Source organism: Aeromicrobium sp. CF4.19 (assembly GCF_051262555.1).
In the GTDB taxonomy this organism is placed as follows: domain Bacteria; phylum Actinomycetota; class Actinomycetes; order Propionibacteriales; family Nocardioidaceae; genus Aeromicrobium.
Window position 1 is genome coordinate 1 of sequence record NZ_JBIMEU010000002.1, and the last position, 113920, is coordinate 113920.

Annotated in this window: 109 protein-coding genes, 1 tRNA gene and 1 riboswitch (1 of these 111 cut by a window edge); of the genes, 85 read left to right on the plus strand and 25 right to left on the minus strand. The window is 70.9% G+C overall.

Annotated elements, in window-relative coordinates; all coding sequences use genetic code 11:
• Window positions 1–52: 52 nt before the first annotated feature.
• On the minus strand, window positions 53–1453 hold the full coding sequence (gene lpdA / locus ACHAAC_RS04495; protein ID WP_435714786.1) for a dihydrolipoyl dehydrogenase: 1401 nt from the start codon (window positions 1451–1453) through the stop codon (window positions 53–55).
• 128 nt (window positions 1454–1581) lie between these two features.
• Between lpdA and ACHAAC_RS04500 the strand changes: the two genes are divergently transcribed.
• On the plus strand, window positions 1582–2154 hold the full coding sequence (locus ACHAAC_RS04500; RefSeq protein WP_435714788.1) for a hypothetical protein: 573 nt from the start codon (window positions 1582–1584) through the stop codon (window positions 2152–2154).
• 18 nt (window positions 2155–2172) lie between these two features.
• On the opposite strand, the gene ACHAAC_RS04505 is transcribed toward ACHAAC_RS04500, so the two are convergent.
• Genes ACHAAC_RS04505 through ACHAAC_RS04515 form a run of 3 tightly spaced genes read right to left on the minus strand, consistent with a single transcriptional unit; the run spans window position 2173 to window position 5413 of the window.
• Window positions 2173–2625 (minus strand): ASCH domain-containing protein, encoded by a 453-nt coding sequence (locus tag ACHAAC_RS04505; RefSeq protein ID WP_435714790.1) that lies wholly within the window; start codon window positions 2623–2625, stop codon window positions 2173–2175.
• On the minus strand, window positions 2622–3968 hold the full coding sequence (locus ACHAAC_RS04510) for a serine hydrolase domain-containing protein (protein ID WP_435714792.1): 1347 nt from the start codon (window positions 3966–3968) through the stop codon (window positions 2622–2624). Before ACHAAC_RS04510 ends, ACHAAC_RS04505 begins: the two co-directional genes overlap by 4 nt.
• Entirely contained in the window at window positions 3965–5413 is a 1449-nt protein-coding gene (locus ACHAAC_RS04515) for a leucyl aminopeptidase (RefSeq protein ID WP_435714794.1), read from the minus strand. Before ACHAAC_RS04515 ends, ACHAAC_RS04510 begins: the two co-directional genes overlap by 4 nt.
• A gap of 95 nt (window positions 5414–5508) precedes the next feature.
• On the opposite strand from ACHAAC_RS04515, the gene gcvT reads away from it, so the two are divergent.
• On the plus strand, window positions 5509–6618 hold the full coding sequence (gene gcvT / locus ACHAAC_RS04520; protein ID WP_435714796.1) for a glycine cleavage system aminomethyltransferase GcvT: 1110 nt from the start codon (window positions 5509–5511) through the stop codon (window positions 6616–6618).
• A gap of 22 nt (window positions 6619–6640) precedes the next feature.
• A complete protein-coding gene (locus ACHAAC_RS04525; protein WP_435714798.1) occupies window positions 6641–6832 on the plus strand; it encodes a hypothetical protein in 192 nt (63 codons plus the stop codon).
• Between the two features lie 39 nt (window positions 6833–6871).
• Here ACHAAC_RS04525 and ACHAAC_RS04530 read toward each other — a convergent pair whose 3' ends face one another.
• Window positions 6872–7429 carry a DUF3043 domain-containing protein gene (locus ACHAAC_RS04530; RefSeq protein ID WP_435714800.1) on the minus strand — a complete coding sequence of 186 codons (558 nt, stop codon included), beginning with the start codon at window positions 7427–7429 and terminating at the stop codon, window positions 6872–6874.
• A gap of 83 nt (window positions 7430–7512) precedes the next feature.
• Here ACHAAC_RS04530 and ACHAAC_RS04535 point away from each other — a divergent pair, with 83 nt between their 5' ends.
• The 11 genes from ACHAAC_RS04535 (at window position 7513) to ACHAAC_RS04585 (ending at window position 18057) form a co-directional block, all read left to right on the plus strand.
• Entirely contained in the window at window positions 7513–8208 is a 696-nt protein-coding gene (locus ACHAAC_RS04535; RefSeq protein WP_435714802.1) for a PspA/IM30 family protein, read from the plus strand.
• Window positions 8183–9073 carry a zinc metalloprotease HtpX gene (gene htpX, locus ACHAAC_RS04540; protein ID WP_435714804.1) on the plus strand — a complete coding sequence of 297 codons (891 nt, stop codon included), beginning with the start codon at window positions 8183–8185 and terminating at the stop codon, window positions 9071–9073. The genes ACHAAC_RS04535 and htpX overlap by 26 nt, the downstream gene beginning before the upstream one ends.
• Window positions 9073–9651, plus strand: coding sequence for a PspA-associated protein PspAB (gene pspAB / locus ACHAAC_RS04545; RefSeq protein ID WP_435714806.1), 579 nt, complete (start codon window positions 9073–9075; stop codon window positions 9649–9651). The genes htpX and pspAB overlap by 1 nt, the downstream gene beginning before the upstream one ends.
• 55 nt (window positions 9652–9706) lie before the next feature.
• Window positions 9707–10978, plus strand: a complete 1272-nt coding sequence (locus tag ACHAAC_RS04550; RefSeq protein ID WP_435714808.1) for an aminotransferase class I/II-fold pyridoxal phosphate-dependent enzyme — start codon at window positions 9707–9709, stop codon at window positions 10976–10978.
• Between the two features lie 27 nt (window positions 10979–11005).
• A complete protein-coding gene (locus ACHAAC_RS04555; RefSeq protein WP_435714810.1) occupies window positions 11006–12109 on the plus strand; it encodes a glycerate kinase in 1104 nt (367 codons plus the stop codon).
• 129 nt (window positions 12110–12238) lie between these two features.
• A complete protein-coding gene (locus ACHAAC_RS04560; RefSeq protein ID WP_435714812.1) occupies window positions 12239–12607 on the plus strand; it encodes a HesB/IscA family protein in 369 nt (122 codons plus the stop codon).
• A gap of 89 nt (window positions 12608–12696) precedes the next feature.
• Window positions 12697–13680 carry a carbohydrate kinase family protein gene (locus ACHAAC_RS04565; RefSeq protein WP_435714814.1) on the plus strand — a complete coding sequence of 328 codons (984 nt, stop codon included), beginning with the start codon at window positions 12697–12699 and terminating at the stop codon, window positions 13678–13680.
• Between the two features lie 146 nt (window positions 13681–13826).
• Window positions 13827–14666, plus strand: a complete 840-nt coding sequence (ctaC, locus tag ACHAAC_RS04570; protein WP_435714815.1) for an aa3-type cytochrome oxidase subunit II — start codon at window positions 13827–13829, stop codon at window positions 14664–14666.
• A complete protein-coding gene (ctaD, locus tag ACHAAC_RS04575; protein WP_435714816.1) occupies window positions 14666–16429 on the plus strand; it encodes an aa3-type cytochrome oxidase subunit I in 1764 nt (587 codons plus the stop codon). Before ctaC ends, ctaD begins: the two co-directional genes overlap by 1 nt.
• Complete coding sequence (locus tag ACHAAC_RS04580) at window positions 16426–16821, plus strand: cytochrome c oxidase subunit 4 (RefSeq protein ID WP_435714817.1); 396 nt, start codon at window positions 16426–16428, stop codon at window positions 16819–16821. Before ctaD ends, ACHAAC_RS04580 begins: the two co-directional genes overlap by 4 nt.
• Window positions 16822–16866: 45 nt before the next feature.
• Entirely contained in the window at window positions 16867–18057 is a 1191-nt protein-coding gene (locus ACHAAC_RS04585; RefSeq protein WP_435714818.1) for an Ig-like domain-containing protein, read from the plus strand.
• Between the two features lie 51 nt (window positions 18058–18108).
• Here the strand turns inward: ACHAAC_RS04585 and ACHAAC_RS04590 are convergent, their stop codons facing one another.
• The 6 genes from ACHAAC_RS04590 to ctaE form a co-directional block, all read right to left on the minus strand.
• Window positions 18109–18630, minus strand: coding sequence for a GNAT family N-acetyltransferase (locus tag ACHAAC_RS04590; RefSeq protein ID WP_435714819.1), 522 nt, complete (start codon window positions 18628–18630; stop codon window positions 18109–18111).
• A gap of 80 nt (window positions 18631–18710) precedes the next feature.
• The gene (locus ACHAAC_RS04595) at window positions 18711–19220 is read right to left on the minus strand and encodes a hypothetical protein (RefSeq protein ID WP_435714821.1); all 510 of its coding nucleotides are present in this window, start codon (window positions 19218–19220) and stop codon (window positions 18711–18713) included.
• A gap of 92 nt (window positions 19221–19312) precedes the next feature.
• Window positions 19313–21013, minus strand: a complete 1701-nt coding sequence (gene qcrB, locus ACHAAC_RS04600; protein ID WP_435714822.1) for a cytochrome bc1 complex cytochrome b subunit — start codon at window positions 21011–21013, stop codon at window positions 19313–19315.
• The gene (gene qcrA / locus ACHAAC_RS04605) at window positions 21010–22080 is read right to left on the minus strand and encodes a cytochrome bc1 complex Rieske iron-sulfur subunit (RefSeq protein ID WP_435714824.1); all 1071 of its coding nucleotides are present in this window, start codon (window positions 22078–22080) and stop codon (window positions 21010–21012) included. The genes qcrB and qcrA overlap by 4 nt, the downstream gene beginning before the upstream one ends.
• 76 nt (window positions 22081–22156) lie before the next feature.
• Entirely contained in the window at window positions 22157–22987 is an 831-nt protein-coding gene (gene qcrC / locus ACHAAC_RS04610; protein ID WP_435714826.1) for a cytochrome bc1 complex diheme cytochrome c subunit, read from the minus strand.
• Window positions 22988–23064: 77 nt separating this feature from the next.
• Window positions 23065–23703, minus strand: coding sequence for an aa3-type cytochrome oxidase subunit III (gene ctaE, locus ACHAAC_RS04615; RefSeq protein WP_435714828.1), 639 nt, complete (start codon window positions 23701–23703; stop codon window positions 23065–23067).
• A 24-nt stretch (window positions 23704–23727) separates the two neighbouring features.
• Here ctaE and ACHAAC_RS04620 point away from each other — a divergent pair, with 24 nt between their 5' ends.
• A complete protein-coding gene (locus ACHAAC_RS04620; protein WP_435714829.1) occupies window positions 23728–24138 on the plus strand; it encodes a hypothetical protein in 411 nt (136 codons plus the stop codon).
• 16 nt (window positions 24139–24154) lie between these two features.
• Window positions 24155–25201, plus strand: a complete 1047-nt coding sequence (gene trpD, locus ACHAAC_RS04625) for an anthranilate phosphoribosyltransferase (protein WP_435714830.1) — start codon at window positions 24155–24157, stop codon at window positions 25199–25201.
• A 24-nt stretch (window positions 25202–25225) separates the two neighbouring features.
• Here trpD and ACHAAC_RS04630 read toward each other — a convergent pair whose 3' ends face one another.
• Window positions 25226–25501, minus strand: a complete 276-nt coding sequence (locus tag ACHAAC_RS04630) for an Lrp/AsnC family transcriptional regulator (RefSeq protein WP_435714832.1) — start codon at window positions 25499–25501, stop codon at window positions 25226–25228.
• Between the two features lie 143 nt (window positions 25502–25644).
• A complete protein-coding gene (locus tag ACHAAC_RS04635) occupies window positions 25645–27357 on the minus strand; it encodes a DEDD exonuclease domain-containing protein (RefSeq protein WP_435714834.1) in 1713 nt (570 codons plus the stop codon).
• A 96-nt stretch (window positions 27358–27453) separates the two neighbouring features.
• On the opposite strand from ACHAAC_RS04635, the gene ACHAAC_RS04640 reads away from it, so the two are divergent.
• The 3 genes from ACHAAC_RS04640 (at window position 27454) to ACHAAC_RS04650 (ending at window position 30158) form a co-directional block, all read left to right on the plus strand.
• A complete protein-coding gene (locus ACHAAC_RS04640) occupies window positions 27454–27675 on the plus strand; it encodes a hypothetical protein (RefSeq protein ID WP_435714836.1) in 222 nt (73 codons plus the stop codon).
• Window positions 27676–27748: 73 nt separating this feature from the next.
• Window positions 27749–27913, plus strand: a riboswitch (cyclic di-AMP (ydaO/yuaA leader).
• A 5-nt stretch (window positions 27914–27918) separates the two neighbouring features.
• On the plus strand, window positions 27919–28908 hold the full coding sequence (locus ACHAAC_RS04645; RefSeq protein WP_435714838.1) for an NlpC/P60 family protein: 990 nt from the start codon (window positions 27919–27921) through the stop codon (window positions 28906–28908).
• Window positions 28909–29081: 173 nt separating this feature from the next.
• On the plus strand, window positions 29082–30158 hold the full coding sequence (locus ACHAAC_RS04650; RefSeq protein ID WP_435714840.1) for a hypothetical protein: 1077 nt from the start codon (window positions 29082–29084) through the stop codon (window positions 30156–30158).
• Here ACHAAC_RS04650 and ACHAAC_RS04655 read toward each other — a convergent pair.
• A complete protein-coding gene (locus ACHAAC_RS04655; RefSeq protein ID WP_435714842.1) occupies window positions 30125–31873 on the minus strand; it encodes an AMP-dependent synthetase/ligase in 1749 nt (582 codons plus the stop codon). The genes ACHAAC_RS04650 and ACHAAC_RS04655 overlap by 34 nt on opposite strands.
• A 60-nt stretch (window positions 31874–31933) precedes the next feature.
• On the opposite strand from ACHAAC_RS04655, the gene ACHAAC_RS04660 reads away from it, so the two are divergent.
• From ACHAAC_RS04660 to ACHAAC_RS04680, 5 genes are read left to right on the plus strand one after another with little or no spacing between them, the layout of a single operon-like run.
• Complete coding sequence (locus tag ACHAAC_RS04660) at window positions 31934–32350, plus strand: hypothetical protein (protein WP_435714844.1); 417 nt, start codon at window positions 31934–31936, stop codon at window positions 32348–32350.
• A complete protein-coding gene (locus tag ACHAAC_RS04665) occupies window positions 32350–32784 on the plus strand; it encodes an SRPBCC family protein (protein WP_435714845.1) in 435 nt (144 codons plus the stop codon). Before ACHAAC_RS04660 ends, ACHAAC_RS04665 begins: the two co-directional genes overlap by 1 nt.
• Window positions 32774–33043, plus strand: a complete 270-nt coding sequence (locus ACHAAC_RS04670; RefSeq protein WP_435714847.1) for a hypothetical protein — start codon at window positions 32774–32776, stop codon at window positions 33041–33043. Before ACHAAC_RS04665 ends, ACHAAC_RS04670 begins: the two co-directional genes overlap by 11 nt.
• Window positions 33040–34029: an ROK family glucokinase gene (locus tag ACHAAC_RS04675; RefSeq protein WP_435714849.1), complete on the plus strand. Its 990-nt coding sequence runs from the start codon at window positions 33040–33042 to the stop codon at window positions 34027–34029. The genes ACHAAC_RS04670 and ACHAAC_RS04675 overlap by 4 nt, the downstream gene beginning before the upstream one ends.
• Window positions 34030–34033: 4 nt before the next feature.
• Complete coding sequence (locus ACHAAC_RS04680) at window positions 34034–35110, plus strand: ROK family glucokinase (protein WP_435714851.1); 1077 nt, start codon at window positions 34034–34036, stop codon at window positions 35108–35110.
• On the opposite strand, the gene ACHAAC_RS04685 is transcribed toward ACHAAC_RS04680, so the two are convergent.
• Both ACHAAC_RS04685 and ACHAAC_RS04690 read right to left on the minus strand, forming a co-directional pair.
• The gene (locus tag ACHAAC_RS04685; protein ID WP_435714853.1) at window positions 35016–35411 is read right to left on the minus strand and encodes a hypothetical protein; all 396 of its coding nucleotides are present in this window, start codon (window positions 35409–35411) and stop codon (window positions 35016–35018) included. The genes ACHAAC_RS04680 and ACHAAC_RS04685 overlap by 95 nt on opposite strands.
• On the minus strand, window positions 35404–36171 hold the full coding sequence (locus ACHAAC_RS04690) for an alpha/beta hydrolase (RefSeq protein WP_435714855.1): 768 nt from the start codon (window positions 36169–36171) through the stop codon (window positions 35404–35406). The genes ACHAAC_RS04685 and ACHAAC_RS04690 overlap by 8 nt, the downstream gene beginning before the upstream one ends.
• Before the next feature lie 83 nt (window positions 36172–36254).
• On the opposite strand from ACHAAC_RS04690, the gene ACHAAC_RS04695 reads away from it, so the two are divergent.
• The 5 genes from ACHAAC_RS04695 to ACHAAC_RS04715 all read left to right on the plus strand — a co-directional run bounded on the left by ACHAAC_RS04695 (window position 36255) and on the right by ACHAAC_RS04715 (window position 40472).
• Window positions 36255–37007 (plus strand): lysophospholipid acyltransferase family protein, encoded by a 753-nt coding sequence (locus ACHAAC_RS04695; protein WP_435714857.1) that lies wholly within the window; start codon window positions 36255–36257, stop codon window positions 37005–37007.
• Window positions 37008–37119: 112 nt separating this feature from the next.
• Window positions 37120–38148 (plus strand): 6-phosphofructokinase, encoded by a 1029-nt coding sequence (locus ACHAAC_RS04700; RefSeq protein ID WP_435714858.1) that lies wholly within the window; start codon window positions 37120–37122, stop codon window positions 38146–38148.
• Window positions 38149–38241: 93 nt separating this feature from the next.
• Window positions 38242–38598 carry a VOC family protein gene (locus ACHAAC_RS04705; RefSeq protein WP_435714860.1) on the plus strand — a complete coding sequence of 119 codons (357 nt, stop codon included), beginning with the start codon at window positions 38242–38244 and terminating at the stop codon, window positions 38596–38598.
• Window positions 38595–39074 carry a DUF427 domain-containing protein gene (locus tag ACHAAC_RS04710; RefSeq protein ID WP_435714861.1) on the plus strand — a complete coding sequence of 160 codons (480 nt, stop codon included), beginning with the start codon at window positions 38595–38597 and terminating at the stop codon, window positions 39072–39074. The genes ACHAAC_RS04705 and ACHAAC_RS04710 overlap by 4 nt, the downstream gene beginning before the upstream one ends.
• Before the next feature lie 96 nt (window positions 39075–39170).
• Complete coding sequence (locus ACHAAC_RS04715; protein ID WP_435715503.1) at window positions 39171–40472, plus strand: class II 3-deoxy-7-phosphoheptulonate synthase; 1302 nt, start codon at window positions 39171–39173, stop codon at window positions 40470–40472.
• Window positions 40473–40484: 12 nt separating this feature from the next.
• On the opposite strand, the gene ACHAAC_RS04720 is transcribed toward ACHAAC_RS04715, so the two are convergent.
• Together ACHAAC_RS04720 and pknB are read right to left on the minus strand one after the other, a co-directional pair.
• Window positions 40485–41012, minus strand: coding sequence for a carboxymuconolactone decarboxylase family protein (locus ACHAAC_RS04720; RefSeq protein ID WP_435714862.1), 528 nt, complete (start codon window positions 41010–41012; stop codon window positions 40485–40487).
• 35 nt (window positions 41013–41047) lie between these two features.
• Window positions 41048–43108 (minus strand): Stk1 family PASTA domain-containing Ser/Thr kinase, encoded by a 2061-nt coding sequence (gene pknB / locus ACHAAC_RS04725; RefSeq protein ID WP_435714863.1) that lies wholly within the window; start codon window positions 43106–43108, stop codon window positions 41048–41050.
• 188 nt (window positions 43109–43296) lie between these two features.
• On the opposite strand from pknB, the gene ACHAAC_RS04730 reads away from it, so the two are divergent.
• Window positions 43297–43722, plus strand: a complete 426-nt coding sequence (locus ACHAAC_RS04730) for a hypothetical protein (RefSeq protein WP_435714865.1) — start codon at window positions 43297–43299, stop codon at window positions 43720–43722.
• On the opposite strand, the gene ACHAAC_RS04735 is transcribed toward ACHAAC_RS04730, so the two are convergent.
• Window positions 43697–44737 (minus strand): polyprenyl synthetase family protein, encoded by a 1041-nt coding sequence (locus ACHAAC_RS04735; RefSeq protein ID WP_435714867.1) that lies wholly within the window; start codon window positions 44735–44737, stop codon window positions 43697–43699. The genes ACHAAC_RS04730 and ACHAAC_RS04735 overlap by 26 nt on opposite strands.
• A 23-nt stretch (window positions 44738–44760) precedes the next feature.
• On the opposite strand from ACHAAC_RS04735, the gene metF reads away from it, so the two are divergent.
• Window positions 44761–45690: a methylenetetrahydrofolate reductase [NAD(P)H] gene (gene metF / locus ACHAAC_RS04740; RefSeq protein WP_435714868.1), complete on the plus strand. Its 930-nt coding sequence runs from the start codon at window positions 44761–44763 to the stop codon at window positions 45688–45690.
• A gap of 23 nt (window positions 45691–45713) precedes the next feature.
• On the opposite strand, the gene ACHAAC_RS04745 is transcribed toward metF, so the two are convergent.
• The gene (locus ACHAAC_RS04745; protein ID WP_435714870.1) at window positions 45714–46979 is read right to left on the minus strand and encodes a phytoene desaturase family protein; all 1266 of its coding nucleotides are present in this window, start codon (window positions 46977–46979) and stop codon (window positions 45714–45716) included.
• Window positions 46980–47057: 78 nt separating this feature from the next.
• Here ACHAAC_RS04745 and ACHAAC_RS04750 point away from each other — a divergent pair, with 78 nt between their 5' ends.
• The 20 genes from ACHAAC_RS04750 (at window position 47058) to ACHAAC_RS04845 (ending at window position 67625) form a co-directional block, all read left to right on the plus strand.
• On the plus strand, window positions 47058–47831 hold the full coding sequence (locus tag ACHAAC_RS04750) for a class I SAM-dependent methyltransferase (protein WP_435714872.1): 774 nt from the start codon (window positions 47058–47060) through the stop codon (window positions 47829–47831).
• Window positions 47818–48228, plus strand: a complete 411-nt coding sequence (locus ACHAAC_RS04755) for a DUF3040 domain-containing protein (RefSeq protein WP_435714874.1) — start codon at window positions 47818–47820, stop codon at window positions 48226–48228. The genes ACHAAC_RS04750 and ACHAAC_RS04755 overlap by 14 nt, the downstream gene beginning before the upstream one ends.
• Window positions 48229–48513: 285 nt before the next feature.
• A complete protein-coding gene (gene mraZ / locus ACHAAC_RS04760) occupies window positions 48514–48963 on the plus strand; it encodes a division/cell wall cluster transcriptional repressor MraZ (RefSeq protein WP_435714876.1) in 450 nt (149 codons plus the stop codon).
• Between the two features lie 300 nt (window positions 48964–49263).
• Entirely contained in the window at window positions 49264–50211 is a 948-nt protein-coding gene (gene rsmH, locus ACHAAC_RS04765) for a 16S rRNA (cytosine(1402)-N(4))-methyltransferase RsmH (protein ID WP_435714878.1), read from the plus strand.
• Window positions 50212–50344: 133 nt separating this feature from the next.
• Window positions 50345–50770, plus strand: a complete 426-nt coding sequence (locus ACHAAC_RS04770) for a hypothetical protein (RefSeq protein WP_435714879.1) — start codon at window positions 50345–50347, stop codon at window positions 50768–50770.
• Window positions 50767–52515: a peptidoglycan D,D-transpeptidase FtsI family protein gene (locus tag ACHAAC_RS04775; protein WP_435714880.1), complete on the plus strand. Its 1749-nt coding sequence runs from the start codon at window positions 50767–50769 to the stop codon at window positions 52513–52515. Before ACHAAC_RS04770 ends, ACHAAC_RS04775 begins: the two co-directional genes overlap by 4 nt.
• Window positions 52516–52925: 410 nt before the next feature.
• The gene (locus ACHAAC_RS04780) at window positions 52926–54428 is read left to right on the plus strand and encodes a UDP-N-acetylmuramoyl-L-alanyl-D-glutamate--2,6-diaminopimelate ligase (RefSeq protein ID WP_435714882.1); all 1503 of its coding nucleotides are present in this window, start codon (window positions 52926–52928) and stop codon (window positions 54426–54428) included.
• 5 nt (window positions 54429–54433) lie between these two features.
• Window positions 54434–55801, plus strand: coding sequence for a UDP-N-acetylmuramoyl-tripeptide--D-alanyl-D-alanine ligase (locus ACHAAC_RS04785; protein ID WP_435715504.1), 1368 nt, complete (start codon window positions 54434–54436; stop codon window positions 55799–55801).
• A gap of 96 nt (window positions 55802–55897) precedes the next feature.
• A complete protein-coding gene (gene mraY / locus ACHAAC_RS04790) occupies window positions 55898–56962 on the plus strand; it encodes a phospho-N-acetylmuramoyl-pentapeptide-transferase (RefSeq protein ID WP_435714884.1) in 1065 nt (354 codons plus the stop codon).
• A gap of 22 nt (window positions 56963–56984) precedes the next feature.
• On the plus strand, window positions 56985–58508 hold the full coding sequence (murD, locus tag ACHAAC_RS04795) for a UDP-N-acetylmuramoyl-L-alanine--D-glutamate ligase (RefSeq protein ID WP_435714885.1): 1524 nt from the start codon (window positions 56985–56987) through the stop codon (window positions 58506–58508).
• 3 nt (window positions 58509–58511) lie between these two features.
• On the plus strand, window positions 58512–59735 hold the full coding sequence (gene ftsW / locus ACHAAC_RS04800) for a putative lipid II flippase FtsW (protein WP_435714886.1): 1224 nt from the start codon (window positions 58512–58514) through the stop codon (window positions 59733–59735).
• A gap of 3 nt (window positions 59736–59738) precedes the next feature.
• Complete coding sequence (murG, locus tag ACHAAC_RS04805) at window positions 59739–60815, plus strand: undecaprenyldiphospho-muramoylpentapeptide beta-N-acetylglucosaminyltransferase (protein ID WP_435714887.1); 1077 nt, start codon at window positions 59739–59741, stop codon at window positions 60813–60815.
• Window positions 60812–62224 (plus strand): UDP-N-acetylmuramate--L-alanine ligase, encoded by a 1413-nt coding sequence (gene murC / locus ACHAAC_RS04810; protein WP_435714888.1) that lies wholly within the window; start codon window positions 60812–60814, stop codon window positions 62222–62224. Before murG ends, murC begins: the two co-directional genes overlap by 4 nt.
• 22 nt (window positions 62225–62246) lie before the next feature.
• Entirely contained in the window at window positions 62247–62975 is a 729-nt protein-coding gene (locus ACHAAC_RS04815) for a cell division protein FtsQ/DivIB (protein WP_435714889.1), read from the plus strand.
• A gap of 180 nt (window positions 62976–63155) precedes the next feature.
• Window positions 63156–64340 carry a cell division protein FtsZ gene (gene ftsZ / locus ACHAAC_RS04820; RefSeq protein ID WP_435714890.1) on the plus strand — a complete coding sequence of 395 codons (1185 nt, stop codon included), beginning with the start codon at window positions 63156–63158 and terminating at the stop codon, window positions 64338–64340.
• A 24-nt stretch (window positions 64341–64364) separates the two neighbouring features.
• Window positions 64365–65093: a polyphenol oxidase family protein gene (locus ACHAAC_RS04825; protein WP_435714892.1), complete on the plus strand. Its 729-nt coding sequence runs from the start codon at window positions 64365–64367 to the stop codon at window positions 65091–65093.
• On the plus strand, window positions 65090–65782 hold the full coding sequence (locus tag ACHAAC_RS04830; RefSeq protein ID WP_435714893.1) for a YggS family pyridoxal phosphate-dependent enzyme: 693 nt from the start codon (window positions 65090–65092) through the stop codon (window positions 65780–65782). The genes ACHAAC_RS04825 and ACHAAC_RS04830 overlap by 4 nt, the downstream gene beginning before the upstream one ends.
• A 60-nt stretch (window positions 65783–65842) precedes the next feature.
• Window positions 65843–66358 carry a cell division protein SepF gene (locus tag ACHAAC_RS04835; RefSeq protein ID WP_435714894.1) on the plus strand — a complete coding sequence of 172 codons (516 nt, stop codon included), beginning with the start codon at window positions 65843–65845 and terminating at the stop codon, window positions 66356–66358.
• Between the two features lie 3 nt (window positions 66359–66361).
• Window positions 66362–66658 (plus strand): YggT family protein, encoded by a 297-nt coding sequence (locus tag ACHAAC_RS04840; RefSeq protein WP_435714895.1) that lies wholly within the window; start codon window positions 66362–66364, stop codon window positions 66656–66658.
• Between the two features lie 151 nt (window positions 66659–66809).
• Complete coding sequence (locus tag ACHAAC_RS04845; RefSeq protein ID WP_435714896.1) at window positions 66810–67625, plus strand: DivIVA domain-containing protein; 816 nt, start codon at window positions 66810–66812, stop codon at window positions 67623–67625.
• Window positions 67626–67688: 63 nt separating this feature from the next.
• Here the strand turns inward: ACHAAC_RS04845 and ileS are convergent, their stop codons facing one another.
• Window positions 67689–71030, minus strand: coding sequence for an isoleucine--tRNA ligase (ileS, locus tag ACHAAC_RS04850; RefSeq protein ID WP_435714897.1), 3342 nt, complete (start codon window positions 71028–71030; stop codon window positions 67689–67691).
• Between the two features lie 289 nt (window positions 71031–71319).
• Between ileS and ACHAAC_RS04855 the strand changes: the two genes are divergently transcribed.
• The 11 genes from ACHAAC_RS04855 to ACHAAC_RS04905 all read left to right on the plus strand — a co-directional run bounded on the left by ACHAAC_RS04855 (window position 71320) and on the right by ACHAAC_RS04905 (window position 86162).
• The gene (locus ACHAAC_RS04855) at window positions 71320–71724 is read left to right on the plus strand and encodes a TraR/DksA family transcriptional regulator (protein ID WP_435714898.1); all 405 of its coding nucleotides are present in this window, start codon (window positions 71320–71322) and stop codon (window positions 71722–71724) included.
• A 17-nt stretch (window positions 71725–71741) separates the two neighbouring features.
• Entirely contained in the window at window positions 71742–72233 is a 492-nt protein-coding gene (locus ACHAAC_RS04860) for a signal peptidase II (protein WP_435714899.1), read from the plus strand.
• Between the two features lie 23 nt (window positions 72234–72256).
• Complete coding sequence (locus ACHAAC_RS04865) at window positions 72257–73195, plus strand: RluA family pseudouridine synthase (protein ID WP_435714900.1); 939 nt, start codon at window positions 72257–72259, stop codon at window positions 73193–73195.
• Between the two features lie 124 nt (window positions 73196–73319).
• Window positions 73320–74279 carry a DUF559 domain-containing protein gene (locus ACHAAC_RS04870; RefSeq protein WP_435714901.1) on the plus strand — a complete coding sequence of 320 codons (960 nt, stop codon included), beginning with the start codon at window positions 73320–73322 and terminating at the stop codon, window positions 74277–74279.
• Between the two features lie 96 nt (window positions 74280–74375).
• A complete protein-coding gene (locus ACHAAC_RS04875) occupies window positions 74376–75599 on the plus strand; it encodes a pyridoxal phosphate-dependent aminotransferase (protein ID WP_435714902.1) in 1224 nt (407 codons plus the stop codon).
• 175 nt (window positions 75600–75774) lie between these two features.
• Window positions 75775–77067, plus strand: coding sequence for a hypothetical protein (locus ACHAAC_RS04880; RefSeq protein ID WP_435714904.1), 1293 nt, complete (start codon window positions 75775–75777; stop codon window positions 77065–77067).
• Window positions 77068–77161: 94 nt separating this feature from the next.
• Complete coding sequence (locus ACHAAC_RS04885) at window positions 77162–79903, plus strand: PQQ-binding-like beta-propeller repeat protein (RefSeq protein ID WP_435714906.1); 2742 nt, start codon at window positions 77162–77164, stop codon at window positions 79901–79903.
• Window positions 79904–80009: 106 nt separating this feature from the next.
• Entirely contained in the window at window positions 80010–80999 is a 990-nt protein-coding gene (locus tag ACHAAC_RS04890; RefSeq protein WP_435714908.1) for an ATP-binding cassette domain-containing protein, read from the plus strand.
• Window positions 80996–81799, plus strand: a complete 804-nt coding sequence (locus tag ACHAAC_RS04895) for an ABC transporter permease (RefSeq protein ID WP_435714909.1) — start codon at window positions 80996–80998, stop codon at window positions 81797–81799. The genes ACHAAC_RS04890 and ACHAAC_RS04895 overlap by 4 nt, the downstream gene beginning before the upstream one ends.
• A 237-nt stretch (window positions 81800–82036) precedes the next feature.
• Entirely contained in the window at window positions 82037–85591 is a 3555-nt protein-coding gene (gene dnaE / locus ACHAAC_RS04900) for a DNA polymerase III subunit alpha (RefSeq protein ID WP_435714911.1), read from the plus strand.
• Between the two features lie 13 nt (window positions 85592–85604).
• Window positions 85605–86162 carry a hypothetical protein gene (locus ACHAAC_RS04905; protein WP_435714913.1) on the plus strand — a complete coding sequence of 186 codons (558 nt, stop codon included), beginning with the start codon at window positions 85605–85607 and terminating at the stop codon, window positions 86160–86162.
• A gap of 3 nt (window positions 86163–86165) precedes the next feature.
• Here ACHAAC_RS04905 and ybaK read toward each other — a convergent pair whose 3' ends face one another.
• Together ybaK and ACHAAC_RS04915 are read right to left on the minus strand one after the other, a co-directional pair.
• Window positions 86166–86654, minus strand: coding sequence for a Cys-tRNA(Pro) deacylase (ybaK, locus tag ACHAAC_RS04910; RefSeq protein ID WP_435714914.1), 489 nt, complete (start codon window positions 86652–86654; stop codon window positions 86166–86168).
• Window positions 86632–87840 (minus strand): benzoate/H(+) symporter BenE family transporter, encoded by a 1209-nt coding sequence (locus tag ACHAAC_RS04915; RefSeq protein WP_435714916.1) that lies wholly within the window; start codon window positions 87838–87840, stop codon window positions 86632–86634. Before ACHAAC_RS04915 ends, ybaK begins: the two co-directional genes overlap by 23 nt.
• 164 nt (window positions 87841–88004) lie before the next feature.
• Between ACHAAC_RS04915 and hisD the strand changes: the two genes are divergently transcribed.
• The 14 genes from hisD to ACHAAC_RS04985 all read left to right on the plus strand — a co-directional run bounded on the left by hisD (window position 88005) and on the right by ACHAAC_RS04985 (window position 99867).
• Window positions 88005–89300: a histidinol dehydrogenase gene (hisD, locus tag ACHAAC_RS04920; RefSeq protein WP_435715506.1), complete on the plus strand. Its 1296-nt coding sequence runs from the start codon at window positions 88005–88007 to the stop codon at window positions 89298–89300.
• A complete protein-coding gene (locus ACHAAC_RS04925) occupies window positions 89297–90391 on the plus strand; it encodes a histidinol-phosphate transaminase (protein ID WP_435714917.1) in 1095 nt (364 codons plus the stop codon). Before hisD ends, ACHAAC_RS04925 begins: the two co-directional genes overlap by 4 nt.
• Window positions 90372–91007 carry an imidazoleglycerol-phosphate dehydratase HisB gene (gene hisB / locus ACHAAC_RS04930; protein WP_435714918.1) on the plus strand — a complete coding sequence of 212 codons (636 nt, stop codon included), beginning with the start codon at window positions 90372–90374 and terminating at the stop codon, window positions 91005–91007. The genes ACHAAC_RS04925 and hisB overlap by 20 nt, the downstream gene beginning before the upstream one ends.
• Before the next feature lie 13 nt (window positions 91008–91020).
• Window positions 91021–91656, plus strand: coding sequence for an imidazole glycerol phosphate synthase subunit HisH (gene hisH, locus ACHAAC_RS04935; protein WP_435714919.1), 636 nt, complete (start codon window positions 91021–91023; stop codon window positions 91654–91656).
• Window positions 91657–91707: 51 nt separating this feature from the next.
• Window positions 91708–92433 (plus strand): bifunctional 1-(5-phosphoribosyl)-5-((5-phosphoribosylamino)methylideneamino)imidazole-4-carboxamide isomerase/phosphoribosylanthranilate isomerase PriA, encoded by a 726-nt coding sequence (gene priA / locus ACHAAC_RS04940; RefSeq protein WP_435714920.1) that lies wholly within the window; start codon window positions 91708–91710, stop codon window positions 92431–92433.
• Between the two features lies 1 nt (window position 92434).
• Entirely contained in the window at window positions 92435–92965 is a 531-nt protein-coding gene (locus tag ACHAAC_RS04945) for a DUF1707 SHOCT-like domain-containing protein (protein WP_435714922.1), read from the plus strand.
• 20 nt (window positions 92966–92985) lie between these two features.
• Window positions 92986–93762: an imidazole glycerol phosphate synthase subunit HisF gene (hisF, locus tag ACHAAC_RS04950; RefSeq protein WP_435714923.1), complete on the plus strand. Its 777-nt coding sequence runs from the start codon at window positions 92986–92988 to the stop codon at window positions 93760–93762.
• Window positions 93752–95650: an ABC transporter ATP-binding protein gene (locus ACHAAC_RS04955; RefSeq protein ID WP_435714925.1), complete on the plus strand. Its 1899-nt coding sequence runs from the start codon at window positions 93752–93754 to the stop codon at window positions 95648–95650. The genes hisF and ACHAAC_RS04955 overlap by 11 nt, the downstream gene beginning before the upstream one ends.
• The gene (locus tag ACHAAC_RS04960; protein WP_435714926.1) at window positions 95647–97467 is read left to right on the plus strand and encodes an ABC transporter ATP-binding protein; all 1821 of its coding nucleotides are present in this window, start codon (window positions 95647–95649) and stop codon (window positions 97465–97467) included. The genes ACHAAC_RS04955 and ACHAAC_RS04960 overlap by 4 nt, the downstream gene beginning before the upstream one ends.
• A 12-nt stretch (window positions 97468–97479) precedes the next feature.
• A complete protein-coding gene (hisI, locus tag ACHAAC_RS04965; protein WP_435714928.1) occupies window positions 97480–97818 on the plus strand; it encodes a phosphoribosyl-AMP cyclohydrolase in 339 nt (112 codons plus the stop codon).
• A complete protein-coding gene (locus ACHAAC_RS04970) occupies window positions 97815–98381 on the plus strand; it encodes a Trp biosynthesis-associated membrane protein (RefSeq protein WP_435714929.1) in 567 nt (188 codons plus the stop codon). The genes hisI and ACHAAC_RS04970 overlap by 4 nt, the downstream gene beginning before the upstream one ends.
• A 42-nt stretch (window positions 98382–98423) precedes the next feature.
• Window positions 98424–98669 carry an HGxxPAAW family protein gene (locus ACHAAC_RS04975; protein WP_435714930.1) on the plus strand — a complete coding sequence of 82 codons (246 nt, stop codon included), beginning with the start codon at window positions 98424–98426 and terminating at the stop codon, window positions 98667–98669.
• 36 nt (window positions 98670–98705) lie between these two features.
• Entirely contained in the window at window positions 98706–99347 is a 642-nt protein-coding gene (locus ACHAAC_RS04980; RefSeq protein WP_435714931.1) for an RDD family protein, read from the plus strand.
• 82 nt (window positions 99348–99429) lie between these two features.
• Window positions 99430–99867, plus strand: a complete 438-nt coding sequence (locus ACHAAC_RS04985) for a DUF2752 domain-containing protein (RefSeq protein ID WP_435714932.1) — start codon at window positions 99430–99432, stop codon at window positions 99865–99867.
• A 76-nt stretch (window positions 99868–99943) separates the two neighbouring features.
• Here ACHAAC_RS04985 and ACHAAC_RS04990 read toward each other — a convergent pair whose 3' ends face one another.
• On the minus strand, window positions 99944–100372 hold the full coding sequence (locus tag ACHAAC_RS04990; RefSeq protein ID WP_435714934.1) for a DUF4190 domain-containing protein: 429 nt from the start codon (window positions 100370–100372) through the stop codon (window positions 99944–99946).
• Window positions 100373–100488: 116 nt separating this feature from the next.
• Here ACHAAC_RS04990 and trpC point away from each other — a divergent pair, with 116 nt between their 5' ends.
• From trpC to pyk, 7 genes are all read left to right on the plus strand, one after another.
• Window positions 100489–101295, plus strand: coding sequence for an indole-3-glycerol phosphate synthase TrpC (gene trpC / locus ACHAAC_RS04995; RefSeq protein WP_435714936.1), 807 nt, complete (start codon window positions 100489–100491; stop codon window positions 101293–101295).
• A gap of 65 nt (window positions 101296–101360) precedes the next feature.
• Entirely contained in the window at window positions 101361–102599 is a 1239-nt protein-coding gene (trpB, locus tag ACHAAC_RS05000) for a tryptophan synthase subunit beta (protein ID WP_435714937.1), read from the plus strand.
• Window positions 102596–103393 (plus strand): tryptophan synthase subunit alpha, encoded by a 798-nt coding sequence (gene trpA, locus ACHAAC_RS05005; protein ID WP_435714939.1) that lies wholly within the window; start codon window positions 102596–102598, stop codon window positions 103391–103393. The genes trpB and trpA overlap by 4 nt, the downstream gene beginning before the upstream one ends.
• Complete coding sequence (gene lgt / locus ACHAAC_RS05010; protein ID WP_435714941.1) at window positions 103390–104256, plus strand: prolipoprotein diacylglyceryl transferase; 867 nt, start codon at window positions 103390–103392, stop codon at window positions 104254–104256. The genes trpA and lgt overlap by 4 nt, the downstream gene beginning before the upstream one ends.
• A 145-nt stretch (window positions 104257–104401) precedes the next feature.
• The gene (gltB, locus tag ACHAAC_RS05015) at window positions 104402–108952 is read left to right on the plus strand and encodes a glutamate synthase large subunit (protein WP_435714942.1); all 4551 of its coding nucleotides are present in this window, start codon (window positions 104402–104404) and stop codon (window positions 108950–108952) included.
• Window positions 108945–110426 carry a glutamate synthase subunit beta gene (locus ACHAAC_RS05020; RefSeq protein ID WP_435714943.1) on the plus strand — a complete coding sequence of 494 codons (1482 nt, stop codon included), beginning with the start codon at window positions 108945–108947 and terminating at the stop codon, window positions 110424–110426. Before gltB ends, ACHAAC_RS05020 begins: the two co-directional genes overlap by 8 nt.
• A 174-nt stretch (window positions 110427–110600) precedes the next feature.
• Window positions 110601–112070, plus strand: a complete 1470-nt coding sequence (gene pyk, locus ACHAAC_RS05025) for a pyruvate kinase (protein WP_435714944.1) — start codon at window positions 110601–110603, stop codon at window positions 112068–112070.
• Between the two features lie 200 nt (window positions 112071–112270).
• Here the strand turns inward: pyk and ACHAAC_RS05030 are convergent.
• Window positions 112271–112353, minus strand: a tRNA-Leu gene (locus tag ACHAAC_RS05030).
• A gap of 28 nt (window positions 112354–112381) precedes the next feature.
• Between ACHAAC_RS05030 and ACHAAC_RS05035 the strand changes: the two genes are divergently transcribed.
• Window positions 112382–113026 (plus strand): ANTAR domain-containing response regulator, encoded by a 645-nt coding sequence (locus ACHAAC_RS05035; RefSeq protein WP_435714945.1) that lies wholly within the window; start codon window positions 112382–112384, stop codon window positions 113024–113026.
• A 130-nt stretch (window positions 113027–113156) separates the two neighbouring features.
• Window positions 113157–113920: the 5' portion of an ABC transporter substrate-binding protein gene (locus ACHAAC_RS05040; protein ID WP_435714946.1), read on the plus strand. It continues 499 nt past the right edge of the window; the window shows 764 of its 1263 coding nt (coding positions 1–764); its start codon is at window positions 113157–113159; its stop codon lies off the right edge, out of view.

Here is a 113920-nt window from a genome sequence, read left to right on the forward strand (position 1 = left end):
TCCGAGCTCGGGAAGGGTGACTTCGGTTGCCATGATCTCTCGTTCTCTCGTCTCAGGCGTGGGAGTGCAGCGGCTTGCCGGCGAGGGCGAGGGCTGCCTCGCCGAGCGACTCGTTCTGCGTCGGGTGGGCGTGGATGAACTGCGCGACGTCCTCGGGGTAGGCCTCCCAGTTGACCATGAGCGAGGCCTCTCCGACCTGCTCGCCGAACCGGGAGCCGAGCATGTGGACGCCGACGATCGGGCCGTCCTTCTCGCGGACGAGCTTCACGACGCCGGCCGTGGCCAGGATCTGGCTCTTGCCGTTGCCGCCGAGGTTGTACTCCAAGGTCTCGACCTCGTCGTACTTCTCCTTGGCCTGCGGCTCGGTGAGGCCGACGGAGGCGATCTCGGGCTCGCAGTAGGTGACGCGGGGGATGCCGGAGTCGACGACGGGCATGGGGGAGAGCCCGGCGATCTCCTCGGCCACGAAGATGCCGTGCGCGAAGCCGCGGTGGGCCAGCTGCAGGCCGGGCACGAGGTCGCCGACGGCGTAGACACCCTCGGCGTTGGTGCGCAGACGCTCGTCGGTGGGCACCCAGCCGCGGTCGACCGTCACACCGGCCTCCTCGAAGCCCAGGCCCTCCGAGCGCGGCCCGCGGCCCACGGCCACCAGGACGAGGTCCGTGTCGATGGTGTCCCCGTTCTCCAGCGAGACCTTCACCCCGGACTCGGTCTGCTCGACGCCGGTGAACTTGGTCCCGGTCTTGAAGGCGATCTTGCGCTTGCGGAACGCGCGCTCCAACAGCTTGGACAGCGCGGGGTCCTCCAGCGGGACGAGGTTCGGCAGGGCCTCGACGATCGTGACCTCGGCACCGAAGGAACGCCAGACGGAGGCGAACTCGACGCCGATCACGCTGCCGCCGATGATGACGACGCTCTCGGGGACCTCGCTCATGGTGAGGGCCTCGTCGCTGGTGATGACGCGTCCGCCGATCTCCAGGCCCGGCAGCGTCCGGGGGAAGGAGCCGGTGGCGAGCACGAGGTTCTTGCCGGTGTAGCGGGTGCCGTCGACCTCGACGCTGCCGCCGCCGTCGGAGGCGGTCTCCACGACCTTGCCCTCACCCTCGACGACGGTGATCCCGCCGGACTTGATCAGCCCCTGCAGACCCTTGTAGAGCCGGTCCACGACGCCGTCCTTGTAGGCGTTGACGGCCGGCATGTCGATGCCCTCGAAGGACGCCTTGACGCCGAACGTCTCGGACTCACGGGTGTTGTCGGCGACCTCGGCCGCGTGCAGCAGGGCCTTGGTGGGGATGCAGCCGTTGTGCAGGCACGTGCCCCCGAGCTTGCCCTTCTCCACGAGCGCGACCGAGAGGCCGAGCTGCACCGCGCGCAGCGCACAGGCGTAGCCGCCGCTGCCCCCGCCCAAGATGACGATGTCGAAGTTGTTGCTGTCCGCAGGGCTGGCCGCCACTGTCGCCTCCTCGTGGGTGATCTCTTGTCATCTTGTCACCTCTGCACGAGCCCGCACCACTCGGGTGAAAGCGACTCGCGAGTAGCCTCACGCACGTCCTGCGACCGCCCGTCGGGCAGACTGGGGGCATGGCTCTGTTCGGCCGCAGACGCGGAACATCGGACCGTCGTGCGACGCGCGACGACCTCGCTGCGCTGCGCGAGTGGGTCACCACACGGCAGGGCGTCGAGGCCTACGTCGAACCTCCGACGAACTTCACCGAGACGACCGTCGTGCTCGTCGCGGCCGACGGCGAGTCGATCCGTCGACGCGTGGCGTCGGCCAAGGCGGCCGGCGACTTCGCGCGGAAGGCCGGCATTCCCGTCTACGACACGAACCGCGTCGGCTTCCCGCAGCGGATGCGTGACTACGCCGTGCGCCAGAAGGCTGCGCAGAGCGGTCGGGCGGCCTCGGCCGGTCGGTCCGCTCCCGCGCGTCCGCCGGCCGAGCGACCGCTGTCTCCGAGCGAGCGGGACGCGATCGCGTCCCTGCAGGTCTCGGCCGGCGCCGACGGCGTGAGTGGGCGTCCGGGGGACGACGTGCTCCGACAGTGGTGGAAGCAGGCCCGGGTGCGTTCCCATCCCGATCGCCGCGGTGGTGACCGCACGGAGTGGGACGAGGTCGAGCAGGCGGCCGACACCCTGGGGCTCACCGAGTCCTGACCGCCAGGCCCTGCTGACTCAGTCGAGCGCGTCGGCGTGCTCGGGCGGCCACACCACGCGAAAGCGCTCGAAGATCATCTCGACGTCGTCGACGTCGGTCGTCGCTGACAGTCCCAGGACGCGTCGGACGAAGGTGCGATGCTCCTGAAGCCAGTACCCCCGGCTCAGGTCGCCCTCCCCCTCGTCCGCGGCGAACCGATCGTCGACGGAGTCCAGGCGGCCGGCGCGCACCTCGGTGGTGCGCAGGATGACTCGCTCGCGATCGCTGCCGTCGCTCACGACCCAGTGGCCGCCGACGGTCACGGGCTCATCGGGGTCCGGCGGGCCGGAGGTCGCACGCTTGCCGCCGGCGAGCACGAGTGCCAACAGCTCGTCGGCGAGCGCTGGGGAGTCGCCGAACGGACCGCGAGCGGGGAGGGCCTCTGCCTGCTCGGGAGAGGCATCGACGTAGTCCGCCCACAGGTCGGTCACGACCAGCTCCGCTCGTCGAGGCCGCCGGGGACGTCGGCCGCGGGGTCGTAGGGGGTGCGGGTGAACGTGAACGACGCCAGCTCGAGCTGCAGGGGCGCGCTGGCGGCGTCACGGCGCACGGCCAGGACCTCGCCGGCGTAGTAGCCCTCCAGTCCACGCCAGTGGTCGCCCTCGCGAGCGAACCGTGCCCCTCGCCCGGCGCCGGGCTCACCCAGGCGCAGGACGTCGTCGCGCAGCGTGAGGGTGAAGCGGGCGGTGCCCCAGAACCAGTCGCCGACGAGGTCGAGCTCGTCGGTCTGGTCCGCACAGGCCGTCCAGGCCGTGACCGGCAGGGGGTCGTGCTCGCGCAGCAGGGAGAGCAGGTCCACGCCGACCGGCCCCAGACCGGAGGTCGCGTTGGCCAGGACGACCACGCCGTCCCCGGAGTCCGCGTCGATCCAGAGCTGCGCGAGGAACCCCGGCATGGAACCGCCGTGTCCCACCAGCCGGCGTCCGCCCACCGCCAGCACCTGCCACCCGAGCGCGTGGGCCATCACCGACGTGTGGGTGGGCGCGTCCCACAGGGCGACCGGTCGTTGGGCCTCGACGAGGCTCTCCGGCGCCAGGACACCCCCGGTGTGCCCCGCGCCGAAGGCCGCCCACGTGGCGAGGTCGTCGGCGGACGACCACAGCTGGCCGGCCGGCGCCATCGCCCCAGCATCGTGCTCGGGCTCGGCGTGCAGGAGGTCGGCGAAGGGGTGGACGGCCAGTCCCGGGGCGCTGGGGGGCTCGGGCCGAAAGGTCGTCCTGTGCATGCCGAGCGGGGCGAGGATCTCCTCCTGCAGCACCTGTGGCCAGGACCTCCCGCGGACTCGCGCGACGAGCTCGCCGAGGATCCCGAAGCCCACGTTGGAGTAGTGGTGCCGTGTCCCGGGCGTGAAGAGGAGTCGTGGCTCGCTCGCCACGAGCGCGGACCAGTCGTCCCCGGGCGTGCGCTCCCACCAGGGGCCGGCCGTCTCGGCCTGCAGGCCGGACGTGTGCGTCAGCAGCTGCGCGATGGTCACGGGCAGGTCGAGGTCCGGCAGGTGCCGAGAGATCTGGTCGCCCAGGTCGAGCCGGCCCTCGTCGCGCAACCGCATCACCTGGACGGCCACGAGGGTCTTGGTGAGCGAGCCGATGCGGTACTGCGTGTCGGTCGTGGCCAGGGGCGAGCCCTCGCGGCCGTCCACGTGACCGACGCCGTGGGACCACACCCGCTGACCGGCCCGGACCGCGGCTGCGGTGAGCGAGGGCAGCCGCTTGTCGCGCTGCTCGGTGGCCAGACGCTGCTGCAACGCAGCGGAGGCGGCCGCTCCCAGGGTCACGAGGCGCTGAGGTCCTCGGCGAGCCGGACGAGGGTGCGAACGGCCGCGCCGGTACCACCGGGCGTGGTGTAGTCGCGCACCGCGCCGTCGTTCCAGGCCGGTCCGGCGATGTCCAGGTGGGCCCAGGACTTCTCGCCGACGAACTCGCGCAGGAAGGCCGCGGCGTAGAGCGTCCCGCCGTACGGCTTGGGGTTGTGCTGACGCAGGTCCGCGATGGTCGTGGAGGTCACGGAGGTCCCGATCTCCTCGGGGATGGGCAGCGGCCAGGCGGCCTCCCCGGCGCGCTCGGCCGAGGCGAGGACCTGGTCACGGAAGGCGTCGTCGTTGCCGAGGACGCCTGCCGTCCGCTCACCGAGCGCGACGAGGCACGCCCCCGTGAGCGTGGCGACGTCGACGACGTGGTCGGCATCGGACTCGGCGGCCAGGGCCAGGCCGTCACCCAGGACGAGTCGGCCCTCCGCATCGGTGTTGTGCACCTCGACCGTCTTGCCGCCACGCAGAGTGAGGACGTCACCGGGGCGCGTGGCCGATCCGCTGGGCATGTTCTCGGCCAGGCAGGCCCACGCCGTGACCGCGATCGGCAGCTCCAGCTCGGCGATCGCCGTGAAGGCGGCGACGACGGCGGCGGCTCCGGCCATGTCCATCTTCATGGTCTGCATGCCGGCGCCGCTCTTGATGGAGAGTCCGCCGGAGTCGAAGGTGATGCCCTTGCCCACCAGTGCGAGGTGGGTGACGGGCTCGGACGGCGTGTACGTCATGCGAACCAGCCGCGGGGGGACGTCGGAACCGGCTCCCACACCGATCAGGCCGCCGCAGCCCTCCTTGGCGAGGCGCTTCTCGTCCCAGACGCTGACGTCGACGCCCTTGGTGCCGAGCGCGGCGATGGCGTCGGCGAAGCCGGGTGGGCGCAAGTCGCCCGGGGCCGTGTTCACCCAGTCACGCGCGGCGTTCACGGCACGGGCCACGACGACCGCCCGCTCGACCGCGGCCGTGGTGGTGCTCTGGCGGGCGAACGGGGTGAGGACCTGCACCGACTCCACGCGGGTGGAGGTGTCGTCGGGATCGGGGGACTTGTACGTCTCGAACCGGTAGGCGCCGAGTCCGACGCCCTCCGCGACGGCGGCGACCTCGTCGACGCCGGCAGGGTGCAGGGCGACGGCGACGGTGCGCGCCCCGGCCTTCTCTGCGGCACGCAGGCCGACGGCAGCAGCGCGGCGCAGCTTCTCGGCGCTGGGCTCGACCGGCAGCCCGACGGCCACGACCGTCCGGACCTTGCCGAGTCCGCCGGCCGGGAAGGTGGCGACCTGGCCCTCCTTGCCGGTGAAGCCGACGGCGGCGAGCGCGTCGGCGACCTCGACGGCGTCCTCATCGGTGCGAACTCCCAGGACGAGGGCGTCGGCCCGGACGGTGGTGGGCTTGGAGGTGCTGGCGGTGACGACAGGCATGCCGCCACCCTAACGACGTGCCACGACGTCCTCGTCGGGCCCGCTCCGGGCCGCCCGAGCGACCCGTCCGTACCCGAGGCATTAGGTTGATCCGCATGGACCTGCTGCACTCTCCGCTGCATGACCGTCACGTCGACCTCGGGGCGAAGCTGGCCGAGTTCGGGGGCTGGTCGATGCCGCTGGAGTACGCCGGTGGTGGCGTGCTCGCCGAGCATGCAGCCGTGCGAGACGCTGTCGGCCTCTTCGACGTCAGTCACCTCGGCAAGGCCACGGTCAAGGGGACCGGTGCGGCGGACTTCGTCAACAGCTGCCTGACCAACGACCTCGGGCGCATCGCACCCGGGCAGGCGCAGTACACCCTCTGCTGTGACGAGGACGGTGGCACGGTCGACGACCTCATCGTCTACCTGCGCAGCGACTTCGACGTCCTCCTCGTGCCCAACGCCGCCAACACCGCAGCGGTCGTCGAACGGCTGCGCACGGCGGCGCCGGACGGGATCGACGTGACCGACCGGCACCGCGAGTACGCCGTGCTGGCGGTGCAGGGCCCTGCGAGCGACGAGGTGCTGCAGGCGCTGGGCGTCGTGGTGGACCACGCGTACATGTCGTTCGTCGAGGGGACGGTGGCCGGGGCCGACGCCATCGTGTGCCGCACCGGCTACACCGGAGAGCGGGGCTATGAGCTCGTGGTGCGCTCCGAGGACGCGGTGACCGTGTGGAACGCCGTGCTGGCGGCGGGCGAGCCGTCGGGCATCCGCCCGTGCGGCTTGGGCGCGCGTGACACGCTGCGCACCGAGATGGGCTACCCGCTGCACGGTCACGAGCTCTCCGAGGAGATCAGCCCCGTGATGGCCCGCGCAGCGTGGGCCGTCGGGTGGGACAAGCCGACGTTCTGGGGCAAGGACGCCTTGACCGGTCAGCGGCAGGCCAAGCAGGGTCGGCTGCTGCGTGGCCTCCTGTCGCAGGGTCGAGGCATCCCTCGGCCGGGCATGAGCGTGCGCCTGGTCGGTGCGGACGGGCAGCCCGCGGACGTCGTCGGTGAGGTGACGTCCGGGACGTTCTCACCGACCCTGCGCCAAGGCATCGGCCTGGCGCTGCTCGACCGCTCGGTCACCTTCGACGACGAGGTCGTCGTGGAGGTACGCCGTCGTGCCGAGCCGTTCACCGTCGTCAAGCCACCCTTCGTGGAGAACACCACCGCCTGAGGGCGGAGGGAAGGAGATCGTCATGGGTTGGAGCTGGGTCTACGAGGACGGCACTGGGACCGAGGTGGGTCGCTCGGAGTCGTTCGACAGCCGGTCCGACGCGGAGTCCTGGGTCGGTGAGTCCTTCGGCGACCTCGTCGAGGACGGTGTCGACCAGGTCAGACTGCTGCAGGACGGGACCGAGGTCTACGGTCCGATGTCCCTGCATCCCTGAGTCGCGCTGACGAGCCGGAGCACCGGCACGTGAGCCGGTTCAGTAGTGCGTCTTGAGCGCCCCGCCGCGAGCGATCTGCGGCTTGGGCAGCCGGAAGCGGCGCAGCTGGGTGCTGCGCAGCACCGCATAGGTGGTGATGCCCCGGCGCTTCTCCTCGCCGAAGCGGTCCCGGACCGCGCGCTTGACGAGCCGGACCATGCGGATCTCGTCGAAGATCGTCACGATGATGAGCGAGAGCCACACCAGCAGGATGAACGCGTCGACCTCAGGGACGCGCACCACGGAGGTGTTCACGACGTTGACCACCACGACGACCAGCAGGATCGGCAGCAGGTACTCGGCCACGTTGATCCGGCGATCGACGACGTCGCGGACGAACGCCCGCACCGGGCCTCGGTCGCGGGGCGGGAGGTAGGCGTCGTCGCCGGTGCGCAGCGCCTCCTGCTGCCTGCGACGGGCCTTGGCGCGCGCCTCGCGCTCACGCACGACCTGCTCCTTGCGCGACCGCGGCTTCTTCATCGCCTTCTTGCGCGCCTGCTCGGCCTGCTTGCGGCTGGGGGTGGGTCGCCCCTTGCCGGACATGCTCTCCTCGCTCACGCCGTCACCCTACAAGGACCCCAGCCCGCCGCCCGTGGGCGTCGGCGGGAGCGGTCGTGGGGCCGCCCCGATAACCTGTGGCCATGGGCATCGTCGACCGGATCAGCGCGGTCTTTCGCGCGCGCCAGGGCGCCAAGCAGATGGACGACATCAGCGGGGACCTCGACGCCACGTACCGGCGCCAGCTCGCCCAGCTGCAGCAGGTCCGTCGCGGAGTCGCCGACGTCACCACGAGCCGCAAGCGCGTCGAGGTGCGGCTGCGCCAGATGGAGTCCCAGTCCCAGGCGCTCGACCAGCAGGCCGCTGACGCCGTGGCCCGTGACGACGACACCGCGGCCCGCACGGTGCTGGGCCGCAGGATGACGCTCGAGAAGGGCATCGAGGACCTGCGCGAGCGACACGCCGGCCTGCAGCAGGAGGAGACGTCGCTGTCCGACGCGGCAGCCGCCCTGGAGGACAAGATCGAGGACTTCCGGATGCGCAAGGACACCCTGACCGCTCGGCACTCCGCGGCGACGGCACGGTCAGAGGTCAACAGCGTCGGCGGAGGGATCACCTCCTCCTTGAGCGAGGTCAACCAGCAGATGGCGGAGACCGAGCGGCACACGCGCGAGCTGGAGGCCCAGGCCGACGCCGTCGATGAGATGGTGCGCGAGGGCGTCATCGCCGGCCCGGGGGACGATCCCGACGAGCTGGAGCGACGACGCTTCGACGCCGCGCTCGGCGACGACACCGAGGAGGGCGAGAAGCGCGATGGCCAAGACCAGATTTCGCAGTGACCGCGGGCTGAGCCTGCGCATGGGAGGCGTCGGCCTGGGGCTCGGCGCGCTCTACGTCGGCTTCGGCGCCGTCCTGATCTACGCCTCCGGCAGTGCCATCGTCGGCCTCGTGATCGTGCTGGGGCTGTCCTGGGGGCAGTGGTACTTCTCCGACAAGCTCGCGCTGAAGTCGATGGGCGCCAAGGTCGTGGAGCCCCACCAGGCGCCCGAGCTGCACGCCATGATCGACCGGCTCTGCGTCCTGGCCGACATGCCCAAGCCCCGGGTGGCGATCGCGCAGACCGACATGCCCAACGCCTTCGCCACCGGCCGTACCCCCAGCCACTCGGCGGTGTGCGTCACCACCGGCATCATGCAGCGACTCACGGCCGAGGAGCTGGAGGGCGTGCTGGCCCACGAGCTGGCGCACGTCGCCAACCGGGACGTCTCGGTCATGACCGTGGCGTCCTCGCTCGGTCTGCTCGCGGGCTTCATCACGCGCTGGGGCTTCTACTTCGGTGGCGGCGGGCGGAACAAGAACGCCGTCCCGTTCCTGGTGGTGCTCCTGGTCAGCGTGGTCGTGTACTTCCTGAGCTTCCTCATGACGCGGGCTCTCTCGCGGTACCGGGAGCTGAGTGCCGACCGGAGCGGTGCCTACCTGACCGGGCGGCCCTCGCAGCTGGCCTCCGCCCTGACCAAGATCTCCGGGGAGATGAGCCGCATCCCCAGCGAGGACCTGCGCGCCAAGGAGTCGATGAACGCCTTCTTCTTCGCCCCCGCGATCAGCAAGGGCTCGGTCATGGCGCTGATGTCCACCCATCCGCCGCTGGAGAAGCGGCTGCAGAACCTCGCCACGGTGGGCGCCGAGCTCTCGGACCCGATCTGATGGGCTGGTTCGACGCCATCCTGGGCCGGACCAAGCCGCCCCAGGCCGACCTGGACGTGCTCTTCGGTCTGCCCCAGGCAGCCATCACCCTCGAGGCCGGCGGTTTTCCCGCCACCGGTCAGGGAGCGGTGTGCTTCCGCGACGTCGACGGCAACCACGACGACGCCGTCGTGGCGGGCGTGCGGGAGGTCATCTCCACCGACGTCTCCGCCGGCGTGGAGCTCGCCACGGACGCGCACGGCTACCGCTGGCTGTCCGTGACCCGGCCCGGGGCCGACGTCAGCGGGCTGGTGACGGACCTGCACGCGGCCAACTCCTCGCTCGTGGACGCCGGGTACGGACCGAGCCTGCTGTGCTCGACCGTGCTCTTCTCGACCCCGTCCGGTGGGCCGGCCGCGCTCGTGTACCTGTTCAAGCAGGGCACCTTCTACCCCTTCGTCCCCCTGCCCGGACAGCGACGTGACAACGCTGCTGAGCTGCAGCTGCGCGGCCTCGCGCAGGGCGACGTGCCGATCGAGCCCGCGCTGGAGCGGTGGCTCGCCCTGTGGGGCGCGCCCGGCCTGGATTCTGCCCGCTGACCGCCGGGGCCCCGCACCCGGTGGACGTGACGCCGACGGGGGATAGGTTGAGGGTGTGACGTTCGAGAGCCTCTCCACCGACGAGATCCAGTCCCTGCACTCCGCCCAGGAGGAGGCGTACGCCAGGCTGCAGGCAGCCGGCCTCACGCTGGACCTCACGCGCGGCAAGCCGTCACCCGAGCAGCTCGACCTCTCCGGCGACCTGTTGACGGAGCCGGGCCCGGACTTCCGCGACGGTGCCGGCACCGACACCCGCAACTACGGCGGCATCGCCGGCAACGCCGACCTGCGTGCGACGTTCGCCGAGATCATGCAGGTCCCCGTCGACCAGGTGGTCGCGGGCGACAACGCGAGCCTGGCGATCATGCACGACCTCGTGGCCTTCAGCCTGCTCAAGGGCACCGTCTCCTCGCCGCGACCATGGTCGGCCGAGGACGAGGTCGTCTTCATCTGCCCCGCCCCGGGCTACGACCGTCACTTCGCCATCTGCGAGCAGTACGGCATCCGGATGGAGACCGTCGACATGTTCGAGGACGGGCCGGACATGGACGCGGTCCGCGAGCTCGTCCAGGACCCTGCCGTCAAGGGCATGTGGATCGTGCCGACGTACGCCAACCCCACCGGGGCCGTGGTGAGCGAGGCCGTCGCCCAGGAGCTGGCGACGATGGAGACGGCCGCGCCCGACTTCCGGATCCTGTGGGACAACGCCTACGCCGTGCACCACCTCACCGAGCAGCGCACTCGCACCGCCGACATCCTCGGCCTGTGCGAGGAGGCCGGCCACCCGGACCGGCCCTTCGTGCTGGCGTCGACCTCCAAGATCACCTTCGCCGGGTCCGGAGTGAGCTTCCTGGGGGCCTCGGCCGACAACATCGCCTGGTACACGCGGCTGCTCGGCAAGCGCACGATCGGACCGGACAAGGTCAACCACCTGAGGCACGCCCGGTTCCTGCCCGACGTCGAGGCCGTGCACGCACACATGGACCGGCACCGCGAGATCCTGGCGCCCAAGTTCGAGGCCGTCCTGGAGATCCTGCGCGACCGGCTCGGTGGCCACGACGTCGCCACCTGGACCGAGCCCAGGGGCGGTTACTTCGTGAGCCTGGACGTGCCGGACGGGACCGCGTCGCACGTCGTGCGGCTCGCCAAGGGCGCCGGCATCGCGCTGACGCCGGCCGGGGCCTCCTTCCCCCGCGGCGAGGACCCGCGTGACCGCAACATCCGCATCGCTCCATCGTTCCCCTCCATGGACGACCTCCGGGCCGCCATGGACGGTCTGGCCACGTGCGTGCTGCTGGCCGCCTCCGAGCAGCACCTCGCGTCCTGACGTGACCGGTCTCGCGGAGGCCGGCCCGTGAGGGTGCTGGTCGCTCCCGACGGGTTCGGCGGCACGCTGACCGCGGCGCAGGCGGCCGCGGCGATCGCGCAGGGGTGGGCCCGGCAGGCGCCCGGTGACGAGGTGACCCAGCTGCCCATGGCTGACGGCGGACCCGGCTTCGTCGACACGGTCCACGCCGTCCTCGGTGGAGAGCTGGAGGTCCTCACGGTGGCGGGTCCGCTCGGCGAGCCCACCCCGGCGACCGTCCTGCGGGTCGGCGATCTGGCCTACGTCGAGTCGGCGCAGGCCTGCGGGCTGCACCTGCTGTCCGAGCCTCGGCCGTGGGCGGCCGGCTCGGCCGGCGTGGGCGCGGCGATCGCCGCCGCCGTCGATGCGGGCGCGCGGACGGTCGTCGTCGGGCTCGGAGGAGGCGCCACCAACGATGCCGGCGCAGGTCTGCTCGCTGCGCTGGGCGCCACGTCCGACGTCCCCCTCGATGCCGGTCCGCGGGGACTGCGTGGCGTCGGCCGCGTCGACCTCGGCCCGGCCCGCGAGCGGCTCGAGGGCGTCCAGCTCGTCGCCGCGACCGACGTCGACGTCCCACTGCTGGGGATGTTCGGCGCGACCAAGACCTTCGGCCCCCAGCGTGGGCTGGACGAACGGGACATCATCGAGGTCGACGGGCTGCTCGACGCCTTCGTCGTGGCGGCGTGCGGCCCGACCCCTGCGGAGCGCAGGATCGCGGACGGGCCGGGAGCGGGGGCCGGTGGCGGCCTGGGGTTCGGCCTGCTCCTGCTCGGGGCCGAGGTCCGGCCCGGTGTGGACGTCGTGGCCGACGTGGTCGGACTGAGCGACGCGTGCGCCGGGCACGACCTCGTCGTGTCGGGGGAGGGCCTGTACGACCACACGTCCCGCAACGGCAAGGTGGTGCACGGGGTTGCTGCCCGGGCAGCGGGCTCGGCCCGGCCCTGCATCGTCCTGGCCGGCGAGGTGACCGTCGGCTCTCGGGAGATGCGAGCGATGGGCGTGGAGTCCGCGTACTCGGTCGTCGATCTCACCGGGCGGGAGCGGGCCCTCTCCGAGCCGGGAGCGAGCCTGGCCGAGCTGGCCGCCCGCGTCGCCCGTACCTGGTCGCGCTGAGTGGCGCCCCCGGGTCTGCGCCCCCGCGCCGGGATCCGGACGGTGTGGCACGGAGCGTAGGATGGGAACAGAATCGATTGCGGGCAGGTTGACGCCCGTGGACGAGCCACCGAACGCGACGGAGATGACATGAGCCTCGACAGCAGCACCGAGACCCAGACCGAGAAGCCGGCCGACGGCATCCAGCTGAGCGACGGTGCGGCCGAGAAGGTCAAGAACCTGCTCGCGCAGGAGGGTCGTGACGACCTCGCCCTGCGCATCGCGGTCCAGCCCGGAGGTTGCTCCGGCCTGCGCTACCAGCTCTTCTTCGACGAGCGCACGCTCGATGGCGATGAGATCCGTGACTTCAACGGCGTCAACGTCGTCGTGGACCGGATGAGCCTGCCGTACCTGCACGGCGCCTCGATCGACTTCGTCGACACCATCGAGAAGCAGGGCTTCACGATCGACAACCCCATGGCCACGGGCTCGTGCGCCTGCGGCGACTCCTTCCACTGAGCCTTTCTTGCCGGGCTCATCCAGCTCGGCAGTCCGGCTGATCACGACGGCCCCCCGCACCGCGGGGGGCCGTCGTCTATCGTGCTGGAGTGCATCTCGCTATCGCCGGCTCCGTCGCGACGGACCACCTCCAGCTCTTCTCCGGCCAGTTCTCCGACTCCCTGGTCCCCGACCAGCTCGACAAGCTCGCCGTCTCCTTCCTCGTCGAGGACCTGGACATCCGGCGCGGCGGGTGCGCCGCGAACATCGCGTTCGCCCTCGGTTCGCTCGGGCACCGCTCGACGCTCGTGGCCGCGGTGGGCACCGACTTCGCCGAGCAGGGCTACCAGGCCTGGCTGGAGAAGGCCGGGGTCGACTGCTCCCTGGTGCACGTCTCGGCGACGTTGCACACCGCGCTGTGCACCATCACGACCGACGACGCCCACGCCCAGATCGTGACCTTCTACCCGGGGGCCATGTCCGAGGCGCGGCACATCGACGTCGCCGCGATCCATGCCGAGCGGCCGATCGACGTGCTGCTGATCGGCCCTGACGACCCGGCCGGGATGCAGCGTCACACGCGCACGGCGCGCGACGCCGGCATCCCGTTCGCCGCGGACCCCTCGCAGCAGCTCGCCTGGGCCGACGGTGAGCTGATCGCCGACCTCGTCGACGGTGCGACGTTCCTGTTCAGCAACGACTACGAGGCCGCGCTCATCGAGAAGAAGACCGGGTGGAGCGCGCAGGACGTGCAGTCACGCGTCGGGACCCGCATCGTCACCCGCGGGAAGGACGGCGTCTCGATCTTCGCGTCCGACGGGTCCGTGCTCGAGGTCCCGGCCATCCCCGACGTCGAGGCCGTCGATCCCACCGGGGTGGGCGACAGCTTCCGGGCCGGCTTCCTCGCCGGCGTGGGCGCCGGGCTGGACCACGAGCGTTCAGCGCAGGTCGGCTGCACGATCGCGGCGAGCGTCGTGGAGACCACCGGGACCCAGGAGTACACGTTGGCCCGGGAGTCCTTCCTCGCCCGCCTCGGCGGTGCGTACGGACAGGCCGCGGCCGATGAGGTCGGCGCCGCACTGGCACTGTCGTGACCCCCGGGACCACCCGCAACGGGCACGACACGTCGCCCCGACCAAGGGTGGCCTTACCTTCGATCCGGCGGATTCGTCACGATACGCTGTCCGGGTCATCGGACGGCTGTCCTGGCACCGGATCGCCCAGACCAGAAAGGCGCCTCGTGGGTCGGAAGAAGCTGGCGGTTCTCACCGCCGCAGCAGCAGTGGTGGTGCTGAGCGGGTGCTCGCCGATCGGCGACAACGACCTCAAGCGCCTGGCGCTGCCCAAGGCGGCCAGCGACCGCTCCCAGCCCATCTGGGACCTGTGGCTCGGCACGTGGATCGCGGTCCTGGCGATCTTCCTGCTCGTCTTCGGGCTCATCATCTACGCCTCGGTGCGGTACCGCCGACGCAGCGACGACGAGATCCCCACCCAGGTGCGCTACAACCTGCCGATCGAGGCGCTGTACACCCTCGCGCCGCTCATCATCGTCGGTGTCTTCTTCTTCCACACGGTCACGAGCCAGAACGAGGTCCTGGCCGACGTGGAGAACCCCGATCACACCATCGAGGTCGTGGGCTCCAAGTGGCAGTGGACCTTCAACTACCTCGAGCCCGAGGCCACCGGCGAGAACGTCTACGACGTCGGTGACACCGAGAACCTCCCGGAGCTGTGGCTGCCGGTCGGCGAGTCGGTGCGCTTCGAGCTGACGAGCCCGGACGTGATCCACTCCTTCTGGATCCCGGAGTTCTACTTCAAGATGGACGTCGTGCCGGGCGCCGGACCGCAGCAGAACCAGTTCGACATGACCCCGACGCGCGAGGGCACCTTCACCGGGCGCTGCGCCGAGCTGTGCGGGCTTTACCACACGCGCATGATCTTCAAGGTCAACGTCGTCTCCCCCGAGGAGTACGAGGCACACCTGCAGGAGCTCGCCGAGAACGGCCAGACGGGCAAGCCCGCCGGTGCCGTCGAGGCCGACACCGTCGCCGGACTGGGCGAGGGCGGAGAAGAGGACTGATGGCGACCACTGCCGCATTCGAGGAGAGCCGCGCCGAGACTCCCGTGCGTGAGACGACGCTCGGTCAGAAGATCGTCGTGCTGATGACGACCACCGATCACAAGCTGATCGGCAACATGTACCTCGTCACGTCGTTCATCTTCTTCCTGATCGGCGGAGTGCTCGCGCTCGCGATCCGGGCGAACCTGGCCCAGCCCGGCTCACCGGTCCTGAGCGACGAGGCCTACAACCAGGCCTTCACCATGCACGGCACCATCATGCTGCTGCTGTTCGCGACCCCGTTGTTCTTCGGCTTCGGCAACGCGATCATGCCCCTGCAGATCGGCGCGCCGGACGTCGCGTTCCCACGACTGAACATGTTCAGCTACTGGCTGTACCTGTTCGGCGGCATCATCGTCGTGGCCGGACTGTTCGTGCCCGGTGGCGCGGCGAGCTTCGGCTGGTTCGCCTACGCGCCGTTGTCGGACGCCGTGAACTCCCCGGGCGTCGGCGGTGACCTGTGGGTCATGGGTCTGTGGCTGGCCGGGCTCGGTACGATCCTGGGCGCGGTCAACTTCATCACCACGATCTTCTGCATGCGAGTCCCGGGCATGACGATGTTCCGGATGCCGATCTTCGTCTGGAACACGCTGGTCACCAGCCTTCTGGTGATCATCGCGTTCCCGATCTTCGCGGCCGCCCTGCTGGCGCTGGCTGCAGACCGGATCCTGGGCGCCCACGTGTTCGACGCCGCCAACGGTGGCCCGATCCTGTGGCAGCACCTGTTCTGGTTCTTCGGCCACCCCGAGGTCTACATCATCGCGCTGCCGTTCTTCGGCATCATCACCGAGATCCTGCCGGTCTTCAGTCGCAAGCCGATCTTCGGCTACGTCGGTCTGGTGGGCGCGACGCTGATGATCGCGGCGCTGTCCGTCGCGGTGTGGGCGCACCACATGTTCGTCACCGGGGCGGTGGACCTCGCGTTCTTCAGCTTCATGACCTTCTTGATCGCCGTGCCGACCGGAGTGAAGTTCTTCAACTGGATCGGCACGATCTGGGGGGGAAGTCTGTCCTTCGACACCCCGATGATCTTCTCGCTCGGCTTCCTGGTGACCTTCCTCTTCGGCGGTCTGACGGGCGTGATCCTGGCCTCGCCGACGCTGGACTTCCAGCTCTCGGACAGCTACTTCGTGGTGGCGCACTTCCACTACGTGGTCTTCGGGACCGTCGTGTTCGCGATGTTCGCGGGCTTCTACTTCTGGTGGCCCAAGCTCACCGGACGGATGCTCGACGAGAAGCTCGGGAAGATTCACTTCTGGCTGCTGTTCATCGGCTTCCACATGACCTTCCTCGTGCAGCACTGGTTGGGCGTGGAGGGCATGCCGCGCCGGTACGCGGACTACTCGCCCACGGACGGGTTCACCACCCTCAACGAGATCTCCTCGATCGGCGCCTTCCTGCTCGGCGCCTCGACGCTGCCGTTCTTCTACAACGTGTGGAAGTCCCGCAAGAGCCCGTTGGTGGGCCTGGATGATCCTTGGGGCTGGGGTCGATCGCTGGAGTGGGCCACGTCGTCGCCGCCGCCGCGGCACAACTTCCACTCCTTGCCGCGGGTGCGCAGCGAGAGTCCGGCCTTCGACCTGCACCACCCGGAGATCGCCGAGCTCGAGCTCGTGCACAACCCGGACGAGGGGAGCGCCTTCGCTGACGCACCGGACGTCGACGGCAAGGCCGAGGCCACGGGCCGTGCGGCCGACAAGGGCGACAAGGGAGACCGAGCATGAAGGCCGAGTACTGGACCGTGATGGCGTGCGGGATCTTCTTCTTCCTGATCACGCCGGTCTACTGGTTGCTGAGCAACGACTGGACCGGGACCACGGCACTGGTCATGACGTTCCTGCTGTGCGGCTTGCTGGGCTTCTATCTCTACGTGGTCGCCAAGCAGATCCCGGACCGTCCTGAGGATCGCAGTGACGGCGAGATCGCCGAGGGCGCGGGTGAGCAGGGCTTCTTCCCGCCCTACAGCTGGTGGCCGCTGTTCTGCGCGATGACGCTGGGGACGATGGTGCTCGGTGTGGTCATCGGCTGGTGGCTGTTCATCATCGGCGCCACGTTCGGCGTCGTGACGCTGTGCGGCTGGATCTTCGAGTACTACCGAGGTGTCCACGCTCACTGACCGACACTGGTTCGCAACGTCGGTTCCACCGCGTACCATGGGATGGTGAGACTTCGCCCTGCCCTTGTGCTCGTTGCCGCTGCCCTCGTGGTCTCAGCGTGCTCTGCCGACGCCGTCCGTGACGTCGCCGCACCCGAGCCGGACCCAGCCGAGCTCGCCTCGAACATCGAGGCGGACGCCACCGACGTCAGCGTCGACACTCTCGTGGAGGTCTCTGCCACGCTCGGCGAGCTCGACGACGTCACCGTGGCCTCCCGCAAGGGCAAGTACACGGTGGAGGGTGAGATCGAGGATGGTGTCTGGAAGGCCACCCAGAGGCTGGAGCCGGGCGTCACCTATGTCATGTCCGCGTCGGGGACCCACGACGACACCGAGGGCACGCTGGAGCAGAGGTTCACCACGCAGGACCTCGGCCTGGACCAGCAGACCTACCCCGCCGTGTCGCCGCTGGAGGGCGAGACCGTGGGCGTCGGCATGCCGATCATCGTCACCTTCGACCTCCCGGTGCAGGACAAGGCGCTGTACGAGGAGAACATGCACGTCCGTACCGACGCTGACATCGAGGGCTCCTGGAACTGGTTCAGCGACAACGTCGCCCACTTCCGCCCCAAGGAGTACTGGCCGGCCGGCACGGACGTGACCGTCGACCTGGAGGTCAACAGCCTGCCCGCGGGCAACGGCATCTACGGCCAGGAAGACCAGTCGGTCCCGTTCACGGTCGGCTCCGAGGTTATCAGCACCGTCGACACCCGCAGCCACACCATGACCGTCAAGTCCGACGGCAAGGTCCTGCGCACCATCCCCGTGTCCACGGGCAAGCCCGGCAAGGACTCGCGCAACGGCACCAAGGTGATCATGGAGAAGTACGACGCCGTCGACATGGACGCTGCCAGCACGGGCGTCTCCGAGGACGACGCGGACTACTACAACCTCAGCGACGTCAAGTGGGCCATGCGGGTGACGAACTCCGGGGAGTTCATCCACGCGGCTCCGTGGTCCGTGGGCTCGCAGGGCAACTCCAACGTCAGCGCCGGATGCGTAGGCATGACCACGTCCGACGCCGCTTGGTTGTACCAGAACTCCAAGCGAGGCGACGTCGTGGAGTTCGTCGGCAGCCCCCGGGGCCTGGAGGACCAGAACGGCTGGACGGACTGGAACGTCGACTGGGACACCTGGAAGCAGGGCTCGGCCCTCGACGGGCAGGGCGATGACGAGGACGGCACCACCGAGGGATGAGTGACCGCCGCGGGTGGTCACGATCGGTCACGACGTCGGCGCCGACCGAGGTCACGCGCCCAGGTCGTGGAGTCGACCTCCCTGGGCGATCCAGTAGCGGACCTCGCCCTCGTGGTTGATGCCGTCCTGCTGCCCGCCGTGGTGCTTGACGATGCGGTGTGACCACTCGTTGTCCGGCGCCACGGTCAGCAGCACCGCAGTGATGCCGAGCTGGCGAGACCGGGCCAGCCCGAGACCGAGCATGCGGGTGGCGTGGCCGTGGTGCTGCCACGGCTGGACCACGTGGTAGCCGATGTGTCCACCGCCCTCGTCCTCGGTCAGCTCGTGGCGCAGCACCAACGTGCCCAGGTAGTGCTGGCCCGAGACGTACCACCAGATGCTGCAGGGCACGCCCCACCTCTCCTGGGTGCCGCTCCGGGCGGCCACGAACTGCTCGAAGTCCTCGCTCGCCGGCCCGAGCCAGGCGGTGTCGGAGCCGCGTGCCCTCATGTCGGCCTGCTCGCCGGTCAGGTATGACGTGCGCACGGCCGGCGTGGGCTCGGCCAGACGGGGCGGCTCCGGCAGGATGATCACTCGCTGAGCCTACGCGTGGACATCGGTGGTGGAGCAGCTCCTCGGCGTGGACGAACTGCTCGTCTCCGCAGCGACGAGCGTCACCACGAAGGACGGAGGGACGCCGCAGGTCGTCCTGGTCGATCACGACGTCGGCGCGACCTCCGTGGATCCTGCTCGGCCTCGTAGAGGCCCCAGGCCGGGCTGTAGCGCCTCGCGTGGGCACGGATGGCCGCGGCCTCACCGCCCGACGCCGCAGCATCCCTGCGGGCCACCCGCTCCAGGGCGATGTCGGGGGAGACCTCCAGGTGGAGCACGAGGTCCCACAGGCCGCGGAGCTCCTCGCGCTGGATGAACGTGCACTCGAAGACCACGACCGCGTCCCGTCCCACACGCTCGGTCGTGTGACGGGGTTCGTCGGCGGGGAAGTCGCACAGCGCCGAACGCACGGTCAGACGCCCTGTGCCGAGAGGGACGAGCACCTGCTCGGCCAGGGCCGTGAGGTCGTAGGCGTCCTCGTAGTAGCCGCGCGCGGGCTCGTCGGAGCGCAGATGCCGGATGGCGGTGCTGCAGGCGCTCCACGAGGCGCGACAGGAGGTCCTCGCGCTCACTCATGCTCCCTCCCACCGTCCGCCGGGGTCACGAACGACGTCGAGCCCCTCCCCAGGACGGGGAGAGGCTCGACGTCGTCTGCTCACGTGCGTCAGTGCGAGCGGGGGATGCCCGTCTCGGAGACTCCATGGAAGTCATCGCCGAGGGCGACCGGATGGCCGTCGTGGTCGCCGAGGTGATCCTCGGCGTGCTCGACGTCCTCCGCTGTGGGCTTGTCCACCGCACCGTGGTAGTAGAACCTGCGGGCGCGGGCCCGCAGCTTGGCCTTGCGGCCGTTCGGTGCCGCGACACCGTTCTCATCGGTCTCGGCCGGGGCCTCCAGCTGGGGCAGACGGTCGTGCGACGTGAGGGTGAACTGCTGGGCCACGGGCAGCGGAGCGTGACGCTCGGAGTAGCCACCATCGGGCGTGCGCTCGATGATGCCGGTCTCGTACCCGTGTAGCACCTTGGCCGTGTCCTGGTGCTGCAGGCCGATGCAGATGCGTCGCGTGATGATGAACGCGATCACCGGGAAGAGGAAGAAGCCGAACCGGAAGATCCACGTCAGGGTGAAGATGTCCAGGCCGAACTGCGTCGCGATGATGTCGTTGCCGCCGGCCGCCCAGCCGACGCCGAAGGCCGTCATGCCGGCGACGCCCAGTGCCGTGCGGGTGGGGGCGTTGCGCGGGCGCTCGAGCAGGTGGTGCTCACGATCGTCGCCGGTGATCCAGCGCTCGATGAACGGCCACAGGGCCAGTGAGGTGAACAGCAGCCCGAGGCCACCCACGCCGGGGATGAAGACGTTCCAGCTCCAGGTGTATCCCAGGAACGTGCTCTCCCAGGCCGGCATGAGGCGCACCAAGCCCTCGGAGAAGCCCATGTACCAGTCGGGCTGGGACCCGGCCGTGACCTCGGAGGGGTTGTAGGGGCCGTAGGCCCAGACCGGGTTGATCTGGATGAGCGCGCTCATCAGCGCGGTGAAGCCGAAGACGACGAAGAAGAAGCCGCCGGCCTTGGCCGCGTACACCGGTAGCATGGGGTAGCCCACGACGTTCTTCTCGGTGCGTCCGGGCCCGGGCCACTGCGTGTGCTTGTGGTAGACGAGCAGCAGCATGTGCGCGGCGATCAGGCCGAGCAGCAGGGCCGGGATGAGCAGGATGTGCGCCATGTACAGACGCGGGATGATGACGTCGCCGGGGAACTCGTCGCCGAAGATGAAGAACTCCAGGTAGGAGCCGACGATCGGGACCGAGCGGATCATGCCGTCGACGAAGCGCAGCCCGGTGCCGGACAGCAGGTCATCGGGCAGCGAGTAGCCGGTGAAGCCGTTGACCATGCCCAGGCTCAGCAGGCCCACGCCGATCAGCCAGTTGATCTCACGCGGCTTGCGGTAGGCGCCGGTGAAGAAGACGCGAAGCATGTGCGCGATCATCGATGCCACGAACAGGGCTGCTGCCCAGTGGTGGATCTGGCGCATCAGCAGGCCGCCGCGGATGTCGAAGGAGATGTGCAGGGTCGACTCGTAGGCGGCCGACATCTCCAGGCCCTTCATGGGTCCGTAGGAGCCGTCGTAGACGACCTCGGCCATGCTGGGCTGGAACCAGAAGGTCAGGAAGACGCCGCTCAGCAGCAGCACGACGAAGCTCCACAGGGCGATCTCGCCGAGCATGAAGGACCAGTGCTCGGGGAAGACCTTGCGCAGGTTCTTCTTGGCCACGCCTGCCAGGCCGAGGCGGTCGTCGAGCCAGCCGACCGGGCCGGCCGCCTTCTTGCCGATGGGAGTCTTCTCGACGTCGGTGTAGGTGTCGCTCATGACTCACCGTCCCGGTTCTGCTCGTCCAGCTTCTTCTGGTCCCGAGCAAGCTCAGGATAACTGGGGGCCACAATGTCGGGGAAGTCGCTCATCGCGATGAGGTAGCCCTCGTCGTCCAGCCCCAGGGGGAGCTGGGGGACCGGCCGCTTGGCCGGTCCGAAGATGACCTTGCCGTTGTCGGCGAGGTCGAAGGTCGACTGGTGGCACGGGCAGAGCAGGTGGTGCGTCTGCTGCTCCCACAGGCTGATCGGGCAGCCGACGTGGGTGCAGATCTTGGAGAAGCACAGGATCCCGTCGATGCCCCAGTTCTCCTTGCCGGACTCCGCCGTGATGTCCTCCGGGCGCATCCGCACCACGATGACGGCCGCCTTGCCCTTCGCGGCGAGCAGGTCGTGCCCGTGGACCTGGGCCTCCTCCTCGCCGTCCTGGGGGAAGAACGCGGCGGGCTCGGCGTTGACGAGCTGGCCGACCTCGATGTCGGCGGGACGCATGGGCAGGCCGGAGACGTCGTTGACGACCCTCATGCCCGTCTCCCACACGGTCTCGGTGTGGCCGAACGGCCGGGGCCCGAGGTCGCGCAGCAGCACCACCGAGGGGACGGCCAGCACACCCATGGAGAGCAGGAGGCTGTTGCGGATCATGGGCCGACGAGCGATGGTCGACTCCTTCAGACCGGCATTGATGTCGGTCATCACGGCTGCGCGGTCCTCGTCGGAGGAGCCCGCGGGGTGGCGCATCTCGACCATCTCGTGGTCCGACATCAACTTCTTGGCCCACTGGATGATGCCGACGCCGATGAGCAGCAGCCCACCGCCGAGCGTCATGCCGAGGGCGAAGTTCAGGGCGGAGAAGCCGAGGAACGTCTGGTTGAAGTCGACGGTGAAGTAGGCGACGACGAAGCCGATGAACAGCACCGGTGCCGCCAGGAACATCGCCGAGATCTGCCGCTCGGTCCGCCGCTCCTGCGCCGGGTCGACGTCGGTCGGCCGCCACTGGTGCTCGGGCAGGCCCGGATCGCGGACCGGCTCGGTCTCGTGGCTCGAGGTGGGTTCCAGGTCATCGCTCATACGACCACGTCCTCAGAAAAACCACCGTAGGAACGTGGTCGGATGAGATGTCCTTTGTTCACTCGCTGCCGCTCGCTCATGACTGCTTCTTCTTCACTCTCGCTCCGTGCATGCCGATCCAGATCGCGAAGCCGATCAGACCGCCGATGCCGACGATCCACACGAACACGCCGTCGACGACCGGGCCGAGGCCACCGCCGCCCACGCCGCCGTGGCTGGGCTGGTCCTGCACGGCGCGGATGTAGGCGATCACGTTGCGCTTGTCCTCGGGCGTGATCAGCGCGTCGTTGAAGACGGGCATCTGCTGGGGGCCGGTCTGCATGGCCTCGTAGATGTGCTTGGCGCTGACGCCGTCGAGCGTCGGGGCGTAGCGACCGTCGGGCAGCGCGCCACCGGCGCCGACGGAGTTGTGGCACGCCGTGCAGTTGGTGCGGAAGAACTCACCGCCCTCGGTGATGTCCTCCTCGGTGGCGTCCTCGTAGCGCAGCCAGCGCTCCTCCGGGATGGCCGGGCCGGGAGCCAGGGAGGCGACGTACGCCGACAGCTGGCGGATCTCCTCCTCGTCGTACTCAGGAGCCTTGCGCGGAGCCTGGGGGCCGGACTGGGCCATCGGCATGCGTCCCGAGCCGACCTGGAAGTCGACCGCAGCGGCGCCCACACCGATCAGAGGGGGTCCGTAGTTGGCGCCCTCCTTGGTGTCGATGCCCTGAGCGTTCTTGCCGTGGCAGCTCGCGCAACCGACGAGGAAGAGCTCCTGGCCCGCCTCGACGTCGCGTGCGCTGGCCGTCTCGGCCTCCGCCGTCTTGGGGGCGAAGGCGGCGTACAGGGCGCCCGCGGCCAACAGTCCGAGGAGGAGGACGACGAGGCCGGCCAAGGGATGCCGGCGTCGGGTCGACAGTGTCCGCACCGAGAACCTCATTTCTGGGGTAGGTGACCTCAGCGTACCCAGTGAGAGAGGGAACGCCGGGCGTTAGGTGAGCCTTGCTACTGGATGAGGTAGATGGTGGCGAACAACGCCACCCAGACGATGTCGACGAAGTGCCAGTAGTACGACACGACGATCGCCGAGATGGCCTGTTCGTGGGTGAATCTGCGCGCCACGAAGGTTCGTCCGATGACCAGGAGGAAGGCGAGCAGCCCCCCCACCACGTGGATGCCGTGGAAGCCGGTGGCCAGGTAGAAGACCGAGCCGTAGGCCGAGGAGGCGATGGTCAGCCCCTCGTGGACCAGCTCGGCGTACTCGAAGGCCTGGCCGCCGATGAAGATCGCGCCCATGACGTAGGTGAGGACGAACCACTCACGCATGCCCCAGCGCTTGAGGTCCATGATGCCGCCGGTGCGTCCGGCGCGTCCCCGCTCGGCGGCGAAGACGCCGAACTGGCAGGTGAACGACGAGAGCACCAGGATCGTCGTGTTGACCGTGGCGAAAGGGAGGTTCAGCAGCTCCGTCTCCTGCATCCACAGCTCCGGCACGACGTTGCGGATCGTGAAGTAGGCCGCGAACAGGCCAGCGAAGAACATCAGCTCGCTGGAGAGCCACACGACAGTGCCCACGGTCACCATCGAGGGCCGGTTCTCGGTGCCGTGCAGTCGGGAGGCCGGGATCACGGAAGTAGTCGCCACGCGACCATTATGTACGATTCGATCGTGACTGAGCACGAGGCCCTACGCGTCCTGATCTACAGCGACGACCGAGACGTCCGCGAGGCCGTCATCGCAGCGCTGGGAGCCCGTCCGCATCCGGACCTCCCTGCCTTTGAGTACGTCGAGTGCGCCACCGAGCCCGTCGTGTGGCAGCACCTCGACGAGCGGCGTGGTCGTCCCGACCTGGTGATCCTGGACGGCGAGGCCGTCCCCGTCGGCGGCCTGGGCATGGCCCGCCAGATGAAGGACGAGATCTTCCAGGCACCTCCCGTGCTCGTGCTCACCGGGCGTCCCCAGGACGCCTGGTTGGCGACGTGGTCGCGTGCCGAGGCCGCGGTGCCCCACCCGATCGAGCCGTTGCGGCTGGCGGAGGCGGTCATCGCCCTCGCCCGCGGCGTGCTCGCGCCCGGCTGAGGGGACAGACCCGACCATGGCCGAGCACTCCTGGCCCGACCTCCTGACCGCGCTCGTCGCAGGGCAGGACGTCGACAGTGCCCAGACCGCCTGGGCGATGGAGGAGATCCTCCGCGGCGAGGCGACGCCTGCGCAGATCTCTGCGTTCGCCGTCGGCCTGCGCGCCAAGGGGGAGACGCTGGCGGAGCTGCAGGGGCTCGTCTCGGCGATGCTGGACCGCGCCACCCTGCTCGACGTCCCCGGTCGGGTCGTCGACATCGTCGGGACGGGGGGTGACCGGGCCAAGACGGTCAACATCTCCTCGATGTCAGCGGTCACGGTGGCCGGAGCGGGCATCGGCGTCGTCAAGCACGGCAACCGGGCCGCCTCCAGCGCGAGCGGCACCGCCGACGTGTTCGAGGTGCTGGGGATCAGGCTCGACGTCCCTGCCGAGCACATCCTCGACGTCCTCGAGCGGGCCGGCATCACCTTCTGCTTCGCTCCGGTCTTTCACCCGTCGTTCCGGCACACCGGACCGGTGCGGCGCGAGATCGGCATCGCCACGACCTTCAACTTCCTGGGGCCACTGGTGAACCCGGCCCAGCCGCAGGCCTCGGCGATCGGCTGCGCCGACGCACGGATGGCGCCCCTCATGGCGCAGGTCTTCGCCGCACGCGGTCACGACGCCATCGTCTTTCGTGGCGATGACGGGCTCGACGAGATCACCACGACCACCACGACCCGGGCCTGGCGCGTGCGGGGCGGCGAGGTCGTGGAGGGCGTGGTCGATCCGACGCACCTGGGCGTCGAGCTGTCGTCGGCCGACGCGCTGCGTGGCGGGGACCCGACGTACAACGCCGATGTCTTCCGACGGGTGCTGAGTGGGGAGATCTCGCCGGTGCGCGACGCCGTCCTGCTCAACGCCGGCGCTGCCATCGCCGCGCACGCCGGGGGACAGGGCGATCTCACCGAGGTGATCGCGGCGGGCATGGAGCGGGCAGCCGAGTCCATCGACTCCGGTGCTGCCGGGGACGTGCTGGAGCGTTGGGCGACCGCCACGCAGGACCTCGCTCCGCCGCGATGACCCCCCGATGCTGGGTCGCTCGGGTCACAGCCCGATGCTGAAGGCGTCCTCGAGGTCGTGCTGGCTGTACGCCCGGTAGGCGATCTGGGTCTGCGTCGCGAGCACGCCCTCGACCTTGTTGACCCGGTCGGCGACGACCGACGCGACGTCGTCGATCTCGCGGACGCGGACCATGGCGACGAGGTCGAGGTCGCCGGTGACGGAGTATACCTCGCTCACGCCGTCGAGGTCCGCGAGCTCGGCGGCGACCTCGGAGATGCGGGAGACGTCGGCCTCGATGAAGACAATCGCGGTGATCACCCCTCCACCCTAGACGCGTCTCGCCCGTCTCAATCGTCTGCTCGTCCGCGGTCTGCACGGGATTCTTGCGTCTGCACGGGAAGCAACCCGTGCAGAGGCGAGAATCCCATGCAGCTGTGCTGGTTCCCATGTCGACATGGGAATCAGGAGGCCCGTGGGGTTGGTGGCTCAGGGGGCGGCAGCAGGGCGAGGTGGCGGGCGGCGGAGTGCAGGGACGCGTGCCAGGTGCCTCGGGCCATGCGCAGGCCGGGCTGCTCCAACCACCGCAGGACGCACTCGGTCTCCTCGGCCGTCGCCGCCGGCGTGGGTCCAAGGCCCGGGGCGACCGTCTCGGCCGTGGCGAGGAGGGCGTCGACCCAGGGCCCGGGGACGGTGCCGTGGGGCATGACTCCCGTGGCGCAGAGCCTGCCGTGGCGCACCACGTGGATCTCCCAGCCGTCCCGCCGGGGCGCGGCAGCCACGATCTCGGGCTGCTCGGTGAGCTGACGCAGCCGCTGGGTCCGGTCCACGCCCCGCAGCAGCGCCGCCATCCGGTCGCGCCGGCGGGCGGCGTCCTCGTAGCGCTCGTGCTCGGACAGCTCACGCAGGTGACGGGTCACGGCAGCGACGACCGTGTCGGGGTCGGCGGTCATGGCACGGCGCACGCGCAGCACCTCCGCTGCGTAGACCTCCGCGGTGACCGAGCCGTCGCACGGGGCGAGGCAGTGACCGATCTCCGCGAGCGCGCACGCGTTGCCGCGGGGAGTCCTGGGCAGGCGCGGTGTGCACTGGCGGATGCCGAAGACCTCGTGCAGGCAGGTCATGGCGTCCTCGGCGAGGCTGCGTCGCCGGAACGGCCCGAGGTAGTCGGCGTCGTCGTCGATGACCCGCGTGACCACGGACAGGCGGGGCCAGGCCTCACGGGTGAGCTTGAGCCACGAGACGCGGTCGGGGAACTTCGAGCGCCGGTTGTACGGCGGACGGTGCCGGGCGATGAGCCGCAGCTCACGGACCTCGGCCTCCAGCGCGGTGGCGCACACGACGGAGTCCACGCGGTCGGCGAGCATCACCATCTCGCCCATCCGCGTACGGGTCTCCGAGGCCGTGAAGTAGCTGCGGACCCGGCGCCGCAGGTCGCGTGACGTGCCCACGTAGAGCACCTCGTCGTTCCGGTCGCGGAAGAGGTACACGCCGGGCGCGTTGGGGACGGCGTCGGCGAGGTGGCGCTTGCGTCGCTGCTCCGGCCGGACCCGTGAGGTGTATGCCATGAGCTCCTCGAGCGAGTCCACGCCCAACGGGCCCAGGCGTTCCAGCAGGGCGTGCAGGACGTCGACCGTGGCTCGGGCGTCCGACAGTGCCCGGTGGTCGGGTGTGGTGCTGGCACCGAGGTGCTGTGCCAGGGTCGCGAGCTTGACGTTGCGGGTCTCACCGGAGAGCAGAACACGCCGTGCGAGGACGGCCGTGTCCAGCACTTCGAAGCGCGGCCACGTGATGCCCAGCTCGCGCGCGGCATGCTTCAGGAAGCCGGTGTCGAACGGGGCGTTGTGGGCGACGAGCACCGTCCCGGCGGCAAACTCCAGGAAGCTGGGCAGGACCTCGGCGATTCGCGGCGCCTCGACGACCATCGCGTCGGTGATGCCGGTGAGGACCGTGATGAAGGCGGGGATGGACTCATCGGGATTGACGAGGCTCTGGAGCTCGCCGACGACCTCCCCGCCGCGGACCTTCACCGCGCCGATCTCGGTGATGCGTGAGCCCTTGGCCGCAGACCCTCCGGTGGTCTCCAGATCGACGACGCAGAACGTGACGTCGCGGAGCAGTCGGCCGAGGTCGTCGAAGCAGGCCTGTGCGTAGAGGGCTGGCGGTGCGGTGCTCACGCGGCCAGACGCTAGGCGCGACCTCCGACAGTCAGACGTGTCCCGGGCCGCACGCATGATCGATTTGTGTCGTGGTGCGGCCCTAGCGTCGTCGTCATGAGCAACGATTCCGTCGTCATAGACTGCGACCACTGCCTCGTGCGCAGCCCCAGCGCCTGCGGGGACTGCGTCGTCACCGTCCTGCTCGGGGGGCCGCCCCAGGGCATCCACCTGGAGTCCGAGGAGGTCGACGCCCTGGACGAGCTCGCCAAGGGCGGTCTCGTCCCCCCGCTGCGCCTGGTGACTCCCGTCACATCTCCACACCTCGAGGCGGGGTGAGTTGAGACCGCCACCGTGCCCCCCTAGACTGCCTTCTCGTGTGCCCGGGGTATGCCGACCCACCTGGTCGACATCGGGTGCGCCGCCGAGTCGGTGCGAACGTGGGGAAGCGCGTCGTGCCGAGCCGGGGACCCACATGGTCTTTGGGGTGAATCGGTGGAGGTCGCAAGACCTTCGTCGTAGGGCGACCTTGGCCCGAACCCGTCAGCTCACCCGGTAGGCGACGAGGACTGAGGAGAGTGCGTGCTCCGACACGACACCAGCATCCGGATGCGCGGCCTGATCGCCGCCTCCGCCGCAGCAGTACTGACCACCGGACTCATCGCCAGCTCGGCCACCGCCGACCCAGAGGTCTCCGCCGACGACGTCAGAGCCGCCTACGCCGAGCTCTCCAAGGTCAATGAGAAGGTCAACGCGATCTCCGCCGACCTCGAGGAGACCCAGGACGAGATCTCCGACCTCGAGGGCGAGATCGACGACCAGATGGCCGAGTACAACCGTCAGCGCGACGTCCTCGGCCAGTCCGTTGTCCAGCAGCAGATGGACTCACCGCTCGGTGCCTCGGTCAGCGTGCTCGGCAGCGAGGACCCGGAAGCGTTCCTCGACGCGATCGGCGCCCAGCTCGCTCTGGACACCACGCGTGCCCAGGAGCTCGGCGCCTTCCAGGAGGTCGCCCGTGAGATGGAGAACCGCCGGACGGCCATGAAGGACCGCAAGGCCGAGCTGTCCGCGGACCGCAAGGAGCTGGACAAGACCCTGGCTGACCGCAAGGCCAAGCACGAGGAGACCGAGGCCCAGTTCGCCGAGCTCGAGTCCGAGCAGCAGGCCGAGGTCACCGGAGCGAGCGCCACCGACGAGGCCGACGTCGAGCTCGGCGACGTGGACGCCAGCGGCAGGGCGGGCAAGGCCATCGAGTTCGCCCGTGCCCAGCTGGGTGACGCCTACGTCTACGGCGGGACCGGCCCTGACGGCTGGGACTGCTCCGGTCTCATGCAGGGTGCGTACGCGGCCGCGGGCGCGTCCATCCCGCGCGTCGCCGGTGCCCAGTTCTCCGCCGGCCAGGAGGTCTCCATGGGCTCCCTCCAGCCCGGCGACCTGGTCTTCTACGGCGACATGTCCCACGTGGCCATGTTCGTCGGCAACGGTCAGGTCATCGAGGCCGCGAACTCCTCCTCGCCCGTCCGGGTCGCCAGCATGATCCCGCGCTTCACCAAGGCCGCCCGGATCGGCTGACCATCGCGCCATGGCGGCGGCCCTCGCCCAACCTCGTCGCAGGACTCGTCCTGCTCGGGCTGGGCGGGGGCCTTCTGCTGTGGCAGCAGCCGTGGTCGCAGGACGAGCCGTCCGCCGAGCAGGTCGCGCTGCCCGCTGACGCAGGCAGCCAGCTGGACACCATGCTGCGGGCGATGTCCCGCGCGGAGACCGAGGACTCCTTCGTCGAGGCCGCCGGCCCCGGTGAGGCGGGGCGGGACTTCGCCACCGACGCCTGGGACGCCCGCACCGCGCTCGAGGTCACGGACGTCGAGCTCAGGCTCGTGGGCAGCGCAGAGGTGGCCGACAGCCTGGACGGCACCGCGACCGCCCGGGTCAGGGCATCATGGACGGCCACGGGGGACTCCGTCGTGGCAGGCACCACGGTGCGGGACGCGACCCTCACGCTGCGTGTGGCGGGGCTGAGTGGTGGCCGCATCGAGATCCGCGCGGCGCACGCCGGGGAGGATCCCGTGCCACTGTGGCTCGCGGGCAGCATCGACGTCGATCGGGGCGAGGGAGCGGCGGTCGTGCGGGTCGACGGCGGGGACGAGGACCTGGCCGTGGGTGCGCTGGCCGAGCAGGCCGGCCGCACGGTGCGCGAGGTGCTGCCCTCCACTCGTGGCGACCTCACGGTGGTCTCGCCCCCCACGGTGCGAGGGGCCGCAGACCTGCTCGGTCGGTCCGAGCAGGAGATGGAGCGGATCGCGGCGGTCACGACGACGGTCGACGGCACCCGCGAGAGCGCGCGGATCATCATCCTGAACCCTGCTCTCTTCGAGACGATGGACGCCCGAGCCGCCCAGGTGGTGGTGAGTCACGAGGCCGTGCACCAGCTCACCGGCATCATCGGTGCGGAGGTCGAGACGTGGGTCGCCGAAGGATTCGCCGACTGGGTGGCCCTGCGCGGTGACGACGCACCCCTGGCGCTCAGCGCCGGTCAGGTCCTGCGCCAGGTGGAGCAGGACGGCCCCCCGGAGCGGCTACCGGCCCAGGCTGACTTCGACTCCGCAGAGCATGGCATCGGTGCCGTGTACGAAGGAGCCTGGATGGCCTTTCGCATGCTCGACGAGCAGGACGTCCCGGACGACGACGTCGTCGCGTTCTACGAGGACGTGCTGGCCGGGGGTGAGGTCGAGGCGGCCGCGCGCGAGCACCTCGGCCGCTCGCTGGCCCGGCTCACCGAGCAGTGGCAGGACTATCTGATGAAGAGTGCCTCGACCGTGTCGTGATAGTCGCGCAGCACCGCGTTGCGCTTCACCTTGAACGAGGGGGTCAGGTACCCGTTGTCCTCGGTCCAGTCGTCCTGCAGGATCACGAACGTACGGATCGACTCGGCCTGCGAGACCTGGGTGTTGGCCTCGTCGACGGCCTTCTGGACCTCCGCCTGCAGGCCGGGGTCCTCCAGCGACCCTTCCCAGGACTCGGTGTCGATCGTGACGAGGGCGGCGATGAACGGCTTGCCGTCGCCCACCACGAGGCACTGGCTGACGTAGGAATGGGCGCGGACGCGATCCTCCAGCACGGCAGGGGCGACGTTCTTGCCGCCCGCGGTCACCAGGATCTCCTTCTTGCGGCCGGTGACACGGACGTACCCGTCGTCATCGACGTCGCCGATGTCACCCGTCGCGAACCATCCGTCGGGGTCGAGCACCTCGGCGGTGGCATCGTCGTTGCGCCAGTAGCCGGAGAAGACCTGGGGGCCGCGGAAGAGGAGCTCGCCGTCACCGGCCACGCGGGCCTCGGTGCCGGGGAAAGGCCGGCCGACGGTGCCGATGCGCTGCTCGTCGGGGGTGTTCACGCACAGGGCGGCGGTGGTCTCGGTGAGGCCGTAGCCCTCCAGCACCGTGACACCGATCCCACGGTAGAAGTGCGCGAGCCGCTCGCCCAGCGGTGCGCCACCGGAGATGGCCCACTCGGCATGACCGCCGAGGGCGTCGCGCAGCTTGCCGTAGACCAGCCGGTCGAAGAGGGCGTGGCGCGCCCTCAGCAGCGGGCCGGGGCGGCCGTCGTCCCGCGCCTTGCTGTGCGCGATGGCCGTCTTGACGGCCCGGTCGAAGATCCGTCCCTTGCCCTCGGCGTAGGCCTTGGCGCTCGCGGAGTTGAACACCTTCTCGAAGACCCGCGGGACGGCCAGCACGAAGGTCGGCTGGAACTCGCCAAGGTGCTCGACGAGGTCCTTGACGTCCGCGGTGTGCCCGAGCCGGGCGCCGGAACGGATCGCGCCGACCTGGATGATCCGGGCGAAGACGTGGGCGAGGGGGAGGAACAACAGGGTGGAGGCGTTCTCACGGCCGAACAGGTCGGGCAGCTGCTCCAATGCACCGTCCAGCTCTGCCCGGAAGTTGCCGTGCGTCAGGCAGCAGCCCTTGGGGCGACCGGTCGTGCCCGAGGTGTAGATCAGGGTGGCGAGCGTCTCGGACCCGACCGTGCCGCGGGCCTGCTCGAGCTCGTCGTCCGTGACGTCGGCAGCCGCCCCGGCCAGGGCCTCCAGCGCCGGACGGTCGGTGTTCGTGGCCTCGATGGTCCAGACGTGCTCCAGGCTCGACGTCTCGCCGCGGGCCAGCTCCAGGCGTTGGCGGTGCTCGCCGGTCTCGACGACGGCGGCGACGGCGCCGGAGTCGGCGAGGATCCACCCGATCTGCTCGGCGGAGGACGTCTCGTAGACGGGGACCGTCGCGGCGCCGACCCACCAGATGGCGTAGTCGAGGACGGTCCACTCATAGCGCGTCTTGGACAGCAGCACGACGCGGTCCCCGGGCCGGACCCCCGCGCCGAGGAGCCCCTTGGCGGCCTGCACGACCTCGGCGTGCAACTCGCGCAGGAGGACGTCCGTCCAGCCGTCCGGGCCGCGCCGGGCCAGGGCGACGGAGTCCGGGTCGGACTGCAGTCGATCAAGGATGTCCAGGGTCAGGTCGCCGAGGTCGCGGTCGTCGTTGGTCACCACGTACGGCAGGCTACCTCCCAAGGATCGGTGCGCTGCAGAGCGCACGGGAAGGTGTGCACGGTGCCCCTGCTGGACCTGCTGGACCAGACGTTCGTGGTGGCTCCGGTCGCGGAGCTGAGGGCCGTGCTGTGCGACGAGCTGGCCTGGGCCCGTCTCGACATCCCGGTGACGCCGCGGGAGGACCGGGGCCTGCTCGGCGTCCGGTGGGACGTCGGCGGACCGTTGCGCGGGACCGCCGAGGTGTGGCTGGAGCAGGCGCACCGCGGCGTGGTGGTCCACGTCTTCCTCCAGGCCGACCCGGTGCGCCGGTCGTCCTCGGCCGCAGCGCACCGCCGATGGGCCGCCCCGCTGAAGCGCTGGGTGCTCGACGTCAAGCGAGGTCACGACGTCGCTCGACCTGCCGCGGTGGTGCCGCCGGACCCGGGGGAGGGGACCACTACGATGAGTCCGGTGAACCGCGACCCGGAGGAGGCCTGATGGCACGCACCGCCAGCGACATCGTCATCGACGCTGACCCGGCTCGCGTCATGGACGTGATCGCGGACTTCGAGTCGTACCCGGACTGGGCCACCGGGGTGCGCCGCGCGGACGTCGTCGAGGGCGACCCCTCCCGGCCCGATCGCGTGCACTTCGTGCTCGACGCCGCTCCGATCCGTGACGAGTACGACCTCGCCTACACGTGGGACGGCGACCGCTCCGTCTCCTGGAGCCTGGTCGAGAAGGGCTCGATGCTGACGTCGATGGACGGCAGCTATGCGCTGGAGCCGGTCGGCGGCGGCACCAAGGTCACCTACGAGCTGGCCGTGAACGTCGCGGTCCCCTTGCTCGGCATGCTCAAGCGCAAGGCTGAGAAGGTCATCATCGACACCGCGCTGAGCGGACTCAAGCGACGGGTGGAGCGTGACGGCTGACCCCGTCGAGCCCGTCGACCGCCGAGACGACGGGTCCGACGACAGGTCCGGTGACGGGGGAGCGACGGTCGGCACCGTGGGAGAGGAGCTGGCCCGGCTGCTGCAGCTCGTGGCCGAGCGCTCGAGCATGTCGCACCCCGTCGTGACGCTCGTGCGCGAGCACCCCGAGCTCGTGGAGCAGGTCGCCGAGACGGTGGTGGGCTGGGTCCGCGAGGCACAGGACACGCTCTCCGAGGCCGTTGCCGGGACCTCGCGATGAGCGCGGACCTCGGCGTCGGCATCGACATCGGCGGCACCAAGATCGCCGGAGGCGTGGTGGCCGCGGACGGACGACTCATGGGCTCCCGCTCGATCCCGACGCCCGAGGACGCCGGCAGGATCGCCGCGGCCGTGGCTGACCTCGTGCAGGCACTGTGCACCGAGCACGCCGACGGCGGAAGCATCGGGGGCATCGGCGTGGGCGCTGCCGGGTTCGTCTCCGTCGACCGATCGACAGTGACGTTCGCCCCCAACATCGACTGGCGAGACGAGCCGCTGGGCGCCGACATCGCCGCCCTGACGGGCCGGCCGGTGGTGGTCGAGAACGACGCCAACGCCGCCGCGTGGGGCGAGTTCCGCTTCGGTGCCGGGGCGGACGCAGGCGACCTCCTGCTCGTGACGGTCGGTACCGGCGTCGGTGGCGGCATCGTCCAGCGAGGTGCGCTCGTGCGTGGCGGGTTCGGCGCGGCCGGGGAGATCGGCCACCTGCGGCTGGTGCGCGACGGGCGGCCCTGCGGCTGCGGGCAGCGCGGCTGCTTCGAGCAGTATGCGAGTGGGTCCGCCCTGGTCGCGGACGCGCGGGCGAGGGCGACGAGCGACCCCCGTGGTGGCCCCCTCGTGGAGCGGGCCGGGTCCGCCGAGCAGGTGACCGGCCCGATGGTCACGGAGCTGGCGCAGGCCGGCGACCCGCTCTCCCTGGAGCTGCTGCGCGACCTCGGGCGGTGGCTGGGGGAGGGCTGCGCCGACCTCGCGACGGTGCTCGATCCCAGTGTCATCGGTCTGGGCGGTGGCGTGGGCGCGGCCGGGGCGCTGCTCACCGATGCCGTTGTCGAGTCCTTCCTGCAGCACCTCCCGGCGCGCTCGCACCGCAGGATCCCCGAGATCCGCCTGGCCACGCTGGGGCAGGACGCCGGGCTCGTCGGTGCGGCCGATCTCGGGCGTATCGTGACGGTCGGGGAGTCCCATGCCGAGCCGGGGCGGGGCTGATCCGATGGCACAGGGGACCAACCAGAAGCCGACGAGGGGCCGTCTCGTCCCGCAACGCCTCGCGATCGGGATCGACATCGGCGGGACCAAGATCGCCGCCGGGGTCGTCGACGAGGACGGGCAGGTGCTGGCCCGGACCAGGGTGGACACGCCCACCACCGAGCCCGACGCCGTGGTGGAGGCCATCTCCGAGGTCACCGAGCTGTTGCGGACCGACCACCACGTGACGTCCATCGGGATCGGCGCCGCCGGATTCGTCGACGCCTCCCAGTCGACCGTCGTGTTCGCGCCCCACCTCGCCTGGCGCAACGAACCCCTGCGCGACCGAGCCTCACGGCGGACCGGCCTACCGGTGCTGGTCGACAACGACGCGAACGCCAGCGGATGGGCCGAGTGGCGCTTCGGGGCGGCGCAGAACGTGCCGGACCTCGTCCTCATCACGCTCGGCACGGGGATCGGCGGGGCGCTCGTCATCGACGGGCAGCCCTATCGCGGGCGGTTCGGCATCGCCGGCGAGTTCGGTCACATGCGGGTGGTGCCCGACGGGCGGCCGTGCGAGTGCGGGAACCGTGGCTGCTGGGAGCAGTACGCCAGCGGGCGGGTGCTCGCTCGTGCCGCTCGTGCCGCCGTCGAGGAGGACACCGACATCGGCCGACGCCTGCTGGAGCTCGCCGGCAGCATCGAGCGGGTCGAGGGCTGGCACCTCACCGAGCTCGCCGCGCTGGGGGAGGCCTCCTCCACCGAGACGATCGCCGAGGTCGGCCACTGGCTCGGGGTCGGCATGGCTGACCTCGCGGCGGTCTTCGACCCCGGCATGTTCGTGATCGGCGGAGGGGTGAGCGATGCCGGCGAGCTCCTGCTCGCCCCGGCGCGGACCGCCTTCTCCCAGCAGCTGACCGGGCGCGGCTACCGTCCCGAGCCGCTCATCGTCCGAGCGCACCTCGGACCGGAGGCCGGCCTCATCGGTGCCGCCGACATGGCTCGCATCACAGCGCGGCGCCGTCGTCCGGCCAGTCCGGGCGGGAGGGTCCGTGTTCGGGCAGCTGGGAGATCAAGTAGATCGACCCGGCGACGAAGGTGAGCCCGGCCGTCAGCAGCACCGGCCCGGACAGCCAGACGCCGGCCATGGTGCAGAGCACGAGGACCGCCGGGGTGCCGAGGACACCGCCCCACGCGAGCACCCTGCCCCGGTGCCAGGGGCGGGCGGGGCGGTCCGGGAGCCGACGGTAGAACTGCTCGTCCGGCGGGTCCGACTCGTCGGCCGGGTCGAGCTCGGGAACCCGGTCGGGCTCGGGCTCGGGCCGGCGGACGAGCCCGGGATCGTCCCAGTCGAGGTCGAGCCGACGGACGATGTCGTCGAACTCCTCGTCGCGCTCAGCCATCGCGGGACACGTGCTCGGCGATGAACTCGGCCGACCGTCGCTCGATCAGCTCGGCGTCGTGATCGATCGTCGCGACGTGGTAGCTGTCGTGCAGCTCGACGAACTCCGCGACCCTGGACCCGACGCGGGAGCGGACGAGCTCGATCGTCTGCCCGTCGACGACGTGGTCCTGCGGCGCCCGGAAGAACAGCAGCGGAGTGGTGACCTCGCCCAGCCGCGGAATGATGTCGGACCACAAGCGGACCATGGAGTGCAGCGCCTTGAGCGGCGTGCGGGGGTAGGCCACCTCGTCCTGGCCGGGCTTGGCGATGTCGCCGCCGATCGCCGGGATCGACGGGACGACCCACTTCAGCAGCGGCAAGACCTTGAGCTTCGGGTCGCCCATGGCCAGCGCGGGATTGACCACGACCACGGCGTCAACGGCCTCCGGGTGCAGCGCGGCGAGCCTCAGCGCCAGCGCGCCGCCCATCGACAGGCCGCCGACGACGACGTGGTCGCACTGCGTCCGCAGGTCCAGGAGCTCGTGCTCGAGTGCGTCGTACCAGTCCTGCCAGCGGGTGGTGTTCATCTGTTGCCACGTCGTCCCGTGACCGGGCAGGAGCGGCACGCGAACGGTGTGCCCGTGGGCGGCGAGGGCCCGGCCCCAGGGCACCATCGAGGCGGGGGAGCCGGTGAAGCCGTGACTCAGCAGCACGCCGGTGCGGCCGCCCTCGGTGGAGTACGGCTCGGCGCCGGGGACGATCGACGACGCGGTGCTCATGCTGCCATCTTCCCCCATCGTGTCCGTCGACGACAGGGCCGTCGGTGCGAGTAGAGTCCGGATGACGCTGGAGGAGGCGACGAGTGTTCTATTGGTTCCTGAAGTTCTTGGCGCTGGGTCCGCTGCTGAGGCTGATCTTCCGTCCCTGGGCCGAGGGCACCGAGCACGTCCCGTCCAGCGGTCCGGCGATCCTGGCCAGCAACCACCTCTCCTACAGCGACTGGCTCTTCATGCCGCTGGTCGTCCCGCGCCGTGTCACGTTCGTCGCCAAGGCCGAGTATTTCGAGTCGCCCGGGATCAAGGGCTGGTTCCAGAAGAAGTTCTTCTCCGGCTCTGGCCAGGTCCCCATCGACCGGTCGAGTGGGTCGGCCGCCGCCGGAGCCATCTCGACCCAGCTCCGGCTGCTGTCTGAGGGTGAGGTCTGCGGCATCTACCCCGAGGGCACCCGCTCGCACGACGGCCGGCTCTACCGCGGCCGCACCGGCGTCGCCCGGCTGGCCCTGGAGGCCAAGGTGCCGGTGATCCCGGTGGCGGTCATCAACACCGACGTCGTGGCGCCTCCCGGGAAGGTCTTCGGGCGCATGGCCCGGCCCGGCGTCCGCTTCGGCGAGCCGCTCGACTTCAGCCGCTACGACGGCCTGCAGGACGACCGGTTCATCCTGCGGGCGATCACCGACGAGATCATGTACGAGATCATGCGGCTGTCCGGGCAGGAGTACGAGGACCTCTACGCCCAGGACGCCAAGAAGCGGGCCAAGGAGATCGAGCGCGAGGCCGAGGCCGAGAAGGCCCGGGCCGAGTCCGACGAGGTGTGGGACGAGATCCGTCCTGACTGAGCGAGTCCTGCGAGCGAACGTCAGGACGGGTTGAGCGTCTCGCGCCGAAGGCGCCCGGTGCGAAGCCAGGTGAGATCGAGAACCAACGGTACGACTGAAGCGGAGGCACCAGATGCGGGTCGGGATGTTGACCGGCGGGGGCGACTGCCCCGGGCTCAACGCCGTCATCCGAGCGGTCGTGCGCAAGGGTGCGCAGTCCTTCGGTGATGAGTTCGTCGGCTTCCGGGACGGGTGGCGCGGTCCGCTCGAGGACGACACGATGACGCTCGACGTCGACGCGGTGCGCGGGATCCTGCCGCGCGGGGGCACGATCCTGGGCTCCTCCAGGACGAACCCGTTCGCCGTGGACGGCGGGGTCGAGCGCATCAAGGACTCCCTCGCCTCGCACGGCTGCGACGCGCTCATCGCCATCGGCGGGGAGGACACGCTCGGCGTCGCCGCACGCCTGGCCGACCTGGGGGTGGCCGTCGTCGGCGTGCCCAAGACCATCGACAACGACCTGTCCGGCACGGACTTCACGTTCGGGTTCGACACCGCCGTGAACATCGCCACCGAGGCCATCGACCGCCTGCACACCACGGCCGAGTCCCACCACCGCGTCCTCGTGGTCGAGGTCATGGGACGCCACGCCGGGTGGATCGCCCTGCACGCCGGTCTTGCCGGGGGGGCCAACATCATCCTGATCCCCGAGCGCCCCTTCGACATCGAGAAGGTGTGCGCCCAGGTGGAGAGCCGGTTCGCGACGCGGTTCTCGCCCATCGTCGTGGTCTCGGAGGGTGCGGTGCCCGCCGAGGGCGGATCGATGACCCTCGTGAGCGGCTCGAAGGACGCCTTCGGGCACGTCCGGCTGGGTGGGATCGGTGACCGGCTGGCCTCGGAGATCGAGCACCGTACGGGCAAGGAGGCGCGCGCCGTCGTGCTCGGCCACGTGCAGCGAGGCGGCTCGCCCACCGCCTTCGACCGCTGGCTCGCGACCCGCTTCGGGCTGCACGCCATCCAAGCGGTGCACGACGGTGACCTCGGCATCATGACCGCTCTGCGCGGCACCGACATCGTGCGGGTACCGCTGAGCGAGGGCACCAAGGAGCTCAAGGTGGTCCGGCCCGAGCTGTACGAGGAGGCCGAGGTCCTGTTCGGCTGAGCCGACGGGGCGACCGCCGGCCCCGGAGGGTCTGGCACAGCAGGACGGCTGCAGCACCCGGCGGGTGTCGGGGCGGACGAGTAGCGTCCTGGCATGAGCCCGATCCACCACACCCTGGACTACGTCGAGCTGGGCGCCACGGACCTCCCCGCGACGAAGGCGTTCTACGAGCAGGCCTTCGGCTGGCAGTTCACCGACTACGGTCCCGAGTACGCCGGCGTTCGCGCCCCGGACGGTACCGGCGAGGTCGGTGGGCTGAGCGCCATGACGCAGCCGAGCACCGGCGGGCCGCTCGTCCTGCTCTACTCCGAGGACGTCGACGCCAGCGTCGCCGCCGTGACGACGGCCGGTGGCCGGGTCCTGCAGGAGCCGTACGTCTTCCCCGGAGGACGAAGGTTCCACTTCGCGGACCCTAGTGGAAACGAGCTCGGCGTCTGGGGGCCGGCATGAGTGACGAGCGGGACGTCGAGGACGTCTGGCAGTACCCCCGACCCCCGGCCCTGGACCCGAGCACCGAGCACGTCGTGGTTGAGATCGGCGGTCGCGTCCTGGTGGACACCCGGGCCGCAGTGCGGGTGCTGGAGACGAGTCACCCGCCCACGTACTACCTGCCGATGGCCGACGTCGACACCTCGATGCTGCGACCGCGCGAGGGCTCGACGTGGTGCGAGTGGAAGGGTGCCGCCTCCTACGTCGACGTCGTCGCCCCGGTACGCACGGTGCCCGCCGGCGCCTGGACGTACCCGAGCCCGACACCGCGGTTCGAGGCACTGATCGACCACCTCGCCCTCTACCCGGGACGCATGGACCGGTGCACGGTCGACGGCGAGGTCGTGCAGGCCCAGGAGGGCGACTTCTACGGCGGGTGGGTCACCTCCCGCGTGCACGGTCCGTTCAAGGGAGCGCCGGGGACCCTCGGCTGGTAGGGGCGGCCGAACAGTGGGTGGACGGGCCCCGGGGTCCCGCGAGTGCGCGCGTATCCTTGAGCGGTGAGCATCCCCAGCCTCGACGACCTCCGCACGATGGGCGCTGCCCAGCAGCCCACGTACGCCGACCCCGCCGCCCGCGACACCGCGGTCGCGACGCTGCGCCGCATGCCGCCGCTGGTCTTTGCGGGCGAGTGCGACGACCTGCGGGACCGCCTCGCGGCCGTGGCTCGGGGTGAGGCATTCCTGCTGCAGGGAGGGGACTGCGCGGAGACCTTCGAGGGCGTCACCGCCGAGAACGTGCGCAACAAGCTGCGGGTCCTGCTGTCCATGGCCGTCGTCCTGACCTACGCCGCCAGCGTTCCCGTCGTCAAGGTGGGCCGACTGGCCGGCCAGTACGCCAAGCCGCGCTCGAGCGACACCGAGACCCGCGACGGCGAGACGCTGCCGGCCTACCGCGGCGACGCCGTCAACGGCTTCGAGTTCACGCCCGAGTCCCGCGCGCACGACCCGCAGCGGCTCGTCGACGTCTACAACGCCTCGGCCGCCACGCTGAACCTCGCGCGCGCCTTCACCACCGGCGGCTACGCCGACCTGCGCCAGATGCACGTCTGGAACACCGACTTCGTCAAGCGCAGCCCCGTGGGCGTCAGCTACGAACGCATCGGCGCGGAGATCGACCGCGCCCTCGCCTTCATGGACGCCATCGGCGTCGACCCCGACGAGCTCCACTCCGTCGACTTCTACTCCTCGCACGAGGCGCTGATCCTGGAGTACGAGCACGCCCTGACGCGCACCGACTCGCGCACCGACCGCCCGTACGACGTCTCGGGCCACTTCGTCTGGATCGGCGAGCGCACCCGCCAGCTCGACGGAGCGCACGTGGAGCTGCTCAGCCACATCGCCAACCCGATCGGCGTGAAGCTCGGCCCCACGACGACGCCGGACGACGCCATCGCGCTCTATGAGAAGCTCAACCCGGACCACACGCCTGGCAAGGTCACCTTCGTGACGCGCTTCGGCGCCGGCAAGATCCGCGACCTGCTGCCCAACCTGGTCGAGAAGGTCACGGCCGCCGGCATCGAGGTGGCGTGGGTCTGCGACCCGATGCACGGCAACACCTTCGAGGCGTCCTCGGGCTACAAGACCCGCGAGTTCGACGACGTCATCGACGAGGTGCGGGGCTTCTTCGAGGTGCACCGCTCCCTCGGCACCTGGCCCGGCGGCTTGCACGTCGAGCTCACCGGCGACGACGTCACCGAGTGCGTCGGGGGCGGCGCCAAGCTCTCCGCCGACGACCTCTCGCGTCGCTACGAGACGCTCTGCGACCCGCGGCTCAACCGCGAGCAGTCGCTGGAGCTGGCCTTCCTCGTCGCGGAGATGCTCCGCGACCGCTGAGCGGCAGCAGCCTCACTCCGGCTGCACGCGCAGCGTCATGAGGGTGGTGGCCAGTGAGTCGTACTGGCCGCAGAGCATGAGCAGCTCGATCGCGGTGGGCTCGTCGAGGTGGTCGCGCACCGCGGCCCAGGTGGCGTCGTCGATGTCGCGCTCGCGCACCAGCTGGCCGGCGGCGGTCAGCAGGCTGCGCCGGCGTGGTGTCCAGCCGTCCCAGGCAGCGTCGTGGGCGTTCGCCACCTCCTGGGCGCTGAGCCCGACGCGGCGTCCGAGACGCTCGTGGTGGCGACGCTCGTACTCGCACTCGCGCAGGGCGGCGACGTGCAGGATCACCAGCTCGGTGTCGGTGCGCGGCAGCTTGCCCCCGGGCATCATCGTCGCGCTGTAGAGCAGCCAGGCGCGGAACAGGCCACGGCGCCGACCCAGGGTGGTGAAGATGTTGGGTCGCTGCCCCCCGATCACCCGGCCGGCCAGGCCGCTGATGACGTGGTTGACCAGGCCGAGCTCGCGCAGGCCACCGGGTGCGATGCGGGGGGAGTCCATGGCAGCAGGCTAGACGTGCCCTGGTGCTGGTCACGTCAGACGTAGATCGTGATGGTGGAGCCCACCTTGGCCTCATCGCCGGCACCGGGCGTCTGCGCGCGCACCTCGTTGCCGGGGATGACGTTGCGCACCCGGACCTTGAAGCCGGCCTCCTCGAGGGTGCTCTCGGCCTCGTCGGCGTCGTCGCCGACCACGTCGGGCACCTCGATCTCCTCCGGGCCGCGGGAGACGACGATGGTGACGGTGTCACCCCGAAAGGCCGTGCCCTCATCGGGTGACTGGGAGATGACGTCGCCCTTGTCGACGTCGTCGTCGAACTCACCCTCGACCTGGACGGCGAAGCCGGCCTCCTCCAGGGCGGCCACGGCGTCCGCGCGGCTGCTCCCGGACTGGTCGGGGACCTCCAGGGGCTCGCGGCCGCGGCTCACGACGAAGTCGATCGAGGTCCCCCGCCGGACCGGCTCGCCGGCCTTGCGGTCCACGGGGCGGACGATGCGACCTTCCTCGACGTCCTCGCTGTACTCCTCGGTGGTCTCACCGAGCTTCAGGTTCAGGTCCTCGAGCTTCTGCGTGGCCTCGTCCACCGTCAGCCCCTTGGTCTTGGGAACCTCGTAGCGCTCCTGCCCCTTGGACACGACGGCGCTGATGGCGCTCTCGGGCAGCAAGCGGGAACCGGGGGCGGGATCGGTGGAGATGACGGTGCCGAGCGGAGCGCTCTCGGAGAACGCGCGCCTGCTGACCGTGAGCTCGAACCCGAGCTCCTCGGCCTCGGCCAGCGCCTGTGCCTCGCTGCGGCCCACGAGCTGTGGTGCCTCGGTGTATCGACCGACCCCGAGCCAGTACCCGAACCCGGCGAGCAGCACGGCCAGGATCACCACGCCGATCAGCAGGATCCTGCCGCGACGGCCGTGGTCACCGGCCTGCGTCGCTGCCTGGTACTCCTGGGGAGTGAGCGGCCGGTGCGGGTCCTGGGGCTCATCAGGCTCGCGGGTCTCCTCGGGGCCCTGCCACGTGCTGGAGCTCCACCGCATCGTGGGCTCGCCGTCCACGGGTGGCACGCCCACCGTGGGGTCGGAGGCGCCGGCGAAGCCCTGCCCTTCGACGCCCGGCGCCGCGGCGGAACCTGCTGCCACCGCGGGTGCCAGGGAGACCCTCTCGGTCATCTCGTCGTCGTCGCGACGATCCGTGGGCCCGGGCGCTGTCCGGGGGAGCAGGTCCGCGACCAGCTCGGGATCGTCCTGGAGGCCGTCGTCGAGGGCGCGCTGGACCATGCGGACCTGTTGCAGCAGCACGCGGGCGTCGGTCGAGCGCCGAGCCCGGTCGCGAGCGGTCGCCCGCGCGACGAGCGCGTCGACGTACGCAGGGATGTCCGGCTGCACCTGGGAAGGCGCGCCGATGTCCTCGTGGACGTGCTTGTACGCGACATGGATGGGAGTGTCCCCGGCATGCGGCTTCGCCCCGGTGAGCATCTCGTAGAGCATCGCTCCGCAGGCGTAGACGTCGGAGCGCCGGTCGACGCCCTCGTTGACGACGATCTCGGGGGCGAGGTAGGAGACGGTGCCCATGAGCGTGCCACTGGTGGCCGTGGTGGCGGTGCTGACGGCCCGGGCGAGTCCGAAGTCGGCGACCTTCACCTCACCGTCGGGGGTGATGAGCACGTTCTCGGGCTTCATGTCGCGGTGGACGAGGTTCTCCCGGTGCGCTGTCGCGAGCGCGAGCAGCACGTCGGCGAGCAGGTTCAACGCCCGCCGAGGGGGCATCGGGGCCTCGTCACGCATGACGTCACGCAGGGTGCGACCCGGGACGTACTCCATCACCAGGTAGGTCACGTCGCCGTCGTGACCCTGGTCGTAGACCGAGACCACGCCGCGATGGTTGAGCTTGGCTGCGGCCCGGGCCTCTCGCTGGAAACGCTCGGTGAAGGCCGTGTCGTCACCCAGACCGGCATGCATGACCTTGATGGCGACAGGGCGGTCGAGCCGCTCATCCGTCCCCTTGAAGACGCTGGCCATGCCGCCGCGGGCGATCCGGTCACCGATGAGGTAGCGACCGTCGAGGAGTCGCCCGACGAGAGCGTCGTCGCCGGTGGCGGGCACGTCGGCCTCCTCTCCTCGATGATCCGGGCGCGGCACGGCCCGAGCCGATTCTAGTGAGTGCGCCCCATGGAACCCCTCCGCCCTGCCGCGGTGCGTGTCACCAGCTCCTCGGGTGATCTCACCATGTCGGTCGCACAGGGCGACTCCCGGCGTGATGATGGAGCGGTGGGCACGCAGGGATGGCAGCGATGACGGCGACCTATGCCTCCCTGCTGGGTGGGAGCACGTCCTGCGGTGTCTTCGTCTGGCGCGGAGCGGAGCGGGACCTGGTGGCAGAGACGCAGGCTGCCGGGTGGACGGCCTGGACGATGGACACCGGCGTCGAGCTCACCCGATCAGGAGTCGCGCGGGCGATGCGACGCGTCTGGGGCGGGGCGGGAGACCTCCAGACCGATGCGCTTCTCGACCTCGACGGCTTCTTCGACGAGGTGGGCCGTCGTCTCCAGGGGTCGACGGTCCTGATCTGGCACGGGTCCGCTGAGCTCGCCCGGGCCTTGCCGGAGCTCCACGCGCAGCTGCTCGGCGTGCTGCGGGACGCGGTCGGCGTCGCCGACGACCTCGCGGTCGTCCAGGTGGGGAGCTGCTCGCTCAGCGGGAGCGACGGGTTGCTCTGAGCAGGAGCGGCTCGATGGCTGCCCGAGCCGCGGGGCCCAGCTCGGCCAAGGCGGCCGTGGCGTCCTGCTCGCGCTCGGCGATGTCGCGCTCCACGGCGGCAAGGGCGCCGGTCCGCACGATGAGGTCCCGTAGCGCGACGACTCCCTCGGAGGTGCCGAGCAGACGTCGCACGAGGCCCCGGTCGTCGGCGTCACCGAGCTCCAGGGCCCGAGCGACCAGCACGGTCCGCTTGCCCTCGCGCAGGTCGTCCCCGGCCGGCTTCCCGGTGACCTCGGGGTCACCGAAGACGCCGAGGACGTCGTCGCGCAGCTGGAAGGCCTCTCCGAGCGGCAGGGCGACGTCGCTGAGGGCGTCGACGAGGGCGTCGTCGGCCCCGGCCAGTGCCGCACCGATCTGCAGGGGGCGCTCCACGGTGTACTTGGCCGCCTTGAACCGGACGATGCGAAGGGCCTGGTCGACATCGACCTCGGCGCGCGTCTGGGCCAGGACGTCGAGGTACTGCCCTGAGGCCACCTCCGAGCGGCACAGGTCGAGCAGGTCCAGCGCACGCCCGACGGTGGGCAGACCACTCGAGCGCAGCTGCTGGTCGGTCCAGGAGAGCATCAGGTCCCCGAGCAGGATCGCCACAGCCGCTCCGTGGCCCGCCGCACTCCCGACCCAGTCGGACTGCGCGTGCCGCGCCTCGAACTCGCGGTGCACACTGGGCCGGCCGCGGCGGACGTCGGAGCCGTCCATGAGGTCGTCATGGACGAGCGCGCTGGCCTGCAGCCACTCCAGCGCGGCGGCCGCGACGTCGATGGCCGGGTCGTGGGGGGCGCCGCCGGCCGCCAGCCAGCCCGCCCGACAGAACCGCGGGCGCAGCCGCTTGCCCCCGGCGACGGCCACCTCGGCCGCGTCCAGCAGTGGCTCGAGGTCCGGGCCAAGGGGCCCGAGATCGAGGCGGCGCTCCGCCAGGAAGGACGAGAGGGCCGTGTCCACGGCGTCTCGCGCAGGGAATTCGTGGGCCGACGTCACGGTCCGGACGATACCGTTGAGGGGTGAGTGACTCACCCAACCCATCGACCAGCGGCCCGTCGACGACCCACTCGTCGACCGTGACCGACGCGCTGGCCGCACCCCGGCCGACCTACTCCTTCGAGTTCTTCCCGCCCAAGGACGATGCCGGCGAGGAGGTCCTCTGGCGCACGATCTCCGAGCTGGAGCCCCTCGAGCCGACGTTCGTGTCGGTCACGTACGGCGCAGGGGGCACCAGCCAGGAGCGGACGGTGCGCGTGACCGGACGCATCGCCGAGCAGTCCGGCATCACCGCCGTCGGGCACCTCACGCTCGTAGGTCAGAGCCGTCAGGAGATCGAGCTCGTCCTGAAGCAGTACGCGGCGGCCGGCATCGACGACGTGCTGGTGCTGCGGGGTGACCCCAAGGGTGGCCCGCGGGCACCGTGGGAGACCCATCCCGGCGGCATGACCCACGCGATCGAGCTGGTCGCGATGGCGCGGGACATGGGTGGCTTCACGGTCGGCGTCGCGGCCTTCCCGGAGGGGCACCCCGACGCCGGTGGCCTCGACGCGGACGCGGACGTCCTGGTGCGGAAGGCACGCGCCGGCGCCGACTACGCGATCACGCAGCTGTTCTTCCGGGCTTCCGACTACGTCGGCCTGGTCGACCGGGTGCGCTCGCGCGGGTGCGACCTCCCGATCGTCCCGGGCATCATGCCGATCCTCAACCTGGCCCAGGTCACGCGCATGGCCGAGCTCTCCGGTGCCGCCCTCCCACGCGAGGTCCTCGACCAGGTCGAGCCGCTTGCCGACGACAAGGACGCCGTGCGGGCCAAGGGCATCGAGCTCGCGACCCAGCTGTGCCGCGACCTGCTGGCTGCCGGTGCGCCCGGGCTGCACTTCATCACCCTCAACCGGTCCAGGGCGACCCGGGAGATCTTCGAGGTCCTGCGCCGCGAGGGTCTGCTCTAGAGTCGGCGCCCGAGAGGCGTGGGTCAGCGCGGGACCGGGCCGAGGTGCTCGGCGACGGCCTCGGCGGCGAGGCCGATCATCTCCAGCTCCGGGCCCGGATGCGCGTGCGCTCCCACCATGAACAGACCCTCCGGGCCGGGGCGCAGCGGTCGGTTGACCTGGGAGGTCCAGCCGCGCCACTGCCAGCCCCAGTGCGCGGTGCGGACCAGGTCGGACGGGCTCAGGTCGTACCGCTCCTCGACGTGCCCGCGCAGGTCCACACCCACGCGGGCGAGAGCGATCATCGGGTCCTCGGCGTTGTGGTGCGTGATCGTCCAGCAGTCCGATCCGTCCGACCACAGCCGCATCGGTGGGTCGCCGTGCGTCGCGACGTCCAGCGGGAGCACCGGAGCGTCGACCCCGAGCCGCACGAGCGTCCTGGCGGCGGGGATGCTCGGCAGCAGTCGTGGTGGGCGCAGGGGCTCCGGCCACGTGGGAGCGGCCCAGACCACGACGTCGGCAGGGTGGCTGCCGTCGGTCGTGGTCACTGCGCGCACCGCACCGCCGACCGTGACGTCCAGGCCCTGGCCTCGGACCCCGGTGTGCACGCTCACGCGGCGCTCCACGAGGCGCTGGACCAGTGCGTCGGCCAGGGCGGGCATGCCGCCGATGATCCGCCAGCGTCCGAAGTTGCGCTCGAGGTAGTGCGTGGTCGCGGCGAAGGCAGGCGTCACGCGGGCGTCGTCACCGTCCAGACGGACGGGGTCCAGGACGAGCCCGCGCAGTCGATCGTCCTTCAGGTCCTTGCGCGCGGCGCGCGCGAGGGAGCGTCGGGCGCGAAGGGTTCGCCGTGCCTCCCGGTCGAGCGCGGCGGGCCCTTCGGGCAGGGTGTGGAGCGTCCGACGACGCAGGACCTCCCACTGGTCGGGCATGGCGTCCAGCCAGCTCGACCACGGGTCCTCGCCTCCCATGAGCTCCGTGACGGCGTCGTGCTGGTCCGAGCGCCGGCCCATGGGCAGGTCGAGCGTGGACCGGTCGGCGAAGACGTGTCGGCGTCCGGGGACGGTCTCGATCTGCAGGACGCGGTCCAGCGGCCGTCCGGACTTGCGGAAGAGATCGCGCACGACACCCGGCATGGTCATCGTGTCCGGGCACAGCTGCCAGGCGCCGGTACCGCGGCGCAGCGGACGCAGTCGGCCACCGAGCTCCTCGGACTGCTCGAGCAGGACCACCTCGTGGCGCAGCTTGGCGAGCCGGGCGGCCGTCGCGAGCCCGGCGAACCCGCCACCCACCACCACGATGCGCGCCATGCGGGCAGCCTACGGTGCGACGAAGGGGGAGCGACGGGCTGGCGACGGCGGGCCCGCGCGCTGTGGCACAGTGACGCCATGGGTCCGGTGCGCGCCGAGGTGATGTGGCAGGCGGTGCTCGATGCCGTGGCGCTCGTCCCCGGCGACGCGCCGCTGGACGTCCTCGATCTCGGGGGCGGGACGGGCGGCGACGCCGTGCGTCTCGCGGCGGAGGGCCATCGGGTGACGGTCGTCGACCCCAGCCCTGACGCCCTGGCCTCCCTGAACCGCCGCGCCGTCGAGGCCGGTGTGCCGCAGGGATCGGTCGTGGGCGTCCAGGGTGACGCCGCCGACCTCTCCAGTGCCGTCGAGGCAGCCTCGCAGGACCTCGTCCTGTGCCATGGCGTCCTGGAGCACGTCGACGACCCGTCCGACGCCTTGAGGTCCATCCCCCCGGTGCTGCGCCCACAGGGCCGGGTCAGTGTCGTGGTGGCTGGCCGGCCCGCCGCCGTGCTGGCACGGGCCCTGTCCGGCGACTTCGACGGAGCACGCGCCGTCCTCGCCCAGCGGGCCGACGCCTGGGACGTGCGGACGCACGGGCCCCGGCGGTTCGTCACGTCCGAGCTGGAGGAGGCCCTCGTCGCCGCGGGCTTCGTGCTGGAGGACCTCGGTGCGCTGCGGGTCTTCGCCGATCTCGTGCCGTCGAGCGTGGTCGACGTCGAGCCGGGCGCGAGGGCCGCGCTGTTCGCGCTCGAGCGCGACGTTCGCTCGGCGACGGACTTCTCAGGAATCTCGGGTGGTCTGCAGTGCATCGCGCGCCTAGACTTGAGCCAAGCAATGATCGATCGAGGAGATCCCCGTGCCGCTGTCTGATGAAGAGGCCAGACTGCTCCACCAGCTGGAGCAGTCGTTGGCTGCCGAGGATCCGGACTTCGCCTCCACCCTGCGCGGGTCCAAGCAGGCCGCGCGCAACCGTCGCGTCGTGGTGGTCGCCGGACTCGGCTTCATCATCGGTGTCGTCGTGCTGTTCTCCGGGGCCGTGCTGGCCCAGACGTGGCTGGGCGTGGGTGGCTTCGTCATCATGCTCGTCGCGGCCTACTTCTTCGTCACCGCGTGGCGCAGCGGTCTCACCGGCTCCGACGATGCGCCGCAGCCTTCCGGTGGGTCCGGGGGAGCCGGCCCCAAGAAGGCCTCCAAGCAGTCCGGCGGCTCCTTCGTCGATCGCATGGAGCAGCGTTGGCAGCGACGCCAGGACCGCGACGACCTCTAGGCTCGTCCGCCCCAATCCCCACATCGTCATGAGAACCGCCTCGATCGAGGCGGTTCTCGCGCGTTCGGGGGTCTGAGCCCTCCACGACGCCCCACGCACGGCCACACCGCACACGGTGTGGCCGTTTTCGTGGTGCTTCCAGGGCGATCCGAAGGATCGTCCACGGCTGCGCCGGGAGGCGCGACACCGGGCAGGAGGCGCGAAATGCCTTGACTGTGGTGGATCGTGGAGTAGGGTGGGGTGAAATGGAGCGTTCAGGGTCCGTGTCGAGTCAGGAGGGGCGAGGTGAGCGTCGATGTACACAACTTCTTCGGCACCTTCACGCCGCGCCTGGACGACAAGGCGCGACTGTTCCTGCCCGCCAAGTTCCGACCCCGCCTCGAGCACGGGGTCGTGCTCACCCGCGGCCAGGAGAAGTGCATCTACGGCTGGACCACCGAGTCCTTCGCCGCCTTCACCGACCGGATCCGCGACACTCCCTTCACCAATCGCGAGGCGAGGAACTTCGTCCGCATGCTCTACTCCGGTGCCTCGTCCGAGGTGCCCGACAAGCAGGGCCGCATCTCCATCCCCCCGGTCCTGCGGGACTGGGCCCAGCTCGACCGCGACGTCGCGGTCGTGGGGGCGATGGATCGCCTCGAGATCTGGGACGCCACTCGCTGGGCGGAGTTCTCCGCGCAGCAGGAGGAACCCTTCGCCGACATGTCCGACGAGGTGATGCCCGGCATCTTCTGATCGACCGAGGGCCCGCCGGCCCCGACCTCCGGCTGTGTGCTTCTGACATCACTTCCCCGGTGTCAGAACCGCACGGACGGGGATCAGGACCGACGAACCCCAGCGCATCACCACCGCGCATCACCACCGCGCACCCCACCACCCCCCACCACGGAGAGCATCGATGAAGGACGAGGAGGCCGTCATGACGCGAACGCGACGCGTCCGGCACGACATGGCCGACTCCGTCCTGGTGATGGTGTTCTCCCTCGCGGCCTCCACGGCGATCGCCGTCGCGGTCGCGTTCACGACGAGGCTGCTGTGAGCACGGCTCGGCACGTTCCGGTGCTGCTGGACCGGGTGCTCGAGCTGCTGGCCCCCTGCGTCGACGTCGAGGCCCCCGTCGTCGTCGACACCACCCTCGGTCTCGGAGGACACACCGAGGCACTGCTGCGTCGGTTCGACGGCCTTCGTGTCGTCGGCATCGACCGCGACCCGGAGGCGCTGAGGCGCGCAGGGGAGCGGCTGGCCCCGTACGCGGACCGCGTCGAGCTGGTGCACGCCGTCTACGACGAGCTCGACGACGTCCTCGCACGGCTCGGCCACGCGTCCGTGCAGGGTGTCTTCTTCGACCTCGGTGTCTCCTCGATGCAGCTTGACCTCGCCGACCGTGGTTTCGCCTACGCCCAGGACGCCCCGCTGGACATGCGGATGGATCCCACCCGGGGGCCGAGCGCGGCCGACGTGCTGAACACGTACTCCGTCCCCGAGCTCACCCGGGTCCTGCGCGAGTACGGCGAGGAGAAGTTCGCCCGTCGGATCGCCCAGCGAGTCGTGGCCGAGCGGGAGCAGCGTCCGTTCACCGACAGCGCGCGCCTCGTCGACCTGGTGCGCGAGGCGATCCCGGCCCCGGCCCGTCGCACCGGGGGGCACCCGGCCAAGCGCACCTTCCAGGCCCTGCGCATCGAGGTCAACGACGAGCTCGCCGTGTACGCCCGAGCCCTTCCGCAGTCCCTCGACGCGCTCGCCCCCGGTGGCCGCGTCGTGGTGCTGGCCTACCACTCGTTGGAGGACCGCATCACCAAGCGGGCCTTCACCAGGGCCACCACGAACGACCTCCCGCGCGACCTGCCCTTCGCCCCGCCCGGTCATGAGCCGGACTTCGAGCTGGTGACCCGTGGCGCCGAGCAGGCGGGGGAGCAGGAGGCTGCCGAGAACCCCCGAGCCCGCTCGGTCCGGCTGCGCGCCGTGCAGAGGAGGGCCGCATGAGCTGGGGGTACCTCCCGCGAGCTCTGCTGGGGGCACCTCCCTGCACGGAGCGCAGCGGAGTGCTTGGGGGCGCGAACAAGGACCCCCGAGTGCGAGCACGCTCCTACGGTGGTTCTTCTGAGGACGTGCTCGCATGAGCTCGCACACCGCGGCGCCGCGTCCACGGAGCTCGAGCGCCCAGAGCCCGATCAGCGCCCTGCCCCTGCGGCTGGTGTCCCCGATCCGCAGCCAGGCCCGTCGCGCCCCGTTCGTCGTCGTCGTGCTCACCGTCCTCGGTGTCGGTCTGGTCGGCCTGATCCTGATCAGCACGGTCCTGCAGGCACAGTCCTTCGAGATCGCACGCCTCTCCGCGCAGGCCACGGAGTTGCAGACACAGCAGCAAGCACTCCAGCGTGACGTGGAGCGGCTCCAGGCACCGGCCGGCGTCGCCGAGCGGGCCACACGGCTGGGCATGGTGCCCAACGCCAACCCGGTCTTCCTCGACCCTGCTGGAGGCGAAGTCATCGGCAAGCCCGTGCCGGCCGAGTCCCGCACCAACGTGAAGCAGGTGGATCGATGAGCCGCCAACGACTGGTGCGCCGCCGCCTCACGGTCTGCCTCGCGCTCGTCACGGCGGTGGTCACGGTCTTCGGACTCAGGCTCTTCCAGATCCAGGGGCTCGACGCCCGCGCCTACGCGGCGATGGCGGTCGAGGCGGGGACCTCCACCTCGACGGTGCCCGCACCCCGTGGTCAGATCCTGGACCGCAGCGGGGAGGCGCTCGCCACGAGCGCGGACGGCATGACCATCACGGCCGACCCCAGCATGACGGCAGAGAACGCACCGAGGATCGCGCGCATCCTGGTGCAGGAGCTGGGGGAGGAGCGGCTCGACTACTTCGAGACCATCGATGCGCTGCGGACCCCGGACTCGCGCTACCTCGTGCTGGAGCGGGAGGTTCCGGCCGAGGAGGCCCAGCAGGCAGTCACATCAGTCCGCGAGGCCGAGCTCACCGGCGTCTTCACCGAGCAGGAGACCCTGCGCACGTATCCGGGAGGGCGCCTCGCCGCCAACCTCATCGGCTACGTCGACGGCGAGGACAAGGGCGTCCAGGGCTTGGAGCGTCAGTACGACTCGGTGCTCACCGGCACCGACGGCTCGGCGACCTACGAGGTCTCACCGAGCGGGCAGCGCATCCCCATGGCCGACAGCACCGTCAAGGAGATGGTGCCCGGCAGCGACGTGACGACCACGGTCGACCGCGACCTGCAGTGGTACTCCGACCAGCGGCTCGCGGACGCGGTCCGCTCCTCCGGTTCCGACTGGGGCCTCGCGGTGACGATGGACGTCCGCACCGGCCAGGTCGTCCAGATGTCCCAGGCCCCGACGTTCAACCCCGACTCCAAGGAGTCGATGGAGGACGCCAACACCGTCTCGCGCTTCGTGCAGACCGTCTACGAGCCCGGCTCGGTCATGAAGCCGATCACGATGGCCGCCCTCGCCGACCAGGGGAAGGTCTCACCGGAGACACAGATCTCCGTCCCCAGCCAGCTCGTCATCGACAAGTTCCGGATCGCGGACTACTGGGAGCACGGGCAGATCAACCTCACCGCCGCCGGCGTCATCGCGAAGTCCTCCAACCTCGGCACCATCATCGCCGCCCGGGAGATGGACGACGAGACGATGCACGACTACTTCGCCCGCTTCGGGTTCGGCAGCACCAGCGGCGTCCAGCTGCCCGGTGAGTCGCAGGGCATCCTGCCGCCCAGCGCCGGCTGGTCACGCGCCAACCACGCGACCATCTCCTTCGGGCAGGGCGTCTCGGTCACGGCCATGCAGATGATCCGGGCGATCGGCGGCATCGCCAACGGCGGCGTCATGGTCGACCCCACCGTCGTGGAGGGCTTCGTCGACGCTGACGGCGAGAAGACCCCGGCCAAGGAGCCGGAGTCGCGTCGGGTCGTCTCCAAGGAGGCAGCCTCCATGGTCACCCGGATGATGGAGGCGGTGACGGCCGACGACGGAACGGCGCCGGCGGCACAGATCCCCGGATACCGTGTGGCGGGCAAGACCGGAACAGCCTGGCGAGTCAATCCCGAGACCGGGACGTACGTGCGCGGCCAGAACACGGTCTCGTTCGTCGGCTTCGCGCCGGCCGACGAGCCCCGGTTCGTGACCTACGTCGTGCTGGACAAGCCACACAGCGACGCCGGAGGCGGCTCCACGGCCGCACCGGTCTTCCACGACATCATGTCGATGGCGCTGGAGCGCTTCGGCGTCCCGCCGACCGGCTCCAAGCAGCCCAAGGTCTCGCAGGAGTGGTAGGCGGGCGCGCTCCTCGTTCCTCGTCGCGCTCGGGCGCGGATCGGCCGCGGGGCGGCCTCACCGCTGCCGCCTCGGCGGCGCTCGCCAGGGCTCGCTTGCCGTTGGGGTGGGTTCTGCTCTCGGGGGAGTAGGCGGGCGCGCTCCTCGTTCCTCGTCGCGCTCGGGCGCGGATCGGCCGCGGGGCGGCCTCACCGCTGCCGCCTCGGCGGCGCGCCCCCAAGCACTCCGCTGCGCTCCGTGCAGGGAGGTGCCCCCAGCTGGCGCTCGCTTGCCGTTGGGTCGGGTGCTTCGGGTTGGTGAGTGATCGGGTGGAGCCTCGGCGGAGTCGGTGGTCCCCGAGCGGTCAGGGATCGCGTGGTGATCGGGCGTGGCTCGGTGGCCGGGTGCCGGGGGTCGGTAGATTGGCTCCGATGAGCAGCCAGGAGATGCGGGTGCGGCCCAGTGCGCCGCCCGTGAGAGAGCTCGCCGAGCTGGCCGAGCACCTCGGGGTCGAGGTGCCGCAGGGCACCGGCACGACCACCGTCACCGGGATCGCCCTCAGCTCGCGCGACGTCCGCGCGGGTGATCTGTACGCCGCCCTGCCGGGCAGTCGTGCCCACGGTGCGGACTTCCTCGACCGTGCCGAGGCCGCCGGCGCCGTGGCCCTGCTCACCGACGACGAGGGAGCGCAGCGACTCACCTCGCTGCCCACGCTCGTCGTGCCGGAGCCCCGAAGCCGCATCGCCGAGCTCAGCGCCTGGTTCCACGACCACCCGAGCGAGGCGTTCACGATCGTCGGCGTCACGGGGACCCAGGGCAAGACCACCACCACGCACCTCGCCGAGTCAGCGCTCGGGGGGCGACGCAGCGCGGTGGTGGGGACGATCGGGACGCGGATCGCCGGCCGTCCGGCCGCCTCCGCCCTCACGACCCCGGAGGCTCCAGCCCTGCAGGCCCTGTTCGCGGTCATGCGTGAGGAGGCCGTCGAGGCCTGCGCCATGGAGGTCTCCAGCCACGCCCTCGTGCAGGGGCGGGTCGACGGGTTCGTCTTCGACGTCGCCACCTTCCTCAACCTCGGCCGAGATCACCTCGACTTCCACACCGACTTGGAGGACTACTTCCTGGCCAAGGCCGCCCTGTTCACCCACGAGCACGCGCGTCACGCCGTCATCGACGTCGACGACGAGCACGGCCGTCGGCTCACCGAGCTCACGCCGCTGCCGGTGACCACGATCTCGTCCCGCGGTGCCGCGGCCGACTGGCGTGCCGTCAACGTCCGTCCCCACCGCCTCGGAACCGACCTGGAGGTCCATGGTCCGGATGGGCTGCAGATCGATCTCAGCGTTCCGCTACCGGGCGTCTTCAACGTCGCCAACGCGCTGGCGGTCATCGCCTCCTTCGCCCTCGACGGGCACGACCCGGCGCAGCTCGCGGCCGGCATCGCCCGCAGCCACGGCGTGCCCGGCCGGATGGAGCGCGTCGAGGCCGGCCAGGACTTCACCGCCATCGTCGACTACGCCCACAAGCCCGACGCGGTCATCGCGGTCCTGAGCGCACTGCGTCCCGTGACCCCGGGTCGCCTCGTCGTCGTGCTCGGTGCCGGCGGTGATCGCGACCACGGCAAGCGTCCGCTGATGGGAGAAGCCGCTGCGCGGCACGCCGACCTCGTCGTCGTGACCGACGACAACCCCCGTACCGAGGACCCCGCTGCCATCCGCCGGGCGGTCCTGACCGGGTCGAGCGCGGGGCCCGGCGCGGCGGTCGAGGTGCCCGGCCGCCGAGAGGCGATCGCGCACGCCGTCGCCCTCGCCCACCGCGGGGACACCGTGGTCGTGGCGGGCAAGGGCCATGAGCGAGGACAGGAGATCGGGGACGTCATGCACGCGTTCGACGACCGCGAGGTGCTGCGCGAGCTGATCGAGCGCCGCTCGTGATCGCGATGGGCCTTGCCGAGGTCGCCGCGGTCGTGGGTGGGCACGCTCACGGCGACCCCGACGTCGTCGTCAGTGCAGCCGCGAGCGTCGACTCCCGCACCGTGCCGCGGGGTGGGCTGTTCGTGGCGATCGACGGCGAGCACGTCGACGGACACGACTTCGTGGCCGCCGCCGTGGGCGGTGGGGCCGCCGCCGTGCTCTGCTCGCGTCCCGTCGACGCACCCTGCATCGTGGTGGACGACGCCACTGCCGCGCTCGGGCTGCTGGCCCGTCACGTCCTGGACCACATCGACGCGACCGTGGTCGCGATCACGGGCTCGCAGGGCAAGACGAGCGTCAAGGACCTCGTCGCGCACCTGCTCGAGCACGACGTCGTCGCGACACTCGGCAACAACAACAACGAGCTCGGCGTGCCCCTCACGGTGCTGCGGGCCGAGGAGACGACGCAGTACCTCGTCGTCGAGATGGGGGCGCGGGGCGTCGGCCACGTCGCCGCGCTGTGCCGCATCGCCCCGCCGGACGTCGCAGTCGTGCTCAACGTCGGCTCGGCGCACGTGGGTGAGTTCGGCTCGATCGAGAACATCGCCCTCGCCAAGGGCGAGCTGGTCGAGTCCCTGGGGGCGGGCGGGACGGCCGTGCTCAACGGCGCCGACCGACGGGTGCTGTCCATGGTGGACCGCCTGCACGAGGACGCCGCCGTGACGTTCTTCGGCAATGGACCCAGCACGAGCCCCAGGGACGTCGTCATCGTCGACGTGGGTCTCGACGCCGCGGGGGAGGCCGACGTGACCCTCGCCTGGGGCGACGGGATCCTGACGGCCCACCTGCCGCTCGTGGGCTCGCACCACGCGGTGAACCTCGCGGCCGCGGTGGCGACCGTCGGCGCGGTCGTGTCCGACGAGCGGCGGCAGGAGATCCTCGCCGACGCGGCAGGACGTCTCGGTGAGTTCCGCTCGCCGTCACCGATGCGCATGGAGCGCCACCGCCGCCCCGACGGAGTGGTGATCGTCGACGACTCCTACAACGCCAACCCCGAGTCGATGACGGCCGCGCTGCACGCCGTGCGCGACATGCGGGCCGGTCGGCGGGTCGCGGTCCTGGGCGAGATGCTCGAGCTGGGGGACGACGGTGACGACCAGCACGTCCGGATCGGACGTCTCGCCGCCGAGCTGGACTACGACCTGGTGGTCGCCGTGGGCGAGGGATCCCGCGGGATCGCCACCGGTGCCGGCGGCGTCGGCGTGGCGGTGCCCGACGTCACCGTGGCGCTGGACACCCTGCGCGCGTGGCTGGTCACGGGCGATGTCGTGCTCGTGAAAGCATCGCGTGGTGCCAGACTCGAGCGAGTCACCCGCGGGCTGCTCACCGACTGACGGCATACTCGGGCAGGACGATCCGCCTGATCGGCCCCCGAGACAGCCCCGAGATCGGCACTGCGCCCGCGACCACCGAGAGGACCTTCCAGCCACATGCTCGCCATCCTGATCGCCGGTGGTCTCGCACTGCTCGGGACCCTGCTGGGCACCCGGGTGGCGATCAACGTGCTCGTCCAGAAGGGCTACGGCCAGCTGATCCGTGACGACGGCCCGACCTCGCACCACGTCAAGCGCGGCACCCCCACGATGGGCGGCCTGGTCATCATCGTCGCGGCCGTGTTCGGCTACGCCGTCGCCAAGCTCGCGACCGGCTTCCCGCCCAGCATCTCGGCCATCCTGCTGCTGTTCCTGTTCTGCGGCCTGGGGCTGATCGGCTTCCTGGACGACTACATCAAGATCTCCAAGCAGCGCAGCCTGGGCCTGCGAAGCAAGGCAAAGATGATCGGCCAGGTCACCGTCGGCCTGATCTTCGCGGTGCTCGCGATCGGCTGGGAGGACGAGACCGGCCGCACCCCCATCTCGCACGCCGTCTCGTTCACGCGCGACATCCCCGGCACCGAGATGCCGACTGTGCTGCTGATCATCTGGGTGCTGCTCATGATCGCCGGCGCGAGCAACGGCGTGAACCTCACCGACGGGCTGGACGGCCTCGCCACCGGCGCCTCCGTCATGGTGTTCGCGGCCTTCATCTTCATCAACATCTGGCAGAGCAACCAGAACTGCTCGTTCAACCCCGGGCTCAAGTGCTACGAGGTGCGGGACCCGCTCGACCTCGCGGTGGTGGCGGCCGCCATCACCGGCGCCTGTTTCGGGTTCCTGTGGTGGAACGCGTCGCCGGCCAAGATCTTCATGGGCGACACGGGATCGCTGAGCCTGGGTGGAGCCATGGCGGGCTTCGCGCTGATGACCCGTACCGAGCTGCTGCTCGTGCTCATCGGCGGCCTGTTCGTGCTCATCACGGCCTCGGTCATCCTCCAGGTGGCCTACTTCAAGGTCTCCGGCGGCAAGCGGATCTTCCGCATGGCCCCGCTGCAGCACCACTTCGAGCTGCTCGGCTGGGCAGAGATCACCATCGTGGTGCGCTTCTGGATCATCAGTGGGCTGTTCGTCGCGGCCGGGCTGGGCGTCTTCTACTGGGAGTGGGTCACGGGGGTATGACGCAGCGGCGTGGAGGGAGTCGATGAGCGGGCCCCGCGAGCAGGACGGTGCCCACGCCGTACCGGGACGGCTCGGACCCACCGACTCCTGGGAGGGCGTGCGCGCGCTGGTCACGGGCTTCGGCGTCAGCGGCTTCGCCGCGGCCGACACCCTGCAGCACCTCGGGGCGGACGTCCTCGTCCTCGACGATCGGGCACCTGAGGGGGCGGCCGCCGAGCGGGCCGCCCTGCTGGAGGAGCTCGGCGTCGAGCTCCGCCTGGGAGAGGGGGTCACCGCATCGCTGCCGGAGGGGCGGGACCTCGTGGTGACCTCGCCCGGCTGGCGCCCCGACGCACCCGTGCTGGTGCAGGCCGCCGACCGCGGGCTGCCGGTCTGGGGGGAGGTCGAGCTCGCGTGGCGGCTCCGTGGGCCCGACGCACCCCCGTGGCTGTGCATCACCGGGACGAACGGCAAGACCACCACGGTGCAGATGACCGAGGCGATCCTGCGGGCCGCGGGACACCGCGCCGTGGCGGTCGGGAACGTCGGCCGCCCCGTGCTCGAGGCGGTGATGGACCCCGAGCCGCTGGACGTCTTCGCCGTCGAGCTGTCCAGCTTCCAGCTGCACTGGACCCGCTCGATCGCCGCGCAGGCCGCCACCGTGCTCAACCTCGCCGACGACCACATCGACTGGCACGGCTCCGCAGGGGCGTACGCCGCGGACAAGGCACGGGTCTACGAGCACGTCCAGCGGGCCTGCGTCTACAACGTCGACGACCCCGCCACCGAGCGGCTCGTCCGCGAGGCCGACGTCCAGGAGGGTGCTCGGGCCGTCGGGTTCACACTGGGTGTCCCCGGGCCGGGGATGATCGGCGTCGTGGACGGCCTGCTCGCCGACCGCGCGTTCATCGCCGAGCGGCACACCAGCGCCGCCGAGCTGGGCTCGGTCTCCGACCTCGACGACGACTCGCCGCACCAGGTGGCCAACGCGTTGGCAGCCGCGGCGCTCGCGCGCGCCCACGGCGTCCCCCCGGCCGCCGTCCGGGACGGGTTGCGGTCCTTCCGCAGTGGACCGCACCGCCGCACCCTGGTGGCCGAGCAGGACGATGTCCGGTGGGTCGACGACTCCAAGGCGACGAACCCGCACGCGGCACTCGCCTCGTTGCGCGGCGTCGACTCCGCGGTCTGGGTCGCCGGGGGCCTGGCCAAGGGCGCCCGCTTCGACGACCTGGTCACTGCAGCGCGCGACCGGCTGCGAGCCGTCGTCCTCATCGGCACCGACGCCCCGGTCCTTGCCGAGGCCCTGCGCCGACACGCGCCGGATGTGCCGGTCGTGCACGTCGGTTCCGGGGAGGATGGGCGCATGGATGCCGTATTCGCTGACCAGGGGGGCGGATCGAGCGAGACCGTGATGACTCGTGTGGTGGAGACCGCGGTGGGCCTGGCCCACCCGGGCGACACCGTGCTGCTGGCGCCGGGGTGCGCCTCGATGGACCAGTTCCGCGACTACGCCGCCCGGGGTGACGCCTTCGCGGCGGCCGTCCGGGCCGGGCTCACCCGGGGCTGACGCGTGGCGACGACGACCGACCCCGCCTCCGCCAGCCTCGTCGAGCGGGCGCGCCGCACCCTCGACCGGCCCCTCGCGTCCTACCAGCTCGTGCTGGGCTCCGTGGCGCTGCTGCTCGGCCTCGGTCTGATCATGGTGCTCAGCGCCAGCTCCGTCCTCGCCTTCCAGGTGTACGACGGCAACTCCTTCGCCATCGTCCAGCGCCAGGTCATCTTCGCCCTCCTCGGGCTGGTCGGCGCCTACGTCGTCACGCGGATCCCCCTTGACTCGCTGCGCAAGCTGATCCTGCCTGCGCTGCTGGCCTCGATCGGCCTCGTCCTGCTGACCTTCGTGCCCGGCGTCGGCATCGAGGTGAACGGCAATCGCAACTGGATCCCCCTGGTCGGCGGCTTCCGCCTGCAGCCCTCGGAGTTCGCCAAGCTGGCCCTCGTGCTGTGGATCGCCGACCTCTACGCCAAGCGGCAGCGGATGATGCGTCATCCGCGCTACATCCTGATGCCGATGATCCTGGTCGCCGGGGCCGTCGCCGCGCTGGTCGTGCTGCAGCGCGACCTCGGCACGGCGCTCGTCGTGTTCTGCATCATCGTCGGGATGCTGTGGGTGGCCGGCCTCCCGGGGCGCTACATGGGCGCCGTCCTCGCCGTCCTCGGCGTCGTGAGCATCTTCTTCGTGGCCACCGCGCCACACCGCCTGGCCCGGCTGCTGAGCTTCCTGAACCCGCTCGCCGACCCCGACAAGGACGGCTACCAGGCCATCCACGCCATGATGGGCTTCGCCCGTGGTGGGTTCTGGGGCGTCGGGCTCGGCGGCAGCCGGCAGAAGTGGGGCTCCCTCCCGGAGGCCCACACCGACTTCATCCTCGCGGTGGTGGGCGAGGAGCTCGGCCTGGTCGGCAGCATCGTGGTGCTCCTGCTGTTCCTGATGCTCGCCGTCGCAGGGGTGCGCATCGCGACCCGCACCACCAAGCCCTTCGTGCGGTACGCCGCCTCCGGCATCACGATCTGGATCACCGCGCAGGCGCTCATCAACATCGGCATGGTGCTCGGGATGCTGCCCGTCATCGGGATCCCGCTCCCGTTCCTGTCCTACGGCGGGTCCAGCCTGCTCGTCACGCTCGTCGCGTGCGGCGTCCTGCTGCAGTGCGCCACCACCGAGCCGGGGGCCGCCAAGGCCCTCGCCGCCGGTCGTGCACGACGTCGGCGTCGCGCCGCGGCCAGGAGGCGATGACCCGTGCGCGCCCTGCTCGCCGGCGGGGGCACCGCCGGCCACACCTCCCCCCTGCTCGCCACCGCCGCCGTCCTGCGTGACGAGGGCGTCGAGGTCACGTGCCTGGGCACGCCTCGTGGTCTGGAGGTCACGCTCATCCCCGAGGCCGGGTACCCCCTCGAGCTCGTGCCCCCGGTGCCGCTGCCACGACGCCCAGGCAGGGCGATGGCGGCCGTTCCCGCCCGGCTGCGTGCCGCGGTCAAGGCCACTCGGGAGGTCGTCGAACGGATCGACCCGGACGTCATCGTGGGCTTCGGCGGCTACGTGTCGGTCCCGGCCTACCTCGTGGCGCGCCGCACCGGCATCCCGCTCGTCGTGCACGAGGGCAACGCCGTGCCAGGCATCGCCAACAAGCTCGGCGCTCGCTTCACCCAGCACGTCGCCACGAGCTTCCCCGGCACGGACCTGCGCCACGGCGAGTACGTCGGGCTCCCGATCCGCCGGCAGATCTCCGGTCTCGACCGCGCGGCCGCGCGCGCCGAGGGCCGAGCCCACTTCGGGCTCGCGGCGGATGCCCCGACGCTGCTCGTGACCGGCGGCTCCCAGGGGGCGCGGCGCATCAACCATGCCGTCGCCGCCGCGGCGCCGGACCTCGCGGACGCCGGGGTCCAGGTGCTGCACGCCGCCGGCCGACCGGAGGAGGTCGACGTCTCGACCCGCCCGGGAGGTCCGGCCTACGTCGTGGCGTCCTACATCGATCGCATCGACCTCGCCTACGCGGCCGCCGACCTCGTCGTCTGCCGCGCCGGGGCGAACACCGTCACCGAGGTCGCGGCCGTCGGTCTCCCCGCCGCCTTCGTCCCGCTGCCCATCGGCAACGGGGAGCAGGCGCACAACGCCCACCCGGTGGTGCAGGCGGGCGGCGCCCTGCTCATCGACGACGAGGCGTTCACGGCCTCCTGGGTCGACCAGGTCGTCGTGCCGCTCGTGTGCGACCCGCACCGGCTGGCCACGATGTCCGCGGCTGCCTCCGACCTCGTGCCGCGCGACGCCGACGAGCAGCTGGCCCGCATGATCCTCGACGCGGCCGATCGCCGATGAGGATCGAGGTCCCCCGCCAGGTCCTCTCCCCGCAGGAGCTCGGCCCGGTGCACTTCATCGGCATCGGTGGAGCCGGCCTGTCCGCCATCGCGCGGCTCATGGCGCAGCAGGGGGTGCAGGTCTCGGGCAGTGACGCGGCGGAGTCCGCCGTGCTGGCGGCGCTGCGCAGCGAGGGCATCACGTGCTTCGTCGGCCACGAGGCGGACCAGCTCGGTGACGCGCAGACCGTCGTGGCCTCCACGGCGGTGCGCGAGGACAACCCCGAGGTCGTGGCCGCTCTCGAGCGGGGCCTGCGGCTGTGGCCCCGATCCGCCGGTCTGCGCTCGGTCATGACGGGACGCAGGACGGTCGCGGTGGCCGGGACGCACGGCAAGACCACCACGACCGCGATGCTGACCGTCGCGCTGCGCGGCGCCGGGGCCGACCCTGGCTTCGCGATCGGCGCCGAGGTCGCGGCGCTCGGCACGAACGCGCGGCTCGGGACCGACGACGTCCTCGTCGCGGAGGCCGACGAGAGCGACGGCGCGTTCCTGGAGTACTCGCCCGAGGTCGGAGTGGTCACCAACGTCGATGCCGACCACCTGGACACGTGGGGGAGCGAGGAGGCCTACGCCGAGGCGTTCGAGCAGTTCGTGGGAACCCTGGGCCGGTGCGTCGTGCTCGGGATCGACGATCCTGGCGCCGCACGGCTGGTCCCGATCGCCCGGGAGGCGGGCCTGGACGTCGTCACCGTTGGGCTCGGCACCTCGCACGGCGTGCCGGACGTGCACGGGGTGGATGTCGTGGTCTCCGGCAGCACGACCCGCCTGACGGCGCGGCGACGGGGGCACGCCGACCTCGATCTCCGGCTCGCCGTTCCCGGCGCCCACTACGCGCAGGACGCGCTGCTGGCGCTGGCGACCGGGCTGTGGCTGGGGCGCGACCCGGCCGGGTTGGCCCGCGGGCTGGCCGACCACACTGGGGCGAAGCGGCGGATGGAGCTCCTGGGTCGAGCCGGCGGCGTGCGCGTGGTGGACTCCTACGCCCACCACCCGACGGAGATCCGGGCGGACCTGGACGCGGCGCGGGCCATCGCGGGGGAGGACCGCCTCGTCGTCGCGTTCCAGCCGCACCTGGTGAGTCGGACCCGGCTGTACGGCGAACGGATGGGTGCTGAGCTCTCGGCGGCCGACCACGTGGTGCTGGCCGATCTCTACCTCGCTCGGGAGGACCCCGACCCGGAGGTGACGTCGGCCCTGGTCGCGGGCGCCGTCCAGGGCGTGCCGGTGGTGCTGGGCGGGCCGGTCGACTCCTTGCACGAGGTCCTCGCCACCGAGCTGCGCCCCGGTGATCTCCTGCTGACTCTGGGCGCCGGTGACATCACGACCGTCGGGCCGCGCGTCCTCGACGCTCTGCGGACCCGTGCGTGAGCGAGCGCGGGGGAGTGCTGGGGTGAGCCAGCAGAGGTTCGAGGCCAAGCGACGACACGACCGGCGGCGTCGGCTGTTCCGCTACGTGCTCCCGGTCCTGGGGCTCGCCGCCGTCGGTGGCCTCGTCTGGTTGGTGGCGTTCTCGTCGGTCCTGGCGGCGGACGCCGTCGAGGTCGAGGGCGCCGACACCCTGGAGACGGCCGAGGTGCGCGAGGCCGCGCAGGTGCCCCTGGGGGAGCCCCTCGTGCGGCTCGACACGGTCGCGATCGAGTCGAGGGTGGCCGCCATGGAGCGTGTGGAGCGGGTCTCGGTGAGCCGCTCCTGGCCGGGCACGGTGCGCATCGACATCGTCGAGCGCCGTCCGGTGGCCTGGGTGCAGCTCGACGGGCGGCTCCGGGCGATCGACCGCTTCGGGGTCGACTTCAAGACCTATCGTCGTGAGCCCCGCACGATCGTGGAGGTCCGCTTCCCGAGCCTGGAGGCCCGTCAGCGTCAGCAGGCACTCGCGAGCGCGGCGAGCGTGCTGCACTCCCTGCGCACCGATGACCCCGGGCTCACGGACGTGATCCGGTACGTGGAGGTGCAGTCCAGGGACTCGGTGGTCCTTGCGCTCACCCGGGGGCGCACCGTGACGTGGGGCGGGGCCGACCAGACGCAGGAGAAGCTGACGGTGCTGCGCTCCCTGCTGGACGCCGTCGACGCCTCGGGGTACGACGTCAGCGCGCCCGAGCAGCCCACGACGCGCTCCTGACGAAGTCACCGTCGCGACGCGGCGTGTCGGCCGGGGCCTCGGTGGTCGCGCGCGTAGCGTCTCTCCTGTCAGCAGGTTGACATAACTATAAACCTCCACCTCAGGGTTAGACTTCAGTCTCCTCCTGATCCAGCAGCCGCCCCGGTCCCGGGGCACCCAGGCACACAGGAAGGCACGCACATGGCGGTCCAGAACTATCTCGCCGTGATCAAGGTCGTCGGCATCGGTGGCGGCGGCGTCAACGCCGTCAACCGGATGATCGAGGTCGGCCTGAAGGGTGTCGAGTTCATCGCGATCAACACCGATGCCCAGGCGCTGCTGATGAGCGATGCCGACGTCAAGCTCGACGTCGGCCGCGACTCCACCCGAGGCCTCGGAGCGGGCGCCAACCCCGAGATCGGGCAACGCGCCGCCGAGGACCATGCCGAGGAGATCGAGGCTGCCATCAAGGGTGCCGACATGGTCTTCGTCACCGCGGGCGAGGGTGGCGGGACCGGCACCGGAGGTGCTCCGGTCGTCGCCCGCATCGCGCGCTCGCTCGGAGCGCTGACGATCGGCGTGGTCACCCGGCCGTTCACCTTCGAGGGCCGCAACCGGTCCTCCCAGGCCGACCACGGCATCCAGGACCTGCGCGACGAGGTCGACACGCTCATCGTCATCCCCAACGACCGCCTCCTCTCGATCAGCGACCCCAACGTCAGCCTCCTGGACTCCTTCCGCCAGGCCGACCAGGTCCTGCACCAGGGCGTCTCGGGCATCACCGACCTCATCACGACACCGGGCCTGATCAACCTGGACTTCGCCGACGTCAAGTCGGTCATGTCCGACGCCGGGTCCGCGCTGATGGGCATCGGGTCTGCGCGGGGCGAGCAGCGTGCTGCCGCAGCGGCAGAGATGGCGGTCTCCAGTCCCCTGCTCGAGGCCTCCATCGAGGGGGCCCGTGGGGTGCTGCTCTCGATCGCCGGCGGCTCCGACCTGGGCTTGTTCGAGATCAACGAGGCGGCCGGCCTGGTCAGCGACGCCGTCCACGAGGACGCCAACATCATCTTCGGTGCCGTGATCGACGACGCCCTGGGCGACGAGGTTCGCGTCACCGTCATCGCGGCCGGCTTCGACGGCGGCGAGCCCAAGTCGCGCGACGCCTCCCAGCCCGCGCTGCTCAAGGAGACCGACCGCCGCACGGGCGAGGACGCCGCAGGGGCGACCGGCCCCGGTGGCGCCCACCGTTCCCCCGAGGCGGAGAAGGAGGCGGCAGCGGGCTCCTCGTCGCCCACCGAGCCGCGCCGCGCCGCCGTGCCGCCCTCGGTGGAGCCGCGCGAGGTGGCCTACGGCGACGACCTCGACATCCCCGACTTCCTGCGCTGAGCGGGTTGTCACTAGCCTCGGGAGGTGTTCTGGTTCCGTGAGTCGTTCGGCGACGTCGAGGTCGCGTTCACCGATCGTCGCGGGGGCGTGAGCACGGAGGGTCGGGACTCGCTGAACCTCGGCAGTGCCGGTGGCGACACGATGGAGAACGTCGTGACCAACCATCGACGCGTCGCCGAGGCGCTGGGGGTCGACGGGCTGGGGTCCATGTCCCAGGTCCACGGCGCGAGCGTCGTGGCCGTGGACGCACTGCGCCAGGACGGGTCCGGGACCGTGCCGGAGTGCGACGCCCTGGTGACCGACACCCGGGGGCTCGCGCTGCTGGTTCGGGTGGCCGACTGCGTCCCCGTCCTGCTGGCCGACGCCGACGCCGGTCTGGTGGCGGCCGTGCACGCGGGACGCGCCGGTCTGGTCGGTGCCGTCGTGCCGGCTGCGGTGCAGGCGCTGCGGGCACGCGGGGCGGATGCGCTGCGCTCCTGGGTCGGACCACGGGCCTGCGGCTCCTGCTACGAGCTGCCCGCCGAGATGGCCGACGCGGTCGAGGCCGCCGTGCCCGGCACCCGCAGCACGACGTCCTGGGGCACCCCCGCCGTCGACGTGGGTGCGGGCGTCGTGGCCCAGCTGCGGGCCGCGGGAGTCGTCGTGGACGACCTCGGGGCACAGGCCTGCACGATCGAGGACGAGCGTCTCTTCTCCTATCGTCGCCAAGGAACCGAGTCCGGACGCTTCGGCGGCGTGGTGGTGCTGCGATGAGTCGTCGCGACGAGCTGGCCGAGAACCTCGCCGCTCTCGAGCAGCGGATCACCGACGCCTGCCGCGCGGCCGGTCGGGACCGGGGGGAGATCACCCTCGTCGTCGTGACCAAGACGTACCCGGCCTCGGACGTGGACCTGCTCGCCGAGCTGGGCGTCGCCGACGTGGGGGAGAACCGCCACCCCGAGGCGGGGGACAAGGCGGCGCAGGTCCAGGCGCCCCTGCGCTGGCACTTCCTGGGCGCGCTGCAGACCAACAAGGCCGGTGCGGTGGCGCGCTATGCCGATGTCGTGCACAGCATCGACCGGGCCAAGCTCGCACGGTCCCTCTCGCGCGGTGCCGAGGCAGCCGGGCGCGAGATCGGGTGCCTCGTCCAGGTCGACTTCGATCGTTCGGACGAGGGGCGTGCGGGACTGGCACCGGCCGACGCCCCGGAGCTGGCCGGACTCGTCGCCGAGCTGCCGGGACTCCGGCTTGACGGCCTCATGACGGTGGCGCCCCTCGGCGCGGAGCCCGCTCCCGTCTTCGCCGAGCTCGTGGGCCTCTCCGCCCGGGTGCGAGAGGCCCACCCGGAGGCCACCGCGATCTCGGCCGGCATGAGCGAGGACTTCGAGCACGCGGTCGCCGCCGGTGCGACACACCTGCGCGTCGGGCGCGCCGTCCTCGGTCCGAGGCCTTCTCTCGGGTAATCTCAGCGTTGTCATTCACGCGACGCGGGCGAGCGTCGAGACCAGACGTACGGAGATCTCATGGCTGGCGCAATGCGAAAAGTAGGCGAGTACCTCGGCCTCGTCGAGCAGGCCGAGCTCGATGAGTGGGAGGACGACCCTGCCGCGGCCGAGGCCGCGCCACGTGAGCGCGCGCGCCGTGAGGAGCGTCAGGCCACCCCGGCACCCGTCGCGAACATCGAGGACCGGCGACCTGCACGCAGTGTCCCCGCTGCCGCGGCGCCGCGCCCCGAGCCCAGGGTCGAGCAAGCCTCCATGCTCGCGCGCATCGAGACCGTGACCCCGCGCACCTACAACGACGCCCGCTCGGTCGGGGAGCACTACCGCTCCGGTGTGCCGGTGATCATGAACCTCTCCGAGATCGACGACGACGACGCCAAGCGCCTGGTCGACTTCGCCGCGGGACTGGTCTTTGCCGTGCGCGGTACGATCAACCGTGTGACAGCAAAGGTCTTCCTCCTCTCGCCCGAGAACATCGAGGTCACCGACGAGGACAAGCAGCGCATCGCCGCCGGCGGCTTCTACAACCAGAGCTGACGCATGGACGTTGCCGCCATCGGCGAGATCATCCGGTTCATCCTCTGGATCTGCATCTTCGTCCTGCTCTCCCGCTTCGTGATCGACTGGGTCCAGCTGCTCGCCCGCACCTGGCGACCGTCCGGCGCCGTGGCCGTGCTCTGCGAGGGCATCTACACGGTCACCGACCCGCCACTGCGCGCCGTCCGTGGGGTGATCCCCCCGGTCCGCATGGGCGGAGCCGCACTGGACCTCTCGCCGATGATCCTGATGGTGGCCATCTACCTGCTGTTCATCATCGTCGGCGCGACCCTCGGCTGAGCCGGCCCGACCCCGCTGCGGGCGGGCTGGTCCGGGGCCCGTGAGCCATGCATCACGCCCGCGTTGAGACGCGTGTGGCAGAAGTGATCCGGCACGGAGTACGGTAGTCGGAGCAGAGTCGAGTGACTACCAGCAACCACGAGGTGAACTGATGCCGTTGACGCCAGAGGACGTGCGCAACAAGCGCTTCACTCCGGTCCGTCTCCGCGAGGGTTATGACATGGGGGAGGTCGACCAGTTCTTGGACGAGGTCGAAGCCGAGCTCGATCGTCTGACTGTCGAGAACGAGGAGCTGCGGGCCAAGGTGGCCGCCGCCTCCACCGGTGAGGCGACCGGGCTGATCCCCGCTGTCACGCCCGCCGAGGAGGCCCCCAAGCCCGTCGTGCAGGAGAAGGTCGAGCCGGAGCCCGAGCCGGAACCAGAGCCGGAGCCCGAGCCGGAGCCCGTGGCGGTCGTACCGACCCCCGCGCCCGTGCCGGCCGCCCCTCCGGTCACGTCGATGGGCGAGGCCTCCGGTGCCGCGGCGCGGCTGCTGGAGATCGCCTCCAACAACGCCGACCAGCTCATGGACCAGGCCAAGGAGGAGGCTGACCGCATCGTCGGTGAGGCTCGCACCAAGGCCGACCGCCTCACGCACGAGGCCCGCGGCAAGGCGGACCGGGTCGAGACCGACGCACGGATCCGTTCGCAGAAGCTCGACGACGAGACCAACGAGCGGCGCCAGCAGGCCGTCGCGGCCATCGAGCGGGAGCGCTATGAGCTCCAGCGCGAGGTCGAGCACCTGCGGGCGTACGAGCGCGAGTACCGAGCCCGGCTCAAGAACTACTTCCAGAGCCAGCTCGACCAGCTCGCCGCGAACGAGAACCCCTCGTCGAACCCGGTGCAGAACCCCAGCGACTCGTCCCCGCGTCGTCTGCGGTCCCTGCTCGGTGACGAGGACAACTCCTCGTCGAGCTCCTCGCTCTGAGCACCTCGTAGAGCCACGACGGCCCGCCACCCTCCCGGGTGGCGGGCCGTCGTGCGTCCCGGGTCAGGCCCTTCGCAGGGAGATGACGGCCGTCGTGCCGGTCACGTCGATCGAGACGGGCTCGGAGCCGTCCCCCGGCGTCAGGGTCGTGGCGAGGGTCTCGCCGGCGATCAGGTCGCCATGGGCCCGGACTGCGGCCAGGGTCGCGTCACTGCCTCCCACCACCAGCTCGATCCGGTCCGACACGGCGAGGCCGGCGTCGCGGCGCGCCTGCTGCACACCGCGCACGATGTCGCGGGCGAGGCCCTCGCGCTCCAGCTCGGGCGTGACCCCGGTGGCGAGGGCGATGAAGCCGCCGTCGGGCAGCACGGTGATCTCGGTGCCGTCGGCGGAGTCTGCGACCTGCTCGAGCGTGAACTCGCCGTCCTCGAGCACGATGCCACCCGCCGTCACGGTCCCGCCCTCGTCCACGGCCCAGTCGCCGCTCTTGGAGCCCTTGATCGCCTGCTGGACCTCCTTGCCCAGTCGTGGGCCGGCGGCCTTGGCGTGCACGACCAGGCGCTGGGAGAGCCCGTAGCTCGCCGCCTCGGGGGAGTCCAGCGCCACGAAGCGGACCTGCTTGAGGTTGAGCTCGCCGGCGACGACGGACTCGAAGCCGTGCAGGGCCGTCGGGTCGGGAACTGCCGCGTCGAGCGAGGCCAGCGGCAGCCGCACGCGCAGGCCGGCGGCCTTGCGCAGCGCGGACCCGGCCGAGCAGATCTCGCGGACGGCGTCCATCGAGGCGACGAGGACCTCGTCACCGGGCAGTGCGGCGTCGTCGGGCCAGTCGGCCAGGTGGACCGAGCGACCCCCGGTCAGGCCACGCCACACCTCCTCCGTGGTGAGCGGCAGGAGCGGAGCGCTCACCCGGCACACCGTCTCGAGCACCGTGTACAGCGTGTCGAACGGTGCGCGTGCCGGTCCCTCGGCCGCCTGGCCGTCACTGAGCCAGAAGCGCTCGCGCGAGCGTCGGATGTACCAGTTGGTCAGCACGTCGAGGAACGTGCGCATCGACTCACAGGCGTCCGCGATCGCGTAGCGGTCCATGTGGTCGGTCATCTCGCGGACCCACTGGCCGAGCTTGGCCAGGACGTAGCGGTCCATCGGGTCCTCGGCGTCCGTGATGCCGCGGGCCTCGAAGTCCCCCTCGGCGCCGCCGGCGAGGTTGGCGTACAGGCTGAAGAAGTACCAGCTGTTCCACAGCGGGATCATGACCTGGCGGACGCAGTCGCGGATGCCCTGCTCGGTGACCACGAGGTTGCCGCCCCGCAGGATCGGCGAGGCCATCAGGAACCAGCGCATCGCGTCGGCCCCGTCGCGGTCGAAGACCTCCGAGACCGCGGGGTAGTTGCGCAACGACTTGCTCATCTTGTTGCCGTCGGAGCCCAGCACGATGCCGTGGCTCACGCACGCCTCGAAGGCCGGCCGGTCGAACAGCGCGGTCGCCAGCACGTGCAGCGTGTAGAACCAGCCGCGGGTCTGGCCGATGTACTCCACGATGAAGTCCGCCGGGAAGTGGCCCGATGCGGCGGCGTCGTGATCGGCACCGAGGAACCACTCGGCGTTCTCGAACGGGTAGTGCACCTGGGCGAAGGACATCGACCCGGAGTCGAACCACACGTCCAGGACGTCCGGCACGCGCCGCATCATCGAGCGGCCGCTCGGGTCGTCGGGGTTGGGGCGGACGAGGTCGTCGACGTAGGGCCGGTGCAGGTCCGGGACGCCGTCCTTGCTGGGGACGGCGCCGAAGTCGCGCTCCAGCTCCTCGAACGAGCCGTAGACGTCGATGCGGGGGTACGCGGGATCGTCGCTCTTCCACACCGGCACGGGCGATCCCCAGAACCGGTTGCGGGTGATGGACCAGTCGCGGGCGTTCTCCAGCCACTTGCCGAACTGGCCGTCGCGGATGTGGTCCGGCACCCACTCGATCTCGCGGTTGAGCTCGATCATGCGGTCCTTGATCGCCGTGACCTCCACGAACCACGACGAGACGCCCTTGTAGATGAGGGGCTCGCGGCAGCGCCAGCAGTGCGGGTAGGAGTGGTCGTAGGTCTCGCGGCGCAGCAGGAGCGTGCCGGCGGTGACGGCACCCCGGTCCTGCTCGTCGGCCCCGGAGGTGGCGGCCTTGAGGTGGTCGATGATGTGCGGGTTGGCGTCGAAGACCAGCATGCCCTCGTACTCGCGGACCGGATCGGTGAAGCGGCCGTCCTTGCCCACCGGCATGACCGCGGCGATGCCCTCCCGGTCGGTGACCTCCTTGTCCACCTCGCCGAACGCACCCGCGCTGTGCACCAGTCCGGTGCCGTCGGTCGTGGTGACGGCCTCGTCGGCCGCCACCACGCGGAAGGCGTTCTCGTGGCCCTCGAAGTAGGAGAACGGCGGTGTGTACGTCAGGCCCAGCAGGTCGGCGCCGGTGCCGCGCCACACCACGTCAGGCTCGTCGCCGAGCTCGCGGGCGTAGGCGGGCAGGCGTGCCTCGGCCAGCACGAGTCGGTTCGGCCCGCCCGGCCCCTCGGTGGCCACCGCGACGTAGTCGATCTGCGTGCCCACCATGACGGCGAGGTTGCTGGGCAGCGTCCACGGTGTCGTCGTCCAGACCAGCAGCTTCGCCCCCGCGAGCTCGCCGGGGGTGGTGATCTCCACGCCCACCGTGACCGCCGGGTCCTGCCGGTTCTGGTACACGTCGTCGTCCATGCGCAGCTCGTGGTTGGACAGCGGCGTCTCGTCGTTCCAGCAGTACGGCAGGACCCGGAAGCCCTCGTACACCAGGCCCTTGTCGTACAGGGTCTTGAACGCCCAGATCACCGACTCCATGTAGTCGGGGTTGAGCGTGCGGTAGTCGTTGTCGAAGTCGACCCAGCGGGCCTGGCGGGTGACGTACTCGCGCCACTCCCCGGTGTACTTCAGGACGGACTGGCGGCACGCCTCGTTGAAGGCGCCGATGCCCATCTCGACGATCTCGTCGGTGGTCTTGATGCCGTTCAGACGCATGGCCTCCAGCTCGGCGGGCAGTCCATGCGTGTCCCAGCCGAAGCGGCGCTCCACCTTGGCGCCCCGCATCGTCCGGTAGCGCGGCACGACGTCCTTGACGTATCCGGTCAGCAGGTGGCCGTAGTGCGGCAGGCCGTTGGCGAAGGGCGGCCCGTCGTAGAAGACGAACTCGTTCTGCCCGTCCGGTCCCGCGTCGCGGGCCTCGACGCTCGCGCGGAACGTGTCGTCGGACTGCCAGTAGGCGAGGACGCGCTCCTCGATCTCGGGGAACCGCGGCGTCGCGGGGACACCGGCGCGGGCCGGGGTGCCGACCCCCGGGCGGCTGTCAGCGGCGGAGGAGGTCTCGAGACCGGTCTGGACCTTCGGGTACGTCATGGGTGCTCCTGCGTCGTCGTCCTGGCGAGGACGACCCTGCGGGCCGCGGTACCACCTCGGTTGCCGGCGCCGGCTCACCCGGCGTCGACCGCTCGTCGAGGCTGTGACGGGCCCACCCGTCCGGTTCTACTGAGGAGTCTCATCGACCCCGGTTCCTCCGGAGGCTCGCCGCTGATGACGGCTCGAACGCTGTGTGAGAAGAGTACCGCCGTCATGGTCCGCAGCGCCCGGTGGTGGCCCGGTGGAGGGGGAGTGGGCCGGGTTCGTCCTGCGGGTGTACTGTCCCCGCATGCCGAAGACCACCGCGTTGGCCGTGCGCGCGGACGAGAAGCCCTGGACCGCCGCCGAGACCAAGGCCGTGCGCACCGAGCTGGAGGAAGACCTGCTCCGCCTGCGCAAGGAGCTGGACCTCTCCGCCAAGGAGCTGCAGGACCTGTTGCGCGACGGCGTCGACGGTGCCGGGAACGACCAGGCCGATGTCGGCTCCACCAGTCTGGAGCGTGACGCGGAGATGTCGCTCGCCGCCAACCAGCGCGAGCTGCTCCAGCAGACCGAGAAGGCCCTCGGGCGTCTCGAGCAGGGCACGTACGGCGTGTGCGAGTCCTGCGGCGAGGCCATCGGCAAGATGCGTCTGCAGGCCTTCCCCCGAGCCACCCTGTGCATGCAGTGCAAGCAGCGCGAGGAGCGTCGCTGACCAGGTCGGACCACCCCGTGGCCGACCGGCCGAGCCTGACCGGCCGCCTGGCCGTGGGAGTGGTGCTCGCCTACGCCCTGGACCAGGTCACCAAGGTCGTCGCCGTCGCCAGGCTCGAGGGCGAGCCGTCGGTCGAGGTCGTGCCGGGACTGCTGTCGCTGACGTTCCTGCGCAATCCCGGGGCCGCGTTCGGCATGGGCGCCTCGATGACGGTCCTGCTGAGCCTGGTCTCCATCGCGGTGGTGGTCGTGGTCTCTCGCATGGCCACGCGCCTGCGCGATGCCGGCTGGGCGGTCGGCCTCGGTCTGCTGCTGGCGGGCGCCCTCGGCAACCTGACCGACCGGATCCTGCGTGAGCCCGGAGTCCTGCGTGGCCACGTGGTCGACTTCATCGACTACGGCCCGTTCGTGGGCAACGTGGCCGACATCTACCTCACCGTCGCCGCAGTCGTCATCGTCTGGCGCTCCTGGCGCGGCATCGCGCTCGACGGCACCAAGGAGAGCACATGAGCGATCTTTCGGGACGAGACCGCATGAGCACCGAGGGACGCGAGCAGAAGGTCGTCTCGGTGCCTGAGGGCCTGGCCGGCGAGCGCGTCGACGTCGCCCTGTCCAGGCTGCTCGGCCTGTCACGGACCCGGGCCAGCGAGCTCGTCGCGGACGGGCACGTCCGGCTTGACGGGAACGTCCCGCAGAAGTCCGAGCGGGTGGAGCCCGGGATGCTCATGGAGGCCACGATCCCCGCACCCCGCACGGCGACCGTCGTCGCCGAGCAGGTCGAGGGCATGCAGATCGTCTTCCAGGACGACGACATCGTCGTGGTGGACAAGCCGATCGGCGTGGCCGCGCACCCCAGCGTCGGGTGGGAGGGGCCCACGGTCGTCGGCCACCTGGCGGGAGCGGGCGTGCGCATCTCGACCTCCGGGGCACCGGAGCGACAGGGCATCGTGCAGCGCCTCGACGTCGGCACGAGCGGTCTCATGACGGTGGCCAAGTCCGAGCGGGCCTACACCGTGCTCAAGCAGGCCTTCCGCGACCGGACGGTCGACAAGACCTACCACGCCCTCGTGCAGGGCCACCCGGACCCGCACACCGGGACCATCGACGCTCCCATCGCCCGGCACCCGAAGCACGACTTCAAGTTCACGGTGCGCGCCGACGGCCGGGCGAGCATCACGCACTACGACACGCTCGAGGCCCACCGGTACGCATCGCTGCTCACCGTGAAGCTGGAGACGGGCCGAACGCACCAGATCCGCGTGCACATGAGCGCACTGCACCACCCGTGCGTCGGCGACCTGCAGTACGGCGCCGACCCCACGCTGGCGGCGCGCTTCGGCCTGGACCGCCAGTGGCTGCACGCGATGCGGCTCGGCTTCGAGCACCCGGGCACGGGGGAGTGGGTCGAGTTCTCCAGCGAGTACCCGCCCGACCTGCAGAGCGCCCTGGACGTCGTCCGCGACGCCGACTGACCACCCCTCGCTGAGTGTGACGTTTCCGCCCCCAGATCACTGATTTCGGGGCCGGATCGTCACACTCAGCGGGGGCTGTGGATGGCGCCGCCCGCGGTTGTCCGTGACCGGCGATGCTGCGCGGATGCATGCTCGCCGGACCGGAGACCTGATGCGCGCGGGAGCGACCCCGAAGGTGCTGCGTGGCCCCAGGATGGAGCGACGCAGCCACGGCCTGCTGCGACCGGCCGGGATCTCTGCCGCCCCACAGGACGAGCGCGTGGACGATGCGATCGGTCTGCTCCTTCCGGGAACCGCACTCGGCGGGTGGGCCTCCCTTCGGCACCAGGGGATCGCTTGGTTCGACGGGTGGTCCACGAAGGGCCTGCGACGTGCCCTGGTGCACTGCGAGCCCGGTGCCCAGCTGCGTCGGCGAGACGTGGTCGAGCCCTTTCGCGGTCTCGTCCATCCGTTCGAGCTCACCTCGCACGAGGGGGTCCGCACCAGCACCATCGAGCGCGCCGCCTTCGACGAGGCTCGGGTCGCGCCGGACCTGCGCACGGCGGTCCAGGCGCTCGACATGGCGGCGAGCAGGGTCCAGGAAGGGCCCCGGACCACCCTCAGCGCCGTCGGCGGCATCATCGCCGCGCACTGGAAGGTCCGTGGGATCGTCCGGGCGCGTGAAGCGCTGGCCCTGGCCTCCGAGCGGTCCGCCAGCCCGCTCGAGACCCGTACCCGGTTGATTGCGCGCCTCGACGCCGACATGGACGAGGTGCTGGAGAACGTGCCGATCTTCGACGGGCACGGGACGCTCCTCGGTGTCGTCGACCTCATCGACCCCGAGACCGGGCTCGTCGTGGAGACCGACGGGGCGGGCCACCGCGAGGCGGAGCAGCATGCACACGACAACCGACGTGAGGAGCTCCTCGAGCACGCCGGGTGCGTCGTCGTGCGGGTGAGCCCCATCGATCTCTCGGACCGCTGGGCGGTCGCAGAGAGGCTGCACCGCGCCGCCCGCGCCGCCCGGCGACCCCGGCCGCGGTCCTGGACCCTCGACCCACCGCCGTGGTGGGAGGGATCGTCCCTTGCGGAGCGGTGGCGATGACACGCTGAGTGGGACGTTCTCGCCCCACAACGCTGTGTTCGGGGGCGGAAACGTCCCACTCAGCGGGGGCACGGGGACCAGTGGAATGATGCCGCCATGACCTCGTCGGTGCGCCAGTCCGAGAAGCTCAGGGACGTCCTGTACGACATCCGCGGACCCGTCAGTGCACGAGCCGCGCAGCTGGAGGCCGAGGGCCACCGGATCCTCAAGCTCAACATCGGCAATCCTCAACCGTTCGGCTTCGACGCGCCGGCGGAGATCCTGCAGGACGTCATCGCAGCGCTGCCCGCCTCCGCGGGCTACTCCGACTCGCGCGGGATCCAGTCCGCGCGTCGTGCGGTCGTGCACCACTACCAGCTGCAGGACGGCTTCCCGGACCTCGACATCGACGACGTCTGGATCGGCAACGGCGTCTCCGAGCTCATCCAGATGGCGCTGCAGGCGCTGCTGGACAACGGCGACGAGGTCCTCATCCCGATCCCGGACTATCCGCTGTGGACCGCGGTGACCAACCTTGCCGGCGGCACCCCGGTGCACTACCGATGCGACGAGGACAACGACTGGAACCCCGACCTCGCCGACCTCGAGGCCAAGATCACCGACCGCACCAAGGTCATCGTGGTCATCAACCCCAACAACCCGACGGGTGCGGTCTACTCGCCGCAGACCCTCACGGGCATCGCGGACCTGGCGCGCAAGCACGGCCTGGTGCTCATGGCCGACGAGATCTACGACAAGATCCTCTACGACGACGCCACCCACGTCCCGCTCGCGAGCGTGGCTCCCGACGTCCTGACCCTGACGTTCAACGGGCTGTCCAAGGCCTACCGCGTGTGCGGGTACCGCTCGGCCTGGCTCGTCGCGACCGGACCGCTGGAGACCGCCCGAGACTATCTCGAGGGCATCACGCTGCTGGCCTCGATGCGGCTGTGCCCGAACGTCCCGGCCCAGAACGCCATCCAGGTGGCGCTCGGCGGGTACCAGAGCATCACCGAGCTCATCCTGCCCGGCGGCCGGCTGCTGGAGCAGCGTGACACCGCGGTGGCCGAGCTGCGCTCGATCCCGGGCGTGAGCGTCGTGCAGCCCAAGGGTGCGCTCTACGTCTTCCCCCGGCTCGACCCCGAGGTGCACCCCATCAAGGACGACCAGCAGCTCGTGCTCGACCTGCTGCTGAGCGAGAAGATCCTCCTGACGCAGGGAACCGGCTTCAACTGGCCCGAGCCGGACCACCTGCGCATCGTCACGCTGCCCTGGGCCCGCGACCTCTCCGACGCCATCCAGCGGCTGGGCAACTTCCTCAGCAGCTACCACCAGGTGTAGCCGGCACTACGTGCACAGGGGTGGTCCTCGGTGGTCGCCCGTGACCGGTCGCGCCTCGGATGCTCCGACCACGACCCGGGTTCTCGGGCCCGTCCCGAGAATGTTCGCGGTACGGCCACCAGGTGCTGCCGGACTTCGCTACGCTCTGCGCACGTACTGGGGTTCCGGGGGGACAATGACGAGGATCGATCGACGCACGCTGCTGGTGGGCGCCACCGGCCTCGTGCTCACCGCGTGCGGCGGCGGCTCTGGACCGGACACGAAGGCGACGAGCGGTCCGAACATCGTCAAGCCGAATGCGGGCACGGTGGTCACCGCCGAGGACACGGCCGCCCTGCGCGAGAAGCTCGGCGCGGCGTTCCGGTCCGGCGACGTCGAGCAGCTCCTCGCCCTCATCGACCCGGAGAGCTTCGCGATCGAGGACGTCCGGAAGCGGTGGACTCGCCGCTTCGAGAACTTCGACCGCCTCGGGTTCGTCACGGGTGAGTGGTACGTGGGCACACCGACCGGACGCACCCGCAACGGGGCCGGGGGCGAGGTCGAGTACCGCGGCGACCTCGTCTTCGCGCACCAGGTCGAGGGCTGTGACGCCCAGCAGGTCGTGGAGAGCTACAGCGCCGAGTTCCGCAAGCAGTCCGAGGACGCCCCGCTGGAGCTGATGCATCTCGGGGACGCCGAGGCGGCCTTCGACCCCTCGATCTGGGACGTCGCCGACGTCGACGCGATCGAGACCGAGCACGCCTGGATCGTCTTCCGCGGCAAGGACGCCGCGCGGGCCAAGCGCTTCGCGCCGCGGATCGAGGACGGCGCGAAGCGCGCCTTCGACCTCATGCCCAGGCCCAAGGGCGTCGAGAAGGTCTTCTACTCGCTCACCTGGAACGACGTCGACGGCAAGCTCTACGGTGGCGTGGCGGTGGGTGACGCCGACGCCCACGCGTACTACCACCCCTTCCTGGACCCCGAGGAGCTCGCGACCGGGCAGAAGGCGACGACCGACGTGTCCGGCCTGCCCAGGGCCACGGGACGCGTGGGCATGCACGAGTCGGCGTTCGACCGTCCGGACTTCACCGACGTCGCCTGCCACGAGGCGGTGCACGTCCTGGCGAACCAGTGGTACAGCGGGTCCACGGCCGCGTGGGTGACCGAGGGACTCGCGGTCTGGGGCGAGCGGGGTGGCCCGGCGAACATGGCCCGCGACGGCGCGCGGATCCGGTCGGCCTTCGGGGAGTTCGAGCGGACCGCGGTGATCGGCCGGGAGGGCTTCTACGACTCACCTCGCCGCTCGGACTTCTACGCCTGCGCCGGCGCCGTCTACGCCTACCTGGAGGACTCGGGGGGCAGGAAGGCCGTCTTCGGGACCGCGGAGAAGTACTACGCGGGTGATGAGTCCGTCAACGAGGCCGAGGGTGCGGTCGACGACGACACCGCGAAGCTGCTGGCGGCCACCCGCTCGTGGCTGAACGCGTGAACCGACCGGTGGCCGGCACCTGCAGGCCCCGGACCAGCGTTCGCAGCACCATCGACCCGGGCCCAGTCCCGGCACCACCAGAGAGCAGGACGCCATGAGGCGAGCAGCGACGTTGGCGGTGACGGTCCTCCTCGTGCTGGCCGCGTGCACCGGGGGCGACGAGGACGAGGACGGCGCCGCTCTGCCGCTGCCGAGCGAGGCACCCTCAGCGGCCGGTCCCGCCACGGGTCCGGGCCTGGAGGCCAAGGTCCTGCTCTCCTCCACCGACGAGCTGGAGGGTCAGCTCGGCGAGGTCGGCTCGGCCCAGGTGGAGCGCCGTTCCGACGCGTTCATCAGCGGCCGCACGGTCGTGGGGTACTCCGTGGACGACATCTCCGGCTACGACCTGGACTCCGGCGAGCAGCTCTGGACGGCGAAGCTGGACCTGGGCGGCGGCACCGTCTGCTTCGTCTCCCAGCCCGACCGGGCCGTCAAGCACTTCACGGTCGCCTATGGCGAGTCCGGCTCCTGCCCGAGCCTCGCGACCATCCGGGTCTCCGACGGGAAGGTCGTGAACATCTCCGAGCGACTCAGCGATCTTCCGGAGTTCGAGGGGGAGCCTGCCGGTGGAGCCGTCAGGCACCTGTTCACCGTGGAGGGCGAGGACCACCTGGTCGACTTCCGGGGCGTCGTCTGGCGGATGGCCGAGGGCGAGCCGGAGGCGATCGCACGGCTCGAGGCCGACTCCTACTTCGACCTCGTGCCGACGCCCGACGGGGAGATGCTGGTCGGCTCCCGGCTCAGCGACGGTGATCGCTGCCGGGTCGACGGCTACACGCTGCCCTCATTCGAGAACGCCTGGACGCAGGACGGCGCGACGCTGTTCCCTGACGTCGACGACCCCTCCTGCGTGATCGCGGCCGCCGAGGGCGACCCCTCCTGGCTCATGCAGGAGACGACTGACAGCTACACGATGGTGCAGGTGGATCCCGCCACGGGCGAGGTGCTGGGCAGCGAGGAGGCCCCGAAGGACTCCGGCGGGCAGGCGGCCGAGGGCGAGTTCGACCTCGCGAGCGCGGCCAACCAGTTCGACCGCACGTTGGGGATGTCGAACGGCGACATGGTCTTCGCCCAGGTCAACGGGCTCACCCGCCTCTCGCTGGAGTCCGGTGAGGTGGCCTGGGACCTCGACCTCAGCCAGCTCGAGCTGGAGTCGCAGGAGGAGTTCCCGCTGACCGACGTGCTGCCGCAGGGCGTCACGGCCGACGGCTACCTCGTCGCCTCGGTCAGCAACAACACGGCCGCGGAGATCGTCGCCGTCGACGCCGAGTCCGGGGAGCTGGCCGCCCGGTGGCCGGTGCCGGAGGAGTTCGGCAACGGGTTCCAGGTGCAGCCGGGCATGACGCTGTTCGACGGGGGCGTGGTGCTGACGCGCAACTTCGAGCAGTGGGAGTTCACCTTCGCGAGCTACCGGGAGGGCCTGGTCCAGCCCGAGGGTGACCAGTACGACATCGGTGTCTTCACGTTCCCCGAGCCCGACGACTCCCCGGACGAGGGCGTCTCGACGGCAGGCCCGGGCGACGACGAGGCGGTGCCGTTCGGAGGTCTGGAGACACCCGATGACACCGAGCGGGAGGCCGGCTCGTTCAACACCGGGTCGGGCGTGGTCGTGGGGTACGCCGGGAGCACGGTCACCGGGCTCGACGCGTCCTCCGGCGAGCAGGTCTGGTCGAGGGAGGTCGGCCCGGACCCCTCGGCCCGGGTCTGCTCGCCGGCGCGGCCCGAGCAGGCCGTCAAGACCGTCACCTTGTCCTATCGGACCGCAGACGGCGAGAAGTGCTCGAACCTCGTGCGGCTCGCGGTGGCCGACGGCGAGGTCGTGGACCAGGTCGAGGTCCCCGAGGAGCTCACGTCCGTCACCCGCCTGGTGATGTTCGAGCGCACGGTGCTGATCCTCACCGAGGGTGGCGGGGTCCACCGCATCGAGGACGGCCGGCTCGTCGAGCACGCCGAGCTCGCGCGGGGCCCCTACTCCCTGGAGACGGCAGCCCAGGACCCGTCCTTGCTGGTCGCGACGTCCTCGGTCGAGGGTGGCAAGGACTGGGCCATCGATGCCTACCGGCTGCCGGAGCTCGAGCCGGTCTGGTCCACCAAGGGCAGTGAGGTGTTCTCCGACATCGACCCGGACAACCAGGTCGTCGGGTGGCGCGACAACGGCCTGTGGGTCTCCACCACCTTCGGGGACATCAGTGATCCCGAGGCGACGACGCAGGACGCCCTGGCGCAGCTGGACCCGGCCGACGGCAGCGTCGTGGCCGAGACGGGGAAGGTCGAGAAGGACTACCTGGCCGACGACCTGGAGACCTTCTCGCTCACCGCAGCCGCCACCGGCTACTTCCGGACGACCGCCTTCGAGGACGGGGACGTCGTCCTGCCGCAGAGCAACGGAGCAGTGCGGTACTCCCTGGAGGACGAGGAGATCCGGTGGTCCCTCGACCTGGAGTCGATCATGGGCTCCATGGAGCAGGACCGCGGGTCCGGCCTGCGGGCCGACCAGAGCTTCGACCTGGTCGACGGCGGCGAGACGGTCCTGGTCACGCTGAGCAACGGGACGAGCGTCGAGCTGATCACCGTCGAGGCCTCCACCGGCAGCATCACGGGCCGGTGGACGGTGCCGGCCTCGCACCGCAACGGGCTGCAGGCCGGTACGCAGGTCACGACCTTCGGTGGGGGCGTGGCCCTGGCCAGGGAGGACTACTCCTTCGACTACGCCTTCGAGGCGCAGGGCCGGGAGGTGCCCTCGGAGACGCAGTACGACGTCGGACTCTTCCGGCTCCCCGGTCGTGGAGGGGACTGAGTCCGCGACACCGGATGTGACGGTTCGGGCCGATTCTGTCGGCGGTGTGCGGCAGGATCGTCGTCATGAATGTTCCTGATCGGAAGCCTCCCGTCGAGGAGGCCGGATGACTGCCATGATCAGCGCGACCGGCCTGGTCAAGCGCTACAAGGAGGTCGAGGCCCTCAAGGGGCTCGACCTGACGGTGCCCGAGGGCAAGGTCCTGGGGCTGCTCGGTCCCAACGGAGCGGGCAAGACGACGGCGGTGCGCATCCTCGCCACGCTGCTGGAGGCCGACGAGGGCTCGGCCACGGTGGCCGGGGTCGACGTCATGCGCGACCCGGACGGCGTCCGGTCCCGGATCGGGCTCTCCGGCCAGTACGCCGCGGTCGACGAGCACCTCACGGGCTTTGAGAACCTGCGGATGGTGGGTCGCCTGTACGGCATGAGTGCCTCGGCGGCGTCGGCCCGTGCGCGCGAGCTGCTGGAGCGGTTCGACCTCAGCGACGCGGCCGACCGGCCGTCCAAGACCTACTCCGGGGGCATGCGCCGGCGGCTGGACCTCGCCGGTGCGCTCGTCGCGGCGCCGCCGGTGCTCATCCTCGACGAGCCCACCACGGGACTGGACGTGCGGGCCCGCCAGCAGATGTGGAGCGTCATCCAAGACCTCGTCGGCTCCGGAGCCACGCTGCTGCTGACCACCCAGTACCTGGAGGAGGCGGACCTGCTCGCGGACGACATCGTCGTCATCGATCGTGGCGAGGCCATCGCCCGCGGCACCGCCGACGAGCTGAAGTCCCAGACCGGCGGCGAGCGCATCGAGGTCGTCGTGGCCGATGCCGGACGCCGCGAGGACGCCGGCCGCATCCTGGCCGGCGTGGCGGTGGGCGACGTCCAGCGTGCGGCCGGCGGACGCGAGGTCTCCGCCTCCGTCGAGGGCGGTGCGGCCCAGCTGATGGTGGTGCTGCGCTCGCTGCAGGAGCAGGGCATCGAGGTGCTCGACATCGGCCTGCGCCGACCCACCCTCGACGACGTCTTCCTGACCCTGACCGGCCACGCGGCCGAGGAGCCCGCTCCCGAGGAGTCGGCCGACGACGAGCCGGAGGTGGCCCGATGAGCCTGACCCGCACCCTCACCGACGGCTGGGTCGTGGCCCAGCGCAACCTCATCAAGATCGTCCGCGTGCCCGAGATCCTGGTCTTCGTCCTGATCTCGCCGATCATGTTCGTGCTGCTGTTCGCCTACGTCTTCGGTGGGGCGATCGATCCCGGCGGCGGTCTCAACTACCGCGAGTTCCTCGTGGGCGGCATCTTCGCCCAGACCGTGGTCTTCGGCGCCACGTTCACCGGGGCCGGCCTGGCCGAGGACATGCAGAAGGGCATCATCGACCGCTTCCGGTCGTTGCCGATGTCCCGCTCGGCGGTCCTGGTGGGCCGCACGACCTCCGACATCGTCTACAACGTGCTGTCGCTGGTCATCATGGCGCTGACCGGCCTCCTGGTCGGATGGCGGGCGCGCGAGGGCGTGGTCGACATGCTCGCCGGCTTCCTGCTGCTGCTCGTCTTCGCCTACGCGATCAGCTGGATCATGGCCTACATCGGCCTGCTGGTCCCCAGCGTGGAGGTCATCAACAACGCCTCGTTCATCGTCATCATGCCCCTGACGTTCGTCTCCAACGCCTTCGTGCCGCTGGAGTCGTTCCCGAGCGGACTTCGCACGTTCGTGGAGTGGAACCCGGTCTCGGCGGTCACCCAGGCGTGCCGCGAGCTGTTCGGCAACACCAGTGACGCCATCCCCGTCCCGGACGCATGGTCGATGCAGAACCCGGTGCTCTACACCCTCATCTGGGTGGTGATCATCCTGGTGGTCTTCGTCCCGTTGTCGGTGCGTCAGTACAAGCTGGCCAGCAGCCGCTGAGGCCCGACCGGCCGACGATCCTGCCCCGCCCGAGGACTGCGGCGGGGCAGGATCGTGCGCTGCCCGGCGTCGATCTCGACCGGATCCTCGTGGGCTCCGCGTGGCTCGTCGAACCCGTCGGCGACCTCGCGTAGGCTGAGGCTCTTCCCCAGAACCCGCCGTCAGCGGCACCCCGATCCCGTCGACGGCCACCGTTGTCGATGGCAGAGCCCGTCATGTCTGGAGGCGCATCACCCGATGCCGAGCGACTCGTCCTTCGTGCACCTGCACAACCACACGGAGTACTCGATGCTCGACGGGCACGCCCTGCTGGACGGGATGTTCGAGCGCACCGCCTCGCTGCAGATGCCGGCCATCGCGATGACCGACCACGGCAACGTGCACGGCGCCTACGACTTCTACGCCAAGGCCCGCCAGCACGGGGTCAAGCCGATCATCGGCCTGGAGGCCTACCTCACCCCCGGGACGCAGCGCAGCGAACGTCGCAAGGTCAAGTGGGGCAAGGGCCTGAGCGGCAACGAGGAGGAGGGTGGCAAGGACGTCGCCGGTGGCGGCGCCTACACCCACATGACGATGCTGGCCTCCACCACCGAGGGCATGCACAACCTGTTCCGCCTGTCGTCGCTGTCCAGCCTGGAGGGCTACTACTACAAGCCCCGCGCTGACCGTGAGCTCCTGCAGACCTACGGCAAGGGCCTGATCGCCACGACGGGCTGCCCCTCCGGCGAGATCCAGACGAGGCTGCGCCTGGGCCAGTTCGACGAGGCCGTCAAGGCGGCCGCCGACTTCCAGGACATCTTCGGTCGGGGCAACTTCTTCCTGGAGCTGATGGACCACGGCATTCCCATCGAGAAGGAGGTCCGAGAGGACCTCCTTCGCCTGGGCAAGCAGCTCGACCTGCCACCGGTGGCCACAAACGACTGCCACTACACGCACCCCGACGACGCGGCCGCCCACGACGCCCTGATCTGCGTCGCCTCCGGCAAGACCGTGGCCGACCCGAACCGGCTCAAGTTCGCCGGCGGCGGCTACTACGTCAAGTCCGCCGCGGAGATGCGTGAGCTGTGGGAGGACCGCTTCGACATGAAGGAGGCGTGTGACAACACGCTCCTCATCGCCGAGCGGTGCGACGTGGAGTTCACCGAGTCCACCGGCGGCTACATGGCGCGCGCCGACGTGCCCGGCGGCGAGACCGAGGAGAGCTGGTTCGTCGCCGAGGTGTGGCGCGGCATCGAGTCGCGCTACCCGGGCGAGGCGCTGACGCAGGCCGTGCGCGACCGCGTCGAGATGGAGCTCGGTGTCATCCGGGCCAAGGGCTACTGCGGCTACTACCTCGTCGTCGCCGACTTCATCAACTGGTCCAAGGACAACGGCATCCGCGTGGGACCCGGACGCGGATCCGGTGCCGGCTCCATCGCTGCCTACGCGCTGCGCATCACCGACCTCTGCCCCCTGGAGCACGGCCTGATCTTCGAGCGGTTCCTCAACCCCGAGCGTCCCTCCATGCCCGACTTCGACATCGACTTCGACGAGCGTCGACGCGCCGAGGTCATCCGCTACGTGAGCGACAAGTACGGCTCCGACCGCGTCGCGTACATCGCCACGTTCGGGCGGCTCAAGTCCAAGGCGGCCATCAAGGACGCCAACCGCGTGCTGGACTACCCGTTCGCGATGGGGGAGCGGATCACCAAGGCCCTGCCGGCCGACGTCATGGGCAAGGGAGTCCCGCTGGCGCAGATCTTCGACCCCTCCCACAAGCGGTTCAACGACGGCAAGGAGTTCCGCGACCTGCACGAGTCCGACGCCGAGGTCCGCAAGATCTACGACACGGCGCTCGGCCTCGAGGGCCAGATCCGCAACTGGGGCGTGCACGCGGCCGGCGTCATCATGAGCAGCGAGCCGCTCATCGACATCGTGCCGATCATGAAGCGCGAGCAGGACGGCGCGATCATCACGCAGTTCGACTACCCGATGTGCGAGGCGCTCGGGCTGGTCAAGATGGACTTCCTGGGCCTGCGCAACCTCACGGTCCTGGACGACGCGCTCATCAACATCAAGGCCAACCGCGGCGAGGACGTCGTGCTGGAGGACCTCACCTTCGACGACCCGGCCACGTACGCGTTGCTCTCGCGCGGGGACACGCTCGGCGTCTTCCAGCTCGACGGCGGACCGATGCGCGCCCTGCTGCGCAGCATGCGTCCGGACAAGTTCGAGGACATCTCGGCCGTCGGCGCGCTCTACCGCCCCGGTCCGATGGGCGCGGACTCGCACAACAAGTACGCCCGGCGCAAGAACGGCCGCGAGCAGATCGAGCCCATCCACCCCGAGCTGGAGGAGCCGCTCAAGGACGTCCTCGGCGAGACCTACGGCCTGATCGTCTACCAGGAGCAGGTGATGGAGATCGCCCAGGTGCTGGCGGGCTTCAGCCTGGGCCAGGCCGACCTCCTGCGGCGGGCGATGGGCAAGAAGAAGAAGGAGGAGCTGGACAAGCAGTACGCCGGCTTCCAGGGCGGGATGCTCGAGCGGGGTTTCTCCCAGCCCGCCATCTCCGCGTTGTGGGAGATCCTGCTGCCCTTCTCCGACTACGCCTTCAACAAGGCCCACTCGGCGGCGTACGGCGTCATCTCCTACTGGACGGCCTTCCTCAAGGCCAACTACCCCGCGGAGTACATGGCGGCGCTGCTCACCAGCACCCGCGGCGACAAGGACAAGTCCGCCATCTACCTCGCCGAGTGCCGGCGCCTGGGCATCCAGGTGCTGCCGCCGGACGTCAACGACTCCGTCTCCAACTTCGCCTCCGTCGGTGAGGACATCCGCTTCGGGCTCGGCGCGGTGCGCAACGTGGGAGAGAACGTCGTGGCCGGCATCGTCGCCGCGCGGGAGGAGCGTGGAGCCTTCACCGACTTCCCGGACTTCCTGGACAAGGTGCCCACGCACGTGTGCAACAAGCGCGTTCTCGACTCGCTCGTCAAGGCCGGTGCGTTCGACTCGATGGGGCACCGGCGTCGCGCCCTCACCACGATCGCCGAGGACGCCGTCGACCAGTACATCGACCTCAAGCGCAACGCCGCCATCGGCCAGGACTCCCTGTTCGGGGGCATGGACGACGCCTTCACCGGCGTCGCCGTCACCGTGCCGGACATGCCGGAGTGGGAGAAGACCCAGCTGCTCGCGTTCGAGCGCGACATGCTCGGCCTGTACGTCTCGGACCACCCGCTGCTGGGCCTGGAGCACGTCCTGAAGGCCAGCAGCGACGTGAGCGTCGGCCAGCTGATCGCCGATGCCGACCGCCCCGACGGCAGCACCGTGCGCATCTGCGGCCTCATCACCGGCGTGCAGCGTCGGCTCACCAAGAAGGGCGACACGTGGGCCTCGATCACGGTCGAGGACCTCGAGGGCAGCGTCGACGTGATGGTCTTCCCGGCCACGTACTCCCTCGCCGCTCCCGCCCTCGTGCCCGACACCGTCGTCGTGGTGAAGGCACGGGTGCGTCGAAAGGACGACGACGAGCTGGACCTGCACGCCCAGGAGGTCACGATGCCGGCCATGAGCGCGGGCCAGGCCGAGGTGCCGGTCGTCGTGAGCATGCCCGTGGCCCGCTGCACCTCCGACGTCGTCAGTGAGTTCAAGCGCGTCCTGGGCACCCACCCCGGTGCCACGGAGGTTCACCTGCGCCTCGTCGGCAGCGGCGCCACCAAGGTCATGCGGCTCGACGACAACCTGCGGGTCAAGCCCTCGTCGTCGCTCATCGCCGACCTCAAGGAGCTTCTGGGGCCCCATTGTCTGGCGTGATCGAGGTTCGGCCATGAGCGTGGAGTCGATGCCCGGTGGTGCACCGACGCGTCGGCGCGTCGGCGCGCGTCTGGGTCTCAGCGTGCTCGCGCTGCTGCTGCTGTCCGTGGCGGCGGGGTGGGCGTGGCAGCTCTGGGCCGAGCCCGGCCGGTGGGAGGTCACCGAGGCCGGCGTGGTGCTGACCCAGCAGGCGGCGCAGGGTCAGTTCGGCGTCGAGGTCCTGTTCGTCGGGATCGGCGCCCTGGTGTGCCTGCTGTGGGCGGGCGTGGCCGGTGCGCTGTGCCGTGACGGCGGCTGGGTGCTCGCGCCGGTGTTCGCCGTGGCAGCGCTCGGCGCGTCGCTGCTGGCCTGGCAGGTCGGTCTGGCCCTCGGACCGCCCGACCCCACCACGGTCACGGGCGTCTCGCTCGGCGACACCTTCCCCGACCAGATCACCGTGGACTCCGCGGTCTCGTTCCTCGTCTGGCCGATCGCCGCCCTCGGTGGGCTCGTGCTCGGACTCGTCACGACCGTCGACGCGCGCCGCTCCCGCGGCCCCGCCGACGCCGAGACCCACGGCACCGACGCCTGAGGATCAGCGCGTGAGCGCAGCGACGACCGCACCGGTCACGCGCACGAGGTCGGCCGGCGTCAGCTCGGCCTCCAGACCGCGTCGCCCGGCCGAGACGAGCACCGTCTCGTGGGCGGTGGCAGAGGCGTCGATCGTCGTCCGCAGCGGCGTCCGCTGGCCCACCGGGGAGATGGCACCCAGGACGTACCCGGTCGACCTCTGCGCTCGCCCGGGCTCGGCCAGGACCGCCTTCTTCGCGCCGAGGGCGACCGCCGCGGCCTTGAGGTCCAGCTGCCGGGACACGGGAAGCACGGCGACGCAGAGCTCGCCGGCCACGTCCACCACGAGGGTCTTCAGGACCCGGGCGGCGTCGACGCCGAGCCGCTCGGCGGCCTCCTGCCCGTAGGACTCGGCGCGGGGGTCGTGGTCGTAGGCGTGGCGGGTGAAGGCGACGCCGGCGCGGGTCAGCGCGGCCAGCGCGGGCGTCGCGTCACGGTCGTTCGTCCTGGCCATCGGGTCCCTCCTCGCCGTTCTCGGGCGCTCGACGCTCGATCGTCATCCTGACGAGCAGGCCGAGGACGAGGGCCCAGAAGGCGGCACCCACCCCGAGGACCTGCACGCCGGAGGCTGCCACCAGGAACGTCACGATCGCACCCGTGCGGCTCGAGGAGGCACTCAGTGCCCCGACGATCGAGGTCGCGAAGGTGGCGAGCAGCGCCAGGCCCGCGACCGTCTCCACCACGCCCGGCGGAGCTGCCGCGGTGACGGCCACGAGAGCTCCGGAGACCAGGGCGAGCAGCAGGTAGGACCCACCCGCGGTGACGGCGGCGATCCAGCGCCGCGACCGCTCCCCGGCCTCCTCGCCGGCGGCCAGGGCGGCGGACAGCGCGGCCAGGTTCATCGCGTGGCCGCCGAGGAACGCCGCCAGGCTCGTGCCGATGCCGGTGGTGAGCATGGCGCCCCGCCACGGGACGGCGAACCCGAACGTCCGCATCACGGCGACGCCGGGGACGTTCTGCGAGGCCATCGTCACGATCGTGAGCGGGACGGCGATCCCGACGACCGCCGCCACCGTGAGGGTCGGGCTGGTCACCTCCACGCGGGGGACGAGGTCCGCCGAGGCGATCCGGGCCCCGGAGGACCACACCGAGACCGCGATCGCCGCGAGTGCCGCCACGAGTGCGAGGGGGACCGCCCATCGAGGGGCCCACCGCATCGCGAGCAGCCACACGACGATGACCGGACCGATGGCCGCCGGCGTCTCGGCGAGAGCCGTGAACGGCGCCAGGCACAGCTGGAGCAGCACACCGGCGAGCATCGCCTGGGCGAGCGGCACCGGGATGCTGGCCGCAAGACGCCCCAGGAGGGGAACGACGCCGGTGAGGGCCAGCAGGACGCCGGTCAGGACGAAGGCACCCACGGCCGCGGGCCAGCCACCCTCGACCGGTCCGGTGCTCACCAGCAGCGCAGCCCCCGGCGTCGACCACGCGAGGGTGACGGGGGAGCGGGTCACCAGACCCAGGCCGATCATGCCGAGTCCGAACACGACGCTGAGGGCCAGGAGCCCGCTGGCGGCCTGGTCGTCGGTGGCGCCGACGGCCTTCAGCCCGGCCAGCACCACCGCGAACGACGACGTGAACCCCACGAGCGAGGCGACGAGCCCGGCCACGATCGGCTGCTGGAGGGAGGCCTGGCGCACCCGAGCATCGTAGGCGCGCCCGCTCCACCCCTCGCGAGTCACTCCCACGCGACCGCGAGTCACTCCTACGCGACCGCGAGTCACTCCGGCCCCGTGCGAGTGACTCCTCGGTCCGGCGGAGTGACTCGCGAGCCGGGATCTAGGATCGGAGGGTGAGCTCATCCGTGATCCGCCGACTCGACCTGCGTGCCGACCCCTCCGCCGAGCTGCCCCGTGCGCAGCTGGACGTCGAGCACGCGCTGCAGGTCGTCGGCCCGCTGTGCGACGACGTCCGCGACCGGGGCGAGCAGGCCGTGCTGGAGCACGGCGAGCGCTTCGACGGGGTCCGGCCGGCAGCACTGCAGGTGAGCGCCGACGAGCTCGCCGAGGCACTGGAGAAGCTCGACCCTGCGGTCCGAGCCGCCCTGGAGGTCTCCATTGCCCGGCTGCGTGCCACGTGCGAGGCCGAGCTCGAGGCCACCGTCGTCACCACGGTGGCCGAGGGGGCCACGGTCGAGCGCCGGATCGTCCCGATGCAGCGCGTCGGGCTCTACGTGCCCGGTGGTCTCGCGCCGCTGGTGAGCAGCGTCGTCATGAACACCGTGCCCGCCCAGGTGGCCGGCGTCGCCTCGATCGCGCTGGCCAGCCCGCCGCAGGTCGAGTTCGGTGGGCTGCCGCACCCCACCATCCTGGGCGCCTGCGCCCTGCTCGGCATCGACGAGGTCTACGCCGTCGGTGGTGCCCAGGCCATCGCGATGCTCGCCCACGGCACCACCGCCACGGGCGGCACCGTGCGCCCGGTCGACCTCGTGACGGGCCCGGGCAACATCTACGTCGCCGCGGCGAAGCGTCACCTGCGCGGCACCGTCGCCATCGACAGCGAGGCCGGCCCCACGGAGATCGCCGTGATCGCCGATGCCACCGCCGACGCCGCCTTCGTCGCCGCGGACCTGATCAGCCAGTCCGAGCACGACCCGATGGCCGCCAGCATCCTCATCACGCCCGACGAGGCGCTCGCCGACGCCGTCGAGGTCGAGCTGGAGCGCCAGGTGCCCCTCGCGCGGCACCGCGAGCGCATCGGCACGTCGCTGTCCGGGCGCCAGTCCGCCGTCGTGCTCGTCGAGGACATCGACCAGGCCGTCGACGTCGCGAACGCCTACGCGGCCGAGCACCTGGAGGTGCAGACGGCCGACTCCGCCGCCGTGGCCGCGCGGATCGTCAACGCCGGGGCCATCTTCGTCGGCAGCTACACGCCGGTCTCGCTCGGCGACTACGCGGCCGGTTCCAACCACGTGCTGCCCACCGCGGGCTGCGCCTGCCACTCCTCCGGCCTGTCCGTGCGGGCGTTCGTCAAGAACATGCACGTCGTGACCTACACCGAAACCGCCCTGCGAGAGGTCGGCGGCCACGTGGTCACTCTCGCCGAGGCCGAGGACCTGCCCTCCCACGGCGCGGCCGTGTCCATCCGGACAGACCGGTGAGCGCTCCCGACTGGCTCCCGATCCGCGACGAGCTGCGGGACGCAGAGCCCTACGGTGCACCGCAGATCGACGTGCCGATCCGGCTCAACACCAACGAGAACCCCTACGGCCCCAGCGAGTCGGCCGCACAGGACATCGGCGAGTCCGTCCGCACCGTGGCGCTCGGGCTGAACCGCTACCCGGACCGGGAGGCCTCGGTCCTGCGGGAGGCCCTCGCCGGCTACCTCGGGCACGGTCTCGACGCGAGCCGGGTGTGGGCGGCCAACGGCTCCAACGAGGTCATGCAGCAGATCCTGCAGGCCTTCGGCGGCCCCGGCCGCACGGCGCTGTCCTTCGCGCCGACGTACTCGATGTACCCCGAGTACGCGCGGAACACGCACACCTGCTGGGTCACCGGACAGCGTCGTGAGGACTTCGGCATCGACACCCGCTCCGCCGTGGCCCTCGTGGAGGCCGAGCAGCCGCACGTCGTCCTGCTCACCTCGCCCAACAACCCCACCGGGACGGCGCTCGACCCCTCCACGCTGACCAGCATCCTCGACGTCGCCCCAGGCATCGTCGTCGTCGACGAGGCGTACGCGGAGTTCCGGCGCGAGGGCACACCGACGGCGCTGGCGCTGCTCGACGAGCACCCGCGGCTCGTCGTCACACGGACGATGAGCAAGGCCTTCGCCCTCGCCGGTGGTCGTCTCGGCTACCTCGCCGCCCACCCGGCGGTCGTCGATGCGCTGCGCGTCGTGCGGCTGCCCTACCACCTCTCGTCGGTCACCCAGGCCACCGCGCTCGCCGCGCTGCGTCACTCCGGTGAGCTGCTCGCCCAGGTGGACGCCCTGCGAGCCGAGCGTGATCGTACCGCGGCCCGGCTGCGCGGCGCCGGGTTCACCGTCGCGGACTCCGACGCCAACTTCATCCTCTTCGGCACCTTCGACGACCGGCACGCCGTCTGGCAGGCCCTCGTCGATCGCGGCGTGCTGATCCGCGAGACCGGCCCCCTAGGATGGTTGCGCGTCTCGATCGGGACGCCGTCGGAGATGGACGTCTTCCACGCCGCCCTCCAGGAGGTCGCGAACGATGGCACGCAAGAGCGCTGAGCAGCCGGTCACGGCACAGCCCCGCCGGGCTCGCATCGAGCGGAGGACGTCGGAGTCCCACGTCGTCGTCGAGCTGGACCTCGACGGCACCGGCACGCACGACATCGCCACGGGGGTCGGATTCTACGACCACATGCTCACGGCGCTGGCGCGGCACTCGCTCATCGACCTCGTCGTCAGGAGCGAGGGCGATCTGCACATCGACGCGCACCACACCGTCGAGGACACGGCGATCTGCATCGGCGAGGCCCTGCGCGAGGCGCTGGGCGACAAGGCCGGCATCACGCGCTACGGCAACGCGCTCGTCCCGCTGGACGAGGCCCTCGCCCAGGCGGTCGTCGACGTCTCGGGGCGTCCCTACTTCGTGCACTCCGGCGAGCCGGAACGACAGATCAGCGTCGTCATCGGCGGGCAGTACCAAGGCTCGCTGACCGCGCACGTGCTGGAGTCGATCGCGCACCACGCCGGGCTCACGCTGCACATGACGCTCATCGGTGGCCGCGACCCGCACCACATCGCCGAGGCACAGTTCAAGGCCCTCGCCCGCGCCCTGCGCGAGGCCGTCGCGATCGACCCGCGCGAGACGGGCGTGCCCTCGACCAAGGGCGCCCTGTGACCCCCTGCCGCCCATGACGCGTCCGCTCGTCGCGGTCCTCGACCACGGCTCCGGCAACCTCCGCTCCGCCGTGCGCGCCGTGGAGCGGGCCGGGGCGGAGGTCGTGCTCACCGCCGACCCGTCGACGACCGAGAGCGCCGACGGCCTGCTGGTGCCCGGGGTCGGTGCGTTCGAGGCCTGCATGCAGGGTCTGCGCGCCGTCGACGGCGAGCGCCTGATCGAGCGTCGTCTCATCGCGAGCCGGCCCGTGCTGGGCATCTGCGTGGGCATGCAGATCCTGTTCTCCGAGGGCATCGAGCACGGCGTGCGCACGCAGGGCTGCGGCGAGTGGCCCGGCACGGTGGAGCGTCTGCAGGCTCCCGTCGTGCCGCACATGGGCTGGAACACCGTCGAGGCGCCCGAGGCGTCGCGGATGTTCGCCGGCCTGGCCGAGGAGCGGTTCTACTTCGTGCACTCCTACGGCGTGCGGGAGTGGGCCTTGGACGGGAACACGCGTGCGCTGCGGCCGCAGGTCACGTGGACCGAGCACGGGGGAGACCGCTTCGTGGCGGCCGTCGAGCACGGGCCCCTGTGGGCCACGCAGTTCCATCCCGAGAAGTCCGGCGACGCCGGTCGGCGCCTCTTGCAGAACTGGCTCGCGACGCTCTGAGGCACCGGTCCGCGCGGGCGCCGGGGAAGGTCCCTCGGTAGGGTCGGGCAGGTGACTCTCGAGCTCCTCCCCGCCGTCGACGTCGCCGATGGACAGGCCGTGCGCCTCGTCCAGGGCGAGCTCGGCAGCGAGACCACGTACGGGTCCCCGCTGGACGCCGCTCTGCAGTGGCAGCGCGACGGTGCGGAGTGGATCCACCTCGTCGACCTCGACGCCGCCTTCGGCAAGGGCTCCAACCGCGAGCTCCTTGCCGACGTCGTCGGCCGGCTCGACGTCCAGGTCGAGCTCTCCGGCGGCATCCGCGACGACGCCTCGCTCGCGGCGGCGCTGGCCACCGGCTGCCGGCGCGTCAACCTGGGTACTGCGGCGCTGGAGGACCCCGAGTGGTGCGCCAAGGTCGTCGCCGAGCACGGGGACCAGATCGCCGTCGGTCTCGACGTCCGTGGTCGCACGCTCGCCGCCCGTGGCTGGACGCAGGAGGGTGGCGACTTCTTCGAGGTGCTCGAGCGGCTCGAGCGCGACGGCTGCGCCCGCTACGTCGTCACCGACGTCACCAAGGACGGCACGCTGCAGGGCCCCAACCTGGACCTGCTCCGCGAGGTCTGCGCGTTCACGCCGAAGCCCGTCGTCGCCTCCGGCGGGGTCTCCAGCCTCGACGACCTGCGGGCCATCGCCACGCTCACCGGCATCGGCGTCGAGGGCGCGATCGTCGGCAAGGCCCTGTACGCCGGCGCGTTCACGCTGCCCGAGGCCCTCTCCGCGGTGGCCGAGGCCTGACATGGCTCGCGGCGGCGGCGCCGGGCCCGCGGACGTCTGGTCCGGGTTCACGTCCGACCCGCGCAGCCCTGCGGCCGCCGACCTGCGGGCGTCCGACGGCGACCGCGACCTCGTGCTCGACGTGCTCGCCGCCGCCTTCGCCGACGGCCGGCTCGGCCGCTCGGAGTACGACGAGCGGTGCGACGCCGCCCTGGCTCTGCGCCGCCTCGGGGAGGTGTCGCCGCTCGTCTCCGACCTGGCCGCCCTCCCGGCGGTCCGTGGCAGCTGGCAGGACCTGCGGGAGGAGGCGTCCGGACGCTTCCGCCGGGAGGTCCGTGACGCGCGCAACGGGTTCGTCGTCGTGAGCCTCACGACCCTGGGGGTGTGGGGTGGGACGGCCCTGTTCCTCGGGCCCTACTTCTTCTGGCCCGTGTTCCCGATCCTGGCCCTCGGGATCGGCTGGGCCGCCACCGCCGCGGGCCAGCAGTCCCGGCTGGACGACCTCGAGCAGGAGATCCTCGAACGCCGACGCCACCGCAGGGACGGTCCGTAGGTCGCCGGTAGGCTCCACGCGTGAGTGTCGCCGTTCGTGTCATCCCGTGCCTCGACGTCGATGCGGGACGGGTGGTCAAGGGGGTCAACTTCGTCGATCTCGTCGATGCCGGCGACCCCGTGGAGATGGCACGCCTGTACGACGCGGCCGGGGCCGACGAGCTCACCTTCCTGGACATCACCGCCTCCTCCGGGAGCCGGGAGACCACGTACGAGGTGGTCTCCAGCACGGCCGAGGAGGTCTTCATCCCGCTCACGGTCGGTGGGGGAGTGCGCACCCCGGACGACGTCGACCGGCTCCTGCGGGCCGGCGCCGACAAGGTGGGGATCAACACAGCCGCGATCGAGCGTCCGGAGGTCATCGCCGAGATCGCGCATCGCTTCGGCAACCAGGTGCTCGTGCTCAGCGTCGACGCACGGCGCGCTCCGCGGTCCGGGGAGGGCTCGCAGCCCAGCGGCTTCGAGGTCACTACCCACGGGGGGCGGCGCTCGGCCGGGCTGGACGCCGTGGCGTGGGTGCGCCGGGCCGACGAGCTCGGGGTCGGCGAGGTCCTGCTCAACTCGATGGACGCCGACGGGACCAAGAACGGCTACGACCTGGAAATGATTCAGGCGGTCCGCGACGTTACACAGGTGCCGCTCGTCGCGAGCGGTGGCGCAGGCCGGCTCGAGCACTTCGCTCCCGCCGTCGAGGCCGGCGCCGACGCAGTGCTCGCCGCCAGTGTCTTCCACTTCGGCGAGCTGACCATCGAACAGGTGAAAGAGACCTTGCGAGCAGCTGGACACCGTGTCAGGTAGGGCCGCCCCCGAGCGCCCGGCCCCGGAGCGCCCCGACGTCGCCGACGACTCCTCGAACGGCACGCCGGACACCGGGTCGACGGTGCGGGCGGACGGGGCACTGGGCTCGGCGCAGCCGGACCGGATCATGCGGCGGGGCTTCGGCCTGCTCGGACGCGGCATCAGCGAGCAGCGCGGTCTGTTCGCCCTGTCCGTCCTGGGAAGCATCGTGTTCGGCGCGATGACGGTGGCCGACGCCTGGGTCCTCGGATGGGCCACCGACAACGTCATCCGGCCGTCGTTCGAGGCGGGGGACGTCGAGCAGGGCGCGCTGATGGTCGCGACGGCCCTGTTCATCGGTGTCGCCATGCTCCGCGCGCTCGGGGTGATCGGACGACGTCTCATCGGCGGCATCGTCTACTACCGGCTTGTCGCGACGTACCGACGCAAGGTCACCCGCAAGTACCTCGTCCTGCCGATGTCCTGGCACCACCGCCACCCCACCGGCCAGCTGCTGTCCAACGCCAACGCCGACGTCGAGGCCGCCTGGGCCGTCTTCATGCCGCTGCCGATGGCCGTCGGCGTCATCGCGATGCTCGCCGCCGCGCTCGTGGCGATGGTGGAGGCCGACCTCGTGCTGACGCTCGTCGGACTCATCATCTTCCCGGCGCTGTTCGGCATCAACGTCTTCTACCAGCGCTGGCTCTCGCCCAAGGTCGCCCGGGCGCAGGCCCTGCGCGGAGACCTCAGCGCGGTCGCGCACGAGTCCTTCGACGGCGCCATGGTGGTCAAGTCCCTCGGCCGGGAGTCCGACGAGACGGCACGCTTCTCCTCGGCCACCGACGAGCTGCGTGACGCCAACATCGAGGTCGGACGCATCCGCAGCGTCTTCGACCCGATCCTGGAGGCCCTGCCCAACCTCGGAGTGCTGCTCGTGGTGCTCCTCGGGGTGGGACGCGTCGCCTCCGGTGCCGCCGAGCCCGGCGACGTGGTGCAGGTGGCCTACCTCTTCACCGTGGTCGCCTTCCCCGTGCGGGCCATCGGCTGGCTGCTCGGCGAGCTGCCGCGCAGCGTCGTGGGATGGGACCGCGCGGACAGCGTGCTGCAGACCCACGGGCAGATGGCCTACGGCTCGGACACCGTGCCCGGGACCGACGCCGTGGAGCTGCGCCTGCGCGACGTCGTCCATCGCTTCGACGACGCCGAGGGAGACGTCCTGCGCGGCGTGGACCTGCAGGTGCCACGCGGCACCGTGACGGCTCTCGTCGGAGCCACCGGGAGCGGCAAGAGCACCATCACGACCCTGCTCGCCCGGCTCGTGGACCCGACCGACGGCCGGATCGAGCTCGATGGCGTGGACCTGCGCAGCCTGTCCCACCGGGCCGTGGCCGACACGGTCGCGGTGGTGCCCCAGACGACGTTCCTGTTCGACGACTCCGTGCGCGAGAACGTCAGCCTCGGCAGGGACCTCAGCGACGACGAGGTCTGGCAGGCCCTGCGCACCGTGCAGGCCGACCAGTTCGTCGCGGCCCTGCCGGCCGGGCTCGACACGCAGCTCGGCGAGCGCGGGACGTCGCTGTCCGGCGGCCAGCGTCAGCGCCTCGCTCTCGCCCGGGCGCTGGTGCGCGATCCCCGCCTGCTCGTGATGGACGACGCGACGAGCGCCGTCGACCCCGAGGTCGAGCAGCGCATCCTGCGGGCCCTGGCCGAGCGCACCAGCGGCGGGTCCGGGCCGACGGTCCTGGTCGTGGCCTACCGCAAGGCCACCATCGCGCTCGCCGACGACGTCGTGCTGCTGGAGGGTGGCCGGGTCGTCGACCGTGGCAGCCACGGCGAGCTGCTGGGCCGTTCGGCCGCCTACCGTGACCTCGTCGACGCCTACGACCAGGCGAGGGAGGCGAGGTCATGAGCGCGGACACCGAGGTCAGCCTGCCCGGCGTCACGACGCTGCGTGAGACGGGCGGCACGATCGTGCGCAGGGGCTTGGCGCTGTCGCCGGCCATCCGCGAGGGCCTGGGCTTCACGCTCCTGCTCGCCGTGCTCAGCACGCTGGGCGGGTCGGTCGTGCCGATCATCATCCAGCGGACGATCGACTCCGGGCTCGGTTCGGGTGGTCGGACGTCGCTCGACGACATCGGCGTGTACCTGCTCGGTGCCCTCGCCATCGTGCTGGTCACCGCCGTGGTGTCGTACTGGATGCGGGTCCGCCTGTTCGTGGCCAGCGAGCGCGGTCTCGCCGAGCTGCGGGTCACGGCCTTCCGTCACGTCCACGACCTCTCGATGCTCACCCAGAACGCCGAGCGTCGCGGCGTGCTCGTCTCTCGCGTGACCTCCGACATCGACCAGGTCTCGATCTTCCTGCAGATGACCGGGATCATGATCGTCCTCAGCCTGGGGCAGATGGCCGTGGCCACCGTCATCATGGCCTTCTACTCCTGGCAGCTGACCCTCGTCGTGTGGCTGTGCTTCCTGCCGCTCGCCATCAGCCTGAAGTACTTCGCCAGCAGGCTCAGCCGCGCCTACGACACCGTCCGGCGGACCGTCGGAGAGATGCTGGCCGTCATCGCCGAGCCGGTCGTGGGCGCCTCGGTCGTGCGGGCGCACGCCATCGAGGAGCGCACGCAGCGACGCGTGGACGACGGCATCGACAACAACCTCGGCGCCAACGTCCGTGCCCAGAAGCTCGTAGCCGTCACGTTCGCCTCGGCCGGCCTCGCCGGCGGTCTGGCCAACGCCGCGGCCGTGGCCGCCGGCGTGGTGCTCGGCGTCGCCGGAGGCCTGTCGATGGGCACCGTCATCGCCTTCGCCTTCCTGGTGGGGCTGCTCGTCGGCCCGGCCCAGATGGCCACGCAGGTCCTCACCGAGGCCCAGAACGCGATCGCCTCGTGGCGGCGGGTGATCGAGCTCCTGGACACCCCGGCCGACGTCGTCGACCCGGGCGAGAGCGGCGTGGACCTGCCCGATGAGGTGCTGGGGGCGCGCTTCGAGCACGTGGCCTTCGCCTACCCCGGTGGCCCGGAGGTCCTGAGCGACGTCGACGTCGCGATCGCGCCGCGCCAGCGGGTTGCCGTGGTGGGGGAGACCGGTTCGGGCAAGACGACGTTCGCCAAGCTGCTGACCCGGCTCATGGATCCCGTCTCCGGCACGGTCCGCCTCGGCGAGACCGACATCGCCACGGTCGCCTTCAGCGAGCTGCGACAGCACGTGCTGATGGTCCCGCAGGAGGGCTTCCTGTTCGACGCCACCCTGCGCGAGAACCTGCGGTACGGCCGCGACGACGCCGACGACGCCGCGCTCGTGGCGGTGTTCGACGACCTCGAGCTCACCGACTGGTTCGAGAGCCTGCCGCAGGGGCTGGACACGCGGGTCGGGCAGCGCGGCGAGTCGCTGTCGGCAGGGGAGCGCCAGCTCGTCGCCCTCGTCCGCTCGGCCCTGGCCGACCCGGACTTCCTGGTGCTGGACGAGGCCACGAGCGCCGTCGACCCGCAGACGGAGCTGAGGGCCACCCGTGCCCTGGAGCGGCTGCTGCAGGGACGCACGAGCGTCACGATCGCCCATCGGCTCTCCACGGCCGAGAACGCCGACCGGGTCCTGGTCTTCGACGCCGGTCGCCTCGTCGAGGACGGCACCCACGACCAGCTCGTCGCGGCCGGGGGCGCCTACGCGAGGCTGCACGCCAGCTGGGTCGCGCAGGCCGCGCTCGGCGGTGGCCCCGGTGGCGCCTGAGAGGATGTCGCCGTGAGTGCACTGGATCCCGCCGTCGCTGCGCGTCTCACGCGTGGCCAGGACGACCTCGTCCCCGCCGTGGTGCAGGACGCCTCCAGCCGAGCCGTCCTCATGGTGGCGTGGATGAACGACGAGGCGCTGCACCGGACGCTGACCACCGGTCGGGGCACCTACTGGAGCCGCAGTCGTGGCGAGCTGTGGGTCAAGGGTGAGACCTCCGGGCACGTCCAGCACGTGCGGGAGGTCCGGCTGGACTGTGACGGCGACACGCTGCTGGTGCTCGTGGACCAGACCGGCCCGGCGTGCCACACCGGGGCGACCACCTGCTTCGACCGAGACCGGCTGCTGTGACGCCTCGACGGCTCTACGGCCCCGTCGTCCTGGCCACCCTCGCCGTGGGCGGGGCGATCGTCCTCGCGGCGGGGCGTCCGTGGGCGAGCACCCGCGTGCAGGCAGCCGGTGTGCCCGACGACGTCGTGACCGTCACCGGGAACCAGGCGGTCCCGCTCGTCGCCGCCCTCGGCCTGGTGGTGGTGACCGGTGCGCTCGCCGTGCTCGCGACGCGAGGTCGGGTCCGGCGTGCGGTCGGCGTGCTGGTGACGGCTCTCGGGGTCGCCAGCGCGATCCTCGCGGCCACGGCGTCGGGGGCCACCTCCGACGCACTCGCCGATGCGATCAGCGCCTCGCCGTCCTTCACCGGGGGCAACGTCCCCGGGGGCCAGGACCTCACGTGGTGGCGCTGGGCGACGGCCGGATGCGGCGTGCTCGCGGCGGCCCTCGGCGTGCTCGTCGTGATGCTCTCCCCGAGGTGGCCGACGATGGGCGGGCGCTACGACGCTCCGCAGGCCGCGAGGCGTGAGAACGACGACGATCTCTGGAAGGCTCTCGATGAGGGCCGCGACCCCACCGAGTAGGCTGCGGTCGTCATTGAACCGTCCCTTGAGGAGCAGCACCCCATGCACGGATCGTCGAAGGCCTCCTGGACCGCCGTCCTTCTCTGTCTGTTCGGCATCCTGATCGGTGGCGTCGCGCTGATCCCGAATCCCAACTGGGTGGTGTTCACGATCGGAGCCGTCGTGGCCCTCGCGGCCGGCCCGGTCGGCCTGGTCATGTCCGCCGCCGGCATGGGCGTCGAGCGCGCCGAGGGCCACGGCCAGAAGGCCCAAGGCGTCGACGAGCACCGCTCCACCCTGGACGGCTGACCCCATCCCCAGCACGACACCTCGGAGGGAACAAGAATGAGCGGTCAGTACCCCAGCTATCCCGGCGACGAGCCTGAGGGCCAGGGTGGCTCGACGCCGCCCCCGCCGCCCTACGGCCAGCCGGCTCCCGGCCAGCCGTACCCGGGTCAGCAGTACCCGGGTCAGCCGTACCCGGGTCAGCCGCCCGCAGGACAGCACGGCGTTCCCCCGGGCCATCCAGGGCACGACCCCTACGCCCACTGGGGCCTTCGGTTCGCGGGCTACCTGCTCGACAGCCTCATCTCCAGCGCGGTGTTCATCCCGTTGTACGCCGTGGGCTACGGCTTCCTCATCGCCGACACCAACTTCAGCACGGGGTCCGTGGAGGGTGGCCCGCTGACGGTCGTCGGCGTGGTGCTGTCGATGCTCTCGGTCCTCGTCGTGATCGCCTTCACCTTCTGGAACCTCGGCGTCCGCCAGGGACGGTCGGGGCAGAGCCTGGGCAAGCAGATCGTGTCCATCAAGGTCGTCAAGGAGGACGGTACGACGCTCGGCACCTGGCTGTCGGTCGGTCGCACCCTGCTGTTCTCCCTGCTGACCACGTGCACCTGCTACATCAACGCGCTGTGGCCGCTCTGGGACCCCAAGAAGCAGGCCCTGCACGACAAGGTCGTCAACACGGTGGTGCTCAAGGCGTGAGCGAGCGGCAGCTAGGGGGCGTGAACCAAGGACACCTCAGGCGGTCGCGCTCCAACGGTGGGTTTGCAGAGGACGCGACCGCATGACGAGCCCGAGCCCGGTGACGCAGCGCTCCGCACGCAGCCGTGCGGAGCTGCTCGTCGCTCCGGGTCTGGCCGCGCTCGTCGCCGGCTCGGCCGTCACCGCGCTCGCGCTGCGCGACCCGCACGAGGAGGGGTCGTGGGGCATGTGCCCCTTCCTGCTCCTCACTGGACAGCCGTGCCCGGGGTGCGGGGGCCTGCGCGCGGTCAACGAGCTCACCCGGTTCGACCTGGTCGGCGCCCTGTCCAGCAACGCGTTCGTCGTGCTGATGATGGCGGCGGTCGGTCTGGCGTGGATCGGCTGGGTGGTCCGGCGCTGGCAGCGGGTCGACGGGCGGATGATCAGCATCGGCAATCGGGCCGGCATCGCCCTGCTCGTGGCCTTCGTGGCCTTCGGCGTTCTCCGCCTGACGCCTTGGGGCGCCTGGCTCGCGCCCTAGGCCTCCGGACGTGCGAGGACCCGGCGAGCAACGTGCTCGCCGGGTCCTCGACGTCGGGCCGGCCCCAGGGGGCGGATCAGAACGTGCTGGAGGTGTCACCCGAGAAGGCGACGTCGACGACGCCGACGGCGATGAGGATGCCGTAGACGACGCTCCAGGCCACGGCGATGATGCCGAGGATGAGTCCGGCGGTGGCCATGCCGCCACCGGTCTGCGAGCCGTTGGAGGCAGCGATCTCCTTCTTGGCCATCGTGGAGAGGATGATCGCCGGGATGCCGAGCAGCAGGCCGCAGCACAGCAGGCCCACGATGCCCAGGATCATCGACCACAGGGCCTTCTTGTTGGTCTCCGGCTGCGAGTACGGCTGGCCACCACCGGGGGGCGGGAAGCCTTGGCCGCCGTCGCCCGGGGGCGGGGGGACCGATCCGTAGGAGGGCAGGTCCGAGCCGCCGCCCGGCTGGTTGGGGTCGTGGGGATCGCCCGGGGGCGGAGTGTTGGTCGTCATGGCCCCGACCCTAGTGAGAAACCTGCCGCGACGGCACCCCCGCCCCCGGCGTGTCACTGCGGGTCTACGCTGGAGGTGTCACCGAACGTGTCACCGTACCGAGGTCGAGGAGGGACATGAGCGTTCTCGACGAGATCATCGACGGCGTGATGGCCGACCTCGCCGTCCGCATGCAGACCTGCCCGCTGGACGACCTCAAGGAGTCGGCGCACCGCCAGGACCCGGCGCTGGACCCGATGCCCACGTTCCGTGCCGACGGCGTCAACGTCATCGCCGAGGTCAAGCGCGCCAGCCCCAGCAAGGGTTCGCTCGCCCCCATCAAGGATCCGGCTGCGCTCGCCGAGGACTACGCCGTCGGTGGCGCAGCCGCGATCAGCGTCCTCACCGAGCAGCGCCGCTTCGGCGGCACGCTCGAGGACCTGCGGGCCGTGCGGTCACGGGTGACGGTCCCGGTGCTGCGCAAGGACTTCATCACCACCTCCTACCAGCTGTGGGAGGCGCGTGCCGCCGGCGCGGACATGGCTCTGCTCATCGTCGCCGCGCTCGAGCAGGATGCCCTCGTCAGCCTGGTGGAGCGGGCCCGCTCCATCGGCCTGACGCCGCTCGTGGAGGTCCACGACGAGCCGGAGGTCCAACGAGCCCTCGACGCCGGCGCGGACCTGATCGGCGTCAACGCCCGCAACCTCAAGACGCTGGAGGTGGATCGCACCACCTTCGAGCGGCTCGTCCCGTCGATGCCGTCCGGCGTCGTCACGGTCGCCGAGTCCGGCGTCCGTGGCCCGCACGACGTGATCGAGTACGGGCGCCTCGGTGCGCAGGTCGTGCTCGTGGGCGAGACCCTCGTGCGGGGGGAGAACCCGCGCGAGACGGTCGCCGATCTCGTGGCGGCCGGCTCCCACCCCGCACTGCAGCACCGAGCCTGACGTGGCGATCCGATGGTGAGGTCCGACGGCCCGCCCATGCTTCGACGACAGACCGCTAGGACGCCATGACGACCGCCCCGCAGTACTCCCAGCCGGACGCCACCGGACACTTCGGCCGCTTCGGCGGTCGCTTCATGCCGGAGGCGCTCGTGGCGCCGCTCGACGAGCTCGACCGGGCCTGGGCCGAGGCCAAGGCCGATCCCACGTTCACCGCAGAGCTGGACCGCATGCTCCGGGAGTACGCCAACGTCCCGAGCCCGCTGTACGAGGCGTCGCGCTTCTCCGAGGCCGTCGGCGCGCGGGTCCTGCTCAAGCGGGAGGACCTCAACCACACCGGGGCGCACAAGATCCGCAACGTCCTCGGGCAGGCCCTGCTGGCCAAGCGCATCGGCAAGCCCCGGGTGATCGCGGAGACCGGCGCCGGCCAGCACGGTGTCGCCTCGGCCACGGCCTGCGCCTACCTCGACCTGGAGTGCACCGTCTACATGGGCGAGGTCGACACCGAGCGCCAGGCGCTCAACGTCGCCCGCATGCAGATGCTCGGGGCCGAGGTCGTCCCCGTCACCACGGGCAGCCGGACCCTCAAGGACGCCATCAACGAGGCGCTGCGCGACTGGGTCGCCAGCGTCGACCACACGTCCTACCTCTTCGGCACCGCCGCCGGGCCGCACCCGTTCCCCTCGATGGTGCGCGACCTGACGCGCGGCATCGGTGACGAGGCCCGCGCCCAGTGCCTGGAGCTCACCGGCACGCTGCCGGACGTGGCCCTCGCGTGCGTCGGCGGCGGCTCCAACGCCATCGGCCTCTTCACCGCCTTCATCGACGACGCCGACGTCCGACTCGTCGGGATCGAGGCCGGTGGTGACGGGGTCGACACCCCGCGGCACGCGGCCACGATCACCGGCGGCGACGTCGGGGTCCTGCACGGCGCCCGCTCCTACCTGCTGCAGGACGAGGACGGGCAGACCGTGGAGTCGCACTCGATCTCCGCCGGCCTGGACTACCCGGGCGTCGGGCCTGAGCACTCCCACCTCGCGCACACCGGCCGGGCCCAGTACGTCCCCGCCACCGACGCCGAGGCGATGCGGGCCTTCGACCTGCTGTGCAAGACCGAAGGCATCATCCCGGCCATCGAGTCCGCGCACGCACTCGCGGGTGCCGTGCGGCTGGCCGAGGAGCTGGGCCCGGACGCGACGTTGCTGGTGAACCTCTCCGGTCGCGGTGACAAGGACGTGCACACGGCGGCGGAGTACTTCGGGCTCATCGACGGCCCCGTCGTGCTCGACGAGGGAGTGGAGGAGTGAGCCGCATCGACGAGCTCTTCGAGCGGACGCGGTCCGAGGGCCGTGCCGCGCTCGTCGGGTACCTGCCCGCCGGCTTCCCCGACCTGGCGACGTCGAAGGACGCGGTCCGCGCCCTCGTCGAGGGCGGCGTGGACCTCGTCGAGGTGGGCCTGCCCTACAGCGACCCGGTCATGGACGGCCCCACTGTCCAGGCCGCCGCCGAGCAGGCACTGACCGCGGGCTTTCGCGTCCCCGACGTCTTCGAGGTCGTTCGAGCCGTCGCCGAAGCCGGGGCCGTGCCCGTCGTGATGACGTACTGGAACCCTGTCGAGCGCTACGGCGTCGACCGGTTCGCCGCCGACCTGGCCGCGGCCGGGGGAGCGGGTCTCATCACGCCGGACCTGATCCCCGACGAGGCGCAGGAGTGGGAGGCCGCCTCACGCTCCCACGGGCTCGACCGCACCTACCTCGTGGCGCCCTCCTCGACCGACGCGCGGCTCGCCATGACTGCCGAGTCGGCGAGCGGCTTCATCTACGCAGCGGCCGTCATGGGCGTCACGGGCGTGCGGGAGCAGTCCAGCACCCTCGCCCCGACCCTCGTCGCGCGCCTGCGCGAGGTCACGGACAAGCCCGTCGGCGTGGGCATCGGCGTCAGCAACGGCACGCAGGCCCACGAGGTCGCCGCGTTCGCCGATGCCGTCATCGTCGGCTCGGCCATCGTGCGGTGCCTGCTCGACGCGGCCGACCACGCCTCGGGGATCGATGCGGTCCGTGAGCTCGCCCGCGAGCTGCGAGCCGGGGTGGAGCGCTCATGAGCACGACGGCTCTGGTCGCCTCCATCCCCAGCCCGGACACCGGGGTCCTGTACCTCGGGCCGCTCCCGCTGCGGGCCTACGCCTTCGGCATCATCATCGGCGCCCTGCTGGCCATCTGGATGACCGAGCGGCGCTACGTCGCCCGGGGTGGCCGGGCCGGCGCGGTCGGCGACATCGCCATCTGGGCGATCCCGTCCGGCATCATCGGTGCCCGGATCTATCACGTGCTCACCTCCCCGGAGCTCTACTTCGGCGAGGGCCGCAACCCCGTCGAGGCGCTGTACATCTGGAACGGCGGGCTCGGCATCTGGGGCGCGGTCGCCGGTGGTGCCGTGGGGGCCTGGATCGCCTGTCGCCGCTACGGTGTTCGGCCCAGCGAGCTGGCAGACGCCCTCGCGCCGGGCCTGCTCGTCGCGCAGGCGGTGGGCCGGTTGGGCAACTACTTCAACCAGGAGCTCTTCGGTCGCCCCACGGACCTGCCCTGGGGCCTGGAGATCGACGTCGCCAACCGACCGAACGGCTTCGAGCAGTTCGCGACCTTCCACCCGACCTTCCTGTACGAGCTGCTGTGGAACCTCGCGGCGGCGCTGCTGATCGTGCTGATCGATCGACGGGTCCGGCTCACGCACGGCCGGGCGTGGTGGCTCTACGTGATGCTCTACACCGCCGGTCGCGTCTGGACCGAGGCGCTGCGCATCGACACCGCCAACATGATCGGCCCGTTCCGTCTGAACGTCTGGACCTCGATCCTCGTCTTCGCGCTCGGAGCGGTGATGTTCTGGTGGTGCACCCGGCGCAGCAGACGGGAACCCGACGTGGCCGTCGGGACCGACGACGCGGGCGGCGGCTCCACGCGCGAGTAGGCCGGCCCGAGGGGCGGGGACGTGGCAGCACTCGTCGACGTGGTCGATGCCGTGTAATCTTGTGACGCTGTCTTGGGCCAACGTCGTCCCGAGCGGAACGCCTTCGGCGTTCCCGAGCCAGATCGTCCGACGTTGAGGGGTCCCGATGCTTTTCTCGTCCCAGCCACCGGCCCAGGGCCTGTACGACCCGCAGCAGGAGCACGACGCGTGCGGCGTGGCCTTCGTGGCCACCCTCACCGGCGTGCCCACCCACGAGATCGTCGCGCACGGTCTGACCGCGCTGCGCAACCTCGATCACCGCGGCGCGGTGGGAGGGGAGCCCGACACCGGTGACGGTGCCGGCATCCTGATGCAGGTCCCCGACCGGTTCCTGCGCGAGGTCGCCCGGGACGAGGTCGGCGGCCTGGAGCTGCCGGCGGCCGGTGCGTACGCCGTGGGCATGGCCTTCCTGCCCGTGGAGCCGGACGAGGCCGCCCGCTCGCGCAGCGACATCGAGCAGATTGCCGAGCAGGAGGGCCTGACGGTCCTCGGCTGGCGCGACGTCCCCGTGAACCCCGACATCCTCGGCTCGATGTCGCGCGGTGCGATGCCGTCGTTCTCGCTCGTGTTCGTGACGGCCACGGACCAGGAGCGCACGGGCCTCGAGCTCGACCGGCTCGCGTACTGCCTGCGCAAGCGCGCCGAGCACGAGGCCAAGGTCTACTTCCCGTCCCTGTCGGCACGGACCCTCGTCTACAAGGGCATGCTCACCACCGAGCAGCTCGAGGAGTTCTACCCGGACCTGCGCGACGAGCGGGTCGAGTCGGCGCTCGCCGTCGTGCACAGCCGCTTCTCCACCAACACCTTCCCCAGCTGGCCGCTGGCCCACCCGTTCCGCTTCGTCGCGCACAACGGCGAGATCAACACCGCGCGCGGCAACCGCAACTGGATGCGCGCCCGCGAGGCGACGCTGGAGAGCGACCTGTTCCCCGGTGACATGAGCCGCCTCTTCCCGGTCTGCGACCCCGAGGGGTCGGACACCGCCTCCTTCGACGAGGTGCTGGAGCTGCTGCACCTGGGGGGCCGCGAGCTCCCGCACGCCGTCATGATGATGATCCCCGAGGCGTGGGAGAACGCTGCCGAGATGGATCCGGCCCGCCGGGCGTTCTATGAGTTCCACTCCAACGTCATGGAGCCGTGGGACGGGCCCGCCGCGGTCTGCTTCACCGACGGCACCCAGATCGGGGCGGTCCTGGACCGCAACGGTCTGCGCCCCGGGCGGTACTGGATCACCGACGACGGCCTGGTGGTCCTCGCCTCGGAGTCCGGCGTCCTCGACCTCGATCCGGCCACGATCACCAAGAAGGGACGGCTCGAGCCGGGCCGGATGTTCCTGCTGGACCTCGACGAGCACCGCGTCGTCGAGGACGAGGAGATCAAGGGCCGTCTGGCCGCGGAGAACCCCTACGACGAGTGGCTGTACTCCGGGATGGTGCGCTTCGAGGACCTGCCGGACCTCGAGCACATCATCCACACGCACGCGTCGGTGACGCGCCGCCAGCAGGTCTTCGGCTACACCGAGGAGGAGCTGCGCAAGCTCGTCGCGCCGATCGCGCGCACCGGTGCCGAGGCCATCGGCTCGATGGGCACCGACACCCCGATCGCGGCGATCTCCGAGCGCCCGCGGATGCTCTTCGACTACTTCACGCAGCTGTTCGCGCAGGTCACGAACCCGCCGCTGGACGCCCTGCGCGAGGAGATCGTCACCTCGCTCGCCGGCACGATCGGCCCGGAGACCAACCTGCTCGCGCCCAGCCCCGCGTCGTGCCGGATGCTGCAGCTGCCGTTCCCGGTGATCGACAACGACGAGCTGGCCAAGATCCGGCACATGAACCGCGACGGCGACATGCCGGGCTTCGCGGTGCACGTGGTCCGAGGCCTGTACAGCGTGGCCGGTGGTGGCAAGGCCCTGGAGGCCACGCTCCACGAGATCTGCGAGGACGTCTCGGCCGCCGTCGCCGACGGCGCCCGCATCATCGTGCTGTCGGACCGGCACTCCAACGCCGACCTCGCCCCCATCCCGTCACTGCTGCTCACCGCGGCCGTGCACCACCACATGGTGCGCGAGAAGCTGCGCTCGCAGGCGGGTCTGCTCGTGGAGACCGGCGACGTCCGCGAGGTGCACCACGTCGCGCTGCTCATCGGGTACGGCGCCACGGCCGTCAACCCCTACCTCGCGCTCGAGACCGCCGAGGACCTCGCCCGTGAGGCCGTCTTCGTCTCCGACGTCGAGCCCGAGCAGGCCGTCCGCAACCTTGCGTACGGCCTGGGCAAGGGCGTCCTGAAGGTCATGAGCAAGATGGGCGTCTCGACCGTCGCGTCGTACACCGGCGCGCAGATCTTCGAGTGCATCGGCCTCTCCCACGAGGTCGTCGACGCGTACTTCACCGGCACCGCGAGCAAGCTCGGTGGCATCGGACTGGACGTCATCGCCCAGGAGGTGGCGGCGCGGCACGCCGTCGCCTACCCGACCCACGGCATCCTCGGACGCCGGCGTCACCTCGAGGTCGGGGGCGAGTACCAGTGGCGGCGTGACGGACCGGAGCACCTGTTCGACCCCGAGACGGTCTTCCGCCTGCAGCACTCCACCCGCACCGGCCGCTACGACATCTTCAAGCAGTACACCGGCCGCGTGGACGACCAGTCCGAGCGGCTCATGACGCTGCGCGGGCTGCTCGGCTTCAAGGAGGGCGTGCGCCCGCCGGTCCCGATCGACGAGGTCGAGCCGGTCAGCGCCATCGTCAAGCGGTTCTCCACCGGCGCCATGAGCTACGGCTCGATCAGCCAGGAGGCCCACGAGACCCTCGCGGTCGCGATGAACCGCCTCGGTGGCAAGTCCAACACCGGCGAGGGCGGGGAGGACTCCGAGCGCCTGCACGACCCCGAGCGTCGCTCGTCGATCAAGCAGGTGGCGTCCGGCCGCTTCGGCGTCACCAGCGAGTACCTGTCCAACGCCGACGACATCCAGATCAAGATGGCCCAGGGCGCCAAGCCCGGCGAGGGCGGCCAGCTGCCCGGCCCCAAGGTGTACCCGTGGGTGGCCAAGACCCGGCACTCCACGCCGGGTGTCGGGCTGATCAGCCCGCCGCCGCACCACGACATCTACTCCATCGAGGACCTCAAGCAGCTCATCCACGACCTCAAGAACGCCAACCCGTCGGCCCGCATCCACGTGAAGCTGGTCTCGGAGGTCGGCGTCGGGACGGTCGCGGCGGGCGTGTCCAAGGCCAAGGCCGACGTCGTGCTGATCTCCGGTCACGACGGCGGGACGGGCGCATCGCCGCTGACCTCCCTGAAGCACGCCGGCGGGCCGTGGGAGCTCGGCCTCGCCGAGACCCAGCAGACGCTGCTGCTCAACGGCCTGCGCGACCGCATCGTCGTGCAGTGCGACGGTCAGCTCAAGACCGGTCGCGACGTCGTCGTCGCCGCGCTGCTCGGAGCCGAGGAGTACGGCTTCGCCACGGCGCCGCTCGTCGTGAGTGGCTGCATCATGATGCGCGTCTGCCACCTGGACACGTGCCCCGTGGGCGTGGCCACGCAGAACAAGCTGCTGCGCGAGAAGTACTCCGGCAAGGCCGAGTACGTCGTGAACTTCTTCGAGTTCATCGCCGAGGAGGTGCGTGAGTACCTCGCCCAGATGGGCTTCCGGTCCCTCGACGAGGCCGTCGGTCACGCCGAGATGCTGGATGCGCGTGAGGCGATCGACCACTGGAAGGCCGAGGGGCTGGACCTCTCGCCGATCCTCTACAAGCCCGCGCTCCCCGAGGGCACGGACCTGTACTGCACGACCGGTCAGGACCACGGCCTGGACGTCGCCCTGGACGCCGAGCTCATCGAGATGTGCTCCGCGGCGCTGGAGAGCGGCGAGCCCGTGCGCGCCCAGGTGGCCATCCGCAACGTCAACCGCACCGTCGGCACGATGCTGGGCCACGAGCTCACCAAGCGCTACCGCGGCGAGGGCCTGCCGGAGAACACGATCGACCTGACGTTCCTCGGCTCGGCCGGGCAGTCCTTCGGCGCGTTCGTGCCGCCGGGCATCACGCTGCGGCTCGAGGGCGACGCCAACGACTACGTCGGCAAGGGCCTGTCCGGTGGGCGCATCGTGGTGCGACCACCACGGGAGGCGAGGTTCACGCCCGAGGGGCAGATCGTCGCCGGCAACGTCATCGGGTTCGGTGCCACCAGCGGCCAGATCTTCCTGCGCGGGCTGGTCGGGGAGCGGTTCTGCGTGCGCAACTCCGGCATGAGCGCCGTCGTCGAGGGCGTCGGTGACCACGCCTGCGAGTACATGACCGGGGGCCGGGTCGTCGTGCTCGGGCCCACCGGGCGAAACGTCGCCGCCGGCATGAGCGGGGGCCAGGCCTGGATCCTCGACCTCGACCACGACCTGGTGAACCAGGCCATGGTGGAGCTGCGGCCCGTGGAAGGCGTGGCTGCGGAGGAGCTCCAGGCCCTGGTGCGCCAGCACCACGAGGAGACCGGGTCGGACGTCGCCGAGCAGCTGCTGGCGGACTGGGACGCCTCGCTGGCCCGGTTCACCGAGATCATGCCCGTCAACTACCGCAAGGTCCTGCAGGCCCGCGAGCAGGCCGAGTCGGAGGGACTCTCCGACGAGGACACGACCGCACGGATGATGGAGGTGGCCGCGAATGGCTGATCCCCGCGGATTCATCACGACCCCCCGGGAGGTCGCCGAGCGGCGACCCGTCGAGGAGCGCGTGAACGACTGGAACGAGGTCTACCCCGGCGGTGCGGGCAGGGCCCTGCTGCCGATCATCTCCGAGCAGGCGGGGCGCTGCATGGACTGCGGCATCCCGTTCTGCCACGAGGGCTGCCCGCTGGGCAACCTGATCCCGGAGTGGAACGACCTGGTCTGGCGCGACGACTGGAACGAGGCCATCGACCGCCTCCACGCCACGAACAACTTCCCGGAGTTCACCGGGCGGCTGTGCCCCGCGCCCTGCGAGACGTCGTGCGTCGTGGGCATCAACCGTGACCCGGTCACGATCAAGAACGTCGAGGTCTCGATCATCGATCGGGCCTGGGAGTGGCGCAACGTGCGGCCGGAGCCGCCCGAGTGGCTCACGGGCAAGACCGTCGCCGTCGTCGGTTCCGGTCCGGCAGGGCTGTCGGTGGCCCAGCAGCTCACCCGCGCCGGCCACACCGTCGCCGTCTACGAGCGCGACGACAAGCCCGGCGGGCTGCTGCGCTACGGCATCCCGGAGTTCAAGATGGAGAAGGTGCACGTCGACCGACGCATCGACCAGATGCGCAAGGAGGGCACCGTCTTCCGCAGTGGCGTCCAGGTGGGGGAGACCCTCACGGGACAGCAGCTGCGGGACCGCTACGACGCCATCGTGCTCGCGATCGGGTCCACGGTCCGTCGTGACCTCCCGGCACCCGGGCGTGAGCTGGCCGGCATCCACCAGGCGATGGACTTCCTGCCCCAGGCCAACCGGGCCGCGCTCGGCGAGGAGCCGGTGCCAGGAGGTGGGGACCAGATCCTCGCCACCGGCAAGGACGTCGTCATCATCGGCGGCGGTGACACCGGCGCGGACTGCCTCGGCACCTCCATCCGTCAGGACGCCCGGTCGGTGACGAGCCTGGAGATCATGCCGCAGCCCGGCGAGGACCGGCCCGAGAACCAGCCGTGGCCGACGTACCCGATGATCTACCGCGTCGCCTCCGCCCACGAGGAGGGTGGCGAGCGCACCTACGCCGTCTCCACCAAGGAGTTCGTGGGTGACGGCGAGGGCAACGTCGCGGGCCTGCGCATCACCCAGGTCGAGATGAAGGACGGCTCCTTCGAGGAGGTCCCGGGCACTGAAGAGGTGCTTCCGGCCCAGCTCGTGCTCTTCGCCATGGGCTTCACCGGCCCGCAGCGTGAGGGCCTCGTGGACCAGCTCGGTGTCGACCTGGACGAGCGCGGGAACATCGCGCGCGACCGGACCTACATGTCCAGCGTGCCCGGCGTCTTCGTGGCCGGCGACGCCGGCCGTGGCCAGTCGCTCATCGTGTGGGCGATCGCCGAGGGCCGCTCCGCCGCCGCTGGTGTCGACGCCTGGCTCACCGAGACCGCCAGCCCGCTGCCCCGACCCATCAACCCGAACGACCGCCCCCTGGTCGTCTGAGGCTGATTCCTGATTCCCATGTCGACATGGGAATCAGCACAGCTGCACGGGAATCTTCCATCTGCACGGGTTGCAACCCGTGCAGATGAAAGAAGACCGTGCAGCTGTCGGCGGTGGTGGCGCCCAGAGCGAGGTGACTCGCGGGTACGACCGACCCCTGAGTAGGCTCGACCCGTGCGTAGAGCAAAGATCGTCTGTACCCTCGGACCCGCTGTCGGGACCGCCGAACGCATCCTCCAGCTGGCCGAGGCCGGTATGGACGTCGCTCGGCTGAACATGAGCCACGGCGACCACTCCGACCACGAGGCCAACGTCGCCCACGTGCGAGCCGCGGCGGAGCGGACCGGCAAGCCGATCGCCGTCCTGGCCGACCTGCAGGGGCCCAAGATCCGCCTCGGCCGCTTCGCCGACGGGCCGGTCGAGCTCACCCTCGGCGAGCGGTACACGATCACCACCGACGACGTCCTCGGTGACGCCGAGCGCTGCTCCACGACGTACAAGGGCCTGCCCGGAGACGTCTCGCCGGGCGACGAGATCCTCATCGACGACGGCCGTGTCCGCCTGCGCGCCCTGCAGGTCACCGGCAACGACGTCATCACGACCGTCGAGGTGCCCGGCCCGATCAGCAACAACAAGGGCCTCAACCTGCCCGGCGTGGCCGTGAGCGTCCCGGCGATGAGCGAGAAGGACATCGCCGACCTGCGCTTCGCCCTGGCCGAGGGTGTCGACTTCGTCGCGCTGTCCTTCGTCCGCAGCGCCCGCGACGCCGACGACGTCCGTCGGGTGATGCGCGAGGTCGACGTCCACCGACCCGTCATCGCCAAGATCGAGAAGCCCCAGGCCGTGGAGAACCTCGACGAGATCATGGACGCCTTCGACGGCGTCATGGTGGCCCGCGGCGACCTCGGCGTGGAGCTGCCGCTCGAGGACGTCCCGATCGTGCAGAAGCTCATCGTGGAGAAGGCGCGTCGCAACGCCAAGCCGGTCATCGTCGCCACGCAGATGCTGGAGTCGATGATCTCGGCACCGCGCCCCACCCGCGCCGAGGCGTCCGACGTCGCCAACGCCGTCCTCGACGGTGCCGACGCCGTCATGCTCTCCGGCGAGACGAGCGTGGGGGAGTACCCCATCCAGACCGTCCGCACGATGGCCCGCATCATCGAGTCCACCGAGGACCACGGCCTGCCCCGCATGGCGGCCTACACCTGGACCCCCAAGACGCGGACGGGCATCATCGGCCGGGGCGCCTCCCAGGTCGCTGAGGCGATCGACGCCAAGTACGTCGTCGCCTTCACCACCATCGGTGGCTCGGCTCGCCGGATGGCGCGCTACCGATCACCCATCCCGATCATCGCGTTCACGCCGGACGCGCTCACGCGCAACCAGCTCGCGCTCACGTGGGGCGTGGAGACGTTCCTGGTGCCGGAGGTGCGCCACACCGACGAGATGGTCCTGCAGGTCGACAAGGCGCTGCTGGAGGTGGCGCGCTGCGACGTCGGCGAGGAGGTCGTCATCGTGGCCGGTGCCCCTCCCGGGATCCCCGGCTCCACCAACGCCCTGCGCATCCACCGCATGGGCGACGCCATCAACCGCGTGGTCCCGGCCTACGACCTCGGTGACCGCGACGGCAGCAGCTCCACCTGATCGGTGCGTCAGCAACCGAAAGGGCTGTGCGGGCTGCGGATCGGTGCGTCAGCAACCTGATGGGCGAACATTCAGTTGCTGTGACACCGACCCGGTGCGGGCAGGTCGGGGGTGCGTCGGCGGGCCGGCACCGGGCACAGCGAGTCGGGCACCTCGAGGGGGCGCACCACCGAGCTGGCCCTCACCAGTGTGACTCGGGGTGCCGGGAGCGGGACTCGAACCCGCACGCCCTCTCGGACAACGGTTTTTGAGACCGTCGCGTCTGCCATTCCGCCATCCCGGCCGACCTGGTGGCCGGATAACCTTCTCATGTGGATCACAGCCCTGAGGAGACGGCCCCCGCCGCGCCGCGCGTCGTCATCGCCGAGGACGAGGCGCTCATCCGGCTCGACCTCGCCGAGATGCTGACCGAGGAGGGCTACGACGTCGTCGGCCAGGCATCCGAGGGCGAGCGGGCCATCGCCTTGGCGCGTGAGCACCGCCCCGACCTCGTCGTCATGGACGTCAAGATGCCCGGCATGGACGGCATCACCGCTGCCGGGGTGATCGCCACCGAGGCCATCGCGCCGGTCGTCATGCTGACGGCCTTCAGCCAGCGCGACCTCGTCGAGCGGGCGAGCTCCGCCGGGGCGATGGCCTACCTCGTCAAGCCCTTCACCGTCACCGACCTCGTCCCCGCGATCGAGGTCGCCCGCAGCCGCTTCGCCGAGCTCAGGGCCCTGGGTGGCGAGGTCGAGGGGCTCACCGAGCAGCTCGCCGCCCGCAAGGCGATCGACCGGGCCAAGTCGCTGCTGCAGACCAGCCTGGGCCTCAGCGAGCCGGACGCCTTCGGGTGGATCCAGCGCACTGCGATGGACCTGCGCACCTCGATGCGCGACGTCGCCGAGCGCATCGTCGAGCACGGAGTCCCCTCAGGGGGCCTCGGTGGGACGGACGACCGATCCGACGGCTCCTGAGGGTTACAAGTTGGCTACGAAGGGCGTCTTTGTGTCGGCGATGCCCCAACTGACCCTCCCGCGGTTTAGGTTCATCCCTAATGACTCGGACCCATCATGGGCCCGCACGACCCAATCCCGGGAGAAATAGATGAAGCGCAGTACCAAGACCATGCGCCTCGCCGCGGTCGCCGCGGCCAGCGCTCTCGTGCTCGCCGCCTGTGGCGGCGGAGGCGACGACGGTGGAGACGACGAGGAGGCGAGCAGCTCGCGCTCCGACGGTGTGCTGACCTTCGGCACGCTGCTTCCCCAGACCGGTAGCCTCGCGTTCCTCGGCCCGCCGGAGTTCGCCGGCGTCGACCTCGCCGTCGAGGAGATCAACGAGGCAGGTGGCGTGCTCGGTGAGGACGTCGTCCACGTCCGTGGTGACTCCGGCGACACCGACACCGGCATCGCTCCCGCCGAGACCGACGCGCTGCTCGACGCCGACTCCGACGTCATCGTCGGCGCTGCGGCCTCGGGTGTCTCCCTGACCGTGATCGACAAGATCCTGTCGGCCGGGTCGGTCATGTTCTCGCCCGCCAACACCTCCACGGACTTCGACACCGGTGACTACGCCGAGCCGGACCTGTACTTCCGCACGGCTCCCTCGGACATCCTCCAGGGTGCGGTGCTGTCGAACCTGCTGATCCAGGACGGCAAGCAGAACGTCGCGATCCTGGCCCGCCAGGACTCCTACGGCGAGACCCTCGCCGAAGAGGTCGGCAACGGCCTGGAGGCGGCCGGCTCGACGGTGGCCGCGACGGTCTTCTACGGCGAGAACGCGCAGTCCTACGACTCGCAGGTCGCCGAGATCGAGGAGTCCGACCCCGACGCCGTGCTCCTGATCGCCTTCGAGGAGACCACGACGATCAT

Coding starts and splice junctions, on each gene's coding strand:
- ACHAAC_RS04500 (WP_435714788.1), top strand. CDS start 1,582: ATGGCTCTGTTCGGCCGCAGACGCGGAACATCGGACCGTCGTGCGACG.
- ACHAAC_RS04515 (WP_435714794.1), bottom strand. CDS start 5,413: ATGCCTGTCGTCACCGCCAGCACCTCCAAGCCCACCACCGTCCGGGCC.
- gcvT (WP_435714796.1), top strand. CDS start 5,509: ATGGACCTGCTGCACTCTCCGCTGCATGACCGTCACGTCGACCTCGGG.
- ACHAAC_RS04525 (WP_435714798.1), top strand. CDS start 6,641: ATGGGTTGGAGCTGGGTCTACGAGGACGGCACTGGGACCGAGGTGGGT.
- ACHAAC_RS04535 (WP_435714802.1), top strand. CDS start 7,513: ATGGGCATCGTCGACCGGATCAGCGCGGTCTTTCGCGCGCGCCAGGGC.
- htpX (WP_435714804.1), top strand. CDS start 8,183: ATGGCCAAGACCAGATTTCGCAGTGACCGCGGGCTGAGCCTGCGCATG.
- pspAB (WP_435714806.1), top strand. CDS start 9,073: ATGGGCTGGTTCGACGCCATCCTGGGCCGGACCAAGCCGCCCCAGGCC.
- ACHAAC_RS04560 (WP_435714812.1), top strand. CDS start 12,239: ATGAGCCTCGACAGCAGCACCGAGACCCAGACCGAGAAGCCGGCCGAC.
- ctaD (WP_435714816.1), top strand. CDS start 14,666: ATGGCGACCACTGCCGCATTCGAGGAGAGCCGCGCCGAGACTCCCGTG.
- ACHAAC_RS04580 (WP_435714817.1), top strand. CDS start 16,426: ATGAAGGCCGAGTACTGGACCGTGATGGCGTGCGGGATCTTCTTCTTC.
- qcrB (WP_435714822.1), bottom strand. CDS start 21,013: ATGAGCGACACCTACACCGACGTCGAGAAGACTCCCATCGGCAAGAAG.
- qcrA (WP_435714824.1), bottom strand. CDS start 22,080: ATGAGCGATGACCTGGAACCCACCTCGAGCCACGAGACCGAGCCGGTC.
- trpD (WP_435714830.1), top strand. CDS start 24,155: ATGGCCGAGCACTCCTGGCCCGACCTCCTGACCGCGCTCGTCGCAGGG.
- ACHAAC_RS04640 (WP_435714836.1), top strand. CDS start 27,454: ATGAGCAACGATTCCGTCGTCATAGACTGCGACCACTGCCTCGTGCGC.
- ACHAAC_RS04650 (WP_435714840.1), top strand. CDS start 29,082: ATGTCCCGCGCGGAGACCGAGGACTCCTTCGTCGAGGCCGCCGGCCCC.
- ACHAAC_RS04665 (WP_435714845.1), top strand. CDS start 32,350: ATGGCACGCACCGCCAGCGACATCGTCATCGACGCTGACCCGGCTCGC.
- ACHAAC_RS04675 (WP_435714849.1), top strand. CDS start 33,040: ATGAGCGCGGACCTCGGCGTCGGCATCGACATCGGCGGCACCAAGATC.
- ACHAAC_RS04680 (WP_435714851.1), top strand. CDS start 34,034: ATGGCACAGGGGACCAACCAGAAGCCGACGAGGGGCCGTCTCGTCCCG.
- ACHAAC_RS04685 (WP_435714853.1), bottom strand. CDS start 35,411: ATGGCTGAGCGCGACGAGGAGTTCGACGACATCGTCCGTCGGCTCGAC.
- ACHAAC_RS04690 (WP_435714855.1), bottom strand. CDS start 36,171: ATGAGCACCGCGTCGTCGATCGTCCCCGGCGCCGAGCCGTACTCCACC.
- ACHAAC_RS04700 (WP_435714858.1), top strand. CDS start 37,120: ATGCGGGTCGGGATGTTGACCGGCGGGGGCGACTGCCCCGGGCTCAAC.
- ACHAAC_RS04705 (WP_435714860.1), top strand. CDS start 38,242: ATGAGCCCGATCCACCACACCCTGGACTACGTCGAGCTGGGCGCCACG.
- ACHAAC_RS04710 (WP_435714861.1), top strand. CDS start 38,595: ATGAGTGACGAGCGGGACGTCGAGGACGTCTGGCAGTACCCCCGACCC.
- ACHAAC_RS04715 (WP_435715503.1), top strand. CDS start 39,171: ATGGGCGCTGCCCAGCAGCCCACGTACGCCGACCCCGCCGCCCGCGAC.
- ACHAAC_RS04720 (WP_435714862.1), bottom strand. CDS start 41,012: ATGGACTCCCCCCGCATCGCACCCGGTGGCCTGCGCGAGCTCGGCCTG.
- ACHAAC_RS04730 (WP_435714865.1), top strand. CDS start 43,297: ATGACGGCGACCTATGCCTCCCTGCTGGGTGGGAGCACGTCCTGCGGT.
- ACHAAC_RS04745 (WP_435714870.1), bottom strand. CDS start 46,979: ATGGCGCGCATCGTGGTGGTGGGTGGCGGGTTCGCCGGGCTCGCGACG.
- ACHAAC_RS04750 (WP_435714872.1), top strand. CDS start 47,058: ATGGGTCCGGTGCGCGCCGAGGTGATGTGGCAGGCGGTGCTCGATGCC.
- ACHAAC_RS04770 (WP_435714879.1), top strand. CDS start 50,345: ATGAGCTCGCACACCGCGGCGCCGCGTCCACGGAGCTCGAGCGCCCAG.
- ACHAAC_RS04775 (WP_435714880.1), top strand. CDS start 50,767: ATGAGCCGCCAACGACTGGTGCGCCGCCGCCTCACGGTCTGCCTCGCG.
- ACHAAC_RS04780 (WP_435714882.1), top strand. CDS start 52,926: ATGAGCAGCCAGGAGATGCGGGTGCGGCCCAGTGCGCCGCCCGTGAGA.
- ACHAAC_RS04785 (WP_435715504.1), top strand. CDS start 54,434: ATGGGCCTTGCCGAGGTCGCCGCGGTCGTGGGTGGGCACGCTCACGGC.
- mraY (WP_435714884.1), top strand. CDS start 55,898: ATGCTCGCCATCCTGATCGCCGGTGGTCTCGCACTGCTCGGGACCCTG.
- murD (WP_435714885.1), top strand. CDS start 56,985: ATGAGCGGGCCCCGCGAGCAGGACGGTGCCCACGCCGTACCGGGACGG.
- murC (WP_435714888.1), top strand. CDS start 60,812: ATGAGGATCGAGGTCCCCCGCCAGGTCCTCTCCCCGCAGGAGCTCGGC.
- ftsZ (WP_435714890.1), top strand. CDS start 63,156: ATGGCGGTCCAGAACTATCTCGCCGTGATCAAGGTCGTCGGCATCGGT.
- ACHAAC_RS04830 (WP_435714893.1), top strand. CDS start 65,090: ATGAGTCGTCGCGACGAGCTGGCCGAGAACCTCGCCGCTCTCGAGCAG.
- ACHAAC_RS04835 (WP_435714894.1), top strand. CDS start 65,843: ATGGCTGGCGCAATGCGAAAAGTAGGCGAGTACCTCGGCCTCGTCGAG.
- ACHAAC_RS04840 (WP_435714895.1), top strand. CDS start 66,362: ATGGACGTTGCCGCCATCGGCGAGATCATCCGGTTCATCCTCTGGATC.
- ACHAAC_RS04845 (WP_435714896.1), top strand. CDS start 66,810: ATGCCGTTGACGCCAGAGGACGTGCGCAACAAGCGCTTCACTCCGGTC.
- ileS (WP_435714897.1), bottom strand. CDS start 71,030: ATGACGTACCCGAAGGTCCAGACCGGTCTCGAGACCTCCTCCGCCGCT.
- ACHAAC_RS04855 (WP_435714898.1), top strand. CDS start 71,320: ATGCCGAAGACCACCGCGTTGGCCGTGCGCGCGGACGAGAAGCCCTGG.
- ACHAAC_RS04865 (WP_435714900.1), top strand. CDS start 72,257: ATGAGCACCGAGGGACGCGAGCAGAAGGTCGTCTCGGTGCCTGAGGGC.
- ACHAAC_RS04870 (WP_435714901.1), top strand. CDS start 73,320: ATGCATGCTCGCCGGACCGGAGACCTGATGCGCGCGGGAGCGACCCCG.
- ACHAAC_RS04875 (WP_435714902.1), top strand. CDS start 74,376: ATGACCTCGTCGGTGCGCCAGTCCGAGAAGCTCAGGGACGTCCTGTAC.
- ACHAAC_RS04880 (WP_435714904.1), top strand. CDS start 75,775: ATGACGAGGATCGATCGACGCACGCTGCTGGTGGGCGCCACCGGCCTC.
- ACHAAC_RS04885 (WP_435714906.1), top strand. CDS start 77,162: ATGAGGCGAGCAGCGACGTTGGCGGTGACGGTCCTCCTCGTGCTGGCC.
- ACHAAC_RS04890 (WP_435714908.1), top strand. CDS start 80,010: ATGACTGCCATGATCAGCGCGACCGGCCTGGTCAAGCGCTACAAGGAG.
- ACHAAC_RS04895 (WP_435714909.1), top strand. CDS start 80,996: ATGAGCCTGACCCGCACCCTCACCGACGGCTGGGTCGTGGCCCAGCGC.
- dnaE (WP_435714911.1), top strand. CDS start 82,037: ATGCCGAGCGACTCGTCCTTCGTGCACCTGCACAACCACACGGAGTAC.
- ACHAAC_RS04905 (WP_435714913.1), top strand. CDS start 85,605: ATGAGCGTGGAGTCGATGCCCGGTGGTGCACCGACGCGTCGGCGCGTC.
- ybaK (WP_435714914.1), bottom strand. CDS start 86,654: ATGGCCAGGACGAACGACCGTGACGCGACGCCCGCGCTGGCCGCGCTG.
- hisB (WP_435714918.1), top strand. CDS start 90,372: ATGGCACGCAAGAGCGCTGAGCAGCCGGTCACGGCACAGCCCCGCCGG.
- hisH (WP_435714919.1), top strand. CDS start 91,021: ATGACGCGTCCGCTCGTCGCGGTCCTCGACCACGGCTCCGGCAACCTC.
- ACHAAC_RS04945 (WP_435714922.1), top strand. CDS start 92,435: ATGGCTCGCGGCGGCGGCGCCGGGCCCGCGGACGTCTGGTCCGGGTTC.
- ACHAAC_RS04960 (WP_435714926.1), top strand. CDS start 95,647: ATGAGCGCGGACACCGAGGTCAGCCTGCCCGGCGTCACGACGCTGCGT.
- ACHAAC_RS04975 (WP_435714930.1), top strand. CDS start 98,424: ATGCACGGATCGTCGAAGGCCTCCTGGACCGCCGTCCTTCTCTGTCTG.
- ACHAAC_RS04980 (WP_435714931.1), top strand. CDS start 98,706: ATGAGCGGTCAGTACCCCAGCTATCCCGGCGACGAGCCTGAGGGCCAG.
- ACHAAC_RS04985 (WP_435714932.1), top strand. CDS start 99,430: ATGACGAGCCCGAGCCCGGTGACGCAGCGCTCCGCACGCAGCCGTGCG.
- ACHAAC_RS04990 (WP_435714934.1), bottom strand. CDS start 100,372: ATGACGACCAACACTCCGCCCCCGGGCGATCCCCACGACCCCAACCAG.
- trpC (WP_435714936.1), top strand. CDS start 100,489: ATGAGCGTTCTCGACGAGATCATCGACGGCGTGATGGCCGACCTCGCC.
- trpB (WP_435714937.1), top strand. CDS start 101,361: ATGACGACCGCCCCGCAGTACTCCCAGCCGGACGCCACCGGACACTTC.
- lgt (WP_435714941.1), top strand. CDS start 103,390: ATGAGCACGACGGCTCTGGTCGCCTCCATCCCCAGCCCGGACACCGGG.
- gltB (WP_435714942.1), top strand. CDS start 104,402: ATGCTTTTCTCGTCCCAGCCACCGGCCCAGGGCCTGTACGACCCGCAG.
- ACHAAC_RS05020 (WP_435714943.1), top strand. CDS start 108,945: ATGGCTGATCCCCGCGGATTCATCACGACCCCCCGGGAGGTCGCCGAG.